Source organism: Micromonospora inyonensis, assembly GCF_900091415.1.
GTDB classification, from domain to species: Bacteria; Actinomycetota; Actinomycetes; order Mycobacteriales; family Micromonosporaceae; genus Micromonospora; species Micromonospora inyonensis.
This window is the reverse complement of sequence record NZ_FMHU01000002.1, coordinates 3,266,568-3,378,679: the sequence shown is the minus strand read 5'-3', so window position 1 is coordinate 3,378,679 and position 112,112 is coordinate 3,266,568. Positions and strand designations below refer to the sequence as shown.

General features: G+C 73.1%; 106 protein-coding genes, 6 tRNA genes and 3 pseudogenes (1 of these 115 only partly in view). 62 read left to right on the top strand and 53 right to left on the bottom strand.

The features are described from left to right. Positions 1-145, top strand: the 3' end of a protein-coding gene (locus tag GA0074694_RS29345; protein ID WP_091463130.1) for a VOC family protein. Its footprint begins 239 nt before the window's first position; only the last 145 of its 384 coding nucleotides appear in the window; the start codon falls outside the window, past its left edge; it ends in the stop codon at positions 143-145. Positions 146-197: 52 nt separating this feature from the next. On the opposite strand, the gene GA0074694_RS29340 is transcribed toward GA0074694_RS29345, so the two are convergent. The 4 genes from GA0074694_RS29340 to GA0074694_RS29325 form a co-directional block, all read right to left on the bottom strand. Continuing rightward, the gene (locus tag GA0074694_RS29340; RefSeq protein ID WP_091463129.1) at positions 198-914 is read right to left on the bottom strand and encodes a hypothetical protein; all 717 of its coding nucleotides are present in this window, start codon (positions 912-914) and stop codon (positions 198-200) included. 92 nt (positions 915-1,006) lie between these two features. Further along, complete coding sequence (locus GA0074694_RS29335) at positions 1,007-3,076, bottom strand: 3-hydroxyacyl-CoA dehydrogenase NAD-binding domain-containing protein (RefSeq protein WP_091463128.1); 2,070 nt, start codon at positions 3,074-3,076, stop codon at positions 1,007-1,009. Beyond that, on the bottom strand, positions 3,073-4,269 hold the full coding sequence (locus GA0074694_RS29330) for a thiolase family protein (protein ID WP_091463127.1): 1,197 nt from the start codon (positions 4,267-4,269) through the stop codon (positions 3,073-3,075). The genes GA0074694_RS29335 and GA0074694_RS29330 overlap by 4 nt, the downstream gene beginning before the upstream one ends. 181 nt (positions 4,270-4,450) lie before the next feature. Beyond that, entirely contained in the window at positions 4,451-5,767 is a 1,317-nt protein-coding gene (locus GA0074694_RS29325) for a ribonuclease D (protein WP_091463126.1), read from the bottom strand. A 204-nt stretch (positions 5,768-5,971) separates the two neighbouring features. Between GA0074694_RS29325 and GA0074694_RS29320 the strand changes: the two genes are divergently transcribed. Together GA0074694_RS29320 and GA0074694_RS29315 are read left to right on the top strand one after the other, a co-directional pair. After that, on the top strand, positions 5,972-7,144 hold the full coding sequence (locus GA0074694_RS29320; RefSeq protein WP_091463125.1) for a S1C family serine protease: 1,173 nt from the start codon (positions 5,972-5,974) through the stop codon (positions 7,142-7,144). 79 nt (positions 7,145-7,223) lie between these two features. Continuing rightward, complete coding sequence (locus tag GA0074694_RS29315) at positions 7,224-8,075, top strand: hypothetical protein (RefSeq protein WP_091463124.1); 852 nt, start codon at positions 7,224-7,226, stop codon at positions 8,073-8,075. A gap of 87 nt (positions 8,076-8,162) precedes the next feature. Here the strand turns inward: GA0074694_RS29315 and GA0074694_RS29310 are convergent, their stop codons facing one another. Next, the gene (locus tag GA0074694_RS29310; protein WP_091463123.1) at positions 8,163-8,735 is read right to left on the bottom strand and encodes a DUF3000 domain-containing protein; all 573 of its coding nucleotides are present in this window, start codon (positions 8,733-8,735) and stop codon (positions 8,163-8,165) included. Between the two features lie 188 nt (positions 8,736-8,923). Here GA0074694_RS29310 and hemE point away from each other — a divergent pair, with 188 nt between their 5' ends. The 3 genes from hemE to hemQ are packed head-to-tail and all read left to right on the top strand — an operon-like array spanning position 8,924 to position 12,153. Then, positions 8,924-10,030: a uroporphyrinogen decarboxylase gene (gene hemE / locus GA0074694_RS29305; RefSeq protein WP_091464294.1), complete on the top strand. Its 1,107-nt coding sequence runs from the start codon at positions 8,924-8,926 to the stop codon at positions 10,028-10,030. Positions 10,031-10,042: 12 nt separating this feature from the next. Further along, on the top strand, positions 10,043-11,452 hold the full coding sequence (hemG, locus tag GA0074694_RS29300) for a protoporphyrinogen oxidase (RefSeq protein ID WP_091463122.1): 1,410 nt from the start codon (positions 10,043-10,045) through the stop codon (positions 11,450-11,452). Continuing rightward, positions 11,449-12,153, top strand: coding sequence for a hydrogen peroxide-dependent heme synthase (hemQ, locus tag GA0074694_RS29295; protein WP_091463121.1), 705 nt, complete (start codon positions 11,449-11,451; stop codon positions 12,151-12,153). Before hemG ends, hemQ begins: the two co-directional genes overlap by 4 nt. A 61-nt stretch (positions 12,154-12,214) precedes the next feature. On the opposite strand, the gene GA0074694_RS29290 is transcribed toward hemQ, so the two are convergent. Together GA0074694_RS29290 and GA0074694_RS29285 are read right to left on the bottom strand one after the other, a co-directional pair. Next, on the bottom strand, positions 12,215-12,667 hold the full coding sequence (locus tag GA0074694_RS29290; RefSeq protein WP_091463120.1) for a GNAT family N-acetyltransferase: 453 nt from the start codon (positions 12,665-12,667) through the stop codon (positions 12,215-12,217). A 13-nt stretch (positions 12,668-12,680) separates the two neighbouring features. Further along, on the bottom strand, positions 12,681-12,941 hold the full coding sequence (locus tag GA0074694_RS29285) for a Prokaryotic metallothionein (RefSeq protein WP_091463119.1): 261 nt from the start codon (positions 12,939-12,941) through the stop codon (positions 12,681-12,683). Positions 12,942-13,097: 156 nt separating this feature from the next. Between GA0074694_RS29285 and GA0074694_RS29280 the strand changes: the two genes are divergently transcribed. Then, positions 13,098-13,373, top strand: coding sequence for an isoamylase early set domain-containing protein (locus GA0074694_RS29280; protein ID WP_091463118.1), 276 nt, complete (start codon positions 13,098-13,100; stop codon positions 13,371-13,373). Positions 13,374-13,399: 26 nt separating this feature from the next. Here GA0074694_RS29280 and msrB read toward each other — a convergent pair whose 3' ends face one another. Beyond that, positions 13,400-13,810 (bottom strand): peptide-methionine (R)-S-oxide reductase MsrB, encoded by a 411-nt coding sequence (gene msrB / locus GA0074694_RS29275; protein ID WP_091463117.1) that lies wholly within the window; start codon positions 13,808-13,810, stop codon positions 13,400-13,402. Positions 13,811-13,857: 47 nt separating this feature from the next. Between msrB and ligD the strand changes: the two genes are divergently transcribed. Then, positions 13,858-14,880 (top strand): non-homologous end-joining DNA ligase, encoded by a 1,023-nt coding sequence (gene ligD / locus GA0074694_RS29270; protein ID WP_091463116.1) that lies wholly within the window; start codon positions 13,858-13,860, stop codon positions 14,878-14,880. 81 nt (positions 14,881-14,961) lie between these two features. After that, positions 14,962-15,765, top strand: coding sequence for a class I SAM-dependent methyltransferase (locus tag GA0074694_RS29265; protein ID WP_091463115.1), 804 nt, complete (start codon positions 14,962-14,964; stop codon positions 15,763-15,765). A gap of 847 nt (positions 15,766-16,612) precedes the next feature. On the opposite strand, the gene GA0074694_RS29260 is transcribed toward GA0074694_RS29265, so the two are convergent. Then, positions 16,613-17,056 (bottom strand): GNAT family N-acetyltransferase, encoded by a 444-nt coding sequence (locus GA0074694_RS29260; protein ID WP_281190385.1) that lies wholly within the window; start codon positions 17,054-17,056, stop codon positions 16,613-16,615. Positions 17,057-17,139: 83 nt separating this feature from the next. On the opposite strand from GA0074694_RS29260, the gene GA0074694_RS29255 reads away from it, so the two are divergent. Next, positions 17,140-17,652 carry a potassium channel family protein gene (locus GA0074694_RS29255; protein WP_091463113.1) on the top strand — a complete coding sequence of 171 codons (513 nt, stop codon included), beginning with the start codon at positions 17,140-17,142 and terminating at the stop codon, positions 17,650-17,652. On the opposite strand, the gene GA0074694_RS29250 is transcribed toward GA0074694_RS29255, so the two are convergent. Next, positions 17,579-19,168, bottom strand: coding sequence for an alpha/beta hydrolase (locus tag GA0074694_RS29250; RefSeq protein ID WP_091464290.1), 1,590 nt, complete (start codon positions 19,166-19,168; stop codon positions 17,579-17,581). The two genes, GA0074694_RS29255 and GA0074694_RS29250, sit on opposite strands and share 74 nt — an antisense overlap. Positions 19,169-19,204: 36 nt before the next feature. After that, entirely contained in the window at positions 19,205-20,305 is a 1,101-nt protein-coding gene (locus GA0074694_RS29245; RefSeq protein WP_091464286.1) for an ATP-dependent DNA ligase, read from the bottom strand. A gap of 125 nt (positions 20,306-20,430) precedes the next feature. Between GA0074694_RS29245 and GA0074694_RS29240 the strand changes: the two genes are divergently transcribed. After that, positions 20,431-20,643, top strand: a complete 213-nt coding sequence (locus tag GA0074694_RS29240) for a hypothetical protein (RefSeq protein ID WP_091464281.1) — start codon at positions 20,431-20,433, stop codon at positions 20,641-20,643. Positions 20,644-20,731: 88 nt separating this feature from the next. Beyond that, positions 20,732-21,235 carry a DUF1990 domain-containing protein gene (locus GA0074694_RS29235; RefSeq protein WP_245714968.1) on the top strand — a complete coding sequence of 168 codons (504 nt, stop codon included), beginning with the start codon at positions 20,732-20,734 and terminating at the stop codon, positions 21,233-21,235. A 5-nt stretch (positions 21,236-21,240) separates the two neighbouring features. Here the strand turns inward: GA0074694_RS29235 and GA0074694_RS29230 are convergent, their stop codons facing one another. Then, complete coding sequence (locus tag GA0074694_RS29230; RefSeq protein ID WP_091463111.1) at positions 21,241-22,143, bottom strand: DNA-3-methyladenine glycosylase family protein; 903 nt, start codon at positions 22,141-22,143, stop codon at positions 21,241-21,243. A 187-nt stretch (positions 22,144-22,330) separates the two neighbouring features. Between GA0074694_RS29230 and GA0074694_RS29225 the strand changes: the two genes are divergently transcribed. Then, positions 22,331-22,732 carry a hypothetical protein gene (locus GA0074694_RS29225; RefSeq protein ID WP_141714306.1) on the top strand — a complete coding sequence of 134 codons (402 nt, stop codon included), beginning with the start codon at positions 22,331-22,333 and terminating at the stop codon, positions 22,730-22,732. A gap of 7 nt (positions 22,733-22,739) precedes the next feature. On the opposite strand, the gene GA0074694_RS29220 is transcribed toward GA0074694_RS29225, so the two are convergent. Both GA0074694_RS29220 and GA0074694_RS34025 read right to left on the bottom strand, forming a co-directional pair. Continuing rightward, on the bottom strand, positions 22,740-23,582 hold the full coding sequence (locus GA0074694_RS29220) for a transposase family protein (RefSeq protein ID WP_091456330.1): 843 nt from the start codon (positions 23,580-23,582) through the stop codon (positions 22,740-22,742). Positions 23,583-24,458: 876 nt separating this feature from the next. After that, the gene (locus GA0074694_RS34025) at positions 24,459-25,058 is read right to left on the bottom strand and encodes a VOC family protein (protein ID WP_342670951.1); all 600 of its coding nucleotides are present in this window, start codon (positions 25,056-25,058) and stop codon (positions 24,459-24,461) included. A gap of 279 nt (positions 25,059-25,337) precedes the next feature. Here GA0074694_RS34025 and GA0074694_RS29205 point away from each other — a divergent pair, with 279 nt between their 5' ends. From GA0074694_RS29205 to GA0074694_RS29180, 5 genes are all read left to right on the top strand, one after another. Beyond that, a complete protein-coding gene (locus GA0074694_RS29205) occupies positions 25,338-25,838 on the top strand; it encodes a GNAT family N-acetyltransferase (RefSeq protein WP_091463109.1) in 501 nt (166 codons plus the stop codon). 495 nt (positions 25,839-26,333) lie between these two features. Beyond that, entirely contained in the window at positions 26,334-27,224 is an 891-nt protein-coding gene (locus tag GA0074694_RS29200; protein WP_091463108.1) for a helix-turn-helix domain-containing protein, read from the top strand. A 12-nt stretch (positions 27,225-27,236) separates the two neighbouring features. After that, positions 27,237-27,449, top strand: a complete 213-nt coding sequence (locus GA0074694_RS29195; protein ID WP_141714305.1) for a hypothetical protein — start codon at positions 27,237-27,239, stop codon at positions 27,447-27,449. A 318-nt stretch (positions 27,450-27,767) separates the two neighbouring features. Next, a complete protein-coding gene (locus GA0074694_RS29185) occupies positions 27,768-28,970 on the top strand; it encodes a helix-turn-helix domain-containing protein (protein ID WP_245714967.1) in 1,203 nt (400 codons plus the stop codon). Between the two features lie 2 nt (positions 28,971-28,972). Continuing rightward, positions 28,973-29,212 (top strand): hypothetical protein, encoded by a 240-nt coding sequence (locus tag GA0074694_RS29180; RefSeq protein ID WP_091463105.1) that lies wholly within the window; start codon positions 28,973-28,975, stop codon positions 29,210-29,212. A gap of 52 nt (positions 29,213-29,264) precedes the next feature. On the opposite strand, the gene GA0074694_RS29175 is transcribed toward GA0074694_RS29180, so the two are convergent. The 6 genes from GA0074694_RS29175 to GA0074694_RS29150 all read right to left on the bottom strand — a co-directional run bounded on the left by GA0074694_RS29175 (position 29,265) and on the right by GA0074694_RS29150 (position 37,428). Then, complete coding sequence (locus tag GA0074694_RS29175; protein ID WP_091463104.1) at positions 29,265-30,122, bottom strand: spermidine synthase; 858 nt, start codon at positions 30,120-30,122, stop codon at positions 29,265-29,267. 35 nt (positions 30,123-30,157) lie between these two features. Next, the gene (locus GA0074694_RS29170) at positions 30,158-31,132 is read right to left on the bottom strand and encodes a hypothetical protein (protein ID WP_091463103.1); all 975 of its coding nucleotides are present in this window, start codon (positions 31,130-31,132) and stop codon (positions 30,158-30,160) included. Between the two features lie 16 nt (positions 31,133-31,148). Next, entirely contained in the window at positions 31,149-33,623 is a 2,475-nt protein-coding gene (locus tag GA0074694_RS29165; protein ID WP_091463102.1) for an AAA family ATPase, read from the bottom strand. Continuing rightward, the gene (locus GA0074694_RS29160) at positions 33,623-34,774 is read right to left on the bottom strand and encodes an exonuclease SbcCD subunit D (protein ID WP_091463101.1); all 1,152 of its coding nucleotides are present in this window, start codon (positions 34,772-34,774) and stop codon (positions 33,623-33,625) included. Before GA0074694_RS29160 ends, GA0074694_RS29165 begins: the two co-directional genes overlap by 1 nt. A gap of 15 nt (positions 34,775-34,789) precedes the next feature. Next, a complete protein-coding gene (locus tag GA0074694_RS29155; protein WP_091463100.1) occupies positions 34,790-36,559 on the bottom strand; it encodes an ATP-binding protein in 1,770 nt (589 codons plus the stop codon). A gap of 122 nt (positions 36,560-36,681) precedes the next feature. Beyond that, a complete protein-coding gene (locus tag GA0074694_RS29150) occupies positions 36,682-37,428 on the bottom strand; it encodes a pyrimidine reductase family protein (protein ID WP_091463099.1) in 747 nt (248 codons plus the stop codon). Positions 37,429-37,577: 149 nt separating this feature from the next. On the opposite strand from GA0074694_RS29150, the gene GA0074694_RS29145 reads away from it, so the two are divergent. The 3 genes and pseudogenes from GA0074694_RS29145 to GA0074694_RS29130 all read left to right on the top strand — a co-directional run bounded on the left by GA0074694_RS29145 (position 37,578) and on the right by GA0074694_RS29130 (position 40,711). Next, entirely contained in the window at positions 37,578-38,123 is a 546-nt protein-coding gene (locus GA0074694_RS29145; RefSeq protein WP_091463098.1) for a plasmid pRiA4b ORF-3 family protein, read from the top strand. Between the two features lie 548 nt (positions 38,124-38,671). Then, positions 38,672-39,575 (top strand): annotated as a pseudogene (locus GA0074694_RS29135) (glycoside hydrolase family 1 protein); the annotation flags it as partial. An 89-nt stretch (positions 39,576-39,664) separates the two neighbouring features. Beyond that, positions 39,665-40,711: a LacI family DNA-binding transcriptional regulator gene (locus GA0074694_RS29130; RefSeq protein WP_091463097.1), complete on the top strand. Its 1,047-nt coding sequence runs from the start codon at positions 39,665-39,667 to the stop codon at positions 40,709-40,711. A 33-nt stretch (positions 40,712-40,744) separates the two neighbouring features. Here GA0074694_RS29130 and GA0074694_RS29125 read toward each other — a convergent pair whose 3' ends face one another. Both GA0074694_RS29125 and GA0074694_RS29120 read right to left on the bottom strand, forming a co-directional pair. Further along, entirely contained in the window at positions 40,745-41,962 is a 1,218-nt protein-coding gene (locus GA0074694_RS29125) for an acyl-CoA dehydrogenase family protein (RefSeq protein ID WP_091463096.1), read from the bottom strand. 74 nt (positions 41,963-42,036) lie between these two features. Further along, the gene (locus GA0074694_RS29120) at positions 42,037-43,134 is read right to left on the bottom strand and encodes a phosphotransferase family protein (protein ID WP_091463095.1); all 1,098 of its coding nucleotides are present in this window, start codon (positions 43,132-43,134) and stop codon (positions 42,037-42,039) included. A 148-nt stretch (positions 43,135-43,282) separates the two neighbouring features. Between GA0074694_RS29120 and GA0074694_RS29115 the strand changes: the two genes are divergently transcribed. After that, positions 43,283-43,990, top strand: coding sequence for an ACT domain-containing protein (locus GA0074694_RS29115; RefSeq protein ID WP_091463094.1), 708 nt, complete (start codon positions 43,283-43,285; stop codon positions 43,988-43,990). Then, the gene (locus GA0074694_RS29110; RefSeq protein ID WP_091463093.1) at positions 43,987-45,069 is read left to right on the top strand and encodes a GNAT family N-acetyltransferase; all 1,083 of its coding nucleotides are present in this window, start codon (positions 43,987-43,989) and stop codon (positions 45,067-45,069) included. Before GA0074694_RS29115 ends, GA0074694_RS29110 begins: the two co-directional genes overlap by 4 nt. A 112-nt stretch (positions 45,070-45,181) precedes the next feature. Here GA0074694_RS29110 and GA0074694_RS29105 read toward each other — a convergent pair whose 3' ends face one another. Then, positions 45,182-46,747 (bottom strand): aldehyde dehydrogenase family protein, encoded by a 1,566-nt coding sequence (locus tag GA0074694_RS29105; RefSeq protein WP_091463092.1) that lies wholly within the window; start codon positions 46,745-46,747, stop codon positions 45,182-45,184. 316 nt (positions 46,748-47,063) lie between these two features. Further along, positions 47,064-47,378 carry a hypothetical protein gene (locus GA0074694_RS29100; protein WP_091463091.1) on the bottom strand — a complete coding sequence of 105 codons (315 nt, stop codon included), beginning with the start codon at positions 47,376-47,378 and terminating at the stop codon, positions 47,064-47,066. A gap of 339 nt (positions 47,379-47,717) precedes the next feature. Here GA0074694_RS29100 and GA0074694_RS29095 point away from each other — a divergent pair, with 339 nt between their 5' ends. Continuing rightward, on the top strand, positions 47,718-48,323 hold the full coding sequence (locus tag GA0074694_RS29095) for a hypothetical protein (RefSeq protein WP_091463090.1): 606 nt from the start codon (positions 47,718-47,720) through the stop codon (positions 48,321-48,323). A 249-nt stretch (positions 48,324-48,572) separates the two neighbouring features. On the opposite strand, the gene bsaP is transcribed toward GA0074694_RS29095, so the two are convergent. Together bsaP and bioB are read right to left on the bottom strand one after the other, a co-directional pair. After that, positions 48,573-48,767, bottom strand: a complete 195-nt coding sequence (gene bsaP, locus GA0074694_RS29090; RefSeq protein ID WP_091463089.1) for a biotin synthase auxiliary protein BsaP — start codon at positions 48,765-48,767, stop codon at positions 48,573-48,575. Next, the gene (bioB, locus tag GA0074694_RS29085; protein ID WP_091463088.1) at positions 48,764-49,759 is read right to left on the bottom strand and encodes a biotin synthase BioB; all 996 of its coding nucleotides are present in this window, start codon (positions 49,757-49,759) and stop codon (positions 48,764-48,766) included. The genes bsaP and bioB overlap by 4 nt, the downstream gene beginning before the upstream one ends. A 209-nt stretch (positions 49,760-49,968) precedes the next feature. Here bioB and GA0074694_RS29080 point away from each other — a divergent pair, with 209 nt between their 5' ends. Then, positions 49,969-51,141, top strand: coding sequence for an 8-amino-7-oxononanoate synthase (locus GA0074694_RS29080; RefSeq protein ID WP_091464271.1), 1,173 nt, complete (start codon positions 49,969-49,971; stop codon positions 51,139-51,141). Positions 51,142-51,161: 20 nt separating this feature from the next. Beyond that, entirely contained in the window at positions 51,162-51,863 is a 702-nt protein-coding gene (gene bioD / locus GA0074694_RS29075) for a dethiobiotin synthase (RefSeq protein ID WP_091464269.1), read from the top strand. A 177-nt stretch (positions 51,864-52,040) separates the two neighbouring features. On the opposite strand, the gene GA0074694_RS29070 is transcribed toward bioD, so the two are convergent. Both GA0074694_RS29070 and GA0074694_RS29065 read right to left on the bottom strand, forming a co-directional pair. Beyond that, positions 52,041-53,228: a cytochrome P450 gene (locus GA0074694_RS29070; RefSeq protein ID WP_091464266.1), complete on the bottom strand. Its 1,188-nt coding sequence runs from the start codon at positions 53,226-53,228 to the stop codon at positions 52,041-52,043. Further along, a complete protein-coding gene (locus GA0074694_RS29065) occupies positions 53,221-53,892 on the bottom strand; it encodes a class I SAM-dependent methyltransferase (RefSeq protein WP_091463087.1) in 672 nt (223 codons plus the stop codon). The genes GA0074694_RS29070 and GA0074694_RS29065 overlap by 8 nt, the downstream gene beginning before the upstream one ends. 172 nt (positions 53,893-54,064) lie before the next feature. Here GA0074694_RS29065 and GA0074694_RS29060 point away from each other — a divergent pair, with 172 nt between their 5' ends. Together GA0074694_RS29060 and ggt are read left to right on the top strand one after the other, a co-directional pair. After that, on the top strand, positions 54,065-54,313 hold the full coding sequence (locus GA0074694_RS29060; protein ID WP_218105835.1) for a hypothetical protein: 249 nt from the start codon (positions 54,065-54,067) through the stop codon (positions 54,311-54,313). Positions 54,314-54,411: 98 nt separating this feature from the next. Next, complete coding sequence (gene ggt, locus GA0074694_RS29055; RefSeq protein WP_091463086.1) at positions 54,412-56,235, top strand: gamma-glutamyltransferase; 1,824 nt, start codon at positions 54,412-54,414, stop codon at positions 56,233-56,235. Between the two features lie 347 nt (positions 56,236-56,582). Here ggt and GA0074694_RS29050 read toward each other — a convergent pair whose 3' ends face one another. Together GA0074694_RS29050 and GA0074694_RS29045 are read right to left on the bottom strand one after the other, a co-directional pair. Continuing rightward, positions 56,583-57,164 (bottom strand): TIGR03086 family metal-binding protein, encoded by a 582-nt coding sequence (locus GA0074694_RS29050; RefSeq protein WP_091463085.1) that lies wholly within the window; start codon positions 57,162-57,164, stop codon positions 56,583-56,585. 147 nt (positions 57,165-57,311) lie between these two features. Beyond that, a complete protein-coding gene (locus GA0074694_RS29045; RefSeq protein WP_091464262.1) occupies positions 57,312-57,914 on the bottom strand; it encodes a TetR/AcrR family transcriptional regulator in 603 nt (200 codons plus the stop codon). 331 nt (positions 57,915-58,245) lie between these two features. On the opposite strand from GA0074694_RS29045, the gene GA0074694_RS29040 reads away from it, so the two are divergent. From GA0074694_RS29040 to GA0074694_RS29030, 3 genes are all read left to right on the top strand, one after another. Continuing rightward, positions 58,246-58,318, top strand: a tRNA-Gly gene (locus tag GA0074694_RS29040). A gap of 35 nt (positions 58,319-58,353) precedes the next feature. Continuing rightward, a tRNA-Cys gene (locus GA0074694_RS29035) sits at positions 58,354-58,424 on the top strand. Between the two features lie 13 nt (positions 58,425-58,437). Beyond that, positions 58,438-58,512 (top strand) — tRNA-Val (locus GA0074694_RS29030). A gap of 118 nt (positions 58,513-58,630) precedes the next feature. On the opposite strand, the gene GA0074694_RS29025 is transcribed toward GA0074694_RS29030, so the two are convergent. Further along, on the bottom strand, positions 58,631-59,005 hold the full coding sequence (locus tag GA0074694_RS29025) for a hypothetical protein (RefSeq protein WP_091463084.1): 375 nt from the start codon (positions 59,003-59,005) through the stop codon (positions 58,631-58,633). Positions 59,006-59,156: 151 nt separating this feature from the next. Here GA0074694_RS29025 and GA0074694_RS29020 point away from each other — a divergent pair, with 151 nt between their 5' ends. From GA0074694_RS29020 to GA0074694_RS28990, 6 genes are all read left to right on the top strand, one after another. Beyond that, entirely contained in the window at positions 59,157-61,217 is a 2,061-nt protein-coding gene (locus GA0074694_RS29020; protein WP_091463083.1) for a hypothetical protein, read from the top strand. An 82-nt stretch (positions 61,218-61,299) separates the two neighbouring features. Next, positions 61,300-61,372: transfer RNA gene (locus tag GA0074694_RS29015), tRNA-Gly, on the top strand. Between the two features lie 21 nt (positions 61,373-61,393). Further along, positions 61,394-61,468 (top strand) — tRNA-Val (locus tag GA0074694_RS29010). 335 nt (positions 61,469-61,803) lie between these two features. Then, complete coding sequence (locus GA0074694_RS29005; protein ID WP_245714966.1) at positions 61,804-63,288, top strand: multicopper oxidase family protein; 1,485 nt, start codon at positions 61,804-61,806, stop codon at positions 63,286-63,288. After that, a complete protein-coding gene (locus tag GA0074694_RS29000) occupies positions 63,288-65,276 on the top strand; it encodes an aminotransferase class I/II-fold pyridoxal phosphate-dependent enzyme (protein WP_218105834.1) in 1,989 nt (662 codons plus the stop codon). The genes GA0074694_RS29005 and GA0074694_RS29000 overlap by 1 nt, the downstream gene beginning before the upstream one ends. Next, entirely contained in the window at positions 65,263-65,895 is a 633-nt protein-coding gene (locus tag GA0074694_RS28990) for a DUF6875 domain-containing protein (protein WP_091463080.1), read from the top strand. The genes GA0074694_RS29000 and GA0074694_RS28990 overlap by 14 nt, the downstream gene beginning before the upstream one ends. Before the next feature lie 89 nt (positions 65,896-65,984). On the opposite strand, the gene GA0074694_RS28985 is transcribed toward GA0074694_RS28990, so the two are convergent. After that, a complete protein-coding gene (locus GA0074694_RS28985; protein WP_091463079.1) occupies positions 65,985-66,959 on the bottom strand; it encodes an Acg family FMN-binding oxidoreductase in 975 nt (324 codons plus the stop codon). A gap of 175 nt (positions 66,960-67,134) precedes the next feature. Here GA0074694_RS28985 and GA0074694_RS28980 point away from each other — a divergent pair, with 175 nt between their 5' ends. Then, positions 67,135-67,773, top strand: a complete 639-nt coding sequence (locus GA0074694_RS28980) for a response regulator (RefSeq protein WP_091463078.1) — start codon at positions 67,135-67,137, stop codon at positions 67,771-67,773. A gap of 18 nt (positions 67,774-67,791) precedes the next feature. Here the strand turns inward: GA0074694_RS28980 and GA0074694_RS28975 are convergent, their stop codons facing one another. Next, positions 67,792-69,465, bottom strand: a complete 1,674-nt coding sequence (locus GA0074694_RS28975; RefSeq protein ID WP_425413676.1) for a GAF domain-containing sensor histidine kinase — start codon at positions 69,463-69,465, stop codon at positions 67,792-67,794. Between the two features lie 146 nt (positions 69,466-69,611). Further along, complete coding sequence (locus tag GA0074694_RS28970; protein WP_091463077.1) at positions 69,612-70,613, bottom strand: Acg family FMN-binding oxidoreductase; 1,002 nt, start codon at positions 70,611-70,613, stop codon at positions 69,612-69,614. Positions 70,614-70,802: 189 nt separating this feature from the next. Here GA0074694_RS28970 and GA0074694_RS28965 point away from each other — a divergent pair, with 189 nt between their 5' ends. Continuing rightward, entirely contained in the window at positions 70,803-72,743 is a 1,941-nt protein-coding gene (locus tag GA0074694_RS28965) for a heavy metal translocating P-type ATPase (RefSeq protein ID WP_091463076.1), read from the top strand. A gap of 47 nt (positions 72,744-72,790) precedes the next feature. Here GA0074694_RS28965 and GA0074694_RS28960 read toward each other — a convergent pair whose 3' ends face one another. The 3 genes from GA0074694_RS28960 to GA0074694_RS28950 form a co-directional block, all read right to left on the bottom strand. Then, on the bottom strand, positions 72,791-73,654 hold the full coding sequence (locus GA0074694_RS28960; protein WP_091463075.1) for a universal stress protein: 864 nt from the start codon (positions 73,652-73,654) through the stop codon (positions 72,791-72,793). Next, on the bottom strand, positions 73,651-76,053 hold the full coding sequence (locus GA0074694_RS28955; protein ID WP_091463074.1) for a phosphoketolase family protein: 2,403 nt from the start codon (positions 76,051-76,053) through the stop codon (positions 73,651-73,653). The genes GA0074694_RS28960 and GA0074694_RS28955 overlap by 4 nt, the downstream gene beginning before the upstream one ends. 136 nt (positions 76,054-76,189) lie before the next feature. Further along, a complete protein-coding gene (locus tag GA0074694_RS28950) occupies positions 76,190-77,020 on the bottom strand; it encodes a universal stress protein (protein ID WP_091463073.1) in 831 nt (276 codons plus the stop codon). 266 nt (positions 77,021-77,286) lie between these two features. Between GA0074694_RS28950 and GA0074694_RS28945 the strand changes: the two genes are divergently transcribed. From GA0074694_RS28945 to GA0074694_RS28920, 7 genes and pseudogenes are all read left to right on the top strand, one after another. Beyond that, positions 77,287-77,523: an HTH domain-containing protein gene (locus tag GA0074694_RS28945; protein ID WP_091463072.1), complete on the top strand. Its 237-nt coding sequence runs from the start codon at positions 77,287-77,289 to the stop codon at positions 77,521-77,523. Continuing rightward, a pseudogene (locus tag GA0074694_RS34410) lies at positions 77,523-77,711 on the top strand (Clp protease N-terminal domain-containing protein); the annotation flags it as partial. The gene GA0074694_RS28945 and the pseudogene GA0074694_RS34410, both read left to right, overlap by 1 nt. 168 nt (positions 77,712-77,879) lie before the next feature. Next, positions 77,880-78,086 (top strand): annotated as a pseudogene (locus tag GA0074694_RS34405) (Clp protease N-terminal domain-containing protein); the annotation flags it as partial. Positions 78,087-78,177: 91 nt separating this feature from the next. Then, positions 78,178-79,182, top strand: coding sequence for a diacylglycerol/lipid kinase family protein (locus GA0074694_RS28935; RefSeq protein WP_245714965.1), 1,005 nt, complete (start codon positions 78,178-78,180; stop codon positions 79,180-79,182). After that, positions 79,175-80,176, top strand: coding sequence for a YihY/virulence factor BrkB family protein (locus GA0074694_RS28930; RefSeq protein WP_091463069.1), 1,002 nt, complete (start codon positions 79,175-79,177; stop codon positions 80,174-80,176). The genes GA0074694_RS28935 and GA0074694_RS28930 overlap by 8 nt, the downstream gene beginning before the upstream one ends. A 77-nt stretch (positions 80,177-80,253) precedes the next feature. Then, the gene (locus tag GA0074694_RS28925; RefSeq protein WP_091463068.1) at positions 80,254-81,744 is read left to right on the top strand and encodes a phosphatase PAP2 family protein; all 1,491 of its coding nucleotides are present in this window, start codon (positions 80,254-80,256) and stop codon (positions 81,742-81,744) included. Between the two features lie 6 nt (positions 81,745-81,750). Next, positions 81,751-82,551 (top strand): endonuclease/exonuclease/phosphatase family protein, encoded by an 801-nt coding sequence (locus GA0074694_RS28920; RefSeq protein WP_091463067.1) that lies wholly within the window; start codon positions 81,751-81,753, stop codon positions 82,549-82,551. 44 nt (positions 82,552-82,595) lie between these two features. Here the strand turns inward: GA0074694_RS28920 and GA0074694_RS28915 are convergent, their stop codons facing one another. Both GA0074694_RS28915 and GA0074694_RS28910 read right to left on the bottom strand, forming a co-directional pair. Next, positions 82,596-83,537: a hypothetical protein gene (locus GA0074694_RS28915; protein WP_091463066.1), complete on the bottom strand. Its 942-nt coding sequence runs from the start codon at positions 83,535-83,537 to the stop codon at positions 82,596-82,598. A gap of 107 nt (positions 83,538-83,644) precedes the next feature. Beyond that, complete coding sequence (locus GA0074694_RS28910; RefSeq protein ID WP_091463778.1) at positions 83,645-84,670, bottom strand: group II intron maturase-specific domain-containing protein; 1,026 nt, start codon at positions 84,668-84,670, stop codon at positions 83,645-83,647. Here GA0074694_RS28910 and GA0074694_RS28905 point away from each other — a divergent pair. Then, the gene (locus tag GA0074694_RS28905; RefSeq protein WP_245714964.1) at positions 84,669-84,932 is read left to right on the top strand and encodes a hypothetical protein; all 264 of its coding nucleotides are present in this window, start codon (positions 84,669-84,671) and stop codon (positions 84,930-84,932) included. The two genes, GA0074694_RS28910 and GA0074694_RS28905, sit on opposite strands and share 2 nt — an antisense overlap. 89 nt (positions 84,933-85,021) lie before the next feature. Here the strand turns inward: GA0074694_RS28905 and GA0074694_RS28900 are convergent, their stop codons facing one another. Both GA0074694_RS28900 and GA0074694_RS28895 read right to left on the bottom strand, forming a co-directional pair. After that, positions 85,022-85,165 (bottom strand): RNA-protein complex protein Nop10, encoded by a 144-nt coding sequence (locus tag GA0074694_RS28900; protein ID WP_245714963.1) that lies wholly within the window; start codon positions 85,163-85,165, stop codon positions 85,022-85,024. A 147-nt stretch (positions 85,166-85,312) separates the two neighbouring features. Next, a complete protein-coding gene (locus GA0074694_RS28895) occupies positions 85,313-85,885 on the bottom strand; it encodes a TetR/AcrR family transcriptional regulator C-terminal domain-containing protein (protein ID WP_218105833.1) in 573 nt (190 codons plus the stop codon). Positions 85,886-85,927: 42 nt separating this feature from the next. Between GA0074694_RS28895 and GA0074694_RS28890 the strand changes: the two genes are divergently transcribed. Both GA0074694_RS28890 and GA0074694_RS28885 read left to right on the top strand, forming a co-directional pair. Further along, positions 85,928-87,178, top strand: a complete 1,251-nt coding sequence (locus GA0074694_RS28890; RefSeq protein WP_091463063.1) for an FAD-dependent monooxygenase — start codon at positions 85,928-85,930, stop codon at positions 87,176-87,178. Between the two features lie 411 nt (positions 87,179-87,589). Continuing rightward, positions 87,590-89,077, top strand: coding sequence for an NF041680 family putative transposase (locus GA0074694_RS28885; protein ID WP_091463062.1), 1,488 nt, complete (start codon positions 87,590-87,592; stop codon positions 89,075-89,077). Positions 89,078-89,378: 301 nt separating this feature from the next. Here the strand turns inward: GA0074694_RS28885 and GA0074694_RS33470 are convergent, their stop codons facing one another. Genes GA0074694_RS33470 through GA0074694_RS28875 form a run of 3 tightly spaced genes read right to left on the bottom strand, consistent with a single transcriptional unit; the run spans position 89,379 to position 91,245 of the window. Beyond that, positions 89,379-89,561 (bottom strand): alpha/beta fold hydrolase, encoded by a 183-nt coding sequence (locus GA0074694_RS33470; RefSeq protein WP_245714962.1) that lies wholly within the window; start codon positions 89,559-89,561, stop codon positions 89,379-89,381. After that, positions 89,504-90,286 (bottom strand): alpha/beta fold hydrolase, encoded by a 783-nt coding sequence (locus GA0074694_RS28880; RefSeq protein ID WP_245714961.1) that lies wholly within the window; start codon positions 90,284-90,286, stop codon positions 89,504-89,506. The genes GA0074694_RS33470 and GA0074694_RS28880 overlap by 58 nt, the downstream gene beginning before the upstream one ends. Further along, positions 90,283-91,245 (bottom strand): TIGR03557 family F420-dependent LLM class oxidoreductase, encoded by a 963-nt coding sequence (locus GA0074694_RS28875; RefSeq protein WP_091463061.1) that lies wholly within the window; start codon positions 91,243-91,245, stop codon positions 90,283-90,285. Before GA0074694_RS28875 ends, GA0074694_RS28880 begins: the two co-directional genes overlap by 4 nt. Before the next feature lie 308 nt (positions 91,246-91,553). On the opposite strand from GA0074694_RS28875, the gene GA0074694_RS28870 reads away from it, so the two are divergent. The 4 genes from GA0074694_RS28870 (at position 91,554) to GA0074694_RS28855 (ending at position 95,704) form a co-directional block, all read left to right on the top strand. After that, positions 91,554-92,318 carry a cellulose binding domain-containing protein gene (locus GA0074694_RS28870; protein ID WP_245714960.1) on the top strand — a complete coding sequence of 255 codons (765 nt, stop codon included), beginning with the start codon at positions 91,554-91,556 and terminating at the stop codon, positions 92,316-92,318. A 142-nt stretch (positions 92,319-92,460) separates the two neighbouring features. Further along, entirely contained in the window at positions 92,461-93,960 is a 1,500-nt protein-coding gene (locus GA0074694_RS28865; protein ID WP_091463060.1) for a hypothetical protein, read from the top strand. Continuing rightward, positions 93,950-94,669, top strand: a complete 720-nt coding sequence (locus GA0074694_RS28860) for an NUDIX hydrolase (protein WP_141714304.1) — start codon at positions 93,950-93,952, stop codon at positions 94,667-94,669. Before GA0074694_RS28865 ends, GA0074694_RS28860 begins: the two co-directional genes overlap by 11 nt. Before the next feature lie 105 nt (positions 94,670-94,774). Next, positions 94,775-95,704 (top strand): sporulation protein, encoded by a 930-nt coding sequence (locus tag GA0074694_RS28855; protein ID WP_091463058.1) that lies wholly within the window; start codon positions 94,775-94,777, stop codon positions 95,702-95,704. A gap of 98 nt (positions 95,705-95,802) precedes the next feature. On the opposite strand, the gene GA0074694_RS28850 is transcribed toward GA0074694_RS28855, so the two are convergent. Then, positions 95,803-96,138: a hypothetical protein gene (locus GA0074694_RS28850; RefSeq protein ID WP_425413675.1), complete on the bottom strand. Its 336-nt coding sequence runs from the start codon at positions 96,136-96,138 to the stop codon at positions 95,803-95,805. Between the two features lie 278 nt (positions 96,139-96,416). Here GA0074694_RS28850 and GA0074694_RS28845 point away from each other — a divergent pair, with 278 nt between their 5' ends. After that, positions 96,417-96,824, top strand: coding sequence for a hypothetical protein (locus GA0074694_RS28845; RefSeq protein WP_425413674.1), 408 nt, complete (start codon positions 96,417-96,419; stop codon positions 96,822-96,824). Positions 96,825-96,880: 56 nt separating this feature from the next. Here the strand turns inward: GA0074694_RS28845 and GA0074694_RS28840 are convergent, their stop codons facing one another. Beyond that, the gene (locus tag GA0074694_RS28840) at positions 96,881-99,103 is read right to left on the bottom strand and encodes a HelD family protein (protein WP_245715055.1); all 2,223 of its coding nucleotides are present in this window, start codon (positions 99,101-99,103) and stop codon (positions 96,881-96,883) included. Positions 99,104-99,341: 238 nt separating this feature from the next. Further along, complete coding sequence (locus tag GA0074694_RS28835; RefSeq protein WP_091463056.1) at positions 99,342-100,475, bottom strand: LolA family protein; 1,134 nt, start codon at positions 100,473-100,475, stop codon at positions 99,342-99,344. 93 nt (positions 100,476-100,568) lie between these two features. Between GA0074694_RS28835 and GA0074694_RS28830 the strand changes: the two genes are divergently transcribed. Together GA0074694_RS28830 and GA0074694_RS28825 are read left to right on the top strand one after the other, a co-directional pair. After that, positions 100,569-101,225, top strand: a complete 657-nt coding sequence (locus GA0074694_RS28830; protein WP_091463055.1) for a response regulator transcription factor — start codon at positions 100,569-100,571, stop codon at positions 101,223-101,225. Further along, positions 101,222-102,724, top strand: coding sequence for a sensor histidine kinase (locus GA0074694_RS28825; RefSeq protein WP_091463054.1), 1,503 nt, complete (start codon positions 101,222-101,224; stop codon positions 102,722-102,724). Before GA0074694_RS28830 ends, GA0074694_RS28825 begins: the two co-directional genes overlap by 4 nt. Before the next feature lie 57 nt (positions 102,725-102,781). On the opposite strand, the gene GA0074694_RS28820 is transcribed toward GA0074694_RS28825, so the two are convergent. Together GA0074694_RS28820 and GA0074694_RS28815 are read right to left on the bottom strand one after the other, a co-directional pair. Then, entirely contained in the window at positions 102,782-104,413 is a 1,632-nt protein-coding gene (locus tag GA0074694_RS28820; protein WP_091463053.1) for a tetratricopeptide repeat protein, read from the bottom strand. Positions 104,414-104,470: 57 nt separating this feature from the next. Further along, a complete protein-coding gene (locus tag GA0074694_RS28815) occupies positions 104,471-104,944 on the bottom strand; it encodes a MarR family winged helix-turn-helix transcriptional regulator (protein WP_091464247.1) in 474 nt (157 codons plus the stop codon). 50 nt (positions 104,945-104,994) lie between these two features. On the opposite strand from GA0074694_RS28815, the gene GA0074694_RS28810 reads away from it, so the two are divergent. Continuing rightward, complete coding sequence (locus tag GA0074694_RS28810) at positions 104,995-105,516, top strand: VOC family protein (protein WP_091464244.1); 522 nt, start codon at positions 104,995-104,997, stop codon at positions 105,514-105,516. A 57-nt stretch (positions 105,517-105,573) separates the two neighbouring features. After that, entirely contained in the window at positions 105,574-106,521 is a 948-nt protein-coding gene (locus GA0074694_RS28805) for a hypothetical protein (protein WP_091463052.1), read from the top strand. Positions 106,522-106,643: 122 nt separating this feature from the next. Here the strand turns inward: GA0074694_RS28805 and GA0074694_RS28800 are convergent, their stop codons facing one another. From GA0074694_RS28800 to GA0074694_RS28790, 3 genes are all read right to left on the bottom strand, one after another. Continuing rightward, positions 106,644-106,829, bottom strand: a complete 186-nt coding sequence (locus tag GA0074694_RS28800; RefSeq protein WP_088985195.1) for a DUF4236 domain-containing protein — start codon at positions 106,827-106,829, stop codon at positions 106,644-106,646. 144 nt (positions 106,830-106,973) lie between these two features. Next, complete coding sequence (locus GA0074694_RS28795; RefSeq protein ID WP_091463051.1) at positions 106,974-107,429, bottom strand: RrF2 family transcriptional regulator; 456 nt, start codon at positions 107,427-107,429, stop codon at positions 106,974-106,976. 7 nt (positions 107,430-107,436) lie between these two features. Next, positions 107,437-108,315: a helix-turn-helix transcriptional regulator gene (locus GA0074694_RS28790; protein WP_091463050.1), complete on the bottom strand. Its 879-nt coding sequence runs from the start codon at positions 108,313-108,315 to the stop codon at positions 107,437-107,439. Positions 108,316-108,475: 160 nt separating this feature from the next. Between GA0074694_RS28790 and GA0074694_RS28785 the strand changes: the two genes are divergently transcribed. Then, positions 108,476-109,252 carry a glucose 1-dehydrogenase gene (locus tag GA0074694_RS28785; RefSeq protein ID WP_091464241.1) on the top strand — a complete coding sequence of 259 codons (777 nt, stop codon included), beginning with the start codon at positions 108,476-108,478 and terminating at the stop codon, positions 109,250-109,252. A gap of 90 nt (positions 109,253-109,342) precedes the next feature. On the opposite strand, the gene GA0074694_RS28780 is transcribed toward GA0074694_RS28785, so the two are convergent. Next, positions 109,343-109,774 (bottom strand): SsgA family sporulation/cell division regulator, encoded by a 432-nt coding sequence (locus GA0074694_RS28780; protein ID WP_007457244.1) that lies wholly within the window; start codon positions 109,772-109,774, stop codon positions 109,343-109,345. A 293-nt stretch (positions 109,775-110,067) separates the two neighbouring features. Between GA0074694_RS28780 and GA0074694_RS28775 the strand changes: the two genes are divergently transcribed. The 3 genes from GA0074694_RS28775 to GA0074694_RS28765 all read left to right on the top strand — a co-directional run bounded on the left by GA0074694_RS28775 (position 110,068) and on the right by GA0074694_RS28765 (position 112,019). After that, positions 110,068-110,613, top strand: a complete 546-nt coding sequence (locus GA0074694_RS28775) for a TIGR02611 family protein (protein ID WP_091463049.1) — start codon at positions 110,068-110,070, stop codon at positions 110,611-110,613. Between the two features lie 50 nt (positions 110,614-110,663). Continuing rightward, positions 110,664-110,735 (top strand) — tRNA-Val (locus GA0074694_RS28770). Positions 110,736-111,305: 570 nt separating this feature from the next. Continuing rightward, positions 111,306-112,019, top strand: coding sequence for a hypothetical protein (locus GA0074694_RS28765; protein WP_091463048.1), 714 nt, complete (start codon positions 111,306-111,308; stop codon positions 112,017-112,019). Positions 112,020-112,112: the final 93 nt, after the last annotated feature.

The following is a 112,112-nucleotide window of genomic DNA, read 5'->3' as shown; positions in this document are numbered from 1 at the left end:
GGTGGAGCGCCTGCTCGCCCTCGGCGCCACCCAGGTCTCCGACCGGCGTCGGCCGGACGGCACCGGCTGGGTCGTCCTCGCTGACCCGGAGGGCAACGAGTTCTGCGTAGAGCGCAGCGCCGCCGAGCGGGCCGCGACGGCCTGACCCGGAACGCGACGGGGCCCCTCCCACACGGGAGGGGCCCCTTGTCGAGGACTCAGTTGCGCTGCTCGATCGCGGCGCGGATGGTGCCGAACTCCGCCGCGGCCTCCTTGCCGGTCTTGAAGTAGATGACCACCATGCCGAGGCTGCCCCGGTCGGCCCAGACGCAGATGCCGAGCTTGACGCCCTCGGAGGTGCCGTCGCCGCACTTGGCCTCGCCGCCGAGCGGCCCCGGCTCCACGGCGGCCATGTTGGTGGCACCGAGCTCCCCGGAGATGGCGCTGATCGCGTCGTTCATCTCCTTCTGCGGGTCGGCCATCACGCCGGACACCCCGACGATCATGACCAGGTCGTTCTTGTTCACGTCGCCGTAGAAGCCGCCGACCTGGCTGGTCGCCTCCGGCACGTCCTTCTTGATCTCGGCGGCCATCTGCTCCGACGCGGCCACCAGCCCCGGCTCGGTGACCTTGGGCCGGCCGTTGAGCGTCTCCGGGGCGACCACCCGGGTCTTGGTGGCCTCCACCACCTCGTCGACATCGTCCTTCACGGTGGCCCAGATGGCGATCCCGCCGCCGACGCAGAGCACCAGCACCACGGCGAGGACGATCAGCAGGACCTTGCCGACGCCGGACTTCTTCTTCGGCGGCGGCGCGAACCCGCCCGCCATCGGGTCGGCCCCGTACGGCTGGCCGGTGCCGTAGCCGGGCGCGGCCGACGGCTGGGGGTGGGCAGAGCCGTACTCCGGCTGCGGGGGGTGGTGCGGCTGGGACATCGACGCTCCAGATCTGAGGAATGGACGCGTGATCCTAACCAGCCGGACCGACATGGCCGTTGCCCCGATGGGATGCTCCACCGTCGGGCAAGTCAGGCGGGCAGGCTCGCCGCCCCGCGCGGCAGGAACCGGGCCCCGGTGACCCGCTCGGAGGTGCCGGTCCGGTCCAGGTGCGGCGTCACGCCGCCCAGGTGGAACGGCCAGCCGGCACCGAGGATCATGCACAGGTCGATGTCCTGCGCCTCGGCCACCACGCCCTCGTCGAGCATCAGCCGGATCTCCTGGGCCAGCGCGTCGAGCGCACTCTGCCGGACCTGCTCGGCGGTCAGCGGTGTGTCCCCGACGACCAGCAGCTTCGCCACCTCGGGGTTCACCTCGTCGTCCACCATGACCGGCTGGCCCGACTCGGCGATCCGCTTCAGGTTGTCGCTGAGGCCGAACCGGTCCGGGAAGGCCGCGTGCAGGGTGCCGCCCACGTGGTGGGCGACCGCCGGACCGACCAGTTGGAGCAGGGCCAGCGGACGCATCGGCAGACCCAGCGGGTCCAGCGCGCTGTCGGCCACCTCCAGCGGGGTGCCCGCGTCCACGGCCGTGAAGATCTCGCCGAGGAAGCGGGTGAGCAGCCGGTTGACCACGAACGCCGGGGCGTCGGCCACCAGCACGCAGGACTTGCGCAGCTGCTTGCCGACCGCGAAGGCGGTGGCCAGGGTGGCGTCGTCGGTCCGCTCGCCCCGGACGATCTCCAGCAGCGGCAGCACCGCGACCGGGTTGAAGAAGTGGAAGCCCACCACCCGCTCGGGGTGCTCCAGGTCGGCCGCCATCGCGGTCACCGAGAGCGAGGAGGTGTTGGTGGCCAGCACCGCCTCCGGCGAGACGATCTTCTCCAGTTCGGCCCAGACCTGCTTCTTGACGCCCAGGTCCTCGAAGACCGCCTCGATGAGGAGGTCGGCGTCGGCGAAGGCGCCCTTGTCGACCGAGCCGGAGACCAGGCCGTACAGCTTGGCGGCCGTGCCCTTGTCCATCCGGCCCTTGGTGACCTGCTTCTCGATCTGGGCGTGCACGTAGCCGACGCCCTTGTCCACCCGGGCCTGGTCCAGGTCGGTCATCACCACCGGCACCTGGAGGCGGCGGGCGAACAGCAGCGCGAGCTGGCTGGCCATCAGGCCGGCCCCGACGATGCCGACCTTGGTGACCTCGCGGGCCAGTCCCTTGTCCGGCGCGCCGACCGGCCGCTTGGCCCGCCGCTGCACCAGGTCGAAGGCGTACAGGCCGCTGCGCAGCTCCTCGCTGAAGACCAGGTCGGCCAGGGCCTCGTCCTCGGCGGCACTGCCGGCGGCGAAGTCGGCCTCCTTGGCCAGCGCCAGCAGCTCCAGGGCCTTGTCGGCGGCCGGGACCGCACCGTGCAGCCGCTGGTCGAGCATCTGCCGGGCGAAGAAGAGCACGCCGTCCCACATGTCCCGGTCGACCTCCGGGCGGGCCACGGTGATCTCACCGCGCACCACGCTGGCGGCCCACTCCAGGGACCGCTCGAGGAAGTCTGCCGGCTCCAGCAGCACGTCCGCGATGCCCATCTCGGCGGCCTGCTTCGGCCTGAGCATCTTGTTCTGCATCAGCGGGTTCTGGATGACCACCTGGGTGGCGGCCGGGATGCCGATCAGGTTGGGCAGGAGCTGGGTGCCGCCCCAGCCGGGGACCAGCCCGAGCGACACCTCGGGCAGGGCCAGGGCCGCCGCGCCGCCGGAGAGCGTCCGGTAGTGGCAGTGCAGGGCCAGCTCCAGGCCGCCGCCCATCGCCGCGCCGTTGACGAAGGCGAAGGTCGGGACGTCGCTGTCCTTCAGCCGGGCGAAGACCCGGTGGCCGAGCCGGCCGATCTCCAGCGCCTGCTCCCGGTCGGCGATCTGCGGCAGGCTGACCAGGTCGGCGCCCACGCAGAAGACGTACGGCTTGCCGGTGACCGCGACGAACGCCGGGTTCCCGGCCAGCGCGGCGGTGATCGCCTCGTCCAGGCTGGTCAGGCCGCCCGGCCCGAGGGTGTTCGGCTTGGTGTGGTCGAAGCCGTTGTCGAGCGTGATCAGCGCGGCCGGCCGGTCCAGGCCGGGCACGTTCACCTGGCGCAGCAGCGCCTTCGTGACCACCTCGTTCGCCGCGGCGATCGTGCTCACTTGTCCCCACCCTCCCAGTTCGGGTTCTCCCAGATGACCGTGCCGCCCATGCCGATGCCGATGCACATGGCGGTGACGCCGTAGCGGACCTCGGGGTGCTCGGCGAACTGCCGGGCGAGCTGGGTCATCAGCCGTACGCCCGAGGAGGCGAGCGGATGACCGATGGCGATCGCGCCGCCCCACTGGTTGACCCGGGGGTCGTCGTCGGCGATGCCGAAGTGGTCGAGGAAGGCGAGCACCTGCACGGCGAACGCCTCGTTCAGCTCGAACAGGCCGATGTCGTCGATGCCCAGACCGGCGATGCGCAGGGCCTTCTCGGTCGAGGGGATCGGGCCGACGCCCATCACCTCCGGCTCGACGCCGACGAAACCGTACGACACCAGCCGCATGGCGACCGGCAGGCCCAGCTCGCGGGCGGTCGACTCGGCCGCGATCAGGCTGGCCGTGGCGCCGTCGTTCAGCCCGGCCGCGTTGCCGGCGGTGACCCGGCCGTGCGGGCGGAACGGGGTCTTCAGGGTGGCGAGCTTCTCCAGCGAGGTGTCCCGGGGGGCTTCGTCCACGGTGGCCAGACCCCAGCCGCCGTCGCCGTCGCGGATCGCGACCGGGACCAGGTCGGGCTGGAGCTTGCCGTTGGCGTACGCCTTCGCGGTCTTCTGCTGCGAGGCCAGCGCGAACGCGTCGGCGCGCTCCTTGGTGACGTGCGGGACCCGGTCGTGCAGGTTCTCCGCGGTGGCGCCCATCACCAGGGCGGACGGGTCGACCAGCTTCTCGGCGAGGATGCGCGGGTTCGGGTCCACGCCCTCGCCCATCGGGTGCCGCCCCATGTGTTCCACGCCACCGGCGACGGCGACGTCGTACGCGCCCATCGCGATGCCCCCGGCGACGGTGGTCACCGCCGTCATCGCGCCCGCGCACATCCGGTCGATGGCGTAGCCGGGCACGGTCTTCGGCAGGCCGGACAGCAGGGCGGCCGTCCGGCCGATGGTCAGGCCCTGGTCGCCGATCTGGGTGGTGGCGGCGATGGCCACCTCCTCGACCCGCTCCGGCGGCAGCTGCGGGTTACGTCGCAGCAGTTCCCGGATGCAGCGGATGACCAGGTCGTCGGCGCGGGTGTTGGCGTACATGCCACCCGCCTTGCCGAACGGGGTGCGGACGCCGTCGACGAAGACGACATCCCGAACTTCACGGGGCACTTGAGCCTCCTTTTCGACCATGATCCGCAACCCGGCGCCGACAGGCGGCACTCCGGGCCGGACGAAGGTCGCCGGCGCGGGCGTGGTTCCTCGCATGCTACTCACCAGTAACCAACCGCGCCCGTGCCCTCCCTGTGTCCCACGACACACCCACCCCGGTGTCCGGGGTGGGTGTGCGCCGTCACGGCGTGGGCAGGACGACGGTCAGCTCCGGCACCAGCAGGCCGAGCTGCCAAGTCCGCGCGCCGAACCCGCGCAGGGTCTCGGCCACCGTCTCCTCGGTGATCTCCTCCGGCGGGGTCCAGGCCAACCGGCGGATCGAGTCCGGGGTGATCAGGTTCTCCGGCGGCAGGCGGTGCGCGCCGGCGATCCGCACCACCACCTCCCGGCACCGGGCCAGCCGCGCCGCGGCCACCGGATCCCGTTCCGCCCACCGGTGCGGCGGGGGTGGACCCTCCACCGCCGGGCTGACCGGGAGCGCGTCCTCCGGCAGGTGTCGGGCCTCCTCCAACGCCGCCAGCCAGGTGCGGGCCAGCCGGCGTACCGACCGGCCGCCGAAGCCGGGCAGGGTCAGCAGCGTCCGCTCGTCCTTCGGGTCCAGCTCGGCGGCGGCGACGATCGCCGAGTCGGGGAGCACCCGGCCGGGAGCCGCGTCCCGGCGGGCGGCGATCTGGTCCCGGGCGTACCACAACGACCGGACGCGCGCCTGGGCCCGCGCGCCGCGCAGCCGGTGGATGCCGGAGGTGCGCCGCCACGGCTCGGCCCGGACCCGGGGTGGCCGCGCCCCGGCGGCCACCAGCGCGGCGAACTCCTCCGCCGCCCACTCCTGCTTGCCCTGCCGCTCCAGCTCCGCGGCGAGCGCGTCGCGAAGGTCGACGAGGAGTTCGACGTCCAGGGCGGCGTAGGTCAGCCAGGACTCCGGAAGGGGGCGGCTGGACCAGTCGGCCGCCGAGTGGTGCTTCTCCAGGGTGTAGCCCAGCAGGTGTTCGGTCAGCGCGGCCAGGCCGACCCGCTCGAACCCGGCCAGCCGGGCGGCCAGTTCGGTGTCGAACAGTCGGCGCGGGCGCAGCCCCAGCTCGGCCAGGCAGGGCAGATCCTGGCTGGCCGCGTGGAGCACCCACTCCGCCGGGCCGATCACCGCGTCGAGGGTGGAGAGGTCGGGCAGCGGCAACGGGTCGATGAGGACGGTGCCGGCGCCGTGTCGACGGAGCTGTACCAGGTAGGCGCGCTGGCTGTAGCGGTATCCGGAGGCGCGTTCCGCGTCGATGGCCACCGGTCCGGTGCCCGCCGCGAACCGGGCCACCACCTCGGCCAACGCGGCCGATGTGGCCACCGGCTCAGGTGTGCCCTCCCGGGGTGCGGTCAGGGGTACGGGCTGCTCGGCGGTCGCTTCGGTCCCCGCGTCCGTCGGCTCCGGCGCGGCCGATGGCGGGTGCTGCGGTTCGTTTCCCGGTCGGCGTTCGGCGGCCCGACGGCGCAGGGGTGGTTCGTCGGTCACCTGACAACCCTAGTGCGCGCGGCGATCCGGTGCGCGCAGCCTCCTCCGGTGCGTGTCGGCAACCGGTCCGGTACCGCCGTCCCGGGGCTGGACAACAGGGGAGACAATGTCCTCCGGGGCCGGTACGGTCCATCGAGCCCACCGCCGGCGCAGCGCAGGCGGCAGGGCCGCCGGCAGGCGCTCAGCGGGGAGGACGTGGCAATCATGACGGCGGGGTACGGGCCGCAGGACGGTGGACCGGTCGGGCCGGCACCCGGTGACCACGGAGGTAGACCAGGACCGCTGCCACCACGGATGGAGCCGCCCCGCACGGGGGCGGGCGGCTGGCCCGCGCCCCCGGCGTCCGGTGCCCCGGTCCCCGGGCAGCCCCCGGTGGGCGGAGGACACCCGGGCGCCCCGGCGGCCGGTTACGCCACCGCGCCGGCCCCGGCCGCGGTGCCCGCTCCCCGGGGCACCTGGCCGACCGCCGGTGAGACCGGGCAGCCGTCGGCGCAGCCGGTTCCGGCTCCGCCGACCTGGTCGCCCGGCCAGCCGCCGGCCGCCTCCGGGCCGGCCTTCCCGGGCACTTCGCATCCGGGCGAGGCGCCCGTCGTCCGCCAGCGCTCCGGCTGGCTGCCCCGGGCCGCCCTGCTGCTGGCGCTGCTGCTGGTCCTGGTGTCCGGCGTCCAGGCGTACCAGATCCACGTGCTCAACGACCGGCTCGGCGACACCCGCCGCGACCTGGCCACCGCGCAGGAGCGCGACGGCGTTCGCCTCGACGGTGTGGAGCAACGGGCGGAGGAGCTGGAGAAGCAGGCCGGGACGGTGTTCAACCCGGAGGACATCGCCGAGACGGTGCTGCGGAGCGTCTTCCGCGTCCGGGCCGGCAACTCCACCGGCACGGCGTTCGCCGTCGGCAAGCCCAACTCCGAGGGCGGGGCGAACCTGTTCACCAACTACCACGTGGTCGAGTCGCTCTGGACCAGTGGCGAGCGCCAGGTGTTCCTGGAGCGTACCGACCAGCGGTTCCCGGCCACCATCGTCAAGGTCGACGAGGAGAACGACGTCGCCCACCTGCGGACGGCCGCCAAGTTCACCGGCCTGGTCACCGCCCCCACCCCGGTGAAGTCCGGGCAGCAGATCATCGTCGTCGGCGCACCGCTCGGCCTCACCGACAGCGTCACCACCGGTGTGGTGAGCGCCTTCCGCAAGGCGGAGAACGGCGGCGGCGACGTCATCCAGTTCGACGCCCCGATCAACCCCGGCAACTCCGGCGGCCCGGTCATCAACGGCGCCAAGCAGGTCGTCGGCATCGCCACCGCCAAGGCCCGCAACGCCGAGGGCATCGGCCTGGCCGTGCCGATCAAGACCGCGTGCGACGGCTTCGACATCTGCTGACCCGTCCGCCGACGCGCCCGTACCCGCCCGGTCCGCCCCGTCAACCGGAGCCGGACCAGCCCTTTCGGAGGAAGTAGTCATGACCCAGCCACCCACCGGCGGATATCCGCCGCCGGGGTACCCGCAGCAGCCGCCGGCCGGCCCCGGCGGCGGGCTGTACGGTTCCCAGCGCGAACCGCAGGGGTACGAGCCGACCCAGCAGTTCGGTATCGACCCGACGCTGTCGCAGCAGCCGTCCGGCTACCCGCAGTCCGCGCCGCCTGCCGCCGGTTACCCGCAGTCCGCGCCGCCCGCCGCGGGTTACCCGCAGTCCGCGCCCCCGGCCGCCGGTTACCCGCAGCCGGGCTACCCCGGCGGTTACCCGCAGTCCGCGCCGCCGGCCGAGACGCCGGCACCCGCTGGCTACTCCCCGACCTCCGGCGCGCCGGTTCCGGGCCAGTACACCCCCACCTCCGGTCAGCCCTTCGGCCCGCCGATGTCCGGCCCGCCCGGCTACCCGCCGCCGGCCACCACCCCCGGCGGGGGCGGCGGGCGTGGCCGGGCGGTGCTCGTACTGGCGATCGTGGCCGGTCTGCTCTTCGTCCTCGGCGGCGTGATGACCGGGCTCTACCTGAACACCAGCGGCGACCTCGAGCGCACCGAGAAGAACCTGGTCGCCCGGACGGCCGACCGGGACACCAGGGTCAAGGAAATCGAGAAGCTCAAGGGTGAGTTGCAGACCGCCAAGGACAAGCTGACCGACACCCAGCAGGACCTCACCGGCACCAAGAACGACCGCGACGAGCAGGCCCGGCAGAAGAAGGTCATCGCGAACTGCCTGGAGAAGCTCACCACCGCCCTGAGCGCCGCCGCGGCCGGCAACAAGGCGGCCTACGACCAGGCCGTCAAGGGCCTCGACGCGGTCTGCGACGAGGCTGAGAAGTACCTCTGACACACGCTCGTGTCCCGGTCGGTCCGGGGCCGGTCGTCGCCCGGTTGCCGCCGGCAGCAGCGACGACGGGTCCCGGACCGCGGTGCGTCAGCCGGTGATGGCGGGCCGGCGGTCGGGCAGCGCGGTCACTCCCGGCGGCGGCAGGCCGGCGGTGGAGGCGAGCAGCGTGCACCAGGCGTGCAGGTGCGGGGCCAGGTCGTCGTCGAACGGGGTCCACGAGGCCCGGATCTCGACGTCCCCGGTGGCCGGCGGTCCGGCCAGGTCGCCGAACCGGGTGGACATGGTCTGGGTGACGGTGCCGCCGAGCGCCCGGTAGCCCGCGTCCTGTGCCTCCAGCGCGTCGGTCAGCCAGGTCCAGCCCACCCCGGGCAGCAGCGGATCGGCGGCGAGGTCGGCCTCCAGGTCCGCGGTGACGTAGCTGACCAACCGCAGCGTGCCCTGCCACGCCTCGTGCCCGGCCGGGTCGTACAGCAGGATGAGCCGCCCGGTGGCCACCTCGTCGTCGTCGCGCAGCACCGTGGCGGAGAGGGCGAAGGCGTACGGGGCGAGCCGCTTCGGCGCCCCCACCTCCTCCATCACGATCTCGGGCCGGGTCGCCACCGACCGCAGCCCGGCGACCGCGCGGGCGAAGGTCTCCGGAAGCGCGATCGGAGGGGACATGCGGGCAGCCTAAGCCGCCGCGCCGTCCGGCCGGTGCCGGCGCGCCGGCACCGGCCGGACGGCGGCGCCGCCGTCGACGCCCACGCCCGCCGGGAACGCGCAGCGTGACCGGCCGGTGGCTCTCGGAGGACGTGTCCTTCGCAACCCGGGTGACCGTCGGTGCTGGCGGTCGTGGCACGATTGCCGCGATGACCACCACCACCGCGGGCGGCGCTGCCCGAGACGGAGAGACCCGCTTGAGCGCGGGTGGAGCATCCCGCACCGCCGACTCGCCCTTCGTCCGGGCCTGTCGCCGGCGACCCGGCCCGCACACGCCGGTCTGGTTCATGCGCCAGGCCGGGCGCTCGCTGCCGGAGTACCGCGAGATCCGGGCCAACGTGGCGATGCTGGAGTCCTGCCGCCGCCCCGAGCTGGTCGCCGAGATCACCCTCCAACCGGTACGCCGGCACGGCGTGGACGCGGCGATCCTGTTCAGCGACATCGTGGTGCCGGTCGCGGCGGCCGGCGTCGACCTGGACATCGTGCCCGGCACGGGCCCGGTGGTCGCCGAGCCGGTGCGCGACCGCGCCGACGTCGAGCGGATCCGACCGATCACCGTCGAGGACGTCTCGTACGTCGACGAGGCGGTCCGGCTGCTCGTCGCCGAGCTGGGCGAGACTCCGCTGATCGGATTCGCCGGTGCGCCGTTCACCCTGGCCAGCTATCTGGTCGAGGGGGGGCCGTCACGGACCCACGCGAAGACCAAGGCGCTGATGTACGGCGACCCGGAGCTGTGGCATGCGCTCTGCGGCCGGCTCGCCGAGGTCACGCTGGCGTTCCTGCGTGTGCAGATCGCCGCCGGGGTCTCCGCGGTGCAGCTCTTCGACTCCTGGGCCGGCGCGCTGTCGGAGGCCGACTACCGTCGCTACGTGCAGCCGCACTCGGCGATGGTGCTGGCCGGGCTGGCCGACGCCGGGGTACCCCGGATCCACTTCGGAGTGGGCACCGCCGAGCTGCTGACCGCGATGGGGGAGGCCGGCGCCGACGTGGTCGGCGTGGACTGGCGTACCCCGTTGGACGTCGCCACGAAGCGGATCGGCCCGGACCGGGCGGTCCAGGGCAATCTCGACCCGTGCGTGCTCTTCGCCCCCTGGCCGGTGGTCGAGGCCGAGGTGCGGCGCATCCTCGACGAGGGCCGGGCCGCGCCCGGTCACGTCTTCAACCTCGGTCACGGCGTCCTGCCGGAGACCGACCCCGACGTGCTGACCCGGGTGGTCGCGCTGGTGCACGAGGTGTCCGCGCGGCCCGTGGACTGACCGGAGGCGACCATGCGGCACCCGTGGCGGATCGCGGTCATCGGCGGTGGGATCACCGGGCTGGCCGCCGCCGTCCGGTTGCGTGACCGCGCCCCCGCCGGGACCGAGGTCACCGTGTACGAGCAGTCCGGCGCGCTCGGTGGCAAGCTGCGCACCGGCCGTATCGCCGGCGGGCCGGTGGAGTTCGGCGCGGAGTCGTTCCTGATGCGCGACCCGGCCGGCGGCGAGTCCGCCGCGGTGACCCTGGTCCGGCGGCTCGGGCTGGACGCCGAGATCGTGCACCCGACCGTCGGGCAGGCCGCGCTCGCCGTCGACGGGGGGCTGCGCCCCATCCCGGGGGGCACCCTGGTGGGCGTACCGGGGGATCTGGACAAGGTGGCGACGGTGGCCGAACCCGTCGCGGCGGCCGACGTCGACGGCGGCCGGCCGTTGCTCGGCCCGGACGAGGACGTCGCGGTCGGCGCGCTGGTCCGGGCCCGCCTCGGTGACCAGGTGGTGGACCGGCTGGTCGACCCGATGCTCGGTGGCGTCTACGCCGGCCGCGCCGACGACCTGTCCCTGGTCACCACCATGCCAGCGCTGGCCCGCGCCGCCCGGGTGGAGCACACCCTCACCGGGGCGGTCCGGGCGGCGCAGGCCGCCGCCCCCCGCGCGCCCGGCGCACCGGTCTTCGGTGCGCTGGCCGGTGGGATGGGCCGGCTGGTCGAGACCGCCGCGAGCGCCAGCGGGGCGACGCTCCGGCTCGGCGCGACGGTCCGTGAACTCACCCCGCTGGGCGGGCGGTGGCGGCTGACCGTGGGCCCCACCCGGGACCCGGAGTCGGTGGAGGCCGACGCGGTGCTGCTCGCCGTGCCGGCCCGACCGGCCGCGCGACTGCTCACCAGCGTCGCCCCGGAGGTGGCCGACCGCGTCGGCGGGCTCGACTACGCCAGTGTCGCGCTGGTCACCCTGGCCCTGCCCGAGCCGGAGCTGCCGGCGCTCTCCGGCTTCCTCGTGCCCGGAACCGAGGGCCTCCTGATCAAGGCGTCCACCTTCTTCACCACCAAGTGGGGGCACCTGCGCCGGCCGGACGGGGTGGCGCTGGTGCGCGCCTCGGTCGGCCGGTACGGCGAGGAGCGGCAGTTGCAGCTCTCCGACGACGACCTGGTCGCCACCGTGCACCGGGAGCTGTCCGGGGTGCTCGGCACGGCGCTGCCGACGCCACTGGCCAGCCACGTGCAACGGTGGGGTGGGGCGCTGCCGCAGTACACCCCGGGACACTCCGATCGGGTGGCGGCGGCCCGGACGGCCCTGCGGGCGGCCCACCCGACGCTGGCCCTGGCCGGGGCCGGGTACGACGGGGTCGGCATCCCGGTCTGCGTCCGCTCCGGCGAGACGGCGGCCGACGAGATCATCACTGCACTGGGAGGACCGGCGACATGAGCGACGAGCAGAGCAACGCGGCCCGGCTGCGGGAGCTGAACGCGAGCATCCGCTACACGATGTGGTCGGTGTTCCGGGCCAGCAGCCCCCTGCCGGCCCTGCGGGACAACGTCAGCGCCGAGGCCGAGGCGCTCGTCGAGGAGTTGGCCGGCAAGGACGTGGTGGTCCGGGGGACCTACGACGTCGCCGGGCTGCGCGCCGACGCCGACCTGATGATCTGGTGGCACTCCTCCTCCAGCGACGACCTCCAGGACGCGTACGGCCGGTTCCGGCGCACCGCGCTGGGGCGGGCGACGACCCCGGTCTGGTCGCAGATGGCGCTGCACCGGCCGGCGGAGTTCAACAAGAGTCACATTCCGGCGTTCCTGGCCGGCGAGGAGGCGCGGGCGTACGTCTGCGTCTACCCATTCGTCCGCTCCTACGAGTGGTACCTGCTGCCCGACGCCGAGCGGCGCGAGCTGCTCGCCGAGCACGGCCGGATGGCCCGGGGCTACCCGGACGTGCGGGCGAACACGGTCGCCTCGTTCGCCCTCGGCGACTACGAGTGGATGCTCGCGTTCGAGGCCGACGAGCTGCACCGGATCGTGGACCTGATGCGGGACCTGCGCGCCTCCCGGGCCCGCCGGCACGTCCGCGAGGAGGTCCCCTTCTACACCGGCCGTCGCCGCTCGCTCACCGACATCGTCGCCGCGCTGCCCTGATCCGGGCCGGCGCCGTCGCCGACCCCGGCCCCGATCCGGGGTCGGCGGGCGGAGCCGCCGGTCAGGACGCGGGCTCGCGGCGCATCGGGGTGTGCGGGATGCCGTCCTCCACGTACTCCGGGCCGCTGACGGTGAAGCCGTACCGGGCGTAGAAACCGACCAGGTGCGACTGCGCCTCCAGGACGCACGGGCGGTGTCCGACCACGGCCAGCGCCTCGGTCATCAGCCGCCCGGCGTGCCCGCCGCCGCGTGCCGCCGGTGCCACCACGACCCGGCCGATCCGCTCGACGCCGTCCGGGTCGGCCAGGATCCGCAGGTACGCCACCGGCGTGCCGTCCTCGGCCAGCCAGAGGTGCCGGGTGCCCGGCTCGACGTCCCGCCCGTCGAGTTCCGGGTACGGGCACTCCTGTTCCACCACGAACACGTCGATGCGCAGTCTCAGCAGGTCGTGGAAGGTGCGGGTGTCCAGGTCGGCGAAGGAGGCGACCCGCAGGTCGATGGTCCGGGGCTGCATACCGCGATGCTAGTCAGCCGGGCCGGACGCCGACGGCGTCGGCGACCTCGGCGGCGCGTTCCCCCTCGACGGTGCGGGCGCAGTGCGCCGAGCAGAAGAACCGGCCGGACACCTCCACGCCGTGCCCCACGATCTTGAGCTGACAGTGCTCGCAGACCGGGGCCAGCCGGTGCACCGCACACTCGAACGAGTCGAAGGTGTGCGAGTCACCGCTGACCGTCCGGACCTCGAACGCCATCCAGTAGTCGTTGCCGCAGACCTCACAGGTCGCCATGACGGATCCCCCCATCGGCAGTCATGCCCCGAGGGTGCGGCACCGGAGGGCGACGTGGCGGCGGAACGGCCCGAAGACGTCCGGTCGGGTGGCGCGTCGTGCCGGGCGTGTCGCGCGTTGGACCCGGTGAGAGGCCCCGACCGGCGGAGGATCGGTGTGATCAAGCGCAACAAGCTCTTCGGCAACCAGACCCGTGTCACCTTCTGCCTGCCCCGCGACCTTCCGCCGGGGACGGTCAGCGTCGTCGGCTCGTTCAACGACTGGCAGCCCGGACGGCACGAGCTGGTCGCCCGCCGGGACGGCACCCGGACGGTCACCGTGAAGCTGGGCCCGGGGGAGTACCGGTTCCGCTACCTGGCGACCGGCGGGGTGTGGCTCGACGACGAGCACGCCGACCTGGTGGACGAGCGGGGCAGCCTGTTGCTGATCTGAGGGTCGGTCCGCCGTTCGCCCCGAACTCAGCCCTCGCGCGGCGTCAACCGGATGGAGACCGAGTTGACGCAGTGCCGGGTGTCCTTCGGGGTGAAGCCCTCGCCGTGGAAGACGTGCCCCAGGTGACTGTCGCAGCGCGCGCAGCGGATCTCGACGCGCCGCATGCCGAGGGTGTTGTCCGGGATCTCCTTGACCGCACCGGGCAGCGCGTCGTCGAAGCTCGGCCAGCCGCAGTGCGAGTCGAACTTGGTGTCGCTGGAGAAGAGCTCCGCGCCACAGGCTCGGCAGTGGTAGACGCCCGGGGTCTTGGTCTCGACGTACTCGCCGGTCCACGGGCGTTCGGTGCCGGCCTGACGCAGGACCCGGAACTCCTCCGGGCTGAGCCGGACGCGCCACTCGTCCTCGGTGCGGGGCAGTTCGCTCTCGGAAAGACTCACCCGGCAAGAATAGGCCGCCTGTCACAGGTGTGACATATGGTCGCGGCATGGGTGGCACCAAGGCAGCGGCCGTCGAGATCGAGGTGGCCGGGCATACCGTACGGCTGAGCAGCCCGGACCGGGTGATCTACCCGGGCCGGGGGTTCACCAAGGCCGACGTCTTCCACTACTACCTCGCCGTGGGCGACGGGATCATGCGGGCGCTGCGGCACCGTCCCACCACGCTGCAACGCTTCCCCGAGGGCATCGAGGGGGAGATGTTCTTCCAGAAGCGGGTGCCGGCCCGGGGCGTGCCACCGTGGGTGGAGACGGCGCGGATCAACTTCCCCAGCGGGCGCAGCGCCGACGAACTCTGCCCGGCCGACCTGGCCCACGTCGCCTGGGCGGCGCAGATGGGCACGATCGTCTTCCACCCCTGGCCGGTGCGCGCCGCCGACGTGGACCGCCCCGACGAACTGCGCATCGACCTGGACCCGCAGCCCGGCACGGACTTCGCCGACGCGGTGACCGCGGCCGGCGAACTGCGCGCCCTCCTCGACGAACTCGGCGCGACGGGCTGGCCGAAGACCTCCGGCGGCCGGGGCGTCCATGTCTACCTGCGAATCGAGCCGCGCTGGACGTTCACCGAGGTGCGCCGGGCCACCATCGCCCTGGCCCGGGAACTCGAACGCCGCCGTCCCGATCTGATCACCACCGCCTGGTGGAAGGAGGAGCGCGGGGCGCACGTCTTCGTCGACTACAACCAGATGGCCCGGGACCGGACGATCGCCTGCGCGTACTCGCTGCGGGCCAACGCCCGGGCCACCGTCTCCACCCCGGTCACCTGGGACGAACTGCCCGACGTCGACCCGGACGACTTCCACCTCGGCAGCGTGCCGGCCCGGCTGGCCGGGGGCGACCCGCACGCCGGCATCGACGAGCGCCCGTGGGACATCACCCCGCTGTTGGAGTGGGCCGACCGGGACGACGCCACCGGCTCCGGCGACCTGCCGTACCCGCCGGACCACCCGAAGATGCCGGGCGAGCCGAAGCGGGTCCAGCCCTCCCGGGCGCGGCCCGATCCCGCCTGATTCTCGTACTCCGGGATCACCGTCCCGCATCAAGGGACACGGCGGTTAGGTTCGGGGCACCCGAAACGAGGAGGTCCCGCCATGGTCGCCGTGCGCAACGTCTACACCCACGGGCACCACGAGACGGTGCTGCGATCGCACCGCTGGCGTACCGTGGAGAACTCCGCCGGATACCTCCTGCCGCACCTGACGTCCGATCAGGTCCTGCTCGACGTCGGCTGCGGGCCCGGCACCATCACCGCCGACCTGGCCGGGCGGGTGGCCCGGGTCACCGCGCTGGAGGTCAGCGAGGAGGCCCTCGAACTCGCGCGGGCCGAGGCGCGGGCCCGCGGACGGGACGACGTCGACTTCGTGGTGGCCGACGTGCACGGGCTGGACCTGCCCGACGCGGCGTTCGACGTGGTGCACGCCCACCAGGTGCTCCAGCACGTGGCCGATCCGGTCGAGGCGCTGCGCGAGATGCGCCGGGTGTGCCGGCCCGGTGGGCTCGTCGCCGCCCGGGACAGCGACTACGCCGCGTTCACCTGGTTCCCCCGGGTGCCCGAGCTGGACGAGTGGCTCGCCCTCTACCAGCGGGCGGCGCGGGCCAACGGCGGGGAGCCCGACGCCGGCCGCCGGCTGCTCTCCTGGGCCCGTGCCGCCGGGTTCACCGACGTCACCGCCACGGCGAGCACCTGGTGCTTCGCCACGCCCGAGGACCGGCAGTGGTGGGGCGGCATGTGGGCCGACCGGATCCGGCACTCGGCCATGGCCGACCAGGTGCGGGCGTCGGGCCTGGCCACGACGGAAGACCTGGACCGCCTGTCGGCCGGCTGGCGGGAGTGGGCCGCCGACGACGACGGCTGGTTCGCCATCCTGCACGGCGAGATCCTCTGCCGGGCCTGACGGTGTCGTCAGGTGGTACTCCCGCCGCCAGGCCGGCAGCAGGACGGCGACCGCGACGGTCGCCCAGCCGGCGGCGAGCAGCAGCACGCCCAGCCGCCGCCACCGCGCCCCGCGCGGTCCCGGCGCGGCCCGCCGGACAGGCGCCGACCAGATGCCCACCAGACAGGCAAGCACGGCACCGGCGGCGGGCAGCAGCGCCGGTCCGGGCTGGGTGGACACCGACGTCCGGGCCGGGCCGGCGGGCGGTTCGACGGTCCCCACCAGGGCGACCGCGATCACCCCGAGCAGCACCAGCAGGACGACCGCCAGGGCGGTGCCGACCAGCCGGAGCAGCCGCTGTGGCCGTCCGCCCGCGACCGCCACCGCCCGGGTCACCACCAGCAGTGTGGTCGCCCCGACCAGCCAGGGACCGGCCGCCGACCCGACCGCCGCGATCTTCTGCTCCAGCGTGGCGGCGGTCACCGGGTCGCCGGTGACCGTACGCCAGCGGGCGAAGGCGGCGATGACCAGCAGCGTGGCGGCGAACCCCAGCCAGGCCACCGGGGGCAGCCGGGTCGTCCACGCCGCCGGTGCCAGCCGAGCCCGCCCTGTCATGGCCGTGAATGTAGCGGGCCGTTGCGCCGTTCGTCGTCCGGTGCGGCGGGGGTTGCCGGTCCGGGCCCGTACGGTGCGGGTCGGAGTCCTTTTGGAGCTGCCCCGTCCGTGCTACCGGATGGTTCCCGGCTCCCGCGTGCGGCTCGGGGGACGGTATCGGGGTCGGGTGCTGGTCCGCGACGGCATCGAGCGGAAGCTCCGTGCCTGCCCCGTCTGTGCGGGCTCGGGTACCACCAGCCCGGAGCCCGGCTGGTCAGAGCGGCAGCTTCATGCCCTCGTGGCTGGCCACGAAGCCCAGGCCCCGATAGAACCGCTGCGCGTCCGCCCGGCGCTTGTCGGTGGTGAGCTGCACGAGGCCACAGCCTCGCTCCCGAGCCTGGTCGACCGCCCAGGTCACCATGGCCCGACCGACGCCGGCACCCCGGCGGTCCGACCGGACCCGGACCGCCTCGATCAGCGAGCGCTCCGCGCCGTGCCGGCCCAGGCCGGGGATGTAGGTGATCTGGAGGCAGCCGACCACCTCGCCGTCCTGCTCGCCGACAACGAGCTGGTTGCGCGGATCGGCCTCGATGTCCGCGAAGGCCCGCTCGTACGCCTCGTCGACCACTGCGGCCTCCCGGCCCCGGCCGAGGACGTCGTCGGCGAGCAGGGCGACCACTGCGGGCAGGTCGGCGCGGACCGCTGTCCGGAACACCAGGTCAGAACTACCGCCGAGGATGGCACAGCCATTTGGCGGGTACGTGTGGCGGGGGCGCCCGGGTGGGTGCAGCATGATCCGGCATGGAGTTCGTGCTGTGGCCGTTCCGGTTGATCTACCGGGGACTGGTCTGGTTCGCCAATTCACCCCGCACCCTCATGATGTCGTACCTGTTGATGATCGTCGTGGCCGGAGCCATCTACAGCCAGGTCGAGAACAAGAGCACCGCCGACTCGGTCTGGTGGGCGGTGGTCACCGCCTCCACGGTCGGCTACGGCGACATCTCGCCGACCTCCTGGCAGGGGCGGGCTCTCGCCGCGATGCTCATCTCGACCATGGTGCTGCTGGTCATCCCACTGATCACCGCTCACTTCGCCAGCCGGCTGATCGTGGACGACGACGCGTTCGAGCACGAGGAGCAGGAGGAACTGAAGGCCGACGTCCGCCGGATGCGGGCGCTGCTGGAGGAACTCGCCACCCGGCAGGGCATCGCCCTGCCGGAGCCACCGGACGTGCTGAAGGTCAACGCGCCGGGCAGCGCAGCCCTTCCGGGGGAACGGTCAGGTCGATCAGGTAGGCGTCGACGGCGTCGGTGACGCAGCTGGTCTGCGGGTAGGCGGTGTGCCCCTCGCCCTCCCAGGTGAGCACCCGTCCCACCCCGAGCATCGCGGCCAGCGCCGGGGTCTGCTCGTAGGGCGTGGCCGGGTCGCCGGTGGTGCCCACCACCAGGATCGGCGGCGCGCCGTCGGCCTTCCCGGTCGGGTACGGGTCCGGCGTGGCGGGCCAGTTCGCGCAGGTCAGCAGGCCCACCGCCAGCGCCGGCCCGAACAGCGGGTACGCCTCGCGCCACTGCCCCTGGAGCTGGCGGATCCGCTTGAGGCTCGGCTTCTCCTCGTCGTCGACGCAGTTGACGGCCAGGTTGGCGTCGAACAGATTGCGGTAGGTGCCGTCCGGGTTCCGGCCGGCGTACGCGTCGGCGAGGCGGAACACACCGGCCGGGTCGCCCTGGGCCAGCTGGTCGATCGCGCGGGCCAGCTCCTGCCACCCCTGTTCGGTGTAGAGCGAGGAGATGACCGCGTAGAAGACCCAGCCGGAGGTGGCCTCCCGCCCCTCCGCGCCCCGGACCGGCGAGACCCGGGCCTTGTCGATCGCCGAGGTCACCGCGGCTCGGGCGTCCGGGGCGAGCGGACACCGGTCGGCGTTCCCGGCGCACCACCGGACGAAGTTGTCGAAGGCCCGCTCGAAGCCCTTCGCCTGGCTCTCCGAGGCGGCGACCGCCCCCTGGCGGGGGTCGATCGCGCCGTCGAGCACCAGCGCGCGGACCCGCTCCGGAAAACGCTGGGCGTAGACCGCGCCGAGCAGGGTGCCGTAGGAGTACCCCAGGTAGGTCAGCTTCTCGTCGCCGACGGCGGCGCGTACCACGTCCATGTCCAGGGCGGCCTGCTCGGTGCCGTACAGCGACAGCTGGCCGCCGTACCTCGTCCCGCAGGCCCGGCCGATCCGCTGGTTGAGGGCGACCAGACCGTCGAACGCGGCGGTGGACTCCGGGTCGGGGTCGTAGCCGAAGCTGGCGTCGAGGTCGGCGTCGGAGATGCACTCGACGGGGCTGGAGCGGGCCACGCCCCGCGGGTCGAAGCCGACGATGTCGAACCGCTCGGTCACCGACGTCGGCAGGCCACCGAACTGCTCACCGAAGGAGAGGTAGACCGCGGTGTCGACTCCCGAGCCACCCGGCCCGCCCGGATTGACCAGCAGCGACCCGATCCGGTCGCGCTGCTTCGTGGAGCGGGCCCGCAGCAGTGCGATCTCGAAGGTCCCGCCGCCACCCGGGGTGGCCGTCGCCGGCTGGCCGGTGGTGTTCCATCGACGCGGTACGGCGACCCGGGCGCACTCGTACCGCATGTCCGGTGCGGCGCGGCCAGCCACCTGCTCGGCGGTCTCCGGGCAGGACCGCCACCGGGGGGCCGTGCCCAGCGGGGCCACCGACGCCTCACCCTCCACCTCGGCCCGGGGCGCGAACGCCGGCAGGGTGCAGCCGGTGGCGACCAGGGCCGCCGCGACGAACCCGGCCAGCGCGAAGCGGAACCAGCGGGACGGGTACGGGGCGGGGATGCGGCTCACGGGCTGCCCTCCAGGATCGTGTCGGCGTCAGCTCGGCTCGGCCGTCGGCACCGGTTCGCCGCGCAGCACCTGGTCGACGTCGAAGCGGACCGGGCGTTCCAGCTGGTCGTACCCACAGGAGCGGGGGTCGCGGTCGGGCCGCCAGCGGACGAACTGGGCGGTGTGCCGGAACCGGTCGCCCTCCATCGCGTCGTAGCCGACCTCCACCACCAGCTCCGGGCGCAGCGGCTCCCACTCCAGGTTCTTGCCGCCGGTCCAGCGGCTCACCCCGCCCGGAATGCGCTGGCCGCGCTCGTGGTCGCCGTGTGCCCAGGGGTGGTCGTCGCCGACGTCCCGGTACGGCTCCAGCTCCGCCAGCAGTTCCTTGCGCCGGGCCATGGTGAACGAGGCGCACACCCCGACGTGGTGCAGCGTGCCCTGCGTGTCGTAGAGGCCGAGCAGCAGCGAGCCGACCACCGGCCCGGACTTGTGCCAGCGGAACCCGGCCACCACCACGTCGGCGGTGCGGGCGTGCTTGATCTTGAACATCAGCCGTTTTCCCGGCTCGTACGGCAGGTCCGCCGGCTTGGCGATCAGCCCGTCCAGGCCGGCGCCCTCGAAGACGTCGAACCAGCGGCGCGCGGTCTCCACGTCGGTGGTGACCGGGGTGACGTGCACCGGTGGGCGTACCCCGGCCAGCGCGGCCTCCAGCCGGGCCCGGCGCTGCGGGTAGGGCAGGTCGAGCAGCACCTCGTCGTCGATCGCCAGCAGGTCGAAGGCGACGAAGTCGGCGGGGGTGGTCTCGGCGAGCAGCCGCACCCGGGACGCGGCCGGGTGGATCCGCTGGGCGAGCAGCTCGAAGTCGAGCCGGGGCTGCCCGTCGGGGCCGTCGCGCCGGATCACGATCAGCTCGCCGTCGACCGCGCAGCGCTCCGGCAGCTGCCGGCGGGCCTGCTCGACGACCTCGGGGAAGTACCGGGTCATCATCTTGCCGCCCCGGCTGGCCAGTTGGACGGAGTCACCGTCCCGGAAGACGATGCACCGGAAGCCGTCCCACTTCGGCTCGTACGTCATCTGGTCGCCGGTGGGGATCCGGGCGACGCTCTTGGCCAGCATCGGCTCGACCGGCGGGTTCAACGGCAGTTCCACGGCGACAGTCAACCAGACGGGACCGACGACAGTGAGGCACATCACGGGTGCGTACGGTGCCGGTGTGTCCCGCGCCGGCCCGTCCGTCACCCGTGGTCGATCCGCAAAACCGCTACCGTCGCCGGGTGCGCGAGTTCGTCTGCGGCTGCTGCGGGCGCTGGCGGGTCAGCGTGGAGCTGATCCGGGGCCGGTACCGGTACCGGCTGGTGCGCCGCTACCGCCCGGAGTTCGGCGGCGGCAAGGACGTCCTCGGTGAGGCCGGATCGATCCCCGAGCTGGCGGACCTGCTGACCCGGCGTACCCCGCTGACCCTGGCCGACCTGCGCGAGGCCGCCTGAGCCCGCCCGGCCGGCCGTTCGCTGCGGGCCCGCGCCGTCGACGGCGGCCGTACGCTTACCGGGCCCACGCCGAACCCCGGAGGTGCCCGTGTCGCTGACCTATCCGCACGTCGGGGCCACCCGCACCGGGGACCTGCCGGCGGGCTGGCGGCACGTGCGGCACCGGGTCCGGCTTCCCGACGGCTGCTTCGCGGTCGCGGGCGCGGCCGTGCTCACCTGGCGGCTGCACCGCGCCGCCGGGGTCCGCATCACCGCCGACGCGCCACGTGCCGCCCCGGGCGTCGCCGTCACCTCCGGGCTGGGCGTCGGCCCGCTGCGGCTCGACGCCCCGTGCGAGGTGGTCTGGGCCGTCGACGACGACCGCCAAATCGGCTTCGGGTACGGCACGCTCCCCGGCCACCCGGCGTGCGGCGAGGAGGCGTTCGTGGTGGAACGCGACGACGCGGGTCGGGTCTGGTTCGAGATCCGCGCGTTCAGCCGCCCGGACCGCTGGATCATGCGGGCGGCCGGCCCCGCCGGGCGGGCCTTCCAGCACGGGTACGCCCGCTGGCTGGCGTACACCCTGCGTCGGCTCTGCCGCCGGGCCGGCTGACCCGGTCAGTAGGTCGCGAACGAGCGCAGCGGCATCCTCGGCCCGAAGCGGGGCGCGTGCACGCCCCCGGTGGCCAGCAACAGGCAGACCCGCCCCCGGTGTCCCCGGAACGGCTCCAGCAGGGCCAGCATCCGGGCGTCGTCCCCGCGCGCCTCACCGGCCAGCGCCCAGCTCACCGTGTTCGGGACGTGGTAGTCCCCGACGCTCACCGCGTCCGGGTCGCCGTACGCGATCCGGATCACCTCGGCGACGCTCCACGGGCCGATGCCGGGGATCGCGGTCAACCGCCGGGTCGCCTCGGCGGCGTCTGCGCACGCCTCCAGACGGTCGGCCAGGGCGGCGACCCGGCGCAGCGTCTCGGCCCGCCGCTGCTCCACCCCGAACGGGTGGAACACCCAGTACGGCGCGGCAGCCACCGCCGCCGGGTCGGGCGGCATCAGCAGCGGGAACGGCCCCGGTGCGGGCTCGGCGAAGTGCCGGACCATCGCCGCGTAGGCCCGGTACGCCTCCTTGCCGGTGACCTTCTGTTCGCAGACCGTCCGCAGCAACTGCCGGAAGACCCGGCCGGTGGCCGGCATCCGCAGCCCCTGGTGCCCGGCGGCCAGCCGGGACACCACCGGGTGCTGGCCGGCGAGGTCGGCGAAGCCGGTCAGGTCGTCCCGCAGCCCGGCGACCGCGTCGGCGCGTTCCAGCACCCAGCCGGCACCCGGCCCGTACCCCTCGGCGAGCAGGTCACCGTCGTGCCGGCGCAGGCACAGGGTGGCCGGTCCGTCCGGGGTGCGGGTGGCCCACCAGAACGCCCCGGCGGCGATCCGGGCGCACGGGTCGTACGGGCTGAAGGTCAGCGCCCGTACGGTCTCGGCGAGCCGGTGCTCCGGCGGCGGACGAAGGATCCGGGTGCAGGTCACCGGGCCACTCTGCCACGGCCTGCGCCGACTGCCGGTGGCACCGGTCCGGCTCGCCGCCAGTTCGCATCGAGGGGGGCAGGGGATCAGATCCCCTCAGCTCCACCCAGTTCAAAGGCCGTTTCCGGTAGTCGGAGACGGCCTTTTCCGATCTTGTACAGCAGCGGAGTGCAGCAACAAGGTTGTCGCCTTGACCCGACAGGCCGCCGCACTTGAAGCGCTGCCGATGAAGGCAGAGAGTGTGGCGATGACTGAAATCAGCTTCGTGGTGCAGGGACTACCTCCGGCCAAGAATGAAGCCAAGTCGATGCTCGCCTCTGGTCATGTCTACGCCGACCGCGTGTTAGCACTGCTCCGAGCTGCAAGAGAGGCCGTCGGCGAGGGGCAGAAACCGCTCTTTCCGGACGGGCCGCTCACGCTGGATGTTTCGCTGGAGAGCCCGACCGAGCCGCCGTCGGACGCGACCAACTATTTGGGCGGCATTGCTGATGTGCTTGAGGCGAAGCAGCATCGGGGAGCCTTGGAACACTTGGGTGATCTTGCGTTCGTTGCCCTGTATGGGAACGACCGGCAGATTCAAGAGGTGCACTGAAGTGATCTCAACAACCTTGCGGTAGGTATTTGTATTCGAAATGGGTCAGGTGTAGCGCGGCTGCGATGATGTCGCCGATTCGTCGTGGGCTGATGGTCGTGTGGCGTAGCGTCTTCCAGCGTCCGATGAGGATGGCGAAGCCGCGTTCTCCCTGCCAACGCAGGCCGCGTAGCAGTCTGTTGTATGCACGGTTGTCGGGCGCGAGGTGGTGGCCGTCGGCGGGTTGCTTGACGGGGGTCTTGATGCCGTGGCCTGCGCCTTCGTAGCCGGAGTCGGCCAGAGCGGGCAGGCCCAGCTCGGCGGCGGACCAGTTCAGGGCGGCGGTGACGCCCCGGTCGCGGGCGCAACTGGTGTCGTGCAGATGCCCCGGCATCGCCGCCGATGTCCAGATTGGCAGCCCGTCCGGGCGCATGACGGCTTGGATGTTCGCGCCGAAGTCGCGGTGCTTTCCGGAGAACCAGGCGTCGATCACCTCACCCTTGACCGACAGGGTCGTCTCGGTGACCCGGTCGCAGTCGAACAGCTTGCCGTCGAGGATCACGTGCGACCAGCCGTCGGCGGCGGCCCGACGCAGCGCGGTGTGCAGATCGCTCGCCTGGGCGGCAAGGACCGTGACGCCCTCGTCGCGGTAGCGGTAGGCGGTCGCCCGGGAGATGCCGAACCCGGCGGCCAGGAGGGTCATGTCCTCACCCTTGCGGAACCAGACCAGCACCATCAGGGCCTGGTAGAAGCAGGTCAACGCCCGCGCGCCCCGACGGGTGCCGCAGGCCCGGCGCTGCGCGTACAGCAGACGCGCCACGTGCTGCACGAGTTCCCTCGGGACGTCGACCATGGCACGATAGGCAATCACGTGGAGCCCTCTCGAAGACGTGGATCTGTCGCAAGAACCTGTCTATCGATGGCTCCACGCCTGTATCCACTGCCGCCCGACTCGCCGCCTTCGACCGTGTCGCGCCAATCAACCCTTATGCGTTGCTGAGATCACCTCACTACCGGTGGGAGCGTGCCGACCAGACGCGCTATCAGGTTCGACTCCGGCGGCGCTGAGAGCGAGCAGTCCGGTCAAGCAACCTCAGGACTGCTCATCATCGTTCGTGTTCAACTGCTGGCCGAGGCGCTTGAGTGCGGCTTGGGTGGCCGCCGAGGTGGCCTCGCTGTAGATGTTCATGGTTTACGACGATCTGGCTGTGCCGGAGGATCTGCATGGTGACCCGGGGGTGGACGTCGAGGGCGACCAGCAGGGACGCGCAGGTGCGGCGGGTGGTGTGCACGGAGATCTCACGGACGCCGGCCTTGCGGCAGCGGGTCTTGAACTCCCGGTGGAAGTTCCTCGGCTCGACCGGGTGCCGAGTCGGGGAGAGTGGTGGAGGTTCGTCGCCGGCAGCCGGCCGCGCCGCGCCTGAGCAGCGCGACGCAGGAAAGGACGCGCCGGGTCCGCGCGGCAAGCCCCGAACATGGGGGCGGTGGCCGCGCGCGGCATGCTGGTCGTCCAGGAGTCGGCTCCCCAACCGCTCAGGGTCAGGTCAACTGCTCACCTGGGAGGGGGAGGGGCGGCCACCGGTGGCCAGCTTCGACCCCGGGAGCCGGGTCCGTGTCGGGCGAGGTTGGGTCAACTGCGCCACTGTGGCGGTGTCCGCCGGGGGCGAGGTCCGTGACACGAGAGCCGACTCACTCTGTCCGGCAGCGTCCGTACGGGCCGTCAAGGTCCGGTTCGCATTCATCAGGCTCAGCTTCTCGCCAGGCAGAAAGGGTGTCCGGCCGGGTCGAGGAAGACGCGCCATCGGTCGCTACCCGGCTGAGTCTCCGGCTTGGTCGCGCCTAGCCCCAGGACCAGGGCCTCGGCCTCGTCGAGGTCGTCGACAGCGAAGTCAAGGTGAAGCTGCTGCGGCACACGTTGATCGGGCCAACTCGGCGCCTGGTAGTCGTCGACCCGTTGCAGGCCGATGAAGAGTTCGCCTTCGCCGAGCAGTCCGACGAAGTCGTCGTCGGACTTGGCGTCGATGTCGAGTCCGGTGGCCTGCTGGTAGAAGGCGGCCAAGATCCACGGATCCGGGCAGTCGAGTGTTATTGCCGTGAGCTTCAGTTGTGGGGGCATCGGCAACTCCATCTTGGCAACGAAGAGACGTCGTGATTCATGGCCGACAGCGTGCCCGGTAGTGATCTGGGCGGCAATAGCAGTGACCTCAGACAAGATCAACGGGTACAAGTGACGCCGACAAGAGCTGTAAACCGCTGTAAGTAAGGCAGTGATAGAAATCGCCGAGGTCAGGCGGCCGGTCCGCCCGTTGGAGTCGATCAGCACACCGCCGAAGGGGTTCAGGTTCAAGCCTCAGCCCCCACCTGAGCCCGTGCCCGATCCGTGCCCGATGCAGCGGTCAACACCGGCCAGCGGAGGTCCGTTGCAGAGCCTGGCCGTGTTGCCTGTGCGTCCATGACCAGCCAGCACCAGGCCCGAAGGCCACGACCTGCGTCAAGGCTTGCTTGACGCGGAGGGCCGGGCGGTGGCCCGCTCCCCAAGAGGACGGGTTGACGGTAGACGGGATGGAATCGCATGCAGTGACGAACGGGGTGGCCGGCGGCATGACTTCCGGGGCAGGATCATGCCATGGATGAAGATCGACTTATTCGCACCGCCGTCCGTGTTCGAAGGGGCAAGCTGGCAGACGCAGACGTCTTAGGCGAGCTGAACGGCTTGGTGCAGCAGTTACATTCAGATGCCGAGCCTGCCGAGTTCAAGGCACCGGATGCTGCGGCAGCGGCCGAGTTCTTCCGTGGACAGCTCCAGCGGGCCGACATGGTGATACTTCTCGCGGAGCTTGGCGATCACGTAGTCGGCTACCTCACCGCCGAGGAGACGCGTCGGCGCGACAACCCTTTTACTGAGGCGTTTGGAATGTTGTACATCCATCACCTTGCGGTAGCCGAGTCGGCGCGTCGGCGTGGCGTGGGTCGGGCATTGATGGCTGCTGCGGAGGAGGAGGCTCGCCGTCGTGGTTTGAAGGACCTACGGCTGGACTTCTGGTCCTTCAACGAAGCGGCTGGGCGGTTTTTCCAGGAGCACGGATTCGACGCGTACAACATCAGGATGCGCCGGGCCATCTCATGATTTGGACGCGGGCCCTGGGCCTGACCCCCGCCAGCGTGAGCGACCGGTACAGGTCATTGGCGAGCCCTTCCGGTCCGCTCGCAGGCTCCCGGCACAGTTGGGTGACTATTTGGGTGACGATCGGGACGGACACCGGCGGACTGTCACGGACGCTGGGGGATGGGCCTGGCAGTTCAGCGGCTTCGGATCCGCAGGTCAGCGTCCCGTGTTGGTTGCCTGGGGGTCAAGGAGTCTAGGCCGTCGCCAGGCCGTGGAACGTCGACCAATGATGCCCAACGGCAGCGATCGATGCCTGGTATTTGCGCAACTCAAGCGGGCGATAGGCATCCTTTGCCCGCCTGGCACCCGGCAACAGTTCAACGCCAAGTGATTCCTCGGCGTGGGCGGCGCGCGGCATTACGTAGCGTGGAGCGCAGGTGTACTGTCCGATGTGGCGGCCCGTCGGGGTAGAGGCCGGCGGGACCGCCGCCCCAGCCCTCTACCTGGGAGTACGCTGTGTCGCCCATCGCTGACCCACGTTTCGGTGCCCAGCTTCGCCGGCTGCGTACGGAAGCGAGGATTTCGCTTCGCGCTCTCGCGCAGGTGGTGTACCAGAGCAAGAGTCAGCTTCACGACCTGGAGGCAGGGCGACGGCAGCCGAGCGACGACGTGGCGAGGCGTCTGGATGACGCTCTTACCGCAGATGGCCGGCTGATGGCGTTGGCGCGTCCGCCCGAGTTGCCGGGCGACGGTGCTGATCGGATCGCCTTCGCTGCTCGTCATCCGATGCGGACTGATCCGGCTACGGTCGACGCGCTCGCGGATCTCCTGGCGAGTCAACGTCGTCTTGACGATGTTCTTGGTGCTGCCGCTGTCATGCCGGCGGTCCAGGCGAACCTGGATCTCGTCAGCCATCTGGCCCGCGAGGCGCACGACGATCTACGGAGCCGGTTGATCGATCAGGCTGCGCAGTGGGCGCAGTTCGCCGGTTGGTTGGGTATCGCCGCCGGTGATCATGGCTGGTCGCGGCACTGGCTGAATCAGGCGTTGGAGTGGACCGTCGAGAGCGGGCATGACGCGCTGCTGGGTACGGTGCTGTCCTTCCGCGCCGATCTGGCCGGGCAGACGGGGGACATCGGTGCCCTGCTCGGCGTGACCCGGGCGGCGCTGACCAGGCCGGGTATGTCGCCGGGGCAACTCGCGTACGACCATTACCAGCTTGCCCGCGCATGCGTCCTCGCTGACGACCGGCAGGCGGCGATCAATACGGCGGTGGCGGCCGACGAGCGGGCGATAGCCGCGCTGGAGCACAAGGGCGAGATGCCGCCGTGGGACTACTACCGGGACCGAGCGTTCTTCGACCTGGAGGCCGGCACCACCCGGGCCGCGCTCGGACAGCACGAGTAGGCGGTGGAGTTGTTGACCGCCGGTCTCGACGGGTTGGATGCCGACTCGGCTTCGGCCGACTGGACCGGCACGTACGTGTGCCACCTCGCCGGTGCACAGCTAGCCATCGGTGAACGCGACAGCGCAGCCCAGTCGGTGGAGCGAGCCCGATGTATCGCCGCCCGAAACCGGTCCAGCCGGTTGTCCGCCCTTGTCCGCAACCTGTCCGCGTCCATGGACAAGTGACCGGACGCGTGCTACCTGGAATGTGACCGGCTGATCACCCGATGCTGTGACCAGGGCGGGTTCGCCACGGTCATCAGTACCGAGAATGCGTGACCCGCTTGGAGCCGGGCGCGGTGGTGTCGGTCCTTTCAGAGCACGCCGGCGCGCCCCTACCAGCGGAGGTAGGGATGAGCGAGGACGCTCCGTCCGAGAGCCGAGGCGAGCAGATCCAGGCAGCGGAGCGGGAGGCTGCCCGGCAGCGGATTCTCGCGGAGGCTGAGGCGGATCGAATACCGGCTGAGGAGACTACGCGGGCGGTACCGGACCGGCGGTGGCGTCGTGGACAGCACTGATCTGTTGCCGATCGGTCGCCGGGTGGCGTACTGGCGGGGCCGGCGAAAGCTGTCGCAGCAGGTGTTCGCCGACCGGCTCGGCAAGTCCAAGAGCTGGGTCGACAAGGTGGAGCGGGGTGTTCGGTCGCTGGACAAGGTGTCGATCCTCCAGGACGTCGCTGCGGTCCTGCGGATCGACACGGCGGTGCTACTCGGCCGGGACGCCAAGCCGGCCGGGGTGACCGAGCGTGCCGGGGGTGTCGAGCGGATTCGGGCGGCGCTGTCGACGTACGAGATCGCGTTGGAACGGCCGGCAGCCCGCCGCCCTGTGCTGCCGGCTGAGAGGCTGGCGCGGGAGGTAGCCCACTTGTGGACCACCTTCCAGCACGCCCGCTACCCGCAGGTGGTCGACCTGCTGCCGCAGTTGGTGGCCGACGCGCAGCGCACCCACGTTCACGATCCCGGCAGGGGTCGGGTGCCGCTGGTGGAGGCGTACCGGGTGACGGCCGCGCTGTCGGTGAAGCTCGGTGCCCCCGATGTGGCGTGGCTGGCCGTCGACCGGGCGATGACCGCTGCTACCGGTGACCGGGGGTTGGTGGCTGCTGCTGCGGTGCAGCTCGGTCAGGTGTTGCGTGCTTCGGGACGGGTGCGGGTGGCGAAGTCGGTGATGCTGGCCGCCGCGTACCGCATCGCTCCGCCGGTGGCCGAGTTCGTCGACCCGGCCGAGTTGTCCCTGTGCGGAACCCTGCTGGTGCAGGCCGCCCTGGCCGCCGCCCGCGACGGGGACGACCGCACCGCCGCCGAGCTGATCGACGAGGCCGCCGAGATGGCTGCCCGGGTGGGGGACGGTCACGACCACCACCGGACCGGGTTCGGACCGACGGCGGTGGAGCTTGCCCGGATCACCGCAGCGGTGGAACAGGGCGACGCGGAGGAGGCCGTGGCCCGGCACGAGAAGGCGATCAAGCGGGACGGCTGGCGGTGGCTGCCCGCCGAACACCGTGCCGCGTACCTGGTCGACGCTGCCCGCGCGTACCTCCAGGTCGACGACCCGATCAACGCCGGCCGGGTCCTGATCGAGGCCGACCGGATCGCACCCGCCGAGATCCGCCACCGACCAGCCGGCCGAGACGTGCTCGCCCTGGTCGCCCGTGACCCCGCCGCCCCGACGACGCTCGTCCAACTCGCCGCCACTCTCGGGGTGGGCTGAGGATGACCGCGCCGTTCCTGTCCCTGACCCAGATCCGTAACCGGCTGATCCTCACCGCCCGCTGGGTCCTCCGCGACCACCGACCCGGACCCGACGGACGCTGCCCGATCTGCCGAGTCGCAGGCTGCCCGGTGGCGACCGCCGCCCGGAACGTCCTCCGCACCGCCGAAGAAGTACAGCAGCGGAGTGCAGCAGCCGAGCCGCCCGAACCCGACCGGGACAACCCTCAGCGGGCCGGATGACCTCGGACGACACCCGAGCTGACCGACTCGTCGCCAGTTCGCATCGAGCAGGTCACCGACGAACGGAGAAGATCCCGGGCGGGGGTGGCGTGGACGCGGTCGCCCCGGCGTCCCGGACCACCGTCGCGCCGCTCGCGAAACGGTCCAGCTCCGCCCCGGCGACCACCCGTCCGGGGAACCAGTCTCCGGCGGCCCGCCGGGTCAGCGCCGCGACCGGCGGATCCTCCCGGCCGGCGACCAGCACCAGGTTGCCGTACCGGCGGCCCCGCAGCACCGCCGCGTCGGCGACCAGGCAGGCCCGGGGCAGCACGGTCCGGACCGTGGACACCTGGGCGCGGGCGTACCGCAGCGGCGGACCGTCGGCCAGATTGGCCAGGTACCAGCCGCCCGGCCGCAGCACCCGGGCCACCTCGGCGACGTACTCCACCGAGGTCAGGTGTGCCGGGGTGCGGGCACCGGCGAAGACGTCGGCGACGACCACGTCGTACGCGGCGTCCGGCGTGGTGGCGACCACCTCGCGGGCGTCGGCGACCCGGACCCGGATCCGGGCCTGCGCCGGCCAGGGCAGGGCCCGGCGGACCAGCTCCACCAGCGCGCCGTCCACCTCGACCACCCGTGACGCCGAGCCGGGCCGGGTGGCCGCCAGGTAGCGGGGCAGGGTCAGCGCGCCGCCGCCGAGGTGCAGCACCCGCAGCGGTACGCCGGCCGGGGCGAGCAGATCCAGCGCGGCGGCGAGCCGGCGCACGTACTCGAACTCCAGGTGGGTCGGGTCGGTCAGGTCGACGTGCGACTGCGGTGCCCCGTCCAGCAGCAGGGTCCACGACCCGGGGCGGTCGGCGTCCGGCAGCAGTTCGGCCTCACCGGTGTCGACCCGCTCGACCACCCGGTCCTCGCCCCGCCTACGCCCCATGCGGCCCAGTATCCCCGCCGCCCGCGCCCCGATGGTCAGCGGCGGCGGCGGGCGGCGGCGGAGAGCGCGCGGTGCAGCAGGCGGGCGTCGCCGAGCAGGGCGCGCAACCGGCGTTCCAGGCCGGCGATCGGGACGAGGTTCTGCGGGGCGCGCGGATCCTTGTACGGGGTGGAGGCGAACCGGGGGAGGGTGACCAGGGAGAGGTCGGCGAGCGCGATCGCGTCGGCCGGATCCAGGTCCGGTGAGCACTCCACCCGCACGATGCCCGCCCACGGCGCACCCCGCGCCACCGGCAACCGCAGATACCACGACCAGCCGCCCCAGCCGGTGCCCACCCGCAGTCGGAACACCGGGCAGCGCTGCCCCGGCGCCAGGCCGGTCACCACCGCCGTCAGCCGGGCGTCGAGGTACTGGCTGTGCTGCGTCTTGACATACCCGAGGGTGCGGGGCAACTGCCGTCGGGCACGCAACGGACCGTCCACCACCAGCAGGTCGCCGTCGGTCCGGGCGGCGTCGGAGACCGCCACCTCCAGCGCGGTCAGCGGGCCCTGCACGGCGGCCGGCAGCTTGCTCAGCTCGCCGCTGCCGCCAACCCGGTGCACCGGGTACCGCACCGAGCCGGCCACCATCTCCTGCGCCGACGGGCTGGCCGTGAAGAGCCCCCGGGCCACCCGGGCGCCAGCCATCTCCGCCGCGCCCCGCCCCAGGTCACAGCGGACCACCCCGGCCGCGTACGACGCCGCCACCCCCGGGTAGGAGACCCCGTCCGACTCGGCCGTCCAGACGCTGGCGTCGATCCGGCGCACCCCGTCGACCAGCAGCACCATCTCGGGGGCCCGCACCCCCGGCCGGGGATCGAGCGCCCGCCAGTCGGCCGCCGGCAACTCCACGTCCGGGTCGACCTGGGCGCTGCTCGGGGCGGCCGGCCCGCCCGGGGACGCCTCGAACGACACCCCGTACGCCGGGTCCCACGCGTCCACGAAGAACTGCGGACGACCCGCCCCGCTCACCGGGCACTCCTCGCGCTCACAAGCCCATCCGTTCCACGCGGGCGCTGCGGGCGTCCTTGCGGACCTCGAAGCGCACCGGGATCCGCTCGGCGAGTGCCGGCACGTGGGTGACCACCCCGACCATCCGGTCGCCCCGGGCGGCCAGGCTCTCCAGGGTGGCGGCCACCGTGTCCAGGGTGGCCGCGTCGAGGGTGCCGAACCCCTCGTCCAGCACTATCGACTCCAGGCTCGCCGCCGTCGTGGAAAGGCCGGCGAGCTGCTCGGAGAGGGCCAGCGCCAGCGCCAGGGACGCCTGGAAGGTCTCCCCACCGGAGAGCGTCCGCACCCCCCGCCGCAGCCCGGCGTCGTGGTGGTCGACCACGAAGAACTCGCCCTTGTCGTGGACCAGGTCGTACTGCCCGCCGGAGAGTTCCCGCAGGATCCGCGAGGCCCCGTCGACCAGCACGTCCAGCGCCTCCGCCAGCAGCCACCGCTCGAAGTTGTTGGCCCGCAGGTGACCGGCGAGCGCACGGGCCACCCGGGCCTCGCGCTCGTGTCCGGCCCGCTGCTCGCGCAGCTCGGCGGCCTGTTCGCGGCGCTCCACCAGTCTCCGGTGGGCCGCCTCGGCGCGCTCCACCGCGATCGTGGCCGCCCGGACCGGGTCGTCGTCGGGCGGCAAGCCGGCGGACGCGAAGAGGCCGGCGATCCGTTCCTCCACCGCCCCGGCGGCGACCTCCGCCGCCGTCACCGCCGTGACCAGGCCCGGCCGGTCCGTGCGCCGCCGGTCCGCCTCTTCACCGGTCCAGCCGGCCAGACCGGCCCAGGCGGCGGCGAGGTCGTCCCGATCGGCGGACGGGGGGCCGAACCGGGCCAGGCCGTCCCGTACCCGGTCGAACTCCCGCCACGCGGTGCGCAGCCCCTCCTCGGCCGCCTCGACCGCGCCCCGGGCGTGCCGGGCGGCGTCCCGCCCCGCGCGCACCGCGCCCGCCGCCTCGTCCAGGGCCGCGCGCAGCCGGGCGTGCTCGGCCAGCTCGTGCCGCAGCGCCTCGGCGGTGGCGGCTCCGGCGAGCTGCTCGTCCACCTCGGCCAGGCGGCCCCGCAGCTGGTCGTGCTGGGCCCGGGCGCGCAGCAGCACCCGTTCCCGGTCCCGGGCGACGGTGTCGCACTCCTGCATCCGCCGCGTCGCCGCGTCGCTGGCGGCCCGCGCCGCCTTCCCGGCGGCGACGGCCCGGGCCACCGCCGACCCGGCCGGGACCGTCGGCACCCGGGGCACCACCTGCTCGCACACCGGGCAGCACGCCCCGTCGGCCAGCTGCGCCCGCAGCGCCACCGCCTGGTCGGTGGCCTTCGCGTCCTCGTGCGCCCGGAACGCCGCCTCCAGCTCGGTCCCGGCCCGTTCGGCAGCCGCCCGCGCCCCGGCCAGCGCCGCCACCGCCGCCTCGTGCTCCGTCTCGGCCCCGGCCACGGTGGCGGCCACCACCGCCGCCTCGCCGGCGAGGCGGTCCCGGTCGGCGTGCGCCTTCAGCAGCAGCCGCAGGGCACTCTCGTCACCCGCACCGGCCAGCTCGCCGCGCAGCTTCTCCTCGCGCTCCTCGGCCAGCGCCACCGCTTTCGCCGCCTGGTCGGCACCGGTCCGGGCGGCAGCCACCGCCCGGGCCACCTCGGCCACCCCGCCGGGCGCGCGCACCCCGTCGAGCACGGTCAGGTCGGCGTCGAGGGCGGCCAGTGCCGCGTGCGCGTCCCGCGCCGCCGTCCGGGCCCGGTCCCGCTCCGGTACGGCCTCGGCGACCGCACCGGCCAGTTCGTGTGCCCGGGTCACGGCGGACTCCGCCTCGGCCAGCGCCGTGTCGTCGACGTCGGTCAGGCCGCCGAGCATCCGGGCGACCTCCTCCAGCCGCGCCTCGGCCTTCCCGGCCCGCTCGGTGGCGCGCTTCTGCACCTCCTCGTAGACGCCGAGGCCGAGCAGGTTGACCAGGATCTGCTGCCGGGTGGCCGGTTTGGCGTGCAGGAAGTCCGCGAACTGCCCCTGCGGCAGCACCACACAGCTGGTGAACTGCTCGTACGGCAGCCCGACCGCCTCCAGGACCGCCGCCTCCATCTCGGCCGGGGTGCCGGCCAGCACCTCGCCGAGATCCTCCGGGCTGAGCCCGGTGTCCAGCTTGGTGACGTCGAAGCCGGGTGGCATGAGCTGCAACCCGGCGTTGGCGGTCTTGACGGTGCCCCGGCCGTCCCGGCGGACCACCCGGGTGGCGACGTAGCGGTCCCCGGCGGACTCGAACACCAGCCGGACCCGCGCCTCGGCGGAGGACGGGGCGAGCGCGTTGGCCAGGCCCCGCGCGCCGCCCCAGCGGGGGACCGTGCCGTAGAGGGCGAAGCAGATCGCGTCCAGCACCGTCGACTTGCCCGATCCGGTCGGCCCGACCAGCGCGAAGAAGTCGGCGTCGGTGAAGTCGACGCTGGTCTCCTCGCGGAAGACGGTGAAGCCCGCCATGTCCAGCCGCATCGGGCGCATCAGCGGTCGACCTCCTCGAACAGCTCGTCGAACAGCTCGCGCACGCCGTCGTCGTCGTGCCCGCGGCCGGCCAGGTAGTCGGCGAAGAGCTGCTGCGGGGAGCGGCCGGCCCGCTGGGCGGCGCGGGCGCCGCTGCCGGGGGCGGGCACCAGCTCCGGGTCGATCCGGATCTCCAGGGCCCGGGGGAGCAGCTCCTGGACCTCCTCGCGCAGCCCGGCGCGGGGCTGCTCCCGGACGAACACCCGCAGCCATCCCTCGGGCGGCTCCAGTTCGGCGAGCTGGGCCAGGGTGCCCCGGACGGTGCGCAGCGGCACCGCGGCGGAGACCGGCACCTCGCGGACCTGCGCCGCCGTCCGGGCGGTCACCTCGACCAGCGTCACCGAGCAGACGTTCTCCTGCTCGCCGAAGTCGATCGCGATCGGGCTGCCGCTGTACCGCACCGGGCAGGGCCCGTCGACCCGCTGGGCCCGGTGCAGGTGCCCGAGCGCCACGTAGTGGGCGGTGCCCGGGAAGACCGTGGCGGGGACGGCGTACCCCATGACGGTGTGCGCGTCCCGTTCCCCGCCGCCGGTGCTCGCGCCGACCACGGTCAGGTGCGCGGTGACCAGGTGCACCCGGTCGGGCTCGTCGAAGCCCTCGGTGAGCCGGGCCAGCACCCGGCCCAGATGGTCGGCGTACGTCTGGGTGGCCTCGGCGGCCGTCAGCTCGTACATCTCCACCGCGCGGACGGCGTACCGGTGGGAGAGGAAGGGCAGCGCGGCGAGTTGCCAGCGCTCGCCGCCGGGGGTCGTGCCGTCGACGACCAGGTCGGCGGGGTTGGTGTCCCGGACGCTGCCGCGCAGCACGATGCCGGCGGCCTCGGCCCAGGGGCGCAGCGCGTCCAGGGCCGGGCCGTTGTCGTGGTTGCCGCCGATGGCGACCACGTCCGCGCCGGTGCGGCGCAGCGCGGTCAGCGCCCGGGTGACCAGCCGGGTGGCCTCCGGGGTGGGGGAGCCGGTGTCGTAGAGGTCACCCGCGACGACGACCAGGTCGGGCCGCTCCTGTCGGGCGATCTCGATGACCTGGGCGAGGACCTGCTTGTGCTCCTCGGCGCGGGACTGGCCCTTGAGGACCTTACCGACGTGCCAGTCGGAGGTGTGCAGGATCTTCACAGGCTGTCAACCCCTCTAGAACGGGATGTCGTCGTCGGTGCCGCCGGAGCCGACCACGGCGAACGGGTCGGCGGCCTGGGTGATCGACCGGAGCGTCTCCGACGGGGCGTGACCGGCCTCGGAGACCCGGGTGGCCCAGGCCGGGAAGGGAAACTCCAAGCAGAGCGGCACCGGGATGTCCGGCTGGTTGACGAACATGGTGCCCGGCTTGGCCAGCAGCGCCCGCTGCCGTTGGGCCGGCGGGAGGAAGCCGTACTCCGGGCGGGACGCCTCGGCCGGGTCGAGTCGGCCGACCACCCGGATCGCCGAGTTGGTGACGATCCGCCGCTCCACCTCGCTCGCCGTCTGCTGGGCGCCGACCAGGATCACCCCGAGCGAGCGGCCCCGCTCGGCGATGTCGAGCAGCACCTCCTTGATCGGCGAGGAGCCTTCCCGGGGGGCGTACTTGTTCAGCTCGTCGAGGACGACGAAGAGAAGTGGCCGGGCGGTGCCGGCCTTCTCCTTGCGCTCGAACTCGCCGCGCAGCGTCACGCCGACCACGAACCGCTGGGCCCGGTCCGGCAGGTTGTGCAGGTCGACCACGGTGACCTGGGCGCTCTCCGCGGTGTTGATCGAGTGCGGGCGGCGGCTGGCGAGGTCGCCGCGGATCAGCCGGCCGAGGTCCTTCTTGCTGCCGATCAGCCGGCGGGCGAAGGCGTTGACGGTGCCGATGCCGACCGCGCTGCCGGTCCAGTCGCTGCGGGTCTCGTCGTCGTTGAGCTGCTCGACGATGTGGTCGACCAGGTCGGTGTACGAGCCCAGCCGGACGCCGTCGATGCTCACCCCGCCGTCGGCGGGCTGGGCGTACCGGGCCAGGTGCGCGGTGACCGCGTGCACCACCATCGTGTACTGCTGGCGTTCGTCGTCGGCGTCGGCGAAGACGTACGGCAGGAGCCGGTCGGCGCAGAACTCGCTCAACGTCCAGTAGAAGCTGTCCACCCCGGTGAGCCGGCTGCTGACGTCCGGCGTGCCGGAGGAGTCGCCGACCCGGGGCGGGGCGTGCACGCGCACGTCCGGGAAGGCCCCGGCGGCCAGCCCGAGCTTGGCGTACGCCGCCCGCGTCGGGTCGTCGAGCCGGGTGTTCGGATGGTCGAGGAAGAGCAGGTCCTCACCCTTGACGTTGAAGATCAGCGCCTTCGCGTTGACCGCGTCGCCGCCGAGCACCCCGGAGCGGAACACCGAGTAGAGCAGGAAGGTGGCGAAGCTGGTCTTGGTGGCCACCCCGGAGATGCCGGAGATGGACACGTGCGCGCCCCGGCTGCCGTCGAGGAAGTCGGCGTTCAGGTAGACCGGCACCCCGTCGCGCCCTGTCCCCATCGGGATGCGCCGTTCCATCCGGTCGAAGTGCAGCGCCCGGGCGCGGGCGTCGCCCTCGGCGCGGCGCACCACCGCGCCCGGGGTGGGTGGGACGTACAGCTCCGGGTCGACCCGGGTGGTGGTGATCTCGGCGGCCTCCTGCACCTGGGCCGGGAGGGTGCCGTCGGCGATGGCGAAGACGTCCGAGTCGAACTGGGCCCCCTCGTGCCGGGCGCGGACCTGGGTCACCACCCCGGCGATCGTCACCGGCTCCCGGTCGGGCAGCTCCCGCCGGGTCACCACGACGTCGTCGAGTTGCAGGTAGCTGCCGTCGGAGACCGCCGTCCAGAACTGGAGAGGGGTGGCGTCGGCGGTGCCGAGGACCCGCCCCACCGCCTCGCCGGAGCCGTCGAACGCGTCGTCGGCCGTCACCGGGCTGTCGTCGATCATCGCCGGGCTCCGCCGGCCGGGCTGTCGGTCATCGCCGGGCTCCGCTGGTCAGTCGCGTTCGCTCAGGGCACACGTGCTGCATCCTGCCCCAGCGGTACGACACGTTGCCAGTTTGCGCCCGGTCAGTCCCGGGCGTGGCGCAGCATCAGCACCCCGTCGTCGGTGGCGAGGACGTGGCGCAGCGGCAGGTCGCGCGCCGGGCCGGCCGGCCCGGCGGTGATCCGGCCCGCGCCCGGGCCGGCGAGCAGCGGCGCGACCGTCAGGCAGACCTCGTCGACCAGGTCGGCGGCGGTGAGCGCGCCGAAAAGGTGCGGCCCGCCCTCGCAGAGCAGGTGGTCGAGACCGCGTCGACGCAGCTCGGCCAGGCCGGCGGCCAGGTCGACCCGGTCGGTCCCGCAGCGGACCAGGTCGGCGACGTCGGTGAGCCCGGCGGGGGCGGTGGCGTCGTCGGTGGTCAGCACGACCGGGCGGACCGGGGCGTCGGCGAGGGCGGCCTGCGCCGGGTCGAGGCGGAGCGAGCCGGAGACCACCACCAGCGTCGGGTACGCGGCCAGCCCGTTCGCCCGCCGCCAGGCACGCCGGGTCTCGTCGAGGCGTACCGCCCGGTAGCCCTCGTGCCGCAGGGTGCCGGCGGCCACCACGAGCGCGTCGCAGAGCATCCGGAGCAGTCCGAACACCCGCTTGTCCGGCTCACCGGAGAGACCGGCGGAGTAGTCGTCCAGGGCGACCGCGCCATCGATGCTGGTCACGAAGTTGACCCGGAGGCGGGGGCGGTCGCCGCGACCGTAGAGGGCGGTCAGCGCCGCGTCGTCCAGCGGCCCGGTGGCCGGGCCCGGCCAGGCACGGTGGATCGGGGTCCGGACGCTCATTCGCTCGCCGGACCGGTGACCGGAGGGGTCGGTGCGGGGGTACGGTGCTGACAGTCGCACCAGTTCCGGCCCGGGCAGTCACCGTGCCGTTTCGCCCGGCACGCTCGGCAGATCATGCTGGCAGCCTATGCCGAGGGAGGATGGACAGCATGCCGCGTCAGATCTTCCAGTTGCGGATCTCCCTGGCGGGGGTCCGGCCGTCGGTCTGGCGGCGGGTGCTGGTCCCCGGCGGGTACACCCTGGACCGGCTGCACCGCGTGGTGCAGCACGCCATGGGCTGGCGGGACTGCCACCTGCACAGCTTCGAGATCGACGGGGTGCAGTACGGCGCCCCCGACCCGGACGACGGACTGGCGTCGCGCGACGAGTTGGACACCCGGCTGGACATGGCGGTGGGCAAGGGGAACCGGTTCCAGTACACCTACGACTTCGGCGACTGGTGGGAGCACGAACTGGTGGTGGAGGACGTGCTGACCGCCGACCCGGACGGGCGCTACCCGGCCTGTCTGGACGGCGAGCACGCGTGCCCGCCGGAGGACGTCGGCGGCCCGGCGGGCTACCGGCTCCTGCTCGACGCCCTGGCCGATCCGGCGCATCCCCGGCACGACGCGATGCGCGACTGGCTTGGCCGGTCCTTCGACCCGTCGGTCTTCGACGCCGGTCGGGCCAGCACCCTGCTGCGTCGGTTCTGCTGACCACTCCCTGACCCGGCCGTCCGTCGGCGCCCGCCCTCCCGCGGGCTCCTTCGGGTTGCCGCGGGCTCCTGCGGCTTGATCACCTCGAGATGCGGCATCCTGGGCTGTTCGGGCCCCGGGACTGCCCCGGATGCCGCATGTGACGTCGATCGGCGACGGCGGTGACGGCTTAAGCCGGGCTTAGCGGGGCGTTTCGGGTGGCGGAAGACGCTTTCGCGGTAACGATATGGGGACGCTCCCACGATCTATTGACACGCCCGTTACCCGGCGGCTCTCTTGGGAGCGCTCCCCGGGGCGTGCCCCCACCACACGACAGACTCACCACCGAAAAAGGGGTCAGGATGAGCCTCACCTTCCGCCGCCGACGGTTCGCGGCCCTCGCGCTCGCGTCCGTCGCGGCCCTCGCCAGCGTCGCGGCCTGCGGCAACGACGACGCGAACAGCGGTAGCTCCGACGGGCCGATCACGCGCTGTGCTACCGCAGCGACCTCTTCAAGGCGGCCCACCTGCCCACCGACCGGGAGCAGGTCGCCCAGCTCTGGCCCACCTGGGACGCCTTCACCGGGACCGGCAAGAAGTTCGCCGCCGCCGACCCCGAGCACAGGTTCGTCGACATCGGCCGGCATCGAGGCGGTCCGCGCCGGACACCACCTCATGCTCGGGCACGGCCTCGCCACGCAGGCCCTGCGCGCCGGCCGGCACGCCGCCGAGGTGGGGGTGACCTTCAACCTGTACCCGGTGACCCCGGCCAGCGACTCGCCCGGCGACGCCGACGCGGCCCGCCGGATCGACGGGCTGGCCAACCGGTTCTTCCTCGACCCGATCCTGCGCGGGCGGTACCCGGCCGACCTGGTCGCCGACCTGGGCCCGGGTGAGCGACTTCGGGCACGTCCGTGAGGGCGACCTGGCGACGATCTCCACCCCGCTGGACCTGGTCGGTGTCAACTACTACAGCTGGCACGTGGTGGCCGCGCCGATCGAGGGGGCCGCGCCGGAGACGTACTGGCGGGCGCCGTCCTGCTGGCCGGGGAGCGAGTCGGTGCGGTTCGTCACCCGAGGGGTGCCGGTCACCGACATGGACTGGGAGATCGACGCCCCCGGCCTGGTCGAGACGTTGCGCCGGGTGCACGAGGAGTACACCGACCTGCCGCTGTACGTCACCGAGAACGGGTCGGCGTTCGTCGACACGGTCGTCGACGGCCGGGTCCACGACCCGGACCGGCTGGCGTACTTCGACGCCCACCTGCGGGCGGCCCACGAGGCGATCGGCGCCGGGGTGCCGCTGCGCGGGTACTTCGCCTGGTCGCTGATGGATAATTTCGAGTGGGCGTGGGGCTGCACCAAGCGCTTCGGCATGGTGTATGTCGACTACGACAGCCAGCTCCGCATCCCGAAGTCCAGCGCCAGGTGGTACGCCGAGGTGATCCGACGCAACGGTCTGGCCGCACAATAGGCCGCAGGGCCAGCCAGTAACGGGCGGCTCCGGCGGGTGCCCTCTTGCGGGTTCCCCGCCGGTCCGCCCGACGTCGGAGGAGCAGAACCATGACAACCCAGCGCACCCGCTCGCTCGGGCGCCCGACCCTCGACGCGGTGGCGGCCCGCGCCGGCGTCGGTCGCGGGACGGTCTCCCGCGTGGTCAACGGATCACCGCAGGTGAGCCCGGAGGCCCGAGCTGCGGTGCAGCAGGCCATCGCCGAGCTGGGGTACGTGCCGAACCGGGCCGCCCGTGCCCTGGTCACCCAGCGTACCGACTCGGTGGCCCTGGTGGTCTCCGAGTCCGGGGAGCGGGTCTTCACCGAGCCGTTCTTCGCCGGCATCGTCCGGGGGATCAGCTCCGGGCTGCTGGAGACCCCGATGCAGCTCTGGCTCGCCATGGCCCAGTCACCGGTCGAGCGGGAGCGGGTCGAGCACCACCTCACCAACCAGCACGTCGACGGCGTCCTGCTGCTGTCCCTGCACGACGCCGACCCGCTGCCCACCCTGCTGGAGGAGCGCGGGCTGCCCACCGTGCTCGGCGGCCGGCCGGCGCGGATGCTGCGCCCCGGGGCCCAGCCCGCCTACTTCGTGGACGTGGACAACGTCGGCGGTGCCCGGCAGGCGGTGGAGTACCTCGCCGCCAAGGGACGACGGCGCATCGCCACCATCGCCGGCCCGCAGGACATGGGCGCCGGCCTGGCCCGGCTGACCGGCTACCGGGAGGCCGTCGCGGCCACCAGGGGCCAGGTCGACCCGGCGATGATCGCGTACGGGGACTTCAGCGAGGGCAGCGGCACCGCCTGCATGCGACGGCTGCTCGAGTCCTGTCCGGACCTCGACGCCGTCTTCGCTGCCAGTGACCTGATGGCGTACGGCGCGCTGCGGGCGTTGCGCGAGGCCGGCCGCCGGGTGCCCGAGGACGTGGCGGTGGTCGGGTACGAGGACTCGCCGATCGCCCGGCAGTCGGACCCGCCGTTGACCACGGTCTTCCAGCCGGTGGAGGAGATGGGCCGGCAGATGGCCCACCTGCTGGTTGCCCGGATCCGCGGCGACGACCTCCCCGCCCCCTACGTCCTGCTCGACACCCACCTGGTCCCCCGCGCCTCCGCCTGACCCCTCGGAAGGGCAACCGGGCCGGAGGTCAGGTCAGGAGGTGCGGTAGGCACGGAGTTCGCGGCGGGCGAGGGAGGCGCGGTGGACCTCGTCGGGGCCGTCGGCGAGGCGGAGCGTGCGGGCCTGCGCCCAGAGCGCGGCCAGCGGCGTGTCCTGGCTGACCCCGGCCCCGCCGTGCGCCTGGATGGCCTTGTCGATGACCCACTCCGCCATCGCCGGGGCGGCGATCTTGATGGCCTGGATCTCGGTGTGCGCGCCCTTGTTGCCGACCGTGTCCATCAGCCAAGCGGTCTTGAGCACCAGGAGCCGGGCCTGCTCGATGCGCACCCGCGACTGGGCGATCCACTCCTGGACCACCCCCTGCTCGGCCAGCGGCCGGCCGAACGCCACCCGGTCGACGGCCCGCCGGCACATCAGCTCCAGGGCCCGCTCGGCCATCCCCACCAGCCGCATGCAGTGGTGGATGCGGCCCGGCCCGAGCCGGGCCTGGGCCATGCCGAAGCCGCCGCCCTCCACCCCGACCAGGTTCGCCACCGGCACCCGGACGTCGGTGAAGTCGACCTCGGCGTGCCCGCCGTGCGCGGCGTCGGAGTACCCGAACACGGTCATGCCCCGGCGGATCGTCACGCCCGGGGTGTCCCGGGGCACCAGGATCATGCTCTGCTGCTTGTACCGCTCACCGTCCGGATCGGTCTTCCCCATCACGATCAGCAGTTCGCAGCGCGGGTCCATCGCTCCGGACGACCACCACTTGCGTCCGTTGACGACGTACTCGTCGCCGTCCCGGACGATCCGGGTGGCGATGTTGGTGGCGTCGGAGGAGGCGACCTCCGGCTCGGTCATGCAGAACGCCGAGCGGATCTCACCGTCGAGCAGTGGACGCAGCCACCGCTCCTGCTGCTCCCCGGTGCCGAACGCGGCGAGCAGTTCCATGTTGCCGGTGTCCGGGGCGGCGCAGTTCAGCGCCTCCGGGGCCAGGTGCGGGCTGCGCCCGGTCAGCTCGGCGAGCGGGGCGTACTGGAGGTTGGTCAGGCCGGCCCCGTGGCGCGGGTCGGGAAGGAAGAGGTTCCACAGGCCCCGGGCCCGCGCCTCGGCCTTCAGCTCCGCCAGCACCGGCGGACGCGCCCACGGGTCACCGGCCGCCGCGACCTGCTCCGCGTGCACCGCCTCGGCCGGGTGGACCCGTTCCTCCAGGAACCGCAGCAACACCTCGCGCAGCTCGGTGGTCCGGGCGTCGAAGCCGAAGTCCATGTGTCCCTCCCCGGGCGGCCCGCCGGCTGCCCTGTCGTGTCGATCCGGCGACGCCGGCCGCCCTCCTGCCCGCCTCAGCCACGCTCGCCGGTGGCGGCCAACCCGTGTGCGACCAGCGGTGCCACCAGCTCCCCGATCTGGTCGAACCCCTCGCCGAGGGTCTGCCCGAGGGTGTGCCGGTAGTGGATCCCCTCGCAGATCACGGCGAGCTTGAAACAGCCCAGCGCCACGTGCCAGTGCAGCGGGCCGACGTCCACGTCGGCCCGGCCGGCGTACCGCTCGATCAGCTCGGTGCCGGTGGGGAAGCCGGCGCGCGGGCCGAGCCCGTCGGCCACCGGGTTGCCGGCGGCGAGGTCGGAGTCGCCCAGCACGTCCCAGTAGGTCAGCAGCAGACCCAGGTCGGCCAGCGGATCGCCGAGGGTGGCCATCTCCCAGTCGAGCACCGCGCGGACGGCGACCGGTTCGACGGTGGCGAGCAGGTTGTCCAGCCGGTAGTCGCCGTGCACGATCCGGCCGTCGTTCGCCCCCTCCGGGACGGTCGCGGCGAGGCGGTCGCGTAGCTCGTCGACGCCGGGCAGCGGCCGGCTGCGCGACCTGTCGAGCTGGCCGGCCCAGCGGTGGACCTGGCGGGCGAGGTAGCCGTCGGGGCGGCCGAAGTCGGCGAGCCCCACCTCGGCCGGCGGCACCGAGTGCAGCGTGGCCAGGGTGTCCATCATCGCGATGGCCAGGTCCCGCCGCTGCCCGGCGGTGAGCCGGTCGGTCTGCGCGCGACTGCGGTAGACCGTTCCGTCGACCCGTTCCATGAGGTAGAACGGCGCGCCGATCACCGCCGGGTCGGTGCAGAGCAGTAGCGGAGCCGGCACCGGCACCCCGGTCGGGGCGAGCGCGCTGATCACCCGGTGCTCCCGGGCCATGTCGTGCGCGGTGGCCAGCACGTGGCCCAGCGGAGGCCGGCGCAGCACCACCTCCCGGTCGCCGATGGCCAGCAGGTAGGTCAGGTTCGACTTCCCGCCGGCGATCAGGCGGGCGCGCAACGGGCCGCCGGCCAGGTCGGGCCGGTGGGCGGCGAGGTGAGCGGCGAGCCGGTCGAGGTCGAGCCCGCGCGGGGGCGTACCGGCGGGGGAGGCCGAGCCGGTCCCCGGCCGGACCGCGTCGACGGCCGGATCGGTCATCCGAATAGTTGATGGCACCTCGGTTCTTCGTGTCAAGACGCGTTTTTCGCCGGGGACACCGCGCGGCAACAGGGGCGAAACGGCCGTCGGACACGCTGGGGACCAGCCTGCCGGACGGGTACCGGCCGCCGAGCGATGGGGGACAGACATGCTGCTGAGAGTTCGGGTGACCCTGCCGGATCGACCCGGCACGCTCGGCCAGGTGGCCCGCACCCTGGGGGTCTCCGGCGCCGACATCGTCCAGGTGGTGGTGCTGGAACGGCTCGGTGGCCGCGCGGTCGACGACTTCACCGTGGTCTGGCCGGGCGCCGGGCGGCTGGAGCGGCTGATGGCCGGTCTGGCCGCGATCCCCGGTGTGCAGGTGGACGGGGTGTGGCGGGCGATCGGCGCGCCGACCGCCACCGGGCAGGACGCCGAGCTGCTGGCCCAGGTCGCCGCGAACCCGGCCGACGGGCTCGCCACCCTGGTCGACGCGGTGCCCGGCCTGCTGGCGGCGGACTGGGCGGTGGCCGCGACGGTGCCGGTCGACTGGGCGTCCTCCGGCGGCGGTGTGGCCACGGTCGGCTACGCGAGCTGGCGTACCCCGGTCGCGCCGATCCTGCCGGAGGTGACCCCGCTGCGCTCCCGCGCCATGACCGCGCCCGACGGCGGCCACTACGCCGTCGCGCCGTTCGGGCGGGCCGGGCTGGTGCTGGTGGTGGCGCGAGGAGCTGCGGAGACGCTCTCCCCGGCCGCGTTCCACCGCACCGAGGTGGACCGGCTGTCCCAGCTGGTACGGGCCAGCGCGGTGATCCTCGGCGACCGGCTCGACCTGGTAGGCGCCGCGTCGGCTCCGGCACCCGGGGGACGGTCGTGACCCTCTGGCGGATCCGGGCCACGGTGGACGACCGGCCCGGCTACCTGTCGGTGCTCACCGCCAGCCTCGCGCTGCGGGGGGTGAACATCCTCGCCCTCCAGGTGCACACCACCGAGGCCGGGGCGGTCGACGACTTCCTCGTCGACGCGCCGGACACCCTCGGTGAGGCCGACCTGTTCGCCGCCGTCGAGAAGGGGCGGGGCCGGAACTGCTGGATCGCCCGTAGCGAGGCGCGCGGCCTGGTCGACCAGCCCACCCGGGTGCTCGGGCTGGCGACCCGGCTGGTCCGCGACCCGGACGCGACCGGCGAGGCGCTGCGCGCCCTGCTCGGCGCGGAGACGGTGACCTGGCGGCCGGTGCCCGCCGCCGGCAGCGGAGCCGCCGGCGCCGGTGGTGGCCCGGTGGCCGGTGTCGAGGGCACCCGGATGTGTCTCGGTGACGCCGCCGGTGGCTGGTTCGACCTGTCCCGGACCGCGCCGGACTTCACTCCGGCGGAGTACGCGCGGGCGCAGGCGCTGGTCGAACTGGCGACCACCGTCGCGCGCCGGGCCGCCGAGCAGGTCACCCTGGTCCTGCCGGACGGCACCGAGCTGGGGGTACGCCCGGCCGGGCCGGACGACCTCCCCGCCGTCGGGCGGCTGCACGAGCGGTGCTCGGCGCGGAGCCTGCACGGCCGCTACCTGAGTGGGGCGGGCAGCCCGTCGCCGGAGCGGTTGCGGCGGCTGCTCGACCCGACGCGGGGAACGACCCTGGTCGCCACCGAGACCGACGCCGCCGGTTCGGCGGAGTCGGTGGTCGCGATGGCGAACCTGCTCGGCGAGGGGGACCAGGCCGAGGCGGCGCTGCTGGTCGCCGACGACCGGCAGCGCCGTGGCCTCGGTGGCGCACTGCTGCGCCGGCTGGTCACCCACGCCGACCGGGCCGGGTACGCGGCGCTGGAGCTGTACGTGCACACCGGGAACGCCCCGATGCTGCGGATCCTGCACCGGCTCGACCGTCCGATGCACCTGGAGCGGGACGGGTCGGTGCTCACCGCCACGCTCCCGCTCACTGGCCGCCACTGCCCGACCCAGGTCTAGCCGGCCCGCCGCCCGGAGACGCAGAACCGGTTGCCCTCGGGGTCGGCGAGCACCACATCGATCGCGGCCATGGTGGTGACCGTAGCGCCGGCGGGGCCCCGGGCGTCGCTGGTCAGGTGGCCGGGTAGCTGTTGTAGTCGGGGAAGTTGCCGAAGAGCCGGCTGCGGCCGACCGTGACCGCCTGCACCAGCAGCTCACCGCCGACGAACGCGCCCTTCCAGGAGGCGCCCCGGCCGCCGAACGGCTCGTCCCGGTCCCCCCGGGAGCGCGGCTTGTTGATGCCGACCTTGAACGCCTGGAGGTCCACCGCCAGCTTCGCCGCTTCCTCCTCGTCGTCGCAGGCGAGGCTGGCGACCAGCGCGCCGTTGGAGGCGTTCATCGCGGCGAGCAGCTCGTCGGTGGTGTCCACGACCACGATCGTGTCGACCGGGCCGAACGGCTCGGCGTGCATCAGCCGGGAGCGGCCGGGCGGGGCGAGCAGCACCGACGGGGCCACGTACGCCGACGTGTCCTGTCCGGTCAGGAACGGTGCGCCGTCGAGCTTGCCCCGGTAGAGCGGGACGGCGCCGCCGCGTACCGCCTCGTCGACCTTGCGGCGCAGCTCGTCGGCCTTGGTGGCGCTGATCAGCGGGCCGAAGTCCAGCTCGGGCAGGGGGTCACCGGCGGACCAGTCGTCGCCGACGGCGAGCGGGTGGCCGAAGCGCACCGAACGGACCACCGGCAGGTACATGTCGAGGAACTCGTCGACCAGGTCCCGCTGCACGACGAAGCGCGGGTACGCGGTGCAGCGCTGCTTGCCGTACTCGAAGCCCTTCTTCAGGTGCGCGGCGAGCATGTCCCACTGCGAGAAGTTCCAGATGCCCCAGGCGTTGAGCCCCTCCTGCTCGATGAAGTGGCGCTTGTCGGAGTCGAGGAGCGCGGCGGCGACCTTCCCGCCGTTGGACCGTCCGCCGACGAAGGCGACCGCACCGATCTCCGGGGCGCGGACGAGCACCTCGGACAGTTCCTCGCCGCCCCCGGAGACGAGGGTGGTGGGCAGGCCGGCCCGGTGCATCAGCGCGTGGGCGACGGTCAGGCAGACCGCCCCGCCCTGCGAGGGGGTCTTGGCGATGACCGCGTTGCCGGCGAGGAGCTGGACCAGTTCGGCGTGGACCAGCACGCTCATCGGGTAGTTCCAGCTGGCGATGTTGCTGACCGGGCCGGGGAGCGGCTCGCGCCCGTCGGCGAGCATGCGGTCGATCTCGTCGACGTACCACCGGACGCCGTCGAGCGCCCGGTCCACGTCGGCGCAGGCCAGCCGCCAGGGCTTGCCGATCTCCCAGACCAGCAGGAGGGCCAGCAGGTCGCGGTGGTCGCGCAGCGCGGCGAGTGCGTCGTTCACCCGGGCCTTCCGCTCGGCGAGCGGGGTCTCGGCCCAGTCGCGGTGCGCGGCGGCGGCGGAGACCACGGCGGCGCGGGCCGTGGCGGCGTCCAGCCGGGGCAGGTTGACCAGGACGGTGTTGTCGATCGGGGTGCGGACGGGGCTGGGCGTGCCGGCCGGGGCCCAGTCTCCTTCGATGAGGTTGCGCAGGGTGGTGGTGCCGTCGGGGCCGGCGGGGTCGAACGCCTCGGGGGCGGCCTCGACCGCACGGGACAGGGTCTCGGCCCAGGCGGTGCCGTCGGCGAGTCGTAGAGCCATCGCGATCTCCTCAGGGTCTTCCAGTGGAGCGGCGGCATCGACGGCACCGCTTGGCGGTACTGTCCCGTGCCCGGATCGTCGGCGGCAACAGTACGTTCGTATGCCAGGACGGCCGTCCACGCCCGAAAGCCGGCGGAGCCGACCCGGCGATGCGCACATCTCCTCGCTGACCTGCTGTTACGCCGAGACTATGTCGCAGGTTATCGATGATGTGATTCAGTCTGACTTGGCGGGAAAGGGCTTTCTTGAAATGTTCGGCCGAGGTTGGCCCGGTCGCGCAGGGTGCGCCCGCGGGTATGGTGATAAAAGACACTGATCAATTCGTTGGTCGGGCTGCCCGGCCGTCCGGCCCCGCCTGACGGAGCCCGACGGCTGCGGTCGGTCCGGTGGTCGCCACGGCCTGCAGCGTCGGCGTCGGCGTCGGAGTCGGCGTGGCCGACGGCTGGCCGGCGCAGGTGTGGCTCAGGTTGAACGTGCTGCCCTCGCCGGTGACCGAGGCGGTCCCGGTGACCAGGGTCCAGCCGGCCGGGGTGAAGAGGTAGGCGTGCTTCAGCTGCGGGTTCTGCCCGCCGGTCGCGTAGAGGGCGTCCGGGTACGGGTCGGAGTCGCATATCCATGGGAGCGCTTCCATGTGGACGGCGTGGCGGTCGGGGTTGCTGGCGGGGAATGGCGGTGGGGGCGGGTTGGTTGTGTCCCCGGAGCGGCCGTAGCCCTCCGCTGGTGAGCGGGCGGGTGGCCGGGTGGCCCCGGGAATGGAGCCGGCCCGCCGGTCGTTACACCATGTCGACGCCGATGGAGCACCCGCACTGCGGGCGTGGCGGATCCCCCGATCCCCCTTCTTCGGCGCGGTGACTTCCCCGGATCTTCCTCAGAGCGCCCGCACGCGTGGTGCCAGCGCATCGTCCCGTCCCCGCCCTGTGTGGGTGGTGTGTCCGGGTGTGTGCGCCAACCCCCGAATGGAGCTTTGATCATGAACAAGCTGATCCAGCGTGGTGTGCTGTCCATCGCCGGTCTGACCGCCGCAGCCGGAATCGCCGCCGGCCCGGGCCTGGGCCTGACCCACGACACCCCGGTGACCGAGACCAAGCCGGTGGCGGCGACTCAGCAGGTGGCCACCGACAAGCAGCAGGTGTCGATGGACAAGTTGCTGCCCAACGGTGTGCCGGCCGGGCAGTCGACGGTGCCGCTGACCGACGAGCAGAAGGCCAACGCCAAGGCCATCATCGAGGCCACCAAGAAGAACGGCATGGACGAGCGGGCTGCCGTGGTGGCGATCGCCACGAGCCTGCAGGAGTCGAAGCTGGAGAACCTGGGTCACCTGGGTGACCGCAACGACCACGACTCGCAGGGTCTGTTCCAGCAGCGCCCGTCCAGCGGTTGGGGCACGGTCGAGCAGATCACCGACCCGGAGTACTCGACCACCGCGTTCCTGAACGGGTTGAAGCAGGTCGACGGGTGGCGGGACATGCCGCTCACTGAGGCCGCGCAGACGGTGCAGGTGTCGGCCTACCCCGACCACTACGCGCAGTGGGAGAAGCAGGCCGCCGACCTGGTCGCCGAGCTTTGGACCAAGTGACCCACACAGCACCGTGAGGGCCCCTTCCCGCTTGGGAAGGGGCCCTCACCCGTTTCCGCAGCGGCACCACACCACTCTGGGCAGTAGAACCCCCTGGAGGCGCCGTTTAGGGCGTGGCCAGTGACCAGTCGGCGTCTCCGTCCTTTGACGGTGGCGTCGTTGTAGGTGGAGGAGTTGGGTGATGGCCGCGGCTGCGGGTGCTGCCGGACGGCAACCGTCCAGGATCTGGGGTGCTGGGTGTGGGGTGGCTCAGTCCGTGATGGCGCCGTGTTCGACGCAGGTCGCCCGCCAGCCGGTCGGCAGCACCTGCACCTTCATCCGGCGCCGGCAGGACGGGCAGTACCGGGGCGGCTCAAGTGTCCGGGCGGTCCGGCACGCCTCGTGCGCGCTCGCCCCGACCGGCTCACCGCACCGGTCGCACCACACGCCGTCCACCGCCGTCACAGCGTCGCGGAGAGCGCCTTGACCGGCATCTTCAGGTCCTCGAGCAGCTTGAGGTCGTCGGTCGCCGGCCGGCCCAGGGTGGTCAGGTAGTTGCCGACGATCACCGCGTTGATGCCGCCGAGTAGGCCGTCGCGGGTGCCCAGGTCGCCGAGGGTGAGCTCACGCCCGCCCGCGTACCGGAGGATGGTGCGCGGCATGGCCAGCCGGAACGCGGCGATGGCGCGCAGCGCGTCCTTGCCCTCGACCACCGGACGGTCGCCCAGCGGGGTGCCCGGCCGGGGGTTGAGGAAGTTCAGCGGGACCTCGTGCGGGTCCAGTTCGGCGAGCTGCGCGGCGAACTCGGCCCGCTGCTCGACCGTCTCGCCGAGGCCGAGGATGCCGCCGCAGCACACCTCCATGCCGGACTCGCGGACCATCCGCAGCGTCTCCCAGCGCTCCTCCCAGGAGTGCGTGGTGACCACGTTCGGGAAGTAGGAGCGGCAGGTCTCCAGGTTGTGGTTGTACCGGTGCACGCCCATGTCGACCAGCTCGTCGACCTGCTCCTGGGTGAGCATGCCCAGCGACGCGGCGACCTGGATGTCGACCGCCGCCCGGATCGCCGCGACGCCCTCGCGCATCTGCTTCATCAGCTTCGCGTCCGGGCCCCGCACGGCCGCCACGATGCAGAACTCGGTCGCCCCGGTGGCCGCGGTCTGCTTCGCCGCCTCGACCAGGGACGGGATGTCCAGCCAGACCGAGCGGACCGGGGACGCGAACAGGCCGGACTGCGAGCAGAAGTGGCAGTCCTCCGGGCAGCCGCCGGTCTTCAGCGAGACGATGCCCTCCACCTCGACCTCCGGGCCGCACCAGCGCATCCGTACCTCGTGGGCGAGTTGGAGCGCGGCGGTCAGGTGCTCGTCGGGCAGGTTGAGCACGGCGAGGACACCGGCCTCGTCGAGGCCGACGCCCTGCTCCAGCACCTGGGTCCGGGCCTGGTCGAGGATCTCTGGCATGGCTCGTACCCTACAAGGCCGGCCACCGGGGACGAATCCCTGCTGCCCGCCGCTCCAGCCACCTCCGAGCCGGTTGCGACGGGGCCGGGGAGTGCTCCGCCGGGGCCGCGCCGCGCCACGCCGGTGACTCCGGTCCGGATGGTAACTTCGCCCGGCGGAACGGTCGCCGGGCGCGGCGGCGAGGTCGGGCGGCGAGCAGGGGAGTGACGGTGGCGGACTGGCTGGCGGCGCTCGAACGCCGTGCCGAGCTGCGGGCGAAGGCGGGGCTGACCCGGCGGCTGCGGCCCCGGGGCGCGGACGACGCCACGGTCGACCTGGCCGGCAACGACTACCTCGGGCTCGCCACCCATCCCGAGGTCACCGCTGCCGCGGCGGTCGCGCTGCGCGCGTACGGGCTGGGCGCCACCGGGTCCCGGCTGGTACGCGGCTCCACGGACGTGCACCTCGAGCTGGAGGACACCCTCGCCGCCTGGCTCGGTGCGGAAGGGGCGCTGGTCTTCTCCTCCGGCTACCTGGCCAACCTCGGCGCGCTGCGGGCCCTCGTCCAGCCCCGTACCCTGCTCGTCTCGGACGCGCACAACCACGCCTCCCTGATCGACGGTTGTCGCATCTCCGGGGCGGAGACCGTGGTCACCCCGCACGCCGACGTGTCCGCCGTGCAGGCCGCGCTCGCCGCCGCCCCCGGCCGGCCGGCCGTGGTGGTCACCGAGTCGGTCTTCTCCGTCGACGGGGACCTCGCCCCGCTGGCCCGGCTGCACGAGGTGGCCCGCCGGTACGGTGCGCTGCTGCTGGTCGACGAGGCGCACGCGCTCGGGGTGACCGGACCGGCCGGTGCCGGTGCGGTGGTCGCCGCCGGACTCGCCGGAGCGCCGGACGTGGTGGTCACCGCCACCCTCTCGAAGTCCCTCGGTGGCGTGGGCGGGGTGGTGGCCGCTCCGGCACCGTTCGTCCGGCACCTGGTGGAGACCGGCCGGACCTTCATCTTCGACACGGCGCTCCCGCCGGCCGTCGCCGCCGGGGTACGGGCCGCCGTCGGTCTCGCCCGCACCCGTGACGACCTGCGTGCCGAGCTCGCCGACCGGGCTGCGGTGACGGTACGCCGGCTGCGGGCCGCCGGCTTGACCGTCTCCTCGCCCGCCGCCGGGGTGGTGTCGGTGACCGCCCCCGGCGCGGAGGCCGCCACGACGTGGGCCGAGGAGTGCCGGGAGCAGGGGGTGGCGGTCGGCTGCTTCCGTCCGCCCTCCACCCCCGACCCGCGGTCGCGGCTGCGGCTGACCCTCAACGCCGGGGTGCCCCGGGTCGACTTCGAGCGGGCGCTGGACGTCGTCGTGGCGTGCGCGCCGGAGGGGGCGCGGGGGCCGCGGGCCGGGGTGGTCGCGTGACCGCCCCGTGGCAGGGTGCGGTGCTGGTCACCGGCACCGACACCGGCGTCGGCAAAACCGTGGTGACCGCGGCCGTGACCGCCGCCGCGCAGGCGGCCGGGCTACGGGTCTCCGTGGTCAAGCCCGGCCAGACCGGTGCGGCCACCGGCGAGCCCTCCGACGTCGACAGCGTGACCCGGCTGGCCGCCCCGCTGACCGGCCGGACGCTGGCCAGCTTCCCCGATCCGCTCGCCCCGCTGACCGCCGCCCGGGTGGCCGAGCTGGAGCCGCTGGAGCTGTACACCGTGGTCGACGCGGTCCGCGAGGAGGTGGACAAGCACGACCTGGTGCTCGTCGAGGGGGCCGGCGGGCTGCTCGTCCCGATGGGGCTGCGCCCCTCCGGCGAGGCGTGGACGGTCGCCGACCTGGCCGTGGCGCTCGGCGCACCGGCGGTCGTGGTGGCCCGCGCCGGGCTGGGCACGCTGAACCACACCGCGCTCACCCTGGAGGCGCTGGAGCGCCGGGCGGTGCCGGCCGGGGTGGTGATCGGCGCCTGGCCGGCCGAGCCGGAACTGGTGCACTGGGCGAACCTCGGCGAGCTGGTGCCGAAGCTGCTCGGCGCGCTGCCGACCGGAGCCGGGGCGATGGATCCGGGGGTGTTCCGCCGGTCCGCCCCGGGCTGGCTCACCCCGGCGCTGTACGGGGTGCTCGACGACTGGCGGGCCTGGGCCGAGGAGACCTGAACCCACCCACTTCCGACAGTGCCGACCGGGGCCGCCGCCGGGTGTCAGCGCCGCCGCCAGAGCCAGGAGTACGGCGACCGTCCGGCCGCCGTGACGTGGAGTCGTCATGCCGGGACGCTCACGGCGGCGTGGTGCCGCTCCGCAGCGTCTTCCGGCCGGAGCGACCACTGAGTTTCGTCAGGGCTTCCGGCTGCGTACCAGGAAGGTGTCCGGCATCCGGAAGGTGAGGTTGTCCGGGCACCACGGCGGCCGGACCACCTCGACGCCGGCCAGGAGCTCCGCCGTACGGGCCACCACCACGGCCGCCTCCATCCGGGCCAGGTGCGCCCCGACGCAGCGGTGCGCACCCGCGCCGAACGCCAGGTGGCGGCGGGAGCCGCGCTGACCCGGTCGGAAGTGCCCCGGCTCGGCGACCACGGCCGGGTCCCGTCCGGCCCGGGCCAGCCAGAGCACGACACTGGTGCCCCGTCGCACCGGCGTCCCGCCCAGCGTGGTGTCCGCCGCCGCGACCCGCCGCCAGGTGACGATCGGCGGCTCCAGCCGCAGTCCCTCCTCCACCACGTCGGCCACCGGCACCGTGCCGGCGCGCAGCCCGGCCAGCACCGCCGCTTCGCCGGTGAGTCGGTGCAGCAGCAGGGTGAGGAACTGGGAGGTGGTCTCCTGCCCCGCCACCAGCAGGAAGAAGAGCGTGCCGACGACCACGTCGGCGGAGTGTCCCTCGGCCCGCAGCCGGGCGGCCAGCCCACCGCCGGTGGCGGCGAACTCCCGCAGCACCCGGTGGAAGCGGCCCACCTCGACGGCGAGGGCGAGCTGCCGGGCCTCGTCCAGCGGTGCCCAGAAGAGTTCCAGCGCGGCGCGGGCGAACTCCTTGACCGCCTCGACCGGCGCGTCCGGCAGCTCGACCAGGCGGGCCAGCACCAGCAGCGGCAGGTCGGCGGCGAGCCCGGCGTACAGGTCGACGGTCGCCCCGGCGGTCAGGCCGGCGGCCAGCCGGCCGACCCGCGCGTCGACCAGCCCGGTCAGCCAGGGCCGCTGGGCGGCGACCCGTTCCGGGTGCAGCGCCTCGGCGACCAGCGCCCGGATCCCGGGGTGGCTCGGACCGGAGTTGTTGGCCAGGGTCGGCGGCAGCCGGAACCGGTGCCCGGCGAGGACCCGCAGCGCGGCCACCGGGACCGGGGTGACCGCGTCCAGCGCGTTGTCCGGCCGCCAGGTGACCGGGTCGGCGAGCACCTGCCGGACCAGGGCATGCCGGGTCACCAGCAGGTGCGGGACCCCGAGGTGGTCGGCGACGGTCACCGTGTCGGGCGCTTCGCCGTCCAGGACCGGGCCCCAGCCACGGAACAGCACGTCGGACCGGTCAACCATCGGCACGGGGGCGGCCGGGTCGCAGTTCCCAGACGGTGGTGTGCCGGACCCGGACGCTCTCCAGCGCCGGAGGCACCGGCACGTCGTATCCGGCCAGTTCGGTGAAGCGGTCCCGGGGGAGGAAGGCACGGCCGGGGTCGCCGACCAGCACCCGCGTCCCGGCCCGGGTGGCGCGGAGCAGGAAGCGCAGCATCCGGTTGGCCATCGCCTCGCTGTAGAAGACGTCCCCGGCGAGCAGAACCTCGGCCGTACCGGCGTCCGGGTCGTCGAGGACGTCGCCCAGCTCCGCGTCGACGCGTACCCCGTTGGCCTCGGCGTTGAGCGCGACGGCGGCGACCGCCCGCTCGTCGATCTCCACCGCGCGGACGGCGGCGGCCCCGGCGCGGGCGGCGGCGACCGCGACCAGGCCGGAGCCGGAGGCGAGGTCGAGCACCCGGCGGCCGGCGACGGTCTCCGGGTGGTCGAGGACGTACCGGGCCAGGGCCTGACCGCCGGCCCAGGCGAAGGCCCAGAACGGCGGCGGCTGCGCGCTGCGGAACTCGCCCTCGGTCAGCTCCCAGAGCCCGATCGGTTCGTCGGCCTGGTGCAGCCGCACCTCGGGAACGAAGGCGACGGGGCCCAGTCGGGCGTGCAACCGGACGAAGGCCTCGGAGATCTCGGACACCCGGTGATTCTGCCCCGTGCGGGTCCTCCGGGGTCGGCGCGGGTCGACCCCGGTACCTGCCACCGTTGCCTCAGGCTCGGGCGACTACGCCGCAGGAGGAGGTTCCGGCAACCGAGCCACCGCGAGGATAAACTGCTCCAGCAGCACGGACGTCGGCTGGAGGGCGTCACCGATGTCGATCTCGGGCCGGGCGGGCGCCGATCCTGACCGGCGCCGACGTTTTGTGGACATCGATTCGATGCTGCGCCGGGTATACGGCAAGCAGAAGCAGGGCATCGGGTTCGGTCACGTCAAGATCGGCGACTACAACGTCTGGCTACGCGGTCACCACCCTCTGGTGGCGACGTTGTCCACCCCGCTGTCCGCGCCGGTGATCGCCGCGACCCGACTAAGCAGCGGTAACGCCCTGCGTACCGAATAGCGGGTCGCGGACGGGGTGGGCGGCCTGGTCGACTTGCGCGATCGGGCCGTCCAGCGTATTGATTCAACACTGCCTATCGATCTCCCCCGGAGGCTCGGATGCGGATCCGACGAGGATTCTCGCTGGTCACACTCACCATCTGCGCGCTGGTCGTCAATCCGGCCGGCACCGCCGTAGCCGCCGGCGACGGCGCGGCCAGCCTGGCGGCCGAGGCCACCGCCGCGCCCCCCACCGCCACCGGTTACGGCGGCGCGGTGTCCACCGTGGATGCCGAGGCCACTCGGGCCGGCCTGGAGGTGCTGCGCCGCGGCGGCAACGCGGTCGACGCCGCGGTGGCGGCGGCGGCCACGCTCGGCGTCACCGAACCGTTCTCGGCCGGCATCGGCGGCGGTGGCTTCTTCGTCTACTACGACGCGAAATCCGGTCGGGTGTCCACGTTGGACGGCCGGGAAGCCGCGCCGGCCAGCGCGGACGAGCGGTTGTTCGTCAACCCGGACACCGGTGCGGCGTACGCGTTCGACGAAGCGCGGATCAGCGGCCTCTCCGTAGGTACGCCGGGCACCCTGGCCACGTGGCGGGAGGCGCTGCGCCGGTGGGGCACCCACTCGCTCGCCGATTCGCTGCAGCCGGCGATCGGTGTGGCCCGCGACGGCTTCGTGGTGGATTCGACGTTCCAGAGCCAGGTCAACGACGACAAGGCCGCGTTCGCCCAGTTCACCTCGACGCGGGAGCTGTACCTGCCGGGTGGGCAGGCACCGGCGGTCGGCAGCGTGTTCCGCAACCGCGACCTCGCGGACACGTACGCCGCCATCGCCCGGGACGGCATCGACGCCTTCTACACGGGGCCGATCGCCCGGGACATCGTCCGTACCGTGCAGCAGCCGCCGGTCGCCGCCGACCCGAGCCAGCCGTGGGCGTACCCGATCCGGCCCGGTTCGCTGAGCCTGCGCGACCTGGCGGCCTACCGGGTGCGGACGCCGATGCCGACCCATTCGCAGTATCGCGGTCTGGACGTGTACGGCATGCCGGCGCCATCGAGCGGAGGCACCACGGTCGGTGAGGCGCTCAACATCCTGGAAAAGGTCGACCTGGGCGGGCTGGACCGGACCCAGGCGCTGCACCATTACCTGGAGGCGAGCGCACTCGCGTTCGCCGACCGCAACCGTTACATCGGCGACGGTATGCTGCCCTGGGTGCAGCGGCAGCTGCTCACCGACGGCTTCGCAGCCGAGCGGGCCTGCCGGATCGACCCCGCCCGGGCCGCTACCAAGCCGGTGCCGCCGGGCGTGCCGGACCATCGGTACGGCGGCTGCGTGGCCACCACCGGCGGTGCATTCGACTCGTACGAGAACCACACGACGAACCTGACCGTCGCCGACCGCTGGGGCAACGTGGTCGAGTACACGCTGACCATCGAGGCGACCGGGGGCAACGCCATGGTGGTGCCGGGCCGGGGTTTCCTGCTGAACAACGAGCTGACCGACTTCAACTTCGTGCCGACGCAGGGCGACGCCCCGGATCCCAACCTGCCGGGGCCGGGCAAGCGACCGCGCAGTTCGATGTCGCCGACCATCGTGCTGGCCGACGGGAAGCCCTTCCTCGCCGTCGGTTCGCCGGGCGGCTCGACGATCATCACCACCGTGCTGCAGATCCTGATCGGCCGGATCGACCTGGGAATGTCCCTGCCGCAGGCGATTGCCGCGCCGCGGGCCACCCAGCGCAACACGGCCACCGTGACCGCGGAACCGGCGTTCAGCAGCTCGCCGGAGGGTCAGGCGCTGGCCGTCCTGGGCCACCGGTACACACCCAGCGCCGAGATCGGCGCGGCCACCGGCATTGAGTTTCTCGGCGGCGGCCGGTTGCTGGCGGCGGCCGAGCCGGCCCGCCGGGGCGGCGGCGCCGCAGCCGTGGTGTGGGGCTGATCGACGGGGAATCCGCCGCCGTACGCGCAGTACCAGGTCGAGTGGATGATCAAGGTTAGGCAGGTCGCACTGACGCTCCCACTGCTCCCACATGCTCGGGGGTAGCCGGCTTCGACGGTCAGCCAGGCCGCGACCGCGTGGTTCCACGACCGGTGGGTGATGCGGTCCTACACCTCCCGCCGAACCAGCCCGAGGGCGCACGCGGCGTGGTCCGGGTGGACCAGTACCGCAGCGGCCTCGGCGCGGGCGGTGATCCTCCGGACCGCACCAGACTTCTGAGCAGGTCAGCGTCGGCCAGCGGCGTCGGCAAAACCATGCTCGCCGACCGCCGGGCCGGGGAGCGAGGGTCAGTCTCGCGGCGTCCAGGCCGGATCGCGGCCGAACAGGGCGAGCAGCCGGTCCTGCTCGTCGGCGTCGGCGGGCGCGTCCACCCCGGCGCGGACCAGGTTGCCGGCCTGGTAGTCGGCGACCCGTCCGGTGAACCACCGGGCGCACTCGCGGACGGCCTCCCGGTCCAGCCGGGAGTCCGCGCCGATCGCGACGGCCAGGTCCCAGCCGTGGATCAGGTGTTCGGCGACGAGTTGGTGCAGGTACTCCCGGGCCGGCGTCGGGCCGGCCGAGAGGTGGACCGTCCGCTCCGTTGCCCCCGGGGCGGTGGCGGCCTGTTCGGCCCGCCGGGCCGCGTCCCGGGCCGCCTCGACCGGATCGCCGCCGAGCTGGTCGCCGGTGAACCGGTCGCCGACCGATTCGACGGTCGCGCCGTCCAGCAGGGGCACCGACCACCGTTCCTCGGTGACCACGTGCGCGACCAGGGCGCGGACGTCCCACTCCGGGCAGGGCGTCGGCGCCGACCACCGTCCTGGGTCGATCCGACCGACCCGGTCGGTGAACTCTGCCAGGCTGCGCCGGTACGTCTCCAGCAGATCCATGCCGCGATTGTCCCGTTCGGCCGTCCCGGTCGGGTGGTTTCCGGGGAGGCGGTCCGGTCGGGCGGTCTCCGGTTGGGTGGCGCGGAGGCGGCGCTGGCCAGTGGTCTGGCCGTGGCCGGCGTGGGCGTGGCGGCGGGCGTCGGCGGATCAGTCGAGATCGGCCGGGACCAGTCCCAACTCCCGCGCGGTCACCAGGCGGATCCAGTCGGCGAACTGGCGTCGGGTGATCACCCGGTGGTGCACCGCGAGTTGCACCGCGAGCCCGTCCATCACCGCGTTGATCCGCCAGGCCGCGCCGGCCGGGTCGGCGCACTCGAAGGTGCCGTCCTCGACGCCGGCCGTGATGACCGCGGCGAGATCCTGCCGCCAGCGCAGGTCGAGGCGGCGGCAGACCTTCTCCAGTTCCGGGGTGCGCAGCGACTCGGACCAGCCGTCGATCCAGAGCGACCAGGAGGTGGAACGCCCGGACGGTGTGTAGAGCCGCAGGATCTTCTTGAGCTTGGCCAGCGGGGCGGCGGAGGAGCGGACCACCGCGTCCAGGCGGGCCAGGTCCTGTTCGACCGCGTACGCGAACGCCTGCTCCAGCAGGCGGTCCTTGGTGGCGAAGTGGTAGAAGACCAGTGCCTGGCTGACTCCGGCAGCCTGCGCCACGTCGGCGGTCCGGGTGTTGGCCAGGCCACGTTCCACGATCACGTCACACGCCGTGCGCAGCAGGGCATCCAGGCGGATCTCAGCGGCACGTCTCGTCACGCGGCTACCGTAGCCCATCTGGCCGCTCACGAGGAGTTACCGCTCCGGCCTGCCGTCGATGAGCTGTGAAAGGGCGATCGCAGTTCCCGCCGACCGTCGTCCCCCCCCCCGTCCACCTGCTCGGACGCCCGCGCGGGCTCCTGCTGTCCAGGCTCCTAGGAAGCTCAGGGGTGCTGGCCCCGACCCCTCGACCACCGCCCCGATCCGGCCTCCGACCTGCCACGGAACCCTGCCGCACCGGGCCGAACCCGCCGGATGTTCCCCCCGATTTGGCAAGCGTTCCCGGGCTCGGCTAAAGTTCTCATCCGTCACCGGAAAACACCGGGGGCGTGCGGACGTAGCGCAGCTGGTAGCGCATCACCTTGCCAAGGTGAGGGTCGCGGGTTCGAATCCCGTCGTCCGCTCGGAGAGATGCCACCACGCATGCGGGGGCAACCTCGGTGGAGTGGCCGAGAGGCGAGGCAACGGCCTGCAAAGCCGTGTACACGGGTTCAAATCCCGTCTCCACCTCGGCAGTAGACGAGGGCGATTGGCGCAGTGGGAGCGCGCTTCCTTGACACGGAAGAGGTCACTGGTTCAAACCCAGTATCGCCCACCAGACGGAGAAGCCCGTCACCGGAGACCGGTGACGGGCTTCTCCCGTGTACGGAGCGGGCTCCGGCCGCCCCGGGCGGTTCCCGCTCCGCCGTGGTACGGCGACTGACGTCGCCGCCGGTTCACCGGGTGACCCGACCGGAACCGGCGCAGGTCTCGCACATCGTGGGCGGGTTCTCCACGTCGGCGAAGCCGGTGCCGGTGAAGGTCAGGGTCCGCTCCCGCCTGTCGATCCACCCCCGCCCCTGGCAGGTGATGCAGATCAGGGTGACCTCCTCCGCCACCACGGGCCGTCGGGGCTCCCCGGGCCGGCGCAGCCAGCGGGCGGACCGGAGCCGCCAACGCTCGGGCAGGGACGGGCTGTCCCGCCCGGGGCGCGCTTCCCTCCCGGCGGATCGGGACGCCTCCGGAGCGGACCGCCGCCGCCAGCGGGAGAAGGCGGTCGCGACCCCGACGGCCACCAGCAGAAGGAGGACGGCCACTACGGCGTTGCCCATGACGTCTCCTCGGGCCGGTGACGGGGACCGGACAAACTCTAGGCCCCGTACCGGTGGGTAGCGGACGGTGGTCTTCTCGATTCGGCAGGTGCCTGGTTAACTGCGAATTCGATCGTGGATCGTGCCATTGTGGAAGGCGGCTCCCTGCCCCATGACCGAGATCGCGCACCGAGACAACCCGCTGCCTCGGCTCGCCGTGCCCGGTGAGCGGTTCGGCTGGATCTACCAGGACCCCGACCTCTACCGGCGGCGGTTTCCCGAGCCACCACCGGAGCCGGGGACCGTCCCGCCGGAACTGGTCACCCGGGCCGCCACCGCCAGGGAACGGGCGATGCGCCGGATGGGGGTGGCAGTGGGGGTCGGCCTCGGGCTGGCGCTGCTCTTCGGCTGCTGCCAGCGGTTCGGCGCCGCCCTCGGTGAGCCGATCGGCTGGCTGGTGATGTTCCTGATGATCCTCTCCGCGTTCGGCGGCATCGGCGGGGCGGCGGTCGTCTGGCTGCTCAAGCGCCAGGCCGAGCGGGACCTGGCCACCGCGCAGGAGCAGGTCCGCCGCACGTTCGAGCAGGCCAGGTCGGGGTGGGACGCACGCCGCGCGGCCTTCGAGCACCAGCAGCAGCAGGCGTTGGAGCAGATGTACGAGTGGAGCGCGGCGACCCCGTCCCCGGGCACCCGGCGGATCGACGTCGTGGGTGGCAGCAGCTACGGCTGGGAGGCGCTGCTGACCGTCTTCGGTGGGTCGTTGCTCAGCACCCGGGGGCCGATGACCCTGGTGGACTTCACCGGCGAGGCGCTCTGCGGCGAGCTGATGACCCTGGCCGAGCAGACCGGCCGCTCGGTGCGGGTCACCGGGTTTCCGTCCGGCCTGCGCGACCTGGACCTGCTCGCCGGCCTCTCCGGCCGGGAACTGGTCGACCTGCTGGTCGAGTCGATGTACGGCGAGGGCACCGGCGGCGACCGCGCCGACCGGCACCGCGACACGATGCTGCTGGGCGAACTCTGCGAGGTGCTCGGGGAGGACGTGAGCATCGCGCGGCTGGTCGGCGGTCTGCGGGTGCTGACCGACCGGCCCGGCCAGCCGGCGCTCAGCGAGATCGAGTGCGCGCTGGTGGCGGGACTGATGCCGGAGGAGGCCCGCCGGCAGGCCCACCACCACCTGCGGCGACTGGAGAGCTTCCTGCGTCCGCTGACGGGACTGGGGCAGGCCGCCGGGGGGCCGCCCACGGCCGAGTTGTCCTGTCTGGTCGCCGACCGGGACGGCCGCAGCGCCCAGCACGAGCTGCTCAAGGACCTGCTGGTGCAGTGGCTGATCCGCCGGGTGAGCCGGGAGGCGATCAGCGGCGGGTCGATCGTGCTGGTCGGCGCGGACGACCTGCACCACCGGCAGATCGAGCGGTTGGGCACGCTCTGCGAGCGACGGGGGATCCGCCTGGTGCTCTTCTACGCGCACCTGCGGGAGCAGTCGCTGCACGCCCTCGGCGGCGGCGAGGTGGCCTTCATGCGACTGGGCAACCACCACGAGGCGCAGCAGGCGGCGGAGTTCATCGGCCGGCAGCACCGGTTCGTGCTCAGCGGTCTGACCCGCACCCTGGGCGGGGACCAGACGCACACCCTGGCCAACTCCGAGGGCGGCTCGGAGACCGAGGGGGGCAGCGAGGGGTCCCGGGGCGAGGGGAAGTCGCTGATCAAACAGCGGAGCCGCAACTGGAGCCGGAGCCGCACCTGGAGTCAGACGCAGTCGGTGGCGAGCGGGACGAACTGGAGCGACGCCGCCTCCGCGCAGCGGGTGTACGAGTACGCCGTCGAGCCCCGGGTGTTGCAGGATCTGCCGGACTACGCCCTGCTCCTGGTGAAGGGGGAGGGGCGTGGCTCGGTGGTGCAGGCGGTGGAGTGCAACCCGGAGATCGTCACGTTGCCCCGGATGACGATGGACCCGTTGCCGGTGGTGCCGCTGCCGCCCGCCGGGGAGGCCGCGCATCCGGTCTCCGGGGTGCCGGGTCAGGTCACGCTCTCCCAGCCGTCGCCGATCGTCGCGCAGCCGGCCTCGCCGGAGCAGGCCGCCGCCGGTGTCCTGCCGGGGTGGGGTGCGGGCGGCCCGGTGCCGCACCCGCCGCACTCCGGGCCTCCGGTGCCGCACCCGCCGTCGCGGCCGCAACCGCCGCGCCAGCGCCAGCAGCCGGAGCCGCCGCAGGGGCCGGGGCGGGGTCAGGGCTGAGCCCGGTCGGGGATACCCGGTGTCGGGCTGATCTTGGGTTCGGGTAGAGTTCATCCCGTCACCGGGGGCACACCGGGGACGTGCGGACGTAGCGCAGCTGGTAGCGCATCACCTTGCCAAGGTGAGGGTCGCGGGTTCGAATCCCGTCGTCCGCTCGCGGCCCGCCTGAGGGGCAGGGGCGATTGGCGCAGTGGGAGCGCGCTTCCTTGACACGGAAGAGGTCACTGGTTCAAACCCAGTATCGCCCACCAATAATTCTGTCGAAGCAAATATCGGCCCGGCATCTAATTCGGATGTCGGGTCGCTTCGTTTCCGGAATTGATTTTCGGCGATCTACGTCAATGGCTTGGGCCACTTTTGTCCAGCGATTCTCGAGGTCTTTCCGGTTGACTTCCGGGAAGCACCGACGCTGTCCGCCGAGCGGTCGCCGCTCCGGTCGGTGACGGTGCGAGGAAGGACCCACGGGGACCCACGCGAATTCGGCCTCCGCCCAGCGCCGATGTCTTGCATGGCGTCTCCCCGGGGCGGGACGGCGCGACGTCCGCGTCCGTCCCGGTCGACCCGCGTGTGAAGGAGAGTGGAGAGAGTGGACAGACGACGCATGCTCACCCTGGGCGGACTCGCGGTCGGCGGCGTGGCGGCCGTGTCGTCCGCGGTGTCGGTCAGTGCCGCCCTCAAGGGGGAGGACCGGACCGCCGAGCGCCACGCGCACGGCGACGCGGGCGGCGGTGGCACGGACGCGCGGACGGTCGCCGCCGCCCCGCTGGTCGAGCCGTTCAGTGTCGCCATGCCGGTTCCCCCGGTGCTGCGCCCGACGTACGTGGGTTCCACGTCGGATCTCTACCAGCTGCCGGTGCGGGCGGGCACCGTCGAGATCCTGCCCGGACTCGCCACGCCGGTGGTGGGTTACAACGGTCAGTTCGTCGGCCCCACCATCCGGGCCCGCAAGGGGCGGGCGGTGGCGCTCCAGGTGACCAACCAGCTCACCAACCCCACCAACGTGCACCTGCACGGCGGCTTCACCCCGGCCGTCCACGACGGCCACCCGATGGACTTCATCGCGCCGGGTGCCACCCGCAGCTACGCTTACCCGAACCTCCAGCACGCGACCACCCTCTGGTACCACGACCACAGCCACCACGCCGAGGCCGAGCACATCTACCGGGGCCTGCACGGCTTCTACCTGATCGAGGACGACGCGGAGAGGGCGCTGGGCCTGCCGTCGGGCCAGTACGACATCCCGATCCTGTTGCGGGACGCGCTGATCGGCGCGGACGGTTCGCTCGTCTTCGACCCGACCAACGCCGACAACCGGCCGCACATCCTGGCCAACGGCAAGCCTCAGCCGTACCTGCGGGTGACCGGGCGCCGGTACCGGTTCCGGCTGCTCAACGCCTCGCTGCACCGCATCTTCCGGTTGCGCCTCGACCGGGGTCAGCTGATCCAGATCGGCACCGACGGCGGGCTGCTGCCGGCTCCGCTGGCGGTGTCCGAGGTCCGGCTGACCCCGGGTGAGCGGGTCGAGGTGGTCGTCGACTTCGCCGGCCAGCCGGCCGGCACCCGGGTGGTGCTGGAGGACACCTCCGGCCCGGTGATCGGCTTCGACGTCACCGGCCCGGCCACGGACGACAGCAGGGTGCCGGACCGGCTGATCCCGCTGCCGGCGCTGCCGGCCGCGACGGTCACCCGGGACGTCGCGCTCAGCTTCGACCCGAGCAAGCTCGCCTTCACCGTCAACGGCAAGACGTACGACGCCACCCGGGTGGACGTCCAGGTGGTCAACGGCACCACGGAGATCTGGCGGGTCACCAACCGGGACACCGCGTTCGGCATCCACCACAACTTCCACCTGCACCTGGTGCAGTTCCGGTTGCTGGACCGCGACGGCGTGCCGCCGGCCCCCGGCGAGGCGGGCTGGAAGGACACGGTGCACGTGCCGCCGGGCTCGACGGTCCGGGTGCAGGCCACCTTCTCCGGCTTCACCGGCAAGTACGCGTTCCACTGCCACTTCCCGGAGCACTCCTCGCTCGGGATGATGGCGCAGTTCGAGGTCGTGAACAAGACCGCCTGATGGACCTCAAACACTGGCTCGCCCGCGCGGTCGACGCGGTCGACGGGTGGGCGGCGGAATTCGGTTCCGTCGCCCCGCACCCGTCCCAGGTGGTCGACGACTCGGCGTTCGGTGCGGCCTTCGACGAGTTCACCCGCAGGATGCGGGACAACTATCCGTTCTTCCACCCCCGGTACGCCGGCCAGATGGTCCGGCCGCCGCACCCTGCGGCGGTGGTCGGCTACCTGTCCGCGATGCTGCTCAACCCGAACAACCACGCCCGGGAGGGCGGGCCGGCCACCACCGACATGGAACGGGAGGTGGTCGCCCAACTCGCCGGCATGTTCGGGAGGCCGGACGCGTTGGGTCACCTCACGACCAGCGGCACCATCGCCAACCTGGAGGCGCTCTGGGTGGCCCGGCAGGCCCGGCCCGGCCGGGGGATCGCGTTCAGCGTCGAGAGCCACTTCACGCACGCCCGGATGTGCCGGCTGCTCGGCGTCGAGGCGTACCCGGTGCGGGTCGACGACCACGGCCGGATCGACCTGGAGGCGCTGGAGGAACTGCTGCGCACCGGCCGGGTCGGCACCGTCGTGCTCACCGCCGGGACCACCGGCACCGGCACCGTCGACCCGATCGACGAGGTGGTACGCCTCAAGGAACGGCACGACGTCCGCGTGCACGTCGACGCGGCGTACGGGGGGTTCTTCACGCTGCTCGCCGGCAGCGGGGCGGTCCGGCCGGAGCCGTGGGCGGCGATCCGGCACTGCGACTCGGTGGTGGTCGACCCGCACAAGCACGGGTTGCAGCCGTACGGGTGCGGGGCGGTGCTCTTCGCCGACCCGGCGGTCGCCCGGTACTACCTGCACGACTCCCCGTACACCTACTTCACCCCGAGTGACCTGCACCTGGGGGAGATCAGCCTGGAGTGTTCCCGGGCCGGCGCGGCGGCGGCCGCGCTGTGGCTGACCTTCCGGTTGCTGCCGCCCACCCCGGAGGGGCTGGGGCGGGTCCTGGCGGTGCCCCGGCGGACCGCCCGGCGGTGGGCGGCGCTGCTGGCCGACTCGCCGTACCTGGACCTGTACCAGGAGCCGGACCTGGACATCGGTCACGTACCACCCCCGCCGGCCGACCCTGTCGGGTGTGGACGAGGCCACCCGGCGGGTGCTGCACTCCGGGATGCACGACCCGGTCGACCCGGTCTACCTGAGCACGCTGCGGGTCGACGCGGAGGACTTCGGCCGGCGGCGCCCGGACCTGGTCCGGGACGCCGCGCACGCGCGGGTGCTGCGCAGCGTGGTGATGAAGCCGGAGGCGGAGGCCCACCTGGACACGCTGCACGCCCGCATCGAGGAACTCGCCGTGAAGGGAGGCGACTGATGGACACCGTGGACACCGCCGCCGCTGGCGTCGCCACCGCAACCGACCGGGGCGTCCGCCGGGGCACCACGGCCGACGCGGAACCGTTGGTGTCGCTGCTCGCCACCGCGTTCCGGGACGATCCGATCGCGGTGTGGATCTTTCCGGACGCGCGGCGGCGGCGCCGCGCGCTGCCCGGCTTCTTCCGGGCGCTCTACGACCTGAGTCTCGGCGCGGACGGTGTCTGGACCACCGTCGACCTCGGGGCCGTACTGCTCACCACCGGCCCGGACACCCCGGAGCCGGCCGGTTTCGCCGAGCGGCTGGACGCCGTGGCGGGCGAGGACGCCGAAGCCCTGCGTACCGTGTTGGGGTTGCTCGACGCGCACCGGCCGGCGGTGCCGCACCACCACGTGTCGTTCGCCGGTGTGGCACCGGACCGGCAACGGTCCGGGTGGGGCGCGCTGCTGCTGGCGGGATTCCTGCGGCACTGCGACGACCAGGGGCTGCCGGCGCACGCCGATGCCAGTTCCGCTGGTGGACGGGCGCTGGGCCGCCGGTACGGGTTCCGCCCCCGGGGCCCGGCGATCCGGCTGCCCGACGGGCCGACCCTGCAACCGATGTGGCGGGTGCCCCGTGTCCGGCACTGACCCGCTGCCGCGACTGCGGTCGGCCTCCGAGGTGCGGGCCGACCCGGCAGCCGGCACGCTGCGTACGGTCCTGGAGTGGTGTGTCCGCTACCTGGTCGCGCCCCACCCGGAGCTGGGGCGTACCGGTTCGGTCTGCCCGTACACCGCCCCGGCGCTACGCCGGGACCTGCTGTACCTCGCGGAACTGCCCGGCGTGACGGACGTGCCGGGGATCAGCGCGGCGGTCGGCGCGTTGCGCGACCGCTACCAGCGGACCGTGGCGACGCTGCCGGACGACGAGGCGGAGCTGCTGACCTACCTGCTCGTGCTGCCGGACGTCGACCGGACCGATCCCGGGCCGCTGGACGCGCTCCAGGCCCGGGTGAAGGACGAGTTCGTCACCGAGGGGCTGATGGTCGGGCAGTTCCACCCGTACTGCCCCAACCCGGGGTTGTGGAACGAGGACTTCCGGCCGCTGCGGTCGCCGGTGCCGCTGCTGGCCGTACGCCGGATGCTGGTCTATGACCTGCCCTTCCTGACCGACTCGGCGGGGCACTTCGACGCCTGGGTGAACCGGTTCGCCGGGCACCTGCCGGCCCGGGTCCGCAGCCACCTGAGTCACCGGGTGGTGTCCGGCTGACCTGTCGGCGCGACCGCCCGACGGCCGCGCGGAACGTCTATCCCGGCCGGGGCCGCGACGTGCGGTCCCGGCCGGGGCGGCGGCCCCGGTCAGAGCCGCGACACCGGCAGGTCGAGCACGTCGTCGACCATCCGGCGCGGGGTGGGCCACCCGGGCTGGCCGAACCCGATGCGCATCACCATCTGCGGGGTGCCGAACCGGCCCAGCGAGAGGCGCAGCTGCTCGCGTGCGCTGGGCACCTCGATCGGCTGGGAGAGCATCGACACGGCCAGGCCGGCGTCGGTGGCGGTCAGCAGCACCCGTTGCAGGGCCTGACCGGCGATGATCTGGTCGGTGGCGGTGTTGCCGGCCGCGATGAGCACGGCCACCAGGGGCTCCGGCTCGAAGTCCCGGCCGGGTGCCCGGTGCAGGTTGCCGAACCCGCGCTGCGGGAGCAGGTCCTGCGGTTCGCTCTGCGGGCCGCCGGCTGCGGCCGGCACGCCGTCGGGGGCCGGCTCGGCGCGGGTCCATTCGGCCCGCTCGGCCCGGTAGTCCGGGTCCCGGTCCAGCACGCGGTGCGCGCTGCGGGCGATCTCGCCGAAGGCGTTCACCGCGCTGGTGCCGATCACCAGCTCGAGCCAGCACTGCTCGGCCCGCGCCGCCTCGCCGAGCTGCCACCGGATGTCCGCCGGCACCGGGTCGGGCCAGAACGGCCGGCGGTTGCTGAACCGGTGCCCGATGGCGCCGTGCAGGCTCCGCTCGGCCGGGGTGGGGCGGCGGGGCAGGTCCGGCACCAGCCGGGCCACCACGTCCGGCTCGCCCGGGTACGGCCGCAGCCGCACCGACGCCGGGGTGCCGGCCGCCGCCAGGGCGAGCCGCAGGTTGTACAGGGCCGCCCCGCAGGCGATCCGCGCCCCCCAGCCGGTGGGGTCGCTGGCAGGCAGCCGGCGGGCCTGGTCGACGACGATCTCGATGCCCCCCTCGTGCAGCCGGAACCGCCACGGCTGGGTGTTGTGCAACGACGGCGCCCGGACGGCGTCCGCCGCCGCGGCCCGCAGCTGCTCGACGGTGTAGCCGGCGTCCATGGTGTTGCTCCCTCCGGACGTGGGTGCTTCTCCCAGGTCTCCACGATGCGTCGCCGGCGTGGTCAGCGGGCAGGGCCGGACGTCCCCACCCGTCGGGACCAGCTGCCCGACACCGGGTCCACGTTCGGGACCTTCGGCCCGTGTCGTGCCCAGCCGAACGGGGTACAAACGAGGGATGATCCGGGTGTTCCTGCTCGACGACCATGAGGTCGTCCGTCGTGGCCTCGCCGACCTGCTCACCAGCAGCGGTGACATCGAGGTGGTCGGTGACTCCGGCTCCGCTCAGGAGGCGACCCGCCGTATCCCGGCGCTCCGCCCGGACGTGGCGATCCTCGACGCCCGGCTGCCCGATGGCAACGGCATCGACGTCTGCCGGGACATCCGGGCCGTCGACTCGTCGATCAAGGGCCTGATCCTCACCTCGTACGAGGACGACGAGGCGCTGTTCGCGGCGATCATGGCCGGTGCCGCCGGGTACGTGCTGAAGCAGATCCGCGGCACCGACCTGGTGGACGCGGTCCGCCGGGTGGCGGCCGGGCAGTCCCTGCTCGACCCGGCGATCACCACCCGGGTGCTGGACCGCATCCGCAGCGGGGTGGAACAGCCCCGGGAACTCCAGTCCCTCACCGAGCAGGAGCGGCGGATCCTGGAGTACGTCGCCGAGGGGCTGACCAACCGGGAGATCGCCGGCAAGATGTTCCTCGCCGAGAAGACCGTCAAGAACTACGTCTCCAGCGTGCTGGCCAAGCTCGGCCTGGAGCGGCGCACCCAGGCGGCGGTGCTGGCCACCCGCCTGCTCGGCAAGCGACCCTGACCGCCCGACAGGGCGGCGTCAGTCACCCAGGGGGACGCTCCAGCAGAGTTCGGTGCCGTGCGGGTCGACCGGTCGGATGGTGAACCCGCCGCCGAGCCGTTCGGCCCGCTCGCGCAGGTTGACCAGTCCGCTGCGGGCGGCGGCCGGGTCCGTGCCCACGCCGTCGTCGGCGACGATCAGGGTCACCCGGCCCGCGTCGACCTGAACCCGCACGCCGACCCGGTCCGCCCGCGCGTGGCGCACCGCGTTGGAGAGGCCCTCGCGGAGCACCGCCAGCAGGTCCGGCCGGATCGACTCGGGCACCGCGCTGTCGATCGGCCCCACCAGGTCCAGCTCGGGGCGGTACCCGAGGGACTCGGCGGCGGCGTCGATCGCCTCGCGGATGTCGGTGCGCAGCGCCGCGCTCATCGGCGTCCGCAGCTCGAAGATGGTGCGCCGGATGTCCCGGATGGTGGCGTCCAGGTCGTCCACGGCGGCGTTGATCCGCTTGGCGATGTCGGGGCGGGCGGACATCGGGGCGGCGCTCTGCAACTGCAACCCGGTGGCGAACAACCGCTGGATCACCACGTCGTGCAGGTCGCGGGCGATGCGCTCGCGGTCCTCCAGGACCACCAGCAGCTCCCGTTCCTCCTGCCCCCGGGCGCGCTCCATGGCCAGCGCGGCCTGGCCGGCGAAGCTGCGCAGCAGGGCCACGTCGTCGTCGGTGGTGCTGTCCCGGTCGGGCAGGTGCGCGGTGACCAGCACGCCGTGCAGGGTGTCCCCGGCGGCCAGCGGGGAGACCACCGCCGGCCCGGCGGTCACCGGCGCCGGCCAGGGCGCCGCCTCGGCGAGGTTCTCCAGCAGCTCGTGCCGGTGCTCGGTGACCGATCCGCGGAACGTGGTCTCCCGGGCCGGGAGGACCGAGCCGAGCAGTTCCCGCACCCGGTCGCCGGGGCCGTCCACGACCTCGATGGTGAACTGGTCGGCGTCCTCGTCGTAGAGCAGCACCAACGCCAGCTCGGCGTCGGCGACCTCGCGGGCCCGGCGGGCCACCAGGGCCAGCGCGTCGGTCCGGCGTACCTCGCCGAGGAGCACCGAGGTGATCTCGGCGGTCGCCGCGAGCCAGCGTTCGCGGCGGTGGGCCAGCGCGTAGAGGCGGGCGTTCTCGATCGCCACGCCGGCCGCCGCGGCGAGCGCGACCACGATCTCCTCGTCGTCCTCGGTGAACTGCGCGCCGCCCTGCTTCTCGGCCAGGTAGAGGTTGCCGAAGACCTGGTCGCGGATGCGGACCGGGACGCCGAGGAAGGTGTGCATCGGCGGGTGGTTCGGCGGGAACCCGTAGGACTTCGGGTGCCGGGTGATGTCGGGCATGCGCAGCGGGTGCGGTTCGTCGATGAGCAGGCCCAGCACGCCCCGGCCACGGGGCAGGTCCCCGATGGTCGCGTGCGTCTCGGCGGAGATGCCGTGCACGATGAAGTCGTGCAGCGTCCGGTCCGGCCCGATCACGCCGAGTGCGCCGTAACGCGCGCCGACCAGCTCACACGCCGACACCACGATCCGTTGCAGGGTGCTGTGCAGGTCGAGGTCGGTGCTGATGCCGACGACCGCGTCGAGCAGCGCGCGGAGCCGCTCCCGGCTGGTGACCACGTCACCGACCCGGTCGAGCATCTCCTGGAGCAGCTCGTCGAGGCGGACCCGGGAGAGCGGGCTCAGGCCCAGCGACGGCGTGCCCTGGTGCTGCTCGGACGACGGATCGTGCGCGGGTGCGGCCACCAGGGGATGCTACCGCCCGAAGATCGCCGGAGGTGACCCGGCGACCTCCGGCTCCGGGATGCGGCGCTCCGGGCGCGTCCCCGCCGTCAGGGCCGTCCCCGCACGGCGGAGGTGTCCACCACCTGGGCGGCGGGCAGCCGGGGCGTGTGCGGGGGACCGGTGTGCGCCGGGTCGGCCATGCCCAGCCGCAGCACCAGGTACGGGAAACCGAGCCCGGCCAGCAGGTGGCGCAGCGTCTGCCGGGTGCCCGCCACCTCCACCACCCCGCTCAACGGCACCACGGACACCCCGAGCCGGGTCGCGGCCAGCCACGCGGCGGAGAGCGCCTCGCCGGCCCGCAGCCAGCTGTCCGGCTCGTCCTCGTCACCGTGGAGCAGCGCGTACACGGCCCTCCGGTCGTGACCGGGGCCGATCGGCAGGGTGCCGGCCCGGCCGAAGTCCCGGGCCGGGACGGTGGTCTGCGGCGCCTGCTCGGGCAGCACCTCCGGCGGCAGACCGGTGCCGGTGCCGGCCCGGCTGGTCCAGTACGCCAGCTCCTCGCGCAGCTGCGGGTCCTCCGCCTCGACCGCGCCGGCGTGCGCGGCCGCGGCGGCCACCTCCAGCACCTGGTCGCCGTCGAGGATCTGGAGGCGGCCACCGGCGAGGCCGGCCGCCTGGACGATCTCGCTGATCGCGGCGGTGGACACCGGTTCCTCGCTGACCGGTCGGCGGTCGGTGTGCCGGACCTGCATGCACTGCACCAGCCGCATCGCCTCCGGGTCCGGCTCCGCGCGGCGGGAGCCGACGAGCCGGGCCAGCAACTCCGGGTCGGCCGGGTCGGGCAGGTGGTCCACCGCCGGCGTCCAGCCCTCGGCGGTGAGCGCCACCCGGGCGTGGTGCAGGGCGGCCCCGCAGCTCAGGGCGAGCAGCCGCCCCTCCGGGTCGGTCGCGGCGAGCCGCCGCTCGGAGGCCACCCGCAGTTCCAGGGCGTCGGGCAGCACCCGCCAGCTCCAGGGTTGGGTGTTGTGCACCGAGGGGGCGTAACCGGCGGTGGCGGCGGCCTCCGCGTACGCGGTGGTCAGCGAGCGTGCCGGCGTCTCGTGGCTCATGTAACGACCTTTCCTCTCCACCCCATCGTGCCGCACCCGAGCGGTGCTTCGGGCCGGCTTGCGGCTCCATCCTGCGCCATCACCGTCGGTCCCGCACGATGCCCCCGGCCGGCGTGGCGCGGCTCCTCCGGCCCGGTCGAACCGCCGGAACCCGGGTCGGCCACCCCTCGTGGCTGAGACGATCCACGGGTGGGGGACAGCGAATGCGTCCCGGAGCGGCCGGTCGGCCCCCGGCGACCCCGCTGGCGGTGGCGGGAGTGGCTGCCGCTGGCCGGTCTCACCCTCGTGGTGCTGGCCGGCGCGGGCCTCTGGCTGGCCGGGAGACGGGAGGTCGCCGGGCTGCTGTGGGCCGCGGCGACCGTCCTGACCCTGGTGCCGGCCACCGGGTCGATGCTGCGGCAGCTGTGGCACCGGCGGTTCGGCGTCGACGTGGTCGCCGTACTCGCCCTGGTCGGTGCGCTGGTCGTCGGGGAGTACCTGGCCGGGGCGGTGGTGGCGCTGATGCTCGCCACCGGCCGGTCGTTGGAGACGTACGCCCAGCACCGGGCGACCCGGGACCTGCGCGCGTTGCTCGCCCGGGCACCCCGGTCCGCGCGGCGGCGCCGACCCGGCGGCGGGATCGAGCAGGTGCCGCTGGACGTGGTGGCGGCGGGCGACCGCCTGCTGGTCGGCCCGGGTGACGTGGTGCCGGTCGACGGCACGGTCGAGGAGACGGCCACCCTCGACGAGTCGGTGGTGACCGGGGAGTCCCGGCTGGTGGCGCGGGCGGCGGGGGAACGGGTGGCCAGCGGGGTGGTCAACGCCGGGGCCGGGTTCGGGCTGCGGGCGACGCGGAACGCGGCCGGCAGCACGTATGCGGGGATCGTCCGGCTGGCCGAGGAGGCGACCGCCCGGAAGGCGCCGATGGTGCGCCTGGCCGACCGGTACGCGGCGGCGTTCGTCCCGTTCACCCTCGCCCTGGCCGGGCTGGCCGGGCTCCTCGCCGGCGACCTGGTGCGGGCCGTCGCCGTGCTGGTGGTGGCGACGCCCTGCCCGCTGCTGCTGGCCACCCCGATCGCGGTCGTCTCCGGGTTGTCCCGGGCAGCCCGGCGCGGGGTGCTGGTCCGCGACGGCGGCTCGCTGGAACTGCTCGGCCGGGCCCGCACCCTGCTGCTGGACAAGACCGGGACGCTCACCGCCGGCCGGCCCCGGGCGGCCGAGACGGTCACCGCGCCCGGCGGTGACCGCGACGAGGTGCTACGGCTGGCCGCGTCCGTGGAGCAGCTCTCCCCGCACGTGCTGGCGGCGGCCCTGGTCCGGCAGGCGCGCGAGCGGGGCCTGTCGCTGACCGAGCCGACCGAGGTGACCGAGGAGCCCGGTCGCGGGGTCCGGGGCCGGGTGGACGGCCGGGTGGTCCGGGTCGGCCAGCTCGCCGACGGGCTGCCCGACTGGGCGCGGGAGGTGCGGGAACGCGCCGAACGGACCGGCCGCTCCACCGTCTGGGTGAGCGGTGGGCAGGGCCCGCTCGGGGTGATCGTGCTGGAGGACCCGGTGCGCCCGGACGCTCCCCGCACCGTGCGGCGGCTGCGTCGGGCCGGACTGACCCGGGTGGTGATGCTCACCGGCGACCGGCCGCGCGTCGCCGACCAGGTCGCCCGGGTGGTCGGGGTGGACGACGTGGTGGCCCGGTGCCCGCCCCGGGAGAAGGCCGACCGGGTCCGTCAGGAGGCGCGGCGGGCGGTGACGGTGATGGTCGGCGACGGGGTGAACGACGCCCCCGCGCTGGCCGAGGCGCACGTCGGGGTGGCGATGGGGGCAACCGGGGCGCGGGCCTCCGCCGACGTCGCCGACGCGGTGCTCACCGTGGACCGGCTGGACCGGCTCGCCGACGCCGTCGAGATCGCCCGGCGCGCGCGCCGGATCGCCGTGCAGAGCGCCACCGTCGGGATGGGGCTGGCGCTGGTGGCGATGGTCGTGGCGGCGGCCGGTCGGCTGCCGCCGGTGGCGGGGGCGTTCCTCCAGGAGGGGATCGACGTGGTGGTGATCCTCAACGCGCTGCGGGCGCTCGGCGGCGGCCCGCAGCCGGTCCGGGACGGGGAGGACCAGGTCACCCCCGTCCCGTCCGGCGACGGCTCCACCGGGTCCGGCTGAGCCGCCAGTAGGTGGTCACCGGCCCCGGCCGAACGGTGGCGGCCCGGTCACCGCTCGCGGACCACCGCCACCGGGCAGTGCGCGTGCTGGAGCACCTGCTGGCTGACCGAACCGAGCAGCGCTCCGCGCAGGCCGCCCCGCCCCCGGGTGCCGACCACCACGAGCTGTGCGTCCCGGCTCGCCTCCACCAGCACGGAGGCGGCGTTCCCGGCGAGCACCTCGGTGGTCACCGTCAGGCCCGGCACGCTCTCCCGCCACCGTCGCAGCGACTCGTCGAGGCTGGCCCGCTCGGCAGCCTGTGCCTCGTCCGGGTCGAAGCCCTGGGCCCGCCACTGGGCCGGGGCCCAGGTCCGCACCACGTGCAGCGGGGCGTCCCGCCCGGCGGCCCGTTCCACCGCGAACCCGAGCGCGACCAGCGACAACTCGGAACCGTCCACCCCGACCACGACCCGCTTCCCGGTGGCGGTCGGGGTGTCGCCGCGGACCACCACGACCGGGCAGTGCGCGTGGGCGGTCACCGAGACCGCGGTCGAGCCGGCCAGCAGGCCGGTGAAGCCCCCGTGGCCCCGACTGCCCAGCACCAGCAGGGCCGCCTCGGCGGAGCGCTCCTGGAGCATCAGCGCGGGTGGCCCGTCGGACACCTCGCCGCGCACGGTCAGCCCCGGGTTGGCCGTGGCGGCGTCCGTGACGGCCTGCTGGACGAGCTGCTCCACCTGCTGCCGCGCGGCGGCGTCCGGCCACGCGCCGGGAGCGACGCCGGGGGCGATCCAACCCCCCACGGTCAGCCACTCGAACACGTACGTCAGCCGCACCGTCTGCCCGGTCCGCGTGGCCTCGTCCAGCGCCCAGGCCAGGGCGGCCGCCGCGTCGGGGGAGCCGTCGTAGCCGACCAGGATCTCCTCGCCGCTCATGATGCCTGCCCCTCGTTCGCGGTGCTCGGGTCGGTCTCGCGGATCCAGCGCCACTCCACCACCCGGGGGGAGTCCTCGCCGAAGCGCCGGGTGTGGTCGCGGCACTCCTGCCGGGCGTCGACCATCAGCTGACGCAGGTGCGCGGCGCGGGCGGCCAGTCCGGGCACCCGGTCGATCACGTCGATGACCAGGTGGAAGCGGTCCAGGTCGTTGAGCATCACCATGTCGAAGGGCGTGGTGGTGGTGCCCTCCTCGCGTACGTGCAGGTTGTCGTGGTTGGTCCGGCGGTAGGTGAGCCGGTGGATCAGCCAGGGGTAGCCGTGGTAGGCGAAGACGATCGGCTTGTCCCGGGTGAAGATGGTGTCGAACTCGCTGTCCGGCAGCCCGTGCGGGTGCTCCGACGGCGGCTGGAGCCGCATCAGGTCGACCACGTTGACCACCCGGACCTTGAGGTCGGGCAGGTGCCGGCGGAGCAGGTCGGCGGCGGCGAGGGTCTCCAGGGTCGGCACGTCCCCGGCGCAGCCGAGCACCACGTCCGGTTCGCTGCCCTCGTCGGTGCTGGCCCAGTCCCAGATGCCCAGGCCGCGCCGGCAGTGCGCGACGGCCTCGTCCATGGTCAGCCAGTTCGGCGCGGGCTGCTTCCCGGCGACCACCACGTTGATGTAGTGCCGGCTGCGCAGGCAGTGGTCCATCGTGGAGAGCAGGGTGTTGGCGTCCGGTGGGAGGTAGACCCGGACCACCTCGGCCTTCTTGTTGACCACGTGGTCGATGAAGCCCGGGTCCTGGTGCGAGAAGCCGTTGTGGTCCTGCCGCCACACGTGGCTGGAGAGCAGGTAGTTCAGCGAGGCGACCGGCTGCCGCCAGGGGATGCCCCGGGTCACCTTCAGCCACTTGGCGTGCTGGTTGACCATCGAGTCGACGATGTGGATGAACGCCTCGTAGCTGGTGAAGACGCCGTGCCGCCCGGTGAGCAGGTAGCCCTCCAGCCAGCCCTGGCACAGGTGCTCGGAGAGGACCTCCATCACCCGTCCGTCGGTGGAGAGGTGGTCGTCGTCCGGCCCGGTGCTTGCGACGAACGCCCGGTCGGTGACCTCGAACGCCGCGCCGAGCCGGTTCGAGGCGACCTCGTCCGGGCCGAACAGGCGGAACGTCTGCGGGTTGGCGGTGATCACGTCGCGGATCCAGGGACCGAGGGCACCGGTCGCGCCGATCCCGGGCGCCCCCGGTTCGGGTACGTCGACCGCGTACTTCCGGAAGTCGGGCAGGACCAGGTCGCGCAGCACCTGGCCGCCGTTGGTGACCGGATTGGCGCTCATCCGCCGGTCCCCGGTCGGCGGCAGGGTGGCCAGCTCGGCCACCGGTGCGCCGGTCGCGTCGAAGAGCTCCTCCGGCCGGTACGACCGCAGCCAGCGCTCCAGCGCGGCGAGGTGCTCGGGGTTGTCGCGGATGCCCGACAACGGCACCTGGTGGGCCCGGTACGTCCCCTGGACCTGCTTGCCGTCGACCACGTCCGGACCGGTCCAGCCCTTCGGGGTCCGCAGGATGATCATCGGCCAGCGGGGGCGGGTGACCGCCTCGCCGGAGCGGGCCCGGCGCTGGATGGCGGTGATCTCGTCGACCGCCCGGTCCAGGGTGGCGGCGAGCACCTGGTGCACCCGCGCCGGGTCGTCGCCCTCCACCACGTACGGCTCGTGGCCGAAACCGCGCATCATGGCGAGCAGGTCGTCGGTGGGGATCCGGTCCAGCACCGTCGGGTTGGCGATCTTGTAGCCGTTGAGGTGCAGGATCGGCAGGACCGCGCCGTCGCGGGCCGGGTTGAGGAACACGTTGGACAGCCAGCTGCCCGCCAGCGGGCCGGTCTCCGCCTCCCCGTCGCCGATCACGCAGGCGACCAGCAGGTCGGGATTGTCGAAGGCGGCACCGTAGGCGTGGCTGAGGGCGTACCCCAGCTCGCCGCCCTCGTGGATGGAGCCCGGCACCTCCGGGGCCACGTGGCTGGGGATGCCACCGGGGAAGGAGAACTGGCGGAACAGCTTCGCCATGCCCGCCTCGTCCCGCTCGACCGAGTGGTACCGGTCGCTGTAGGTGCCCTCCAACCAGGTGTTCGCCACCAGGGCGGGGCCGCCGTGGCCGGGACCGGTGACGAAGATGGCGCTCAGGTCACGGTCGACGATCACCCGGTTGAGGTGCGCGTAGAGCAGGTTCAGGCCGGGGCTGGTGCCCCAGTGGCCGAGCAGTCGGGGCTTGACGTGGTCGACGGTGAGCGGCTCCCGCAGCAGCGGATTGTCCAGCAGGTAGATCTGGCCGACCGTCAGGTAGTTGGCCGCCCGCCAGTAGGCGTCCAGCCGGCGCAACTCGTCGTCGGTCAGTGGGCCGTGCGGCTCCAGAGCGGTGTCCATCTGCGCAAGCCTCTCGCGGGTCGGGGAATCCTGCATCCGGAACAACGGATCCGTCCGGTGGCTTCAGCTTTCCCCGGGCGCGGCGGTGGGTTCAGGGTCGTTGGTCCCGGAACCGCCGGGCGGGACGGCCCGTTGGTCACGATGCCTCCAGGGGTGCGTCGGTGACCCCACGGACCAACACCACCGGGGCGGGCGCGTGGTACAGCAGCGACTGGCTGACCGCGCCGAGCAGGCCCCGCCACGGCTGGTCCCCCCGGGTGCCGACCACCACCAGCCGGGCCGTCCGGGACTGGTCGATGAGCACCTGGCCAGGGTCGCCGCGCAGCACCTCCGGTTCGGCGGCGACCGTGGGGTGCGCCCGTCTCCGCTCGGTGAGCAGGTCGGTGACGTCCTGCCCGGGCCGGGTGGCGTCGTCGTCCGGCTCGATCACCCGGACCGCCCGTAGCCGGCCGTCGTGCCGGCCGGCGCAGTCGAGGGCGAAGTCCAGGGCGAACCGGGAGGTGGCCGAGCCGTCCAGCCCGACCAGGACCGGGCCGTCCGGGGGCGGATCGAGCCGGGCCACCAGGGTGGGGCAGCCGGCCCGGGCCGCCACCTGTACGGCCGCCGCCTCGGTCGTCACGCAGTCCCGGGCGGTCATGCCGCCGTCGCCGACGACGACCAGGAAGGCCGACTCGGAGTGCCGCAGCAGCGCCGCCACCGCCGCGCCCTCCACGACCTGAGCCTCCACCGGCAGGTCCGGGGCCACCTCGCCGGCCACCTCGACCGCCCGGTCGATCGCCCGTTCCGCCTCGGATCGGGCACCGGCGAGGCTCGGCGCGGCCAGCGCCGCCTCCCAGTTGAAGGCGTGCACCACGTGCAGCCGGCGTCCGTGCTCGGCGGCCTCCCGGGCAGCCAGGCGGACCACCGGCAGACTCTGCTCCGTGCCGCTCACCCCGACCACGACGGGCGCGTCGGCGGCTGCGCTCACCGTGTCACCTCCCGACCGTCACCCTGTCATGGCCGACAGTAGTGGCGTGGTCGCCGCCGTCGGGGCGAGTCGACGGAACCGGGCGGGCGGCTGGGGTGTTTGCAGGGGTCCCCTGCTCGACAAAAAGCGGTAGCAGGGGACCCCTCCTACCAAGCTGCCCGTCCGGGAAGCCCCCGCGCACCGTCCAGCCGGTGCGGGCCCGGGTTCCGGCGTTGCTCTGTCAACCGCAGTTGACGAACGGGAGGCTGTCAACGTAGATTGACAGCATGAGTCAGGCGACGGAACTCGCGGCCGCGGCCGGCAGCGCCGACCCCCGGGTCGGGCTGCGGGCCGTGCTCGCCCTGCGCCGGCTGCTGGAGCGGTTGGAGGTGGTCCAGGTGGACAACGCCCGACGGGCGGGTTGGTCCTGGCAGGAGATCGCCGACGCGCTCGAGGTCAGCCGGCAGGCGGTCCACAAGAAGCACGCCGGGCGTCCGGCGGTCGATCACTCCTGGGAGGCGTGATGTTCGAACGGTTCACCGCCCGGTCGCGCGAGGTGGTCCGGCGGGCCCGGGAGGAGGCCGGCCGGGAGTCGGTGGGCACCCGGCACCTGCTCCTGGCCCTCCTCGCCGATCCGGACGCCCTGGCGACCCGGGTGCTCGCCGATGGCGGCGTCCACGCCGACGACCTGCGGGCCCGGATCGCCGGGTACGTCGACCGGAGCGCGGTCCTCGGGGAGGCCGACGCCGCCGCGCTGCGGCAGATCGGCATCGACCTCGCCGCCATCGAGGCCCGGATCGAGGAGTCGTTCGGGCCGGGCGCGCTCCGCCGGCCGGTGCCCCCGCGCAGGCGGGGCTGGTGGCGCCGGCAGGTCGCCGGTCCGTTCACGCCCCGCGCGAAGAAGGTGCTCGAACTGGCCCTGCGGGAGGCGCTGCACCTGCGCCACCGGCACATCGGCACCGAGCACATCCTCCTCGGCCTGCTCCGGGAGGGCGACGGGGTGGCCGCGCAGGTCCTCCACGAGGCCGGCGTCGAGCTGCGTGACCTGCGCCGCCGGGTCGAGGCGGCGGTGCGGGCGGTGGCCTGACCACCGCCCGGTTTCCGAAACCTCCTGTGGCATGTGCGACGACGGGCTCCGCCGGGTCGCTGCCGACGCCACATTGCTGCACACTTGCGCCGTGGATGCTGGAGAGGGCGGACGGCACGACGCGGACCAGGGCGGGCTGCGCTCCGCCGTGGTGGTCAACCCGGTCAAGGTCGCCGATCTCGACGAGCTGCGGCGCATCGTCGACGAGACCCTGACCGCCGCGGGCTGGCCCGAGCCGCTCTGGTACGAGACCACCGTCGAGGACCCGGGCCGCGGCCAGACCGAGAAGGCCGTCGCTGCCGGTGTGGACGTCGTCTTCGCCTGCGGCGGTGACGGGACCGTGATGTCCTGCGTGAGCGCTCTGGTCGGCACCGAGGTGGCCCTGGCCGTGCTCCCGCAGGGCACCGGCAACCTGCTGGCGGCGAACCTCGGTCTCTCCGGCGACCTCGCCGCCGGGCTGGAGGTCGCCGTCGAGCGGGGTCGCCGCCGCCTCGACGTGGGCGCCGTCGACGAGCACCACTTCGTGGTGATGGCCGGCATGGGCTTCGACGCCCAGATGCTCGCCGACACCTCCGAGACCACGAAGGCCCGCATCGGCTGGCCCGCGTACGTGGTGGGCGCCGCCCGCCACCTGCGTGACCGTCCGATGAAGGTCAGCATCCGCATCGACGACCGGCCCCCGGTGCGCCGCCGCGCCCGCTCGGTGCTGGTCGCCAACGTGGGGCGGCTCCAGGGCGGGGTGACCCTGCTGACCGAGGCCGAACCGGACGACGGCTACCTCGACGTCGCCGTACTCACCCCGCGTACGCTGCGGCATTGGCTGGCGCTGGGGTGGGCGGTGATGCGCCGCCGCGGTCGGGTGCCCCGGATGGAGGTCTTCCGGGGGCGGCACGTCGAGATCACCAGCAACCGGGCGCAGCCCCGGGAACTCGACGGCGACCTCATCGAACCCGGCCGGGTGCTGCGGGCGGAGATCCGCCCCGGGTCGCTGTGGCTCTGCGTACCGCGTCCGGCGCAGGCACCCGACCTGGCCGACGACGCGGACGCGGTGGCGGAGCGGGGTGAACAGCGGGTCGAGGAGGCACGCCGTGAGTAGCACCCGGATCGTCCCCGAGACCCGGCTGATGGCGGACGAGGAACTCTCCGCCGACGACGCCTGGCACACCCTGCGCCGCGAGGGCGGGTGGTGCCTGCTGCGGGACGCCTTCGTCCGGTTCCGCTACGGCGACGGCTTCAGCCACTCCCGCGCCCTGGCCTTCCAGCTCTGCCTCGCCGTGGTCCCGTTCATGATCGCGCTCACCGGCCTGATCAGCGAACTCGGCGTCGAGGAGGGCGGCGAGGTGGTGGCGGACACCGTGCTCGCCCTCAGCCCCGGCGCGAGCGACGAGATGGTCAGGGAACTGCTCAGCGACCGGGAGCGCACCGAGCGGGCCGGCGAGCTGGCGCTGACCCTGGGTCTACTGACCGGGCTGGTGGCGTTGACCTCCACCATGGCCCAGATCGAGCGGGGTGCGAACCGGATCTACGGCGTCGAGCGGGACCGCCCGGCGCTGTGGAAGTACCTGCGGGCCGCCGTGCTCGCCGTCACCGCCGGCCTGCCGGCGTTGGTGGGCTTTCTCATCCTGGTCGGTGGTGGCGCGCTGGCCGACTCGGTACGCCGGCACTACGCCTGGGGCGACACCGCGCACAACGTCTTCACCGTGCTGCGCTGGCCGCTCAGCCTCGGCCTGATCGTCCTCGCCGTCGCGGTGCTGTTCCGGCACGCGCCCCGCCGCAAGCAGCCCGGCCTGTCCTGGCTCTTCCTCGGCGCGGCCATCGCCACCGTGCTCTGGTGGCTGGCCAGCCTGCTGCTCGCCGCCTACGTGGCCTTCGGCGACAACTTCGGGCAGACGTACGGGCCACTGACCGGGATGATGGCGCTGCTGATCTGGGCCAACCTCACCGGCATGGCGCTCTTCGGCGGGCTGGCCTTCGCCGCCCAGCTCGAGGCGCTACGCATCGGTGTGCAGGAGCCCGCCCAGCCCGACCTCTGGGAGCCGGAGGCCCACCGGGAGCAGATCCACGACACCGGGGAGATGACCGCACTCTGACACCCGGCCCCGCAGCGGGTGTACCGAACCGGCCGATCGGGTACAGCCGCACGCCAGAGGCGAAAAGGGAGGCTGCCGTGGCCGAGGTGAGAGATGTTCTGCGTCGACCCCTGGGACACTTCACCGAACGTAGCCTCGCCGGTCTGGCCCTGGTGCTCGGTGCGGGGGTCGGCTTCGGGGTGCTGCTCGTGCTGGTCCGCAGCCGGTGGACGCCCCTCTACGACGTCGACCACGGGATCGCCGAGTGGCTCAACGAGCAGGTCTCGCCGCACGGCCCGCTGGTCACCGTGTTGAACGCGATCACCGACCTCGGCGGCCTGGCGGTGATCCTCTGGCTGGTGTCGGTGGCGGTGGTCGGCCTGCTGATCCGCCGACAGGGACGCCTCGCCGTCTACCTGCTGGTCACCGGAGCCGGTGCGCTCATCCTCGACCCGACACTCAAGGCGCTGGTCGACCGGCTGCGGCCCGAGGTCGAGGTACGCATCGGCAGCTACTCCGGGGAGAGCTTCCCCAGCGGTCACGCGCTCGGCTCGATGGTGGCGTACGGGGCGCTGCTGCTGGTCTTCCTGCCCGCCATGTCCCACCGGTGGCGCAAGCCGGCTGTCGCGCTCACCGCCCTGGTCGTCGCCCTGATCGGCTTCACCCGGATCGCGCTCGGCGTGCACTTCGTCTCCGACGTGCTCGGGGCCTGGTTGCTCGGCGCGGCCTGGCTCGGCGTCACCGCGTACGCCTTCCGGCTCTGGCGTCTGGAGCGCGGCCGTCCCGCCGTACCGCTGGAGGAGGGCCTGGAACCGGAGGCCGCCCGCGACGTCGCGCCCGCGCCCGACGAGGAGCGGCTGCTGCCCCACCCCCGGGCCGGCGTGGCCGAGCTGATCATCGGCTGGGTGCTGGTGCTCGGGGTGCTCTACGCCTTCGGCACCTTCGTCAGCCACCACGCGGACGGCACCTTCTTCGCCGCCCTGGACACCGCCGTGCCGAACTGGTTCGACGAGCAGCGCACCCCGGGCCGGGACGAGGTCAGCCACTGGTGGAGCAAGGTCGGCGACACCCACGCCATCCTGCTGATCTCGCTGGTCTTCTGCCCCCTGGTGCTGGCCGTCTGGCGGCGCTGGCGACCGGTGCTCTTCGTGGCGCTGACCATGTTCGGTGAGCTGAGCCTCTTCCTGGCCAGCGCGGCGGCGGTGGACCGGCCCCGCCCACCGATCGAGAACCTGGACGGGCCGATGCCCACCTCGTCCTTCCCGTCCGGCCACATCGCCGCGACGCTCTGCCTCTGGGTGGCCATCGCGATCGTCGTGTTCCCGCGTACCGACCGCTGGTGGCGCTGGGTGTTCGTCGGGCTCGCCGTGGTCATGCCGGTCGGGGTGGCGATCTCCCGGATGTACCGGGGCATGCACCACCCCACCGACTTCATGGGCGCGATGATGCTCACCGCGTGCTGGGTGGGCATCCTCTACTGGGTGGTCCGCCCCAACGCCGACCTGGCCGAGGGCAACCGACCGGCGATCGAGTCCGAGGACGTGCACACCCTCGACGACGAGTTGGCCAAGGCCGGCCGGGTCGACTGAGCCGCGATGCTGCGGGTGATGACCTGGAACATCCGGACCGGCGGTCGGGACCGCACCGGCCCCGACCGCCGGGACCGGCTGGTCCGGGTCGTCGGCGACCAGTGGCCGGACGTCCTGGCCCTCCAGGAGCTGCGCGGCTTCGACGCGGCCGACGTGGCGGAGCGCTTCGGCGACGCGGTCGGCATGCGGGTGCACCTGGCCCGGAGCTGGTTCGGCCAGCCGGTGGCGGTGCTGGTCCGCCCGCCGTGGCGGGTGCTCTCCGCCGCCCCGGTACGCCGGCCGTTCCACCACGCCGCGCAGCGGGTCACCCTGGCCACCGCCGAGGCCGGGCCGTTCACCGTCGTCAGCGCCCACCTCGACCCGTACTGCGGGCGGCGACGTCTGCTGGAGGCGGGTTGGCTGGCCGCCGCGCTGCGCCGGGCACCGGGGGAGTCGGCGCTGCTCGCCGGGGACCTGAACACCCTCGAACCGGGCGTCGACCACACCGCGCGGATCGCCCGGCTGCCGGCCGCGTACCAACGGCGGCACCTGCGCCGCGACGGCACGGTGGAGACTCGCGCGGTGGCCCGACTGCACCGGGCCGGGCTGGTCGACCTGTTCACCCACGCCGGGTCGGGGAAACCGGAGACCGCCCCGACCCGGTACGACGGGGGCGCCGAGTTCTCCGGAATGCGCCTGGACTACCTGTTCGGCACGCCCGAGCTGGCCGCGCTGGCGCGGGACTGCCGGGTGGTGCGGGGCGGCGCGACCGAGTACGCCTCCGACCACTACCCGGTCGTCGTGGACCTCGACCTCACCCCGGCCTGACCGGGCGCGCGCGAAACCCCCGCCACCATTCCCGCGCCGGCCCGTCACGGTGACACGGCCAGGCCGATGGTGGCGGCGAGGCGGGTGAGGTCGGCCGGGGTGGGGCCGGCGCGGAGTACGACGGTCAGGATGGTGTGGGCGGCGGGTCGGAGGCGTACCTCGGCGGGGGCGATCTGGTCGGCGGTGAGCAGGGCGCGGCCGGCGGCGCGGTGGTCGCCGAGGTCGAGGTGGGCTCGGGTGATGTCGATGAGGTGGGCGGCGCGGTGTTCGGCGGGTAGCCGATGCCAGGCGTCGGTGGTGGTGGCGCGGTGGTGCAGGGTGACGGCGAGGTGGGCGGCGCGGTCGGTGAGGTCGTCCACGGCGGCAGGGTCGCCGCAGGTGGCGGCGGCGAGGGCGGCTTCGGTGAGGAGCGTCCCGGCCAGGGCGAGGTGGTCCGGCGGGGATTCGCGGTGCGGGGTCAGGTCGAGGGGGCATACGGCGGTGGTGGCGACGGTCAGCGCCAGCCGGCCCCGGTGGAGCGTGCGCAGCGCCTGGGCCAGGGGGACGGCGGCCAGGGCGGTGCGGCACGGGTCCCCGGCTGCGGTGGTCATGGCCCGGTCGGCGGCGAGCCAGGCGAGGTGCGGCTCACCGAGCTTGACCAGCGTCTGGGCGGTGAGCCGGTAGACGCGTACCAGGAGAAGAGCGCCGGCTGTCGGGGTCGGGTGGTGGGCGGGACGGGCGGCGGCGAGCAGGTCGGGCAGCATCCTGAGGACCTGGGCGTGGTGGGCGTGGCGGTATGCCGAGCAGGCGTATCCGACCTGGTGGTCGAGGGCGGCGACGGACGGCGGCCGGTCGCGGTTGGCGGTGCCGGGGGTGTGGTAGCTGGCGAGGGCTTCGCGGACGCGTTCGATGGCGGTGGTGGCGTCGGTGGCGGGTGCGCGCTGGACGCGCCGGCCGAGCAGGATGCCGGGCGCGACGCCGAGGGCGGCGGCGACTGTTTCAATCATGGGGAGGCGGTCGAGGGTGCGGACACCGCGTTCGTCGGGTAGCCCCGGCGCATTGCTGCGCCGGGGCCCCCTCAGAACCGGCCGTGCCCGATTTCCAGGCAGCCGGCTCAGGCGAACCCTGAAGGCTTGCGGGCAGGTGGCTGCGCTGTCCTGTTGCCGCCGTTGGTGATCCGGCGGTGGCAGGAGGTGTGTATGAGTCGGGTTGCGGCGCGTTCGTCCGGTGTGCCGGCACCCCGGGCGGTGACCGCGTGTTTGCGGATCGCCGTGCGGGTGGCGGTGAGCCACTGTTCCCATTCGTGGGGGGACTGTGGTTCGTGCTCGGCGTGGAGCAGCAGCCCTCGACAGATCGGGCATCGGCCTTGCTGGGCTCGTAGGAGCCGCAGCGTGATCGTGCCGATCGGGGGAGGGTTGCGGCGTCGCCGCTGGTGCCAGTAGTCAGTCAGGCGTGGATCGTCCGGAGACGCCGTTCCTGCGACCATCCGGTGCCGGACGATCGGTGTCCAGGCGAACTTACGCAGGTAGAAGCCAGTGTCCCGGCTTCCGAACACCCACTTGTCACGCCTGGCCGGGTTGAACTCGCCGAAGTACCGGGTGGTCACCCAGCGCTTCGCCTTGTTCGGGTGTGTGGACCTGGCCCACTTGTAGGTCGGTTTCCACAGGTGGGCGTCCAGCGCGCCGAAGGCGCGTTTGGACACCCCGATCCGGTAGTAGGCGGCCCACCCGTTGATGATCGGGTTGAGCCTTCCGATCACCGCGTCGGCGTTCGGCCCTCGAAGGGCCCTCACCTCGGTGGACAGCCGTTTCTGGATCCGCCGCGACGCATCGTTGCTCGGCTTGGTCAGCAGCTTGCCGTTGGAGTAGCGGCGAATATTGAAGCTCAGGAAATCCACACCTTCACTCAGGTGCAGGATGCGGGTCTTGTCCTCGTTGAAGACCAGACCCCTGGGCGTCAACCACGCCCCCAGCCGCGCCTTGACCTGCTCGGCCTGCTCACGGGAGTGGCACAGCGCGAGAAGATCGTCAGCGTAGCGGACCACCACCGGGCAGCCATCCACCGTCTGTCCGGCACGGGTGCCGGTGACGTGGTAGCGGACCCCGGCGGCGGCCTCCATGCCGTGCAGAGCAACGTTCATGAGCAACGGGCTGATCACCCCACCCTGCGGCGACGCCGTCTGCGACTTTGCCGGTGACAGCCGCCACGCCAACCCCTGGGCCGCCGACCTCTACCAACGAGCCCGAGCCCGCGGCCACGACCATCCCCACGCGGTCCGTATCCTGGCCCGCGCCTGGCTGGACATCATCTGGAAGTGCTGGACCACCAACACCCCCTACGACCCGGACCGCCACCGAGCCCTCCAACACCTGCTCAAACAAGATCATCAAGTGGCGGCTTGACACAGGGCAACTCATGCCGCGTCGGGCGCGTAGTTGTGCGACGCGTCGGCCGATGGGTAGGTCCCGGCGGTCGGGCTGGCGGGGCGCGTTCATCGCCGCTCCGCCGGGTGGGCGGGTTCGGTGTGCTCGCCGCAGCGCGGACACCAGCGGGACTTGACCCGGAAGGCGAGCAGGCCGAGCAGGAACCCCGGCATCAGCCCGCCGAACACGACCGACAGGATCTGGGACGTCACGAGCACTCTCACCTTCCGCCGAGGTTCGTCGGCCCGGCCCAGCGGTCGCGGGACTGTGCAGGCCTGCCACCTGCCGCAGGCGGTGCCGGTTTTGCCGGTACGGAAGCCAGCCGGAGGATCGGCCGAGCCAAGCGATCGTCAGGCAAGTCAGCGTGCCAGCAGCCGGGCGACGCCGAAGGCGAACCGTTCGTCGAACGAGACGTCGTTGAGGGCGGGCAGCACCCGTTGCAGTGCGGACCGCTCGCCGATTGCCTCTGCGGTGATCGGTCGCTGGGGCAGCGCCTGTTCCTCCTGGGCCAGGCCGAGCACGAAGTAGACCAGATTGAACGCGGTCCAGGCGGCCTCGCGCTCCGGGTAGCCACCGTCGAGCAGTGCCGCGATCAGGGTATCGGCCAGGTCCAGGGTGGCCGGCTCGGCGGCGTACGTCCCGGCTACCACGGTCGCGCCGTCGCGGTGGGCGAGTAGGGCGGCCCGGTAGCGCCGGGCTATCTCGGCGGCCCTTTCGTGCCAGGGCGTGGGCAGCCCGTCGAGGGAGGCACCGGCGACGATCGCGTCGGCCATCAGTTCGTCGAGGCGGGCCTTGCTCTTCGCGTGCCACAGCACGGTGTTCATGCGTACGCCCAGACGTTGCGCGATGGCGCGCATCGAGACCGCGCCGACGCCTTGCTCGTCGAGGAGTTCCAGGGCGACGCGGACCACATCCGCTTGACTCTTGGTCACTGACCTAGCCTACTCTCTTGGTCACTGACCAAGGAGGTTCGCATGTGCGACGTCGTCATCGTGGGCGCCGGCCCCACCGGCCTGTGGCTCGCCGCTGAGCTGCGGCTGGGCGGGGCGGCCGTGGTCGTTCTGGAAGCACGCGAGGAACGGGACCCGCACTCCAAGGCGCTCACCATCCATCCGCGTACGCTCGAGCTCTTCGATTGCCGGGGTGTGCTGGAGGCGTTCCTGGCTGAGGGCTTGCGGATTCCGAACGGGCACTTCGCCGGATTGCCGGACCGGCTTGACTTTTCTCAGCTGGACACGCCGTACCCGTTCACCCTGGCCCTGCTCCAGGCGCGCACGGAAGAACTCCTCGAAGAGCGGGCTCGCCGGTTGGGCGCGACCATCCGGCGAGGTAAGCGGGTCGAAGGCCTGACCGCCGAAGGTGTGACACTGGCGGGCGGCGAGGTCATCGCCGGTCGCTATGTCGTCGGCTGCGACGGCACGCGCAGCACCGTGCGCACCGCCGCGGGCATCGATTTCCCCGGCACCGACACCACCACCTGGGGCTCACTCGGTGACGTCGTGCTCGGCGCACCGCCGGCGGGAGGCGTCAACGTGGCCGGCCCGGACGGCGGTCTGATGATCGTCCCGCTGCCCGGCGGGATCCACCGCATCGTCCTCGGAGATCCCACCACTGACCACCCGGCGTGGCCCGGCGAACTCACCCTCGATGAACTACGCGCCACGGTGCGCCGGATCGCCGGAACCGACTACGGCATGCGGGACCCGAAGTGGCTGTCTCGTTTCGGCAACGCCACCCGGCAAGCCGCGCAATACCGCAAGGGCAACGTGCTGCTGGCCGGCGACGCCGCGCACATGCACTTCCCGACCGGCGGAGTCGGTATGAACGTCGGTATCCAGGACGCCCACAACCTCGGCTGGAAACTCGCAGCTGTGGTCACCGGCCGGGCCCCCGAATCGCTGCTGGACACCTACCACGAGGAAAGGCACCCGGTCGGCGCCGACCTGCTCCAACACACCCGTGCCCAGACCGCCCTAATGAACGCCGCCTACACCGCCGAGGGCCAGGCGCTGCGCGCGGTGATCAGCGCCTTGATCGCCACCGCGCCGGACATGTCCCGGCAGTTGGCCGAGCGGCTCTCCGGCCTGGACGTCACCTACGCCACCGGCCGCCGCGTCGCCGACCAGCAGCTGCCCGGCGGTCGCCTCTTCGAGCTGCTGCGCACCGGTGCGACCGTCGATACCAAGGCCGGAACCGTGCGGGCGGACGGCCACCTCGCTGCTTGAGAACCAGCCGCGTCTACCGGGCCGATGATGTTCCTCGGCCGGTAGACGCGGCGCGAATCGAGTGAGCCGGATAACCGCGTTCGCGCGCGCCGGAGAGGCGGGCCGCGCGGTCGAGAACGCCCCCTCCAACGCACTCTGCCACCGCCTTGGCTTCACTCTCCTCGGCCCTGCAATTTCGAGTACCCGCCGGGTAGCGGCATCCCTGATGCCGCAGCAACGACTGGCGCATCGACCTCGCCAATTCCGGCCTGCCTGCCGGCGCGGCGCGAACGCCTGTGGCTTCGACACAGGCCCTAGCTTGATCTTTAACCTGGGTCGGTTGCATCGCCCCCCCCCGGGCGATCATGGCCGCAGCCCTTGATCGATCATTCCTCTTGTCTAGGGAAGAAGATCAGGACCAAGGGCTGCGGGATGATCAGTGTGCATGACGCCGCGCGTGGAAGCGCGGTTGGGGACCTCGCGACGTTCCGTACGGAACTGCATCGCTGTCTGAGCGCCAGAGCTGATGCGCTGTTCGAGTTGGCCGACGCGGTGTTGTGCGCGGACGGGCCGGTACGGTCGCTGCCGGCCTTGTCCCTGGTGGCGGAGCACCGTCGAGGTCACGGCGCGTTGTACGACGCGCTTGGCGCCGGTCGGATCGATGTGGAACGGTTGCGGACCGTGGTGGCCTCGATGCCGATGCCACGGGCCGCCGACGGGCGGATCGTCCTGGCCGTGGATGTCACCTGCTGGCTGCGGCCGGAAGCGCACACCGTGCCGGAGCGGATCCTGTGCCACACCTACGGCCGTGGCAAAGACCAGCACATCGGTGTGCCGGGCTGGCCGTACTCGTTTGTGGTGGCCCTGGAGTCCGGGCGCAGTTCGTGGACCGCGCCGCTGGACGCGGTCCGGCTGGCCCCGGGCACCGAGCTGGCCGCGGTCACCGCCGAGCAGCTGCGCGCGGTGGTGGACCGCCTGATCACCGCCGGGCACTGGCAGCCTGGTGACCCGGCGGTCTGGGTGGTGATGGATGCCGGCTACGACGCGGCCCGGCTGGCCTGGCTGCTACGGGACCTGCCGGTACGCGTCCTGGCCCGGATGCGATCCGACCGGGTGCTGCGCCGCCCGCCGGGGCCATGGATACCGGGCCCCAAGTGCGGTCGGCCACCACGGCATGGCAGCGAGTTCATCTTCGGCGACCCGGCCAGCTGGGGCACCCCGGACGTCACCACCGTGACCGAGACCCGCCTCTACGGCACCGCGACCGCCCGTGCCTGGCACCGGCTGCACCCCAGGCTGACCCGCCGCGCCGCCTGGGCCGACTGCCCTGAGCTGCCCATCCTGGAAGGCACCCTCATCCGCCTGGACGTGCAACGGCTGCCCTCCGGCGCGACCGCGAAGCCGGTCTGGCTGTGGTGGTTCACCGGCCTCGGCCACCAGTCCGGCGGCGACAACCCCGACCCGACCATGATCGACCTGCTGTGTCAGGCGTTCCTACGCCGTTTCGACATCGAACACACCTTCCGGCTGCTCAAGCAGACCCTCGGCTGGTGCGTGCCGAAACTGCGCGACCCGCACGCCGCCGACCGCTGGACCTGGCTGATCATCGCCGCCTACACCCAGCTACGGCTAGCCCGCCCCCTCGCCTCCGACCTGCGTCGCCCCTGGGAACGACCAGCCCCACCCGAACGGCTCACCCCCGCCCGGGTCCGCCGCGGATTTCGGCACCTGCGCGCCAACAGCCCCTGTCCCGCCGGTGCACCGAAACCCACCCGACCAGGACCCGGCCGCCCACCCGGACGACCCAACCGCCATCCCACCCGCCGCTACGACGTCCACATCGCCACCAGCAACGCGACCAGGAAGACAACCTCTTCGAAGAAGAAATCGGCCAATCCCCGGCCGCGCCGCACAGGTTAAAGATCAAGCTAGCGATCTCTGCCGCCAGCAGACCGACCAACTCGTGTGAACCGCTGCCCCACAAACGGGGCAGCTCTAAAGGACCGGCGAGGCAACCACCTGTCCAAACCGGTCCCGCCGATCAACGCCCTGGGTGCGTGCGGGTCATGTTGCTGGCGGTGGATATCGAGAACCATGGCTGTCTGGGAGGGGTGCTCAGAGCACCGTGTTGACCAGGACGGTCAGCACGATCGAGGCGAGGACCGAGAAGAGGATCATCAGCAGGCAGCCGAGGCCGCCGCCGAGCGGCCGGACCTCCGTGTTACCGATGCGCATGGGTGTCCACCTGTCCGTCGAGGAGGTCGGGTCGGGTGAGGAAGGCGCGGACCGCGTCGGCCACCCGCGCCGGTGCCGTGGTGGCGACGTTGTGCGCCGCGCCGGGCACGGTCACCAGAGCCGCCGTGGGGACCAGTCGGGCGACCGTCTCCCGCCAGGCGGGCGGCACGATCGGATCCCGCGCGCCGGTGAGCACCAGGGTGGGCACGGTGATCCGGGCCAGGTCGTCTCCACCGGGTTGCGCACCGAGTGCGCCAGGGTGGCGTACACCCGGTGCGGGCCGGCGTCGCGGACGTCGCGGAGCAGGACCGGAAGTTGGAGCCTCGCCTCGCGGGTGGTGTCCAGCAGCCACCGGCGGGCCTGGCCCCACCGGGACCGGGCGGCCGGGTCGCTGGTCGGCCCGGCCAGCACGACCGCCCGTACCGCGTCGGGGTGCCGGGCGGCGAGCGCGGCGGCCACCTCCGCGCCGAACGAGTGCCCGAGCACGCAGACCGGCGCCAGGGCGTACGCCTCCAGCCAGGCGGCCAGGTGCGCGGCGTGCCGGACCGCGTCGTACGGCCGTGGGGGCGGCCCGCTCAACCCGAAGCCGGGCAGGTCCGGCACGTAGACCGGATGCGTGGGGGCCAGGGCGGTGGCGAGCGGGGTGAGGTACCGGTGCGAGACGGCGAGGCCGTGCACCAGCAGTACGGGCAGCTGCCCACCGGCCGGGGTGGCGGAGCGCCGGCAGTGCGTGCGGATCCCGTCCACTAGCCGGTGTTCGCTGGTCAGCCCCGCCACCGGGCGCGGTGCGGCCAGCGCGAGCCGTAGCTGCGCCCAGCCGAACCCCTCCGGTGCCGGGCCGGTCGTCCGGTCGTGCCCGGCACCCCTCGGGGCCGGGACGGGCGGGGCGTTCACAGTTCGCGCAGCCGGGGCAGCAGCTCCTCGCGCGCCCAGTCGAGGAACATCGGCTGGCTGTCCCCGCCCACCTGGACGATGGCGACATGGCTGAAGCCGGCGTCGACGAACTTCCGGAACGCGGCGACGTGCCTCTCGACGTCCGGGCCGCAGGAGATGCCCTCGGCGACGTCCTCCTCGCGGACGTGCTGGCTGGCCGCCTCGAACGAGTCCGGGCCGGGCAGTTCGGCGTTGACCTTCCAGCCCAGGCCGAACCAGCGGAACTGGTCGTGCACGATCTTGCGGCACTCGGCCTCGTCCGGGCCGTAGCAGATCGCCACCTGGCCGTAGCGGGGCTGGCCCACGCCGCCCGCGTCGTCGTACATCTGGATGATGTGCCGGTCCGGCTCGGTGGCGACGATGCCGTTGCCGTACTCGGCCGCCAGCGTGGCGGACTGCCGGCCGGAGGCGGCGATCGCCATCGGCACCGGCCGCTCCGGCCGGTCCCACACGTACGCGTCGGGCACGTCGTAGTGGTTGCCGGAGAAGGTCAGCGTCTCCCCGTTGAGCAGCGGTCGGATGATCTGCAACGCCTCCTCGAACATCTCGTGCCGCTGCTGCACGTGCGGCCAGCCGCCGACCACGTGCTCGTTGAGGTTCTCCCCGGCCCCGAGGCCGAGGGTGAACCGGCCGTCGGCCAGGACGCCGATGGTGCTGGCCTTCTGCGCCACGACCGCCGGGTGGTAGCGCCGGATCGGGCAGGTCACGAAGGACATCAGCTCCGCCCGGCTGGTGGCGTGCGCGACCGCCCCGAGCACCGACCAGGCGTACGGCGAGTGGCCCTGCGAGTCCAGCCACGGGTAGTAGTGGTCGGAGATGACGAGCTGGTCGAAGCCGGCCGCCTCCGCCCGTACCGCGTAGTCGACCAGCTGCTTCGGGCCGGCCTGCTCGCACATCAGGGTGTAGCCGACGTTGACCATCGCACGCTCCTCTCGCCGCACCGATCCCTCCGGCTTACCCCCGGCCCCGCCCCTCAACCCTCCGTCGGTCGTCCCTGCGGGACCGGGGAACGGTTACTCTTGACCGGTTCAGGTTGCCGCCGGAGACGCATCGGCCTACGCTGATCCCGCGCCGTGGAGTCGGGCGCGGCTGTGGGGCTGCAGCCGCCCCTCGTCACACCTCTCACCCCCTTCGGGCCGGGGGTCATCCCTGAGGAAGGCCATGAGGACACGACTCCCCGTCGTCGCCGCCACCCTGCTCGCGTTCGTCGTGGGCCTGGTGGCGTTCGGTGGGCAGCCGGCGCACGCCGCGACCGGGTTCACCCGTCGCCAACGGCAAGCTGTACGACGCCAACGGCGCGGAATTCGTCATGCGCGGCGTCAACCACGCCCACACCTGGTACACCCACCAGACCAGTTCCTTCGCCAGCATCAAGGCGCTCCGGACGGCCGGACTGCCCATCGTGGTCGGCGGGTTCGGCCACCACCACTCCGACGGTGACCCGGACGAGGACGCCATCCTCTCCTACAGTCAGGCCAACGGCATCGGCTACCTGGGCTGGTCGTGGAGCGGCAACGGCGGTGGCGTCGAGTACCTCGACATGGCCGTCGACTTCGACCCGGCCAACCTGAGCAGCTGGGGTCAGCGGATCTTCAACGGCGTCAACGGCATCAGGCAGACCGCGAAGGAGGCCACCGTCTTCGTCGGCACCCCGCCCCCCACGACCACCCCTCCGCCCACCACCCCTCCGCCGGGCGGCTGCACGGCGGCGTACGCGGTGGTCGGCTCGTGGCAGGGCGGCTTCCAGGGCGAGGTCAAGGTGACCGCCGGCTCCGCCGCGATCAGCGGCTGGACGGTGACCTGGACCTTCGCCGACGGCCAGACCGTCAACCAGTCCTGGAACGCCACGGTGACCAGCAGCGGCTCGTCCGTCACCGCGAGGAACGTCAGCTACAACGGCAACCTCGGCACCGGGGCCAGCACGACCTTCGGCTTCATCGGCTCCGCGCCGGGCGGCACCACCGCCCCGGCGCCCACCTGCACCGCCGCCTGACCCCGACCCTCCCGGAGCGGGACGACCCGATGGGCAGGTCCCGGCGCCGGTCGGCCGCAGGGTCGGCCCGGCGCCGCGTCGTCGGCTGGCACCGGTCCGTCATGATCCTTGTGGGGGAACGGTCAATCCACATGGGAGCGTCATGTCGGAACTCTTCAGCGGTGCCCGTCGGGCGCAGCTCGACAACCGGGACCTCGCGCGGGTCGCGGTCGTCGCCCAGTGCCTCGACAACCAGTGGGTCACCGAGGACCTGCTCACCGAGATCATCAAGCGGCGGCGGTCGTACCGGGACGTGGAGCGGCAACGTCAGCGTGACGCGCGGGCCGAGTACCTCCGGTCGATCCTGAACGCCGAGCAGGTGGTCATCAACCGGGCGTACTTCTTCAACAACCCGGTCGTCCACCGGGACTTCGTCTCCACCGGCCCGCAGCGCGAGGCGTTCCGGGACCTGCTCGACGAGGGCGTGATCGTGCCCTTCCTGCTGCGGGAACGCAACCCCTCCGAGGAACCGCAGTTCGGCGTCGACTCGGCCGGTTGGCCGGCCTGGCTGCGGGTCCTCGACGAGGTGGACTCCGTCCGCTGTCTGCGACTGTCGTGGGACGACGACGAGAACGAGCGACTCACCCAGCGCTGCATGTACGCCGAGTTCCGCCGGTTCCTGGTCGACATGGCCGTCTTCGACCTGCCCCAGCTGGAGCGGGACCTGGGCCTGCGCGACGAGGACCGACCGGGGCTCAAGCGCCGGCTGCGGGAGATCAACAACTGGGCGGTCGACGTCGAGCAGGTCACCCGTAACAGCTTCTACCAGGAGTTCCTGGTGGAGCCGGGCACCAACCCGGCGGACGGGATCTTCCGCACCGATCCGCTGGTGGCCGAGCTCAAGCAACTCGTGGACCTGAGGTACAACACCACCCTCCCGGACGCCGTCGACAGGTACCCGTTGACCCCGGCGGACTCGCTCCGCCGTACGGCGATGCAGGAGTACCGCCGGCCGGAACAGGTGCGGCGCGGACTCGACGACCTGCTGGAGGTGGTCCAGACACTCCGGCCACAGGTCTTCGACCTGGCGCAGCTGCCGCTGCGGCTCGACCTGACCGGGTTGGAGCTGCACCACGTGCGGCAGGCCCGGCAGACCGAAGAGTGGCGCGACTACGTCGCCGCCCTGCAGGCGCTGCTCGACGAGCCGCTCGACTTCGTCGACCGGTCCCAGCGGCTCTACGACCGGTACGTCGCACTCGCTGGGCGGCTGGCCGAGATCGTGGGCGAGCGCCGACAGGAACGGATGAACGTCTGGGATCCGGCGATCCGGGTCACCGTCGAGGTGTCCGGTGCCGTCCTCTCGGTCGTCTTCGACGGCCATCCGCGGCTCGAGGTGGTCGGCGAGGTGCCGACCGAGGTGGTCGCCCGGGCCGCGACCGCCGTGCTCCGTTTCGCCGTGGTCGGGCGGGACGAGCGACGTGCCGCCCGGGAACTGAGCACCGGCATCGACGTGATGCGCGTGCGTCTGCAACGGGCCGGGGAGGATTGGCGGGAACTCGTCCGGCGACTCCGGGAGATGGGCTTTCCGATCACCGACGGGGACGCGGACCGCGACGGCGAGCCGAACATCGACCGAGCGCAGGGGGAAGACGGTGACCAGTAACTGGGAGCAGTACGTTGCGATGCGCGAGCGGCAGCCCGAGCACTTCGCCAACCCGCCGGACGCCGCGGTGCACATCCTCCACGAACCGGAGGAGGTGATGGCAGCGGAGCGGGCCAAGGCCGAGGTGCTCCGGAAGCGGGGCCTGCCGACGGAGTGGGGCCGGGTCGGGGTGGCCTACCAGGACGAGTACGTCACCCTGGTCCGTGACCCGGTCCGCTTCTCCGACGGCTCGCTGGGGACGTACATCCGGTTGATGCCGGGCAACGATGCGGACGGGGTGGTGCTGCTGCCGGTGCTCGACGGCGCGGTGGTCCTGGTGGAGCACTTCCGGCACGCCGTCCGGGGCTGGCAGCTCGAAGCCCCGCGCGGGTTCGGTGCAGCCGGCGTGCCGGCGGTGGAGCAGGCCGCCCGGGAACTGTGGGAGGAACTGGGGACGGTACCCACGCGGGTGGTCGACCTCGGGCTGCTGCACCCGGACTCCGGCACCGCCACCGACCGGGTCCATCTCTATCTGGTGGAGATAGCGGAGCTCGGGCCGTTGGACGCGTTGGAGGGAATCCGGGCCGCCCGGACGTACCCGCCGGAGAAGGTGGGCGAGCTGATTCGGGACGGCGTCGTCACCGACTCGTTCACCATCGCGGCGTGGACGCGGGCCTGGTTGCGTGGGCTGCTCTCCACCCGGCCCTCCGGACCGGCCGGTCCGCTGTGACCAGTGGTGTCCTCCCAGGTAGTTCCCAGTAGGAGCGGTTAGGGTGCGGAGAGTGGCGTCCGGCTCCACCTGGAGCACCGGTGCGATCTTCCGGGAGTTTGCGACATGGTCTTCAAGAAGATGTTGAGCGCGTTCGGCGTCGGCGGGCCGAGTGTGGACACCGTCCTCACCAACCCGAACACCCGCCCCGGCCTCACCCTCGACGGCCAGGTCAACCTGGTTGGCGGGGACGCTCCGGCGAACATCGAGCAGATCGCCGTCGGGCTGGTCGCGCGGGTCGAGGTGGAGACCGGCGACGGCGAGTACGCGGGCGTGATGGAGTTCCACCGGATGAGGGTCAGCAGCGCGCTCCAGCTCGCCCCGAAGCAGCAGCTCTCCATCCCGTTCCAGCTGCCGGTGCCCTGGGAGACCCCGATCACCGACGTGTACGGCCAGCGCCTGCACGGCATGACCATGGGGCTGCGGACCGAGTTGGCGATCGCCCGTGCGGTCGACAAGAGCGACCTGGACCAGGTCTCGGTGCACCCGCTGCCGGTGCACGAGCGGATCCTGGAGGCGTTCCAGCGTCTCGGCTTCCAGTTCCGGAGCGCCGACCTGGAACGGGGGCACATCTACGGCGTGCAGCAGACGCTGCCCTTCTACCAGGAGATCGAGTACTTCGCCGCGCCGCAGTACGCGCAGACGGTCAACCAGGTCGAGCTGACCTTCGTGACCAGCCAGCAGGGCGTCGACGTGATCCTGGAGTGCGACAAGCGCGGCGGGCTGCTCACCCCCGGGCAGGACACCTTCGGCCGCTACCCGGTCGCCCACACCGACGCCGACCGGGTCGACTGGACCCAGGTGGTCGACGGGTGGCTCCGCGACACCATCACCCGTCACGGCAGCATGCGCCCGCACGGCTTCACCTCGCACGGCCACGGCCGGGGGGCGGGCATGGGCGGCATGGTGGCCGGCGCGGCCCTCGGCATGGCCGGCGGCATGGTCGCCGGTGAGATGCTCGAGGACGCCTTCGAGGGCGACTTCTTCGAGGAGTGACCCGCGCCTGCCGACGACGGTGGCCTCCGGGGAACCCCCGGAGGCCACCGTCGCGGTGACGCCGGTCGACGACCGGCCGTACCGTTCATCCCGGTCGGTCAGTGCCGGGCGGTGCGCTCCGCGCCGCTGCGGAAGGCGCTGCCGGCCTTGGCCAGACCACGGCTAGCCAGGTAACCGATGGTCAGCAGCGTGACCATGAACCAGGCGTTGTCGGCCCGGAAGACGTCCACCCCGGTCGAGTTCCGTCCGACCAGCTGGGAGGCGGCCAGAACACCGACCACGGCGGCGATGTAGACCCAGAACTCCGTGGTACGGAACGCGTTCTTCGTCTCCGTACCGGGTGCCTGCACGGCCTCGGCACGACCGTCGTGCATGGCCGCCATCGGACGCGTCGGTGCCTCCGCGACCGCGCGGTTCGGCATGTCCTGTCCCATCCTGGTCGGCATGTCCTGCGCCGGACGGTTGGTCGGCCTGGTGCTTGCAGCCTGCGTGCTCATCTTGTCCTCCTCGGATGCGATGAGTCCTGCACCCACACCCCACTCCGTGTTCCGGTCACGGGGCGGTACTTGGCGGGGCACCGCCTGGCTACCCGGCGTCGGTGGGCCAGTAACCCGGAACTCCGGTCGGATGCCACCGGTCGCGGCCCCCGACCGGCGCGTTTAGCCGAGCCGGGGTCGGGCAGGCAACGGGTCACCGACATTTCTGCGAGGTGATCCACGTGTCCGAGAACATGCGCGAATCCGCCCGACGGAGCGAGGAACGACTCCTCGCCGGGGCCTACGGCGAGGACGCCCTGAACGAGGTGAACTCGCCCCCGAGCGACGTCCAGCAGCAGCTCCAACGTGAGGACCCGGGCGACCCGGCGGATGTACCGATCGACCCGGAGGTGCTGCGCGACGGCGGCCCGACCCGCGGCCAGGGAGCTGTCACCACCACCGGTGGCACCGCCGGACCGGCGAGCGTACGGCGCATCGCCCGGCAGCCGGAACGGCACCCCGGCACGGTCGCCCCCACCACCACCGGGGACGCCACCACCGGTGGCCTGAGTACGCCGGCCGGCAGCACGACCAGCGACCAGTCCTCCGCCGCCAGCCAGATCGGCGGCTTCACCGACGACTGACCCACGCCTGTCCACCTCACCCCCGCGCTGGCGGCGCGGGGGTGGGGTGGAGCGGTTCAGGGGGTGGGGACGAGAGTGGTGAGGCGCTGGGTGGCGCGGGTGAGGGCGACGTAGAGGTCACTCTCACCGCGCGGGGACTCGGCGACGATCGAGTCCGGGTCGACCAGCAGGACGGAGTCGAACTCCAGCCCCTTTGCCTGGGCGACGGTCAGCACCACGGTCTGGCTCTCCAGTTCCGGGTGCTCGCCCACCGCCGCCTCCGGAAGCGCCCCGCTCACCGCCGCGCCCAGCTCGTCGACGTGTCCGGCCGGCACGATCACGCCGAGCCGGCCGTCGCCGAGGCCGGCGACCTCCCGGGTGGCCACGTCGACCAGTTCGGCGGCGAGCCGCCCCCGGGTGACCGTCAGCGTCCGGGGTTCGACACCGGTGCTGCGTACCGAGCGGGGCGGGCGTAGTCCGGGGTCGATCCGGGCGAGCACGTCGGCGGCGACCGCCATGATCTCGGCCGGGGTGCGGTAGCTGACGGTCAGCTCCGCCAACCGCCACCGGTCCGCGACGTACGGTTCCAGCGCCTCCCGCCAGGACGGGGTCCCGGCCAGCGCGCCGGTCTGCGCGACGTCCCCGACGATGGTCATCGACCGGCTCGGGCAGCGGCGCATCAGCAGCCGCCAGGCCATCGGTGACAGCTCCTGCGCCTCGTCCACGATGACGTGCCCGAAGGCCCAGTTCCGGTCGGCGGCGGCCCGCTCGGCGGTGGTCAGCGAGTCGCCGGTCTCCTGCCGGTCCAGCAGCCGGTCGGCGTCGAGCAGGTCGGTGACGCCGAGGATCTCACCGCCGTCCGCCTCGTCCTCCACGTCGATGGAACGGGAACCCCGCCAGATCTCCAGCACGCCCTCGGCGTACTCACGCGCCTGCGAGCGGATCCGTTCCCGTCGGGCCGCGGCCGCCCGGTCGTCCTCGCCGAGCAGTTCGGCGGCCTCGTCGAGCAGGGGCGCGTCGGAGGGGGCCCACCCGCCCGGTTCGCGGTGCAGGAGCGCCCGTTCCGCCTCGTCGAGCATGGGCGCGGCGGTGGCGATCCGGTCCGGGTCGGCGAACAGGTCGGCCAGCAGGCGCTGCGGCGTCAGCACCGGCCAGAGTTCGTCCAGCACCGTCCGTACGCCCGGTTCCTCCCGCAGTTCCCGGCGGATCTCCGCGACGTCGGCCTCGTCGAGCAGGTTCTCCCCGCCCAGTGGGTCCGCGCCGATGCGGTCGGCCTCCTGGTCGGCGAGGGCATGGACGACCTCGATGTCGAACAGGGCACGGGCCAGGTTGTGCGGCCGGCCCGAACGGCGGGCCCGCTCGCGCGCCTCCCGGCACATCTGCGGGGTCAGCGTCAGCACGTCCCGCTGCTCCAGCTCGATCTCCAGCGGCTCGTCCGGCACCCGTTGCCGGTCCCGGACGGCGCCCGCGAGCACCTCGGTCATCACCAGCCGGCCCTTCAGCGCCGCGGTCCGGGCCGACTCGGCGCGGTGGGCGGCCACTCCGGGGAAGAGGTCACCCGGCGTGCGCAGCAGCACACCGGTCTCGGCCAGCGTGGGCAGCACCTGCGAGATGTAGCGCAGGAAGGTCGCGTTCGGCCCGACCAGCAGGACGCCGCGACTGGAGAGTTCCCGGCGGTGGGTGTAGAGCAGGTACGCGGCGCGGTGCAGCGCGACCGCGGTCTTGCCGGTGCCCGGCCCGCCCTGCACGACGAGCACGCCACCCAGGTCGGCCCGGATCACCCGGTCCTGTTCCGCCTGGATGGTCTCGACGATGTCCCGCATCCGGCCGGTACGGCTGGCGTCCAACGCCGCCAGCAGGGACGCCTCACCGGTCAGTTCCTCGTGCGCGGTGGGGGAGGCGCTGGCCAGGTCCAGGGTCTCGTCGTGCAACCCGACCACCTTGCGGTCCCGGGTCCGCAGGTGCCGACGGCGGCGTACGCCCTGGGGGTTGGCCGCCGTGGCGAGGTAGAACGGTCGGGCGGCCGGGGCCCGCCAGTCCATCAGCAGCGGGTCGTAGTCGTCGCGGGTGTCGAAGATCCCGATCCGGCCGATGTAGTGGCGTGAGCCGTCGTCGGCGTCCAGCCGGCCGAAGCAGAGCCCCTGCTCGACGGCGGAGAACTGCTCCACCTGTTCGGCGTACATCCGCACGGCGGTGTCCCGCTGGGACCGGGCCTGCATGGTGCCACCGTCGCTGCGCAGTTCCTCGGCCAGCCGGTGGGCGGCCTGGTCCCGCAGCCCGTCCAGCCGGCGGTAGAGCATCGAGACGTACTCCTGCTCGCGGCCGATCTCGTCGGTGTGCTGCTGCTCGTCGGACTGCGTTGACAAGCGCTCTCCCAATTCGATAAAATGAAGCTGAACGGCCATTTTCAATGGTCGTTCTTTTTGTGTCTGAACTGAGAAAGATAGCGTGCCGGGGCGGTGCCGACCAAGTCCCGGGAAAGAACTCGCGTCACCGGAACGGGTTCCGGTGACGCGAGTCATGGTCGTTCGGACGGGGTCAGCCGCGGGCGACCTCGTAGAGCCGCTCCGGCGTGACCAGGCCGGCGAGCACCCGCCCGTCGTCGGTGAGCAGCACGCTGAAGATCGTCCCGGAGAAGAGCCGGCCGCTGCCCCAGGCCCCGCTGACCTTCGGCAGCTGGTTGAGCAGGTCCAGTCCGGCGGCGTCCGCCTTCTCCGGCTGGCTGGCGGGGGCGTCCTTCCCCGCCGGCCGGTCCGTCCCGGTACCGGTCCGGGCGACCAGCACGGCGGCCCAGCCCTCACCGACCACGGTGGTGTCCCGGTCCTTCGCGTCGCCCGGCTTCCCCGGCGCGCTCCGCTCCGGCCTTGCCGGACGTGCCGGGGACTTCTCCTCGTTCACCTTCACGCCCGGCGGCGGGTTGAAGGTGAACTGGTCGGCGGCCGGACGGCCGAAGTCGACCTGGGTGAAGGCCACCTCGATCGCCGGTGCGTCCCCCGCGTCGGCGAAGAGCTCGAAGCGCAGCGGCACGTGCTCCTTCGCGTCCAGCGCGATCCGCACCTGGTCGACCAGGGAGGCGGCGTCCCTCGGCTTGAGCACGAGCTCGTACGCGTCCCGCCCGGCCACCGTCGCGGACCGGCCGACGCTGACCTCGGTGCTCGGGTCGATCGCGGCCAGCGCCCGGTCGGCGGCCTCGGCCGGCGTGACCGGCAGCTCCCGGTCGGCACCGGCCCGCTGCCCGGCGTCGGCCGGCAGCGTCCGGTGGTGGGCCTCGTTCTTCTTGCTGTTCCAGACCCACAGGTCGGTGCCGTTGCGGATCACGTCCCGCTCGCCCATGGTGTCCTTGAACGCGATCCGCGCCTTGTCCGGGCCGGAGTACCAGACCCGCATGGTGTGCGTACCGGCGACCAGGGCGGTCAGGTCCTCGCGGCGCTCCGCGACCCTGGCGACCAGCGGCGGCAGGCCGAGGTCGGCGCGCTGCACCACGGTGCCGGAGAGTCCCTCCAGCCGGGACGTCTGCAGGTCGACCAGGAGCTGGGCGGCGCTCCTCGGCGGCAGGCTCGGCTCGGCCTCGGCGGCGAACCGGCCGACCGCCGCGCCACCCCCGAGCAGGACGACCGTCGCGGCCGTCGGCACGACCCAGCGCAACGCCGGACGGCTTGTCAGAACAGACATGTGCACCTCCTTCCGCCATCCTGCCCGACGGATGCTGTGAAGGTGCTGAGGAGAACGAACCGGCGGGCGGCGCGGCGGTGGCACCCTTGACCCGTGCGACTGCTGGTGGTGGAGGACGAGACCCGGCTCGCCGGGACCCTGCAACGGGGCCTCCAGGCGGAGGGCTTCGCGGTCGACGTGGCGGCCACCGGTCCGGCCGGGCTGGAGGCGGCCCGGCACGGCGGGTACGACGCGATGATCCTCGACGTGATGCTCCCCGGGCTCTCCGGCTACGAGCTGGTGCGTCGGCTCCGCGCCGAGGAGCACTGGCTGCCGGTGCTCATGCTCTCGGCCAAGGACGGCGAGTACGACCAGGCCGACGGGCTGGACTGCGGGGCCGACGACTACCTCACCAAACCCTTCTCGTACGTGGTGCTGCTGGCCCGGCTGCGGGCCCTGCTGCGTCGGGGCGCGCCGCAACGACCCACCGTGCTGACCGTCGGTGACCTCAGCCTCGACCCGGCCGGCCGCCGGGTGACCCGGGGCGACGCCGAGATCGCCCTGACCGCCCGGGAGTTCGCCCTGTTGGACTACCTGATGCGCCGCCCCGGAGAGGTGGTCTCCAAGACCGAACTGCTCGACCACGTCTGGGACGCCAGCCTGGAGACCGCGCCGAACGCGGTGGAGGTGTACGTCGGCTACCTCCGCCGCAAGATCGGCCGGCACCACCTGGAGACCGTCCGCGGCGCCGGCTACCGCCTCACGCCATGACCCGACCGTCGGAGCGGGACCAGGACTCGGGGCCGGTCCGGGTGGCGCGGGTGGGTAGCCGTCGGCCGCCCACCATCGGGCTGCGCGGTCGACTGACCCTGGTCAGCGTCCTCGGGCTGGCCGTCGGGCTGGCGGTGGGCGGGTTGGCGCTGCTCGGCGCGCTCGGCCACGTCCTGCAACGCAGCGTCGACGACGAGGCGTTCCGGACCGCCGACGCGGTGGCGCTGCTGGCCGCCGAGAACGCGCTGCCCGATCCGCTGCCGGTGGTCGCCGGTCAGGTGCGCGTCCAGGTGGTCGACCGGCAGGGGCGGGTCCGGGCCGCCTCGATCGACGCCGACCGGCTGGTGCCGATGCTGCCGGTGGACCGGATCGACCACTCCGCCCGGGACCGCACCTTCGTCCGGGGGGAACGGCTGGGACTTCCCGGCCGGGTGCGGGTGGTCAGCGTGCCAGCTGGGACGCCGTCCGAGCCGTTGACCGTCCTGGTCGGCAAATCGATGGCGGACGTGACGCAGAGCGCCGAGGTGGTCCGGTTCGTCCTGCTGGTGAGCTTCCCGTTGCTGGTGGCGATCCTCGGCGGGGTGGCCTGGCGGGTGGTCGGGGCCACCCTGCGCCCGGTGGAGGCGCTGCGCAGCGGCGCCGAGGAGATCACCGGCCGGGCCGGTGGCGGGCGGCTGCCGGTGCCGGCGTCCCGCGACGAGATCCACCGCTTGGCGATCACCCTGAACGACATGCTGGCCCGGTTGGAGGCGGCCCGGGCCCGGCAACGGGCGTTCCTCGCCGACGCCGCCCACGAGTTGCGCAGCCCGCTGACGAACATGCGTACCGAACTGGAGGTGGCCGGGCGGCTGGGGGAGCGGACCGACTGGCCGGCGGTGTCCCGGGACCTGCTCGCGGACACCGAACGGCTCAGCCGTCTCGTCGACGACCTGCTGCTGCTGGCCCGCCTGGACGAGGCCGGGAACACCGCCGCCGGGACGGTGGGCGCGGGCACCGCCGCCGGGACCGGAGCCCCGGGCCGCGGGGCGGTGGGCGGGCGGCGGGCCACCGGACCGGTCGAGCTGGTCGAGCTGGTCCGGGCCGTCGCCGACCGCTTCCCCTCCCCTCCGGTACGCGTCCTGCCGGCGTCCGGACCCCGGTGGACGGTCGGCGACGCGGACGAACTGCACCGCGTCCTGACGAACCTCATCGACAACGCGGTCCGCCACTGCCGGAGCGCGGTCGTGATCGAGGTGACCGGCGACCCCGGAGCCGGCACCCACCTGGTCACCGTGACCGACGACGGGCCGGGCATCCCGGCCGCCGACCGGGAACGGGTCTTCGACCGGTTCACCCGGCTGGACGACGCCCGGGCCCGGGACGCCGGAGGCGCGGGCCTGGGGCTGGCCATCGTCCGGGAACTCGTCCGGCTGCACGGCGGCACGGTGCGGCTGTCCGACGCGGGGCCGGGCCTGCGTGTCTCGTTGCACCTGCCGGCCCTGCCGGACGCGGAGACCTGACCGGCCGGGACCGACCCACCGGCGGGTGCGGAGGACCGCCCGGCCGGACCGTCCCGGTCAGCTCCGCTTCGTGCAGACCGGCTTCGCCCGGCCGACGGTGTCCGCCGAGTGGACGACCGCCACCGTGAAGCAGTAGTCGGTGCCCCGGTCCAGCCCGTAGACGATGTAGTTGGTCGAGCCGGCGCGCAGCTCCTGGAAGGCACGCGGATCCTGCCCCACCCGGCCACCGGAGACCACCACCGGCCCCTCCGCCCCCGCCGGGTACGTCCAGTTCAACGTGACGCTGTCCCGGTTGTCGCGCAGGGTGACCCCGCTGGGCGGGGCGCCGGGTGCCCCGCTGGCCGGTTTCGCGGTGCCGCCGGGCGTCGCGCTCGTGGCCGCCTGCGTGCCGGGGGCGGGTGGCGGCTGACTCGCCGGCTCGCCGACCCGCGCCACCCCGGCGATCACCGCTCCCGTGCCGAGCAGCACCACGACCACCCCGGCGACGATCAGCGGCGCGAGCCGGCGGGACGGATCGGCCGGCGGGCGGGGCACGTGCACCGGCAGCCGCGAGCCGACCCGCACCGGCAGGTGGGCGACCCGGTGCACGCCCGGCGACTCCTCCGCATGTGGTGCGCCGGTGAGGCCGACCACGGACGGCGGAAGCGGGGGCACGGCCGGGCCAGGGGCGGCCGCCGGCTCCTCGGGGCGGTTCACCTCCCCTTCCGGGGGCCACCAGTCGTCGCCGTCCGGGTCGTCGCCGTACCGGCCGGTGACGGTGAACCGCCGGTCGTGCGCGTACGAGCGGTCGTCGGCGTCGGGCCGGTACCCGCCGCCGGCCGCCCAACCCTCGGGCTGGCCGCCGGGGTGGGTCCGGAACCCGTCCGGCTCCGCCGGGTACGCGTCGCCGGTCGCGCCGGAGCGGTCGACCGGCTCCTCCGGTACGCGGGGACGGGGAACCGCCCCGTGCCCGGCGTCCTGCGGATGGGCCGTCGGCTTGGCGTCGTCGACGTGGTCGCAGGCGTGGTCCGGGTTGGCGGCGGCCCGGGCCAGGCCGGCGACCTGGGCGGCGAGCGGGTCGTCCGGGGCCAGGTGCTGGCGACACAGCTCCCGGGCCAGGGCCAGGTTGTCGTGCGCGTCGGCGAAGAGACCGCAGTCGCGCTGCATCGCGCCGAGCCGGGCGAGCATCTTGATCCCGCTGACGTGCCCGTCGCCGTACACCTCGCGGTGCAGCTCCCAGGCGTCCTGGAGGCGCTCCCGGGCGACCGTGCACTCGCCCCGGGCGTATTCGACGGTGGCCAGGTCGGCGTGCGCGGCGAGCACCCGCAGCGACTCGGGGCCGTCGAGTGCGGTCAGCTCGATGATCACTTCCTGGTACAGCCGGGCGGCGCGGGCGTAGCTGCCGACCCGGTGCAGCACCGCGGCGAGGGTCGCGGCGGCGGCGATGGTCCGCTGGTCGGACGCTCCGTGGAGCCGGGTCAGCGCGGCGTACGCGAACGCCGCCCAGCCGCGCGCCGAGTGCGGTTCGCCGAGGGTGACCAGCACCCGGGCCTGGAGGCCGGCGGCCTCGGCCAGCTCGGGTGAGGCGTTCGCCGGGCGCGGGTCCGCGTCGGCCAGCGCGTCGGCGAGCAGCTCCTGGGCACCGGAGAGGTCGCCGGCGGCCACGAGCTGGTGCGCCTGGCCGGTCAGTTCACCGAAGGGGGAGGACACGCCTCATCGTGCGCATTCCGCGACGGTATGTACAAGACCCGTCAGGTGGCAGTTTGGTCAGGATAGTGGTCGGTCGCCGCCCAGATGGTCTACGAGGGACTCGCTGATCCGGCGCAGCTGGTCGACCTGCGCCGGGCTGAGCGCGTCGAACAGGTGCCGGCGTACCCCCTCGACGTGACCGGGCGCGGCGGCGGCGAGTGCGGCGAGACCGGCGTCGGTGAGGACGGCGAGCTGGCCCCGCCGGTCGGTGGGGCAGTCCCGGCGGCGCACCCAGCCGGCCGCCTCGAGCCGGGCCACCGCGTGCGACAACCGGCTCCGCGAGGACCCGCTGGCCAGGGCCAGGTCGGTCATCCGCAGCTCGCGCCCGGGAGCCTCGGAGAGCCGGACCAGGATCTCGTAGTACGCGTGCGGCATGCCGGCGTCGCGCTGCAGCTCACGGTCGAGCGTCTCCATCAGCGCCCGGGAGGCGGCCAGGAAGGCCCGCCAGGTGCGCTGCTCGTCGGGGTCCAGCCACCGGGTCATGACGCCCATCATACGACTGATAGTTGAACGCTCAACAAAATGGCGGTACCGTGGTCGACATGGGAATCCACCGCCTCAACCACGCCGTCCTCTTCGTCCGCGACGTCGAGCGCAGCGTCGCCTTCTACCGTGACGTGCTCGGTTTCCGGCGGGTGCCGATGACCCCGGACGGGTTCACCGGCGCCGCCTTCCTCCAGGCGCCCGGCTCGACCAACGACCACGACCTCGGCCTCTTCGAGATCGGTTCGGCGGCCGGCGGGTCCGAGGCGGGCCGCCGTACCGTCGGCCTCTACCACCTGGCCTGGGAGGTCGACACCCTCGACGAACTGGCCGTCACCGCCGAGCGGCTCACCGCTGCCGGCGCGCTGGTCGGCACGTCCGACCACGGCACCACCAAGAGCCTCTACGGCCGGGACCCGGACGGCCTGGAGTTCGAGATCGTCTGGCTGGTTCCCGCCGACCGGCTCGACGACGCGGCGCTCGCCGCGCGCACCCGGATCGGCCGGCTCGACCTGGCCCGCGAGCGGCAGCGCTACGGCGGGCAGACCCGGGGCGGCGTCGGCGTCTCCGTCCCGGCCTGACGCGGACCGTCCCGGTCGCCGTGCCCGGGGCGCCCGGCCGTCTGGTACAACACCAGGATGCCCACCGACCCGATCGACGCCGTCCTGGGTGGGCTGCTCGTCCACCAGTTCGACACCTGGCTCACCGGCGCGCTGCGCCGCTCCCGCCGGGTCACCCTCGCGCTGGTGTACGCGGGGCCGCCGGGCGACAGCGCCGCAACCGTCCTACGGGCGGTGGCCACCGCCGCCGACCGGGTACGCGGGCAGCGGCTCACGGTCGTGGTGCTCGCCGAGGACCCCGGACTGCCCGCCCGACTCGCCCCCCTGGCGGCGGGGCTCCCCGCCGAGGTGACCGTGCACCCCGTACCCGGAGCCCCCGACCGGCTGCCGGTGGTGCTCAAGGCAGCCGGCGCGGCCGGCGCGCCGCTGCTCACCGCCCTGTCCGACCCGACCGGCGAGACGCTCGACGGCCCCGCCGGCCGCGGCCTGCTCGCCGCCGCCACCTCCGGCCGCCCGGCCGACCTGCTGCTCGCCAGCGGAACCGGCAGGGCCGGCGGTGCCGTCGAAGCCGGGACGGCCCGCGCCGCCGTGTCCCGGTTCCCGCTGGTCGCCGAGGTGGAGACGGTCCCCGTCGGGGACGCGCCGCCGTGGCTGTTCGCCCTCGGCACCAACTCCGACCGCAACCTGGAGGCGTTCAAGGACGGGATCTGGCGGGCCGGCGCGGCGGCCGGACTGCGGCACCGGGACGTCGACGGCACCCCGCGCGACCTCGACGCCGAGCCCGACCCGAGCGCTCTTTCCGACCTGCTCCGCGCCGAACTGGACCGCTGTGGTCCGCGTACGGTCACCGAGCTGCGCCGGCACGTGCTCACCGGGACCCCGTACCGGGCCGTCGACGCGCTCCGGGCACTGACCGCCCTGCTCGACGCGGGCACGGTGACCCGGTCCCCGGCCGACGGCCGGCTCGCCGGGGACGTGATCGTCCACCCGGCACCCGGCGACACGGGCGTCCACTCGCGGCGGTGACGCGGGCGGCCCCCGGGCGTCCGAGGCGGCAGCTCGACCTCCACCGACTGACGGTCCAGCAGCTGTGGACACGTCGAGGGGGGTGCCGGTGGTTCACCGGCACCCCCCTCGACGTCAGGGCGCTACGCCCGGGACCGGGACTTGTCCTGCTTCCAGGAGAGCGGGCCGGGCAGGTCGACCCGGTGCGCCCGGGCCTTGGAGTTCCAGGACCACCGGCCGAGCCGGACGGTCCACGAGGAGAAACCGTTCTCGGTGAAGTTGAGGACCAGGGGACCGTACTTCTTCCGCTTGCGGAACATCAGGCCCATGTCGGGGCCTCCCTTCATGACCAGCCGTCCGTCCGTGTTCGGTGTCGAACATGCCCGGAAGGCCGTTTCACGAAACCCGTGGTCGTCCCACGGGGGAGCGCCGCCGGGGCCGACGGCGGTGCGGTCACCGGTCGCCCGGTGCCGTCAGCGCGGCTCCCAGGCCCCCGGCCGGGTGGTCAGCCGCCGCACGTGCGCCGGCAGTCTGCCGGTGGACAGGTCGGCCAGGCTCACCTCGTCGACGACCTGCCGGACGGCGGCCCGGACGGCCACCCAGAGGCGGGGCAGGTTCTCGGCCGCGCCCAGGTACTCCGTCTCCTCCGGACGCATTCCCCGGACGCCGGCCAACGGTCCGTCCACCGCCCGCAGGATCGCCCCCACGGCGATCTCCCGTGGGGGTCGGGCCAGGGTGTAACCGCCCTCGGCCCCACGTTGGGCCCGGACGATGCCGGCCCGGCGCAGGTCCGCCAGGACGGCTTCGAGGAACTTGCGCGGCATGTCCTGCTCCGCGGCGATGGACTGGGTGGAGAGCAGCGAGGGGTACGCGGCGGCCAGGCTCAGCGCCGCCCGGATCGCGTAGTCGCCGCGTGCCGAGATTTGCACGATGCCATCATGCCCGGTCGGTCCAATGCGGTGGCCGGGGGCGGGCGATCCGGGCCGGAACGGCGACCCGCCCGCCGGTCGCCCGGAAGGCACCCGGACTCAGGCCGACCTCGCGGCTGAAGAAGCGACCGAAGTTCGTCGGCTCCGGGAAGCCGAGATACCGGCCGATCCGGGCGATCGGCTCGTCGGTCGCCGCGAGCAGTCGGCGGGCCTGCAACGCCACCCGTTCGTCGATGACCTGCTTGGCGCTGCGCCCGGTCATCGCCAGGCAGGCCCGGGTCAGGGTACGCACCGAGCAGCCCAGCCGGTCGGCGTAGTCCTCGACCCGGCGGGTGTACCGGTAGTGGTGCTCGACCTCGCGGCAGAGCCGCCGGAACGTGCGCGGCTCCGTCCCGGCGGCCGGGGTGGCGGTCAGCGTCAAGCGCAGCAGCAGGACGGCGAGCTGGTGCCGCAGCAGGCTCTCGCCGCCTGAGCCACGGTGCCGGCGGCAGTCCACCACGAGCTGGCTGACCTCGTTGAGCACCGCCTCCTCGTCCTCGCCGCCGAGCTGGGTGTGGATCGGTACGGCGTCCGGGTCGACGTCCAGGCCGTGCAGGGCCTCCGGGCTCCACCGCACCACCACGGCGTCCAGTGCGTCGGTGCGACGCACCGCCTGCCCGGGACGGACCCGGAACATGGTGCCCGGCCGACAGGGGAACGGGCGGAAGTCGACTTCCAGGGTGCCGTGACCGCCGGTGACCAGAATCAGGTGGTTCGACCCGATCAACACCGGTCGCCGCCACGCCGGGTCGGTGCTGAGATCACCCAGGGTGATGGCCCGGATCCCGGCTGCGGTCGGCGCGGGAGCGGCGTCCGTGGCCGGGGCGAGTTGACCGGAAGAGACCATCACCAGCGACGGTAGCCCCCCGCACCGTCTCCCGCATGCCGACGCAGGGGACGTAGGGGATCGACCGCCGACCGGCAGGGGTCGGGGCGGTTAGGCTACCGGTCGGTAGCACCCGGTCTGCCGGACGCGGGCGGACCCGCCGACTCGCGATGGGATGGGCATGACGGATCTGTTCTCGGTCGAAGGCAAGACGGTCCTGGTCACCGGAGGTTCCCGGGGCATCGGGTTGATGATCGCCCGGGGCTTCGTCCAGGCCGGTGCCGAGGTGATCATCTCGTCCCGCAAGGCGGAGGTCTGCGAGCGCGTCGCCGCCGAGCTGTCCGCCGACGGGCGGTGCACGGCGATTCCGGCCGACCTGGGCACCGATGCCGGCGCGGAGGCGCTCGCCGCCGCTGTCCGGGAACGCACCTCCCGCCTCGACGTGCTGGTGAACAATGCCGGGGCCACCTGGGGCGCGCCGCTTGAGGCGTACCCGGAGAGCGCCTTCGACAAGCTCTGGGCGGTCAACGTGAAGGCGGTGTTCCGGCTCACCACCGCGTTGCTGCCCGCCCTGCGCACGGCGGCCAGCGCCGACGACCCGGCCCGCGTCATCAACATCGGGTCGGTGGACGGCATCCGGGTGCCGCTGATGGAGGTGTACGCGTACTCGGCCACCAAGGCGGCCGTGCACATGCTGACCCGCAGCCTCGCCCACCAGCTCGCCGGTGAGCGCGTCACGGTCAACGCGATCGCGCCCGGCCCGTTCGAGAGCAGGATGATGGCGTTCGCGCTGGACGACCCGGCCACCCGGGCCGGCATCGAGCAGCAGGTGCCGCTGGGCCGCATCGGTCGGCCCGAGGACATGGCCGGGACCGCGATCTACCTGGCCTCCCGCGCCGGGGCGTACCTGACCGGCGCGGTCATCCCGGTCGACGGGGGCATCACGACGCACGGCTGAGCGCGTGACCGGGACGTCGTGGCGTACCCCGGTGGTCGGTGGCAGGGCGCGCGCGGACTCGGCAGATCCGCGCGGCCCCGCCGACGTCGGTCAGCGACCGGCCAGCAACCGGTTCACCGCCGTGTCGACGTCCAGGTGCTCGGCCTCCCGGCCGCGTGGGACGACGACGTAGGTGCGGCGCAGGAAGCGCACCAGTACGCTCCGCGGCACCTCGAACAGGGCGTTGCCGTCGGGTGACGACAGCGCCAGCGCGACGAAGTCGCCGCGTGGGGTGGCCCAGGGCCACACCCGGACGTCGCCGATGCCGGCCGGCTCGTCGAGTCCGGTGACCAGCAGTTCACGGGCGAACGACCAGCTCACCGCCTCGCCACCGGCAGATTCGGCATGGAACAGGACATGGACCGCATACGGGTCAGCAGGGTCGTAGCGCAGACTGGCGCGCACCGGCAAGGCGGTGGCGTCAGGTGCGACGAGCCTTAGCGACGTCTCGACCTCTACGGTCGTCGGTCGGATGACACTCATGGACGTTCTCCCCCCGGCACCGCTGCGGAACGCGCGTGTTCCGCTTTTCCATACTCAGGCGCTCCTCATGGCTACGCTCCGCCATACGCTGACTTCACCCAGTGGTGGGAAGAGGGTCGGAAACGGCGTTAGAATGTGAAAATTCATGTACGATTTCCGGTTCTGCCCAGAGCTTGGATCCCGCCCGGCATCGGGTGGTTCAGTCGTCGACTTACTCCGGTAACGTCCAGTCGTCGGTAGGAGTGACGGGCCGGGACGACACTGGGGGTGAGATGGTCGCGGAGCATTCCTCAATGGAGACTGCGACCGGGCGTCGGTTGCCGGGTCCGGTGGCCGGAAAGACCGGAAAGCGGGGGTGCGGGGTGCCGGAGAACGGGCGTGGCCGTGACCGGCCGCGCGACCACGGTGCCAACGGCGCGGGGGGTGTGCGGACCGCCGAGCGGCGGGTCCGCTGGCGGCGGCTGCGGACGACCCTGGACCTGATCCGGGCCAATCCCACCGGCCGCATCGCGCTCAAGGTCTTCATCTCCGTGGCCGGTGCCTTGGTGGTCGCCGTCGGCGTGGTGCTCATCCCGCTGCCCGGCCCCGGCTGGCTGCTGGTGATCGCCGGGCTCGGTATCTGGGCGGTCGAGTTCCACTGGGCCAGGCGGCTGCTCGGCTTCACCCGCCGGCACGTGCAACGCTGGACCAGATGGGTCACCAGTCGGTCGCTGCCGGTGCGCCTGGCCCTCGGCACGGTGGGCCTGCTCTTCGTCGGCGGGGTCGTCTGGCTCTCCCTCAAGGTGGGCCTCGGCATCGACGTCGTCGCCCGGTTGCTGCACTACCTCGCGACGAACTGACCCCGGATTCGCGGAGTCCGGACCCGATCAGGTACAGTCATGCGCGCTGAGGGCGATTAGCTCAGCGGGAGAGCGCTTCGTTCACACCGAAGAGGTCACTGGTTCGATCCCAGTATCGCCCACGCAGGTCAAAGACCACTTCCCATCGAGGGAAGTGGTCTTTCTGCTGTTCGTGCGGCAGTGGAGTGCAGCAACGGCGGTCACTACCTCCGACAATGCGGTGAACGTGGCGGAGACGCTCAGGATCGAGGAACGTCGTCGGGCGAGCGCGCTGTTGTCGGACGCCGTTCAGGAGCGGTTTGGTGCGGGGGTCGATCTGTCGGTTCTCGTTGTGGCCCCTCCCGGAACGTCGACCCACGTTCCGCCCTCGGTATCCGGAGGACCCGGCGTCGGGAATCGACGAGAAAGCCGCCGAGCCGTTCGAGGGTGTCCCGGGGGCAGATGCGGCGTACGTCGTGAACGGTGATCGGCCGTACGTCGGCCCGGGCGCACCGAGGTCGGGCAGGACCGCTGGAAGTTGCGCGGCTCGATCGGGGCACCGTGGCGGCGTACAGCAACCGGGCCGACCACATCGGCACGGTGACCTTCTCCGTCGCCTGGCACGGTGATGCTGGCACGCGTGGCAGCATCACCGGCGGCGGGCACCTCGGATAACATTGCCCCTTTCCGAGGCGGCTGGGAGACGAGGCGACATGCGGTGGCTCCAGCAGATGCTGGGTAGGAACCAGGTCCAGCACGACCCGGGCCGGCAGGAAGCACTGCTCCAGGACGCCCGGCACCGGTTCGGCGCGCGGGTGCAGGCCCCGATTCCCGAGCAGGTCGACGCGCTCGTCCGGATGCTCGACGGTGACGACGGCCTCTCCGTGGCGGCCCGGATCCTGCACGAGTTCGCCGAGCAGGCGCACGCCGACTTCCTCGCCCAGGCATACGAGCTGCACCGGCGTACCGGACGTCGGCTGATCGTCGACCGCACGAACTACCGGCCGTTGTGGAGGAAGGCCGCGCCGGCGCTGCGGTGGCCCCTCTTCGAGCTGCCGGGCGGTCTCCACCCGTACGTGCAGGTGGTGGGGGCGGTCACGGTCGTCGGCAGCGGGGCGTCCCGGTTCGTGCAGACGACCGATCCGAAACCGGTGCTGGCCCACCTGTTCGAGGTGCTCGATCTCACCATCGTCGGCTGGGAGTACGGTCGAGTCCGGGTGGACACCCACGCCGCGACCCTGGCGTACCGGCTGATCATGAGCGCCCGGGACGTCCGTGCGGCCATGGACGATCCACCCCCGCTGCCGCCCCCGGTCCGGGAGCTGATGCGCCGCAACAACACCGTCGACGTCCTCGACCCGGCCGGCAGCCGGGTGGTCGGCGGGTTCAATCCGGGCGCCGAGATGCGAGCGGCCCTCCTGGCCTGAGGGGGCGGACCGCGATGTCCCGGTACTCTCCCGCGTTCCCGCAGCAACGAACCACCGTGCCCGGTTCCGTGGTCATCGGATGTCTTCCGTGGA

Bases quoted from the DNA above. Each gene is read 5' to 3' on its own strand.
- GA0074694_RS29340 (WP_091463129.1), bottom strand. From the start codon at position 914: ATGTCCCAGCCGCACCACCCCCCGCAGCCGGAGTACGGCTCTGCCCAC.
- GA0074694_RS29320 (WP_091463125.1), top strand. From the start codon at position 5,972: ATGACGGCGGGGTACGGGCCGCAGGACGGTGGACCGGTCGGGCCGGCA.
- GA0074694_RS29315 (WP_091463124.1), top strand. From the start codon at position 7,224: ATGACCCAGCCACCCACCGGCGGATATCCGCCGCCGGGGTACCCGCAG.
- GA0074694_RS29310 (WP_091463123.1), bottom strand. From the start codon at position 8,735: ATGTCCCCTCCGATCGCGCTTCCGGAGACCTTCGCCCGCGCGGTCGCC.
- hemE (WP_091464294.1), top strand. From the start codon at position 8,924: ATGACCACCACCACCGCGGGCGGCGCTGCCCGAGACGGAGAGACCCGC.
- hemG (WP_091463122.1), top strand. From the start codon at position 10,043: ATGCGGCACCCGTGGCGGATCGCGGTCATCGGCGGTGGGATCACCGGG.
- hemQ (WP_091463121.1), top strand. From the start codon at position 11,449: ATGAGCGACGAGCAGAGCAACGCGGCCCGGCTGCGGGAGCTGAACGCG.
- GA0074694_RS29290 (WP_091463120.1), bottom strand. From the start codon at position 12,667: ATGCAGCCCCGGACCATCGACCTGCGGGTCGCCTCCTTCGCCGACCTG.
- GA0074694_RS29285 (WP_091463119.1), bottom strand. From the start codon at position 12,941: ATGGCGACCTGTGAGGTCTGCGGCAACGACTACTGGATGGCGTTCGAG.
- ligD (WP_091463116.1), top strand. From the start codon at position 13,858: ATGGGTGGCACCAAGGCAGCGGCCGTCGAGATCGAGGTGGCCGGGCAT.
- GA0074694_RS29265 (WP_091463115.1), top strand. From the start codon at position 14,962: ATGGTCGCCGTGCGCAACGTCTACACCCACGGGCACCACGAGACGGTG.
- GA0074694_RS29255 (WP_091463113.1), top strand. From the start codon at position 17,140: ATGGAGTTCGTGCTGTGGCCGTTCCGGTTGATCTACCGGGGACTGGTC.
- GA0074694_RS29205 (WP_091463109.1), top strand. From the start codon at position 25,338: ATGGATGAAGATCGACTTATTCGCACCGCCGTCCGTGTTCGAAGGGGC.
- GA0074694_RS29180 (WP_091463105.1), top strand. From the start codon at position 28,973: ATGACCGCGCCGTTCCTGTCCCTGACCCAGATCCGTAACCGGCTGATC.
- GA0074694_RS29175 (WP_091463104.1), bottom strand. From the start codon at position 30,122: ATGGGGCGTAGGCGGGGCGAGGACCGGGTGGTCGAGCGGGTCGACACC.
- GA0074694_RS29165 (WP_091463102.1), bottom strand. From the start codon at position 33,623: ATGCGCCCGATGCGGCTGGACATGGCGGGCTTCACCGTCTTCCGCGAG.
- GA0074694_RS29155 (WP_091463100.1), bottom strand. From the start codon at position 36,559: ATGATCGACGACAGCCCGGTGACGGCCGACGACGCGTTCGACGGCTCC.
- GA0074694_RS29150 (WP_091463099.1), bottom strand. From the start codon at position 37,428: ATGAGCGTCCGGACCCCGATCCACCGTGCCTGGCCGGGCCCGGCCACC.
- GA0074694_RS29145 (WP_091463098.1), top strand. From the start codon at position 37,578: ATGCCGCGTCAGATCTTCCAGTTGCGGATCTCCCTGGCGGGGGTCCGG.
- GA0074694_RS29130 (WP_091463097.1), top strand. From the start codon at position 39,665: ATGACAACCCAGCGCACCCGCTCGCTCGGGCGCCCGACCCTCGACGCG.
- GA0074694_RS29125 (WP_091463096.1), bottom strand. From the start codon at position 41,962: ATGGACTTCGGCTTCGACGCCCGGACCACCGAGCTGCGCGAGGTGTTG.
- GA0074694_RS29120 (WP_091463095.1), bottom strand. From the start codon at position 43,134: ATGACCGATCCGGCCGTCGACGCGGTCCGGCCGGGGACCGGCTCGGCC.
- GA0074694_RS29115 (WP_091463094.1), top strand. From the start codon at position 43,283: ATGCTGCTGAGAGTTCGGGTGACCCTGCCGGATCGACCCGGCACGCTC.
- GA0074694_RS29105 (WP_091463092.1), bottom strand. From the start codon at position 46,747: ATGGCTCTACGACTCGCCGACGGCACCGCCTGGGCCGAGACCCTGTCC.
- GA0074694_RS29100 (WP_091463091.1), bottom strand. From the start codon at position 47,378: ATGGAAGCGCTCCCATGGATATGCGACTCCGACCCGTACCCGGACGCC.
- GA0074694_RS29095 (WP_091463090.1), top strand. From the start codon at position 47,718: ATGAACAAGCTGATCCAGCGTGGTGTGCTGTCCATCGCCGGTCTGACC.
- bioB (WP_091463088.1), bottom strand. From the start codon at position 49,759: ATGCCAGAGATCCTCGACCAGGCCCGGACCCAGGTGCTGGAGCAGGGC.
- GA0074694_RS29070 (WP_091464266.1), bottom strand. From the start codon at position 53,228: ATGGTTGACCGGTCCGACGTGCTGTTCCGTGGCTGGGGCCCGGTCCTG.
- GA0074694_RS29060 (WP_218105835.1), top strand. From the start codon at position 54,065: ATGTCGATCTCGGGCCGGGCGGGCGCCGATCCTGACCGGCGCCGACGT.
- ggt (WP_091463086.1), top strand. From the start codon at position 54,412: ATGCGGATCCGACGAGGATTCTCGCTGGTCACACTCACCATCTGCGCG.
- GA0074694_RS29050 (WP_091463085.1), bottom strand. From the start codon at position 57,164: ATGGATCTGCTGGAGACGTACCGGCGCAGCCTGGCAGAGTTCACCGAC.
- GA0074694_RS29025 (WP_091463084.1), bottom strand. From the start codon at position 59,005: ATGGGCAACGCCGTAGTGGCCGTCCTCCTTCTGCTGGTGGCCGTCGGG.
- GA0074694_RS29020 (WP_091463083.1), top strand. From the start codon at position 59,157: ATGACCGAGATCGCGCACCGAGACAACCCGCTGCCTCGGCTCGCCGTG.
- GA0074694_RS29000 (WP_218105834.1), top strand. From the start codon at position 63,288: ATGGACCTCAAACACTGGCTCGCCCGCGCGGTCGACGCGGTCGACGGG.
- GA0074694_RS28985 (WP_091463079.1), bottom strand. From the start codon at position 66,959: ATGGACGCCGGCTACACCGTCGAGCAGCTGCGGGCCGCGGCGGCGGAC.
- GA0074694_RS28980 (WP_091463078.1), top strand. From the start codon at position 67,135: ATGATCCGGGTGTTCCTGCTCGACGACCATGAGGTCGTCCGTCGTGGC.
- GA0074694_RS28970 (WP_091463077.1), bottom strand. From the start codon at position 70,613: ATGAGCCACGAGACGCCGGCACGCTCGCTGACCACCGCGTACGCGGAG.
- GA0074694_RS28960 (WP_091463075.1), bottom strand. From the start codon at position 73,654: ATGAGCGGCGAGGAGATCCTGGTCGGCTACGACGGCTCCCCCGACGCG.
- GA0074694_RS28955 (WP_091463074.1), bottom strand. From the start codon at position 76,053: ATGGACACCGCTCTGGAGCCGCACGGCCCACTGACCGACGACGAGTTG.
- GA0074694_RS28945 (WP_091463072.1), top strand. From the start codon at position 77,287: ATGAGTCAGGCGACGGAACTCGCGGCCGCGGCCGGCAGCGCCGACCCC.
- GA0074694_RS28920 (WP_091463067.1), top strand. From the start codon at position 81,751: ATGCTGCGGGTGATGACCTGGAACATCCGGACCGGCGGTCGGGACCGC.
- GA0074694_RS28915 (WP_091463066.1), bottom strand. From the start codon at position 83,537: ATGATTGAAACAGTCGCCGCCGCCCTCGGCGTCGCGCCCGGCATCCTG.
- GA0074694_RS28905 (WP_245714964.1), top strand. From the start codon at position 84,669: ATGAGCAACGGGCTGATCACCCCACCCTGCGGCGACGCCGTCTGCGAC.
- GA0074694_RS28910 (WP_091463778.1), bottom strand. From the start codon at position 84,670: ATGAACGTTGCTCTGCACGGCATGGAGGCCGCCGCCGGGGTCCGCTAC.
- GA0074694_RS28890 (WP_091463063.1), top strand. From the start codon at position 85,928: ATGTGCGACGTCGTCATCGTGGGCGCCGGCCCCACCGGCCTGTGGCTC.
- GA0074694_RS28885 (WP_091463062.1), top strand. From the start codon at position 87,590: ATGATCAGTGTGCATGACGCCGCGCGTGGAAGCGCGGTTGGGGACCTC.
- GA0074694_RS28875 (WP_091463061.1), bottom strand. From the start codon at position 91,245: ATGGTCAACGTCGGCTACACCCTGATGTGCGAGCAGGCCGGCCCGAAG.
- GA0074694_RS28865 (WP_091463060.1), top strand. From the start codon at position 92,461: ATGTCGGAACTCTTCAGCGGTGCCCGTCGGGCGCAGCTCGACAACCGG.
- GA0074694_RS28855 (WP_091463058.1), top strand. From the start codon at position 94,775: ATGGTCTTCAAGAAGATGTTGAGCGCGTTCGGCGTCGGCGGGCCGAGT.
- GA0074694_RS28850 (WP_425413675.1), bottom strand. From the start codon at position 96,138: ATGGGACAGGACATGCCGAACCGCGCGGTCGCGGAGGCACCGACGCGT.
- GA0074694_RS28840 (WP_245715055.1), bottom strand. From the start codon at position 99,103: ATGCTCTACCGCCGGCTGGACGGGCTGCGGGACCAGGCCGCCCACCGG.
- GA0074694_RS28835 (WP_091463056.1), bottom strand. From the start codon at position 100,475: ATGTCTGTTCTGACAAGCCGTCCGGCGTTGCGCTGGGTCGTGCCGACG.
- GA0074694_RS28825 (WP_091463054.1), top strand. From the start codon at position 101,222: ATGACCCGACCGTCGGAGCGGGACCAGGACTCGGGGCCGGTCCGGGTG.
- GA0074694_RS28815 (WP_091464247.1), bottom strand. From the start codon at position 104,944: ATGGGCGTCATGACCCGGTGGCTGGACCCCGACGAGCAGCGCACCTGG.
- GA0074694_RS28810 (WP_091464244.1), top strand. From the start codon at position 104,995: ATGGGAATCCACCGCCTCAACCACGCCGTCCTCTTCGTCCGCGACGTC.
- GA0074694_RS28805 (WP_091463052.1), top strand. From the start codon at position 105,574: ATGCCCACCGACCCGATCGACGCCGTCCTGGGTGGGCTGCTCGTCCAC.
- GA0074694_RS28800 (WP_088985195.1), bottom strand. From the start codon at position 106,829: ATGGGCCTGATGTTCCGCAAGCGGAAGAAGTACGGTCCCCTGGTCCTC.
- GA0074694_RS28790 (WP_091463050.1), bottom strand. From the start codon at position 108,315: ATGGTCTCTTCCGGTCAACTCGCCCCGGCCACGGACGCCGCTCCCGCG.
- GA0074694_RS28785 (WP_091464241.1), top strand. From the start codon at position 108,476: ATGACGGATCTGTTCTCGGTCGAAGGCAAGACGGTCCTGGTCACCGGA.
- GA0074694_RS28780 (WP_007457244.1), bottom strand. From the start codon at position 109,774: ATGAGTGTCATCCGACCGACGACCGTAGAGGTCGAGACGTCGCTAAGG.
- GA0074694_RS28775 (WP_091463049.1), top strand. From the start codon at position 110,068: ATGGAGACTGCGACCGGGCGTCGGTTGCCGGGTCCGGTGGCCGGAAAG.
- GA0074694_RS28765 (WP_091463048.1), top strand. From the start codon at position 111,306: ATGCGGTGGCTCCAGCAGATGCTGGGTAGGAACCAGGTCCAGCACGAC.